The organism is Sphingobacterium suaedae (assembly GCF_042684625.1).
Classification (GTDB): Bacteria; Bacteroidota; Bacteroidia; order Sphingobacteriales; family Sphingobacteriaceae; genus Sphingobacterium; species Sphingobacterium suaedae.
In genome coordinates this window covers 1-104007 of the sequence record NZ_JBHULR010000007.1, presented here as the reverse complement: position 1 = coordinate 104007, position 104007 = coordinate 1, and the positions used below count along the sequence as shown (strand labels likewise).

Here is a 104007-nt window from a genome sequence, read left to right as displayed (position 1 = left end):
CTCATACCGCTTTGTTGCCAGTCTGCTATCATGGCAAACATCTGCATTCTTTTTTCTTCTTTGCTCATTTAGCAAAGCTCCCCATTATACATCGCTCAGAAAATATGTACTTGGTAGGGCGGATACCAGGAGACGAAATGCTTTCTTTATTGCGCGAATACCAATAATAAAACGTGGCCTCATTTATCCCTTTTTCTGCGCAGTATCGTTTCTTGCTCATACCGCTTTGTTGCCAGTCTGCTATCATGGCAAACATCTGCATTCTTTTTTCTTCTTTGCTCATTTAGCAAAGCTCCCCATTATACATCGCTCAGAAAATATGTACTTGGTAGGGCGGATACGGTAGGGCGGATACGTTTCTACCTTAATCCGCACCCCATTGGGGTAGATAACCTCAACAGCACTGTTCCTGCCAGCTTTGTCGATCGCTATAAAGCTGCCGTTGGATGTATCGTTTTCTTTGCTGCGCGAAAACCAGTAATAAAACGTAGCCTCATTGATGCCATTTTCCTCGCAGTATCGTTTCTTGCTCATACCGCTCTGTTGCCAGTCTGCTATCATTGCAAACATCTGTGCTCTTTTTTCCTCTTTGCTCATCCAGCAAAGCTACCCACGACATAGGTTTATTCATAGACGTGGACCATAGGGCGGATACGTTCACCCTCTATTTTAAGATCAAGTTTTCCGATAAATCCTTTTCTAAAAGATTATTTATAAAATACCTTAATTCATCCTCAAAATTTGGTTTCGAAGCAATTATTGCGATGGTTGGTTCAAAATAATCACTTTCAATAATTTTTTGTCCATATTCGTTTGGAATAATTAAACTTAAAGAAGTTACTTTCATGCTTACATAGCCATTGATTCCAGTATTCAGAATGTATTTTCCAATTAAATCTGGTAAGTAATTATTTTTCACTGTTTGAAATTTTGAATATTTTGCATCCAGAATATAGTATTTTTTTTTCAGTTCAATTTTATTCACAATCTCTAGGACAAAATCTGGATTATAATGCCCACCTTCTCTAGTATCTATTCTTCTGACTTCTATTTCTTGTTCTTTTCTTGAAGTGCCATAATATTTTAATTCATACCAAAGTTTAATGCTATATTCATTATTTTCAAAGGCAATTTTTTCAATTATCTCATCATTTCTATTAGAAAGCGCACTAACTTTAAACATATCTAATCTTAATTTTTGTTTTATTGAATCTAAGATTATATACAAATTATAAACTTCGTACAACTTGCTTAATTTGCTTATATTCAATAATTTAAAGCTCCCAAATAAATCAAACTTATAATCATTCAGGTTTTTTATTAAACTAAATGCCTTTTTATAATGTAATTTTTGGGCGAAAACGGTTGTTAAAATAGGCTTTTCTATTCTTGGATTTACATTTTTAAAAAGTTTTTGGTACTTATTATATAACTTATTCACTTTCTTTTCAAGGGAGGTGGAATTTTCGAATAGTTTTATAAATGGAATACGTTTTAAATCTCTAAAATCAGCATACTTGTCCTCTTTACTGGGCTGAATATTAATGTTAGAACTTATTTCAGTTTTCAATTTATTAAGCTTTCTTAATATTAAAGTAAATGCACCCAATACAATTTGATTTTCATAAGTATTGAATGAGTTAATGTTTTCAGTTGTTTTGATATTATCAATTAATCCATAGCGATTGTTAATTTTAACTGAATTGTAATGGCCCTTCAAGAAATCATCAAAATATATTTCATCCAAATTACTTAACATCCAATCTACAGTGTCCACAGTTACTTTATGAGAGTCATATTTAGTTTTTTTGTGAAGTTTCCTTAAAACAGAATGAGGTAAACTTTCAAAGGAAAAATAAAGTTTATCAAAAATTGAAATGAATGTTTCAATGAATGAGATAAGTTTAGAAGTTTGACCTAATTCAATCCCTTTGCTTTTAAAATCTAATTCATAGGTACTTTTTGAAAAGAAAATATTGAAAAGTTTGTCTTCTTTCTTCCATAAATAGATAAAAATATCTTCGATCTCCGATAGTTTTAATTTTTCGATTTTGATATTAAAAAGAAATATCTGATTATTGAAATTTAGACTTGCATAGCCAAAGTAATCTTCAAAATATCTAAATTCTGATAATAATATTTGATTGCCATTCCGGGATATTTTATTTACATCAATGGGAATATCTTCAATAAATACGGAGTTGGATATTATATAATCAGAAGTGTATAATAGCTCATATTTCCCTAATTCAAATACGGTATAAATATTATTGAAAGGAAAAATCTCTATCTTTTTATCTTTAATTACTTGAAAAATTTTAAGCATAAGTCAGGGTTAAGAAATAATTATAATTTCCTTCAAAAATGCTATCCTCATTTCCTGCTTCAATTATTCTTTTAAGGACCTCACTCGATTTTTTTAAATCATTTTTATTGAAGATAATTAATAATTCCTCTAAATTCTTTTTTGCAGAATCTCCTTGTAGATTTATCATAGGTAAAAGCCTCTGTGAAACGCAATAGTCTAATGGTCTGGAAACTTCTTTCTTCATCCAGTTTTTGGCTACGGTACAATACTGTTTTATTGCTATTTCCACTCTTGGACTAATAGGGATTCTTAAAGCTTTAAAACGCTTTTTTATATCATTAAAAATAACATTTAATTCATCAGATAATTCAACGTTTTGTTTTTCTTCTTGGAAGTCAAAAAGATTAAAAAACTCAATACACTTTTGATATGAAATATTAAGCTTCTCAATTTCTTCTACTGGAATGGTGTCAATATTAAAGCTATTTACTGGAATTTGAATTATGTTAGCTCTATCAATAACCCTAGGAGATAAATTTTCTGTCGTTTGATCATAATTTATCGTTGCGATGAATCTTAAATTATTTGCAAATTCTATATTTAAGCTATTTCCCAAAGAAATAGATAAAAGATTATTATGGTTTGCTGAAGAGTCTGTTAAATTATAAAATGTTGACCAATAATGTTCAATAGGACTTAGATTAGCCTCGTCTAAAATTATGTATGCCATAGGTGAATCTAAATACTTTTTGTTTTTAGATTCATAATCTAATTGGCTGAGCAATTCATAAATACCTGTAGGCGCAGAATGAAATTTATTTGTTAAAGGATTTTGAAAACCAATTAAGTCTTTTTGAGAAGACCACCCTCGGCTAACTGATACTTCAGAAACTCTCTCTTTGGGTGACAAAATTTTTGTAAGTAATCTAGCTAGACTAGTCTTGCCAGTTCCCGGAAGACCAGCTAATACTGTCAATGTGTTTTGATGAATTGATATTAATAAATTGTCAATAAAGTGAGTTTCAAAGCTTCTTCCACTTTTGTTTAAAATTGAAATTAATTCCGTTCTAAAGAGGGTATAATCGGAATATGAGTCCGATATAGAATAATCAGTAAATTCTCTTTCTTCTTTCTGGTCATATTCAGATAAATCCCTCCCACTAAAAAAATCGAAGTATTTTTTGTTTTTAAACAAGTCAATTAACCCTTTTAAAGAATCTCTTTGAGTCTCCTGATTTTCTACTTTTAATTTATCAACAGAATACTTCAAGTCTTCTTCAGCTTTTTTAAGTTCTTCCAGATTTTCTTTTATGAAATTTAACTCCTTAGATTTAATTTCAGTTTCAGTTTTTATATCATTCTCTAAATTGTCTTTCTCACTACGCAGAGCACTTATATCATTTTCTAAGCCTGATTTAATTTTGAGTAATTCTTCTTCTTTCGTTTTGCTAAGATTTTCTAATTCAGATTTTAGTAAGTCTAATTTTTCTTGGTTTTGAAGAATATCCTGTTGAATTTCTTCCTTCTTTGTTGAGAATGTTTCAACATGGTTCTTTAATTCAAACTCTTCAGTTTGTAATCTTTCAATTTCATTTTTTATATTGTTAATCTCTGGAATTAATAAAGCAAGTTCTTTTTCAGAAAATATTACTTTCTCAGTATTTTTGAGAATTTCAGCAATTCTTTTGTTTTCCTCAAGATATTTTTCAATGGATTTACTTTCTCCAGTTTTATTTAAAATTTCTGACATTCGGTCAATATATTCAATCTTAAATGTATCGGGAGAATCCCTTAGCTTGGATTTAAACTCTTCAATTAATTCCTTATTATCTTTAAAATCACGAGTTTTTATCAGTTCAAATTTATTAAAGGAAGGAATATGAACTTTTCTAATTATTTCATTGGCAGAGAATTCTACGTATGCTTCATCCGTTAGTTTATATTCTCCAAAAGATTTCCACAGATTTTTTTCAACAGTAAAATAACCTTCACTATCTTTCCCTAAAACTCTAAATGGACCAATAATAATATTATCTGTTTCTATAAAAATTGGTATATTGTCTTCAATATAGACGTCTAAAATTAATGAGTCTAGATAATATTCGGATAGTTTAACTCTGGATGTTGATTCATCTATTTTACCATTAAATATTTCAATCACATCGTTTTTATCAGTTGGATAAATGTAAGAATCTATTGTTGCGCATTTAGGAAGCCTAGATCCATCATAATATCTATCATTATTATATATGTTACCGTAAGAAACTTTTATTAACTGATTTAGATTGAAGCGAGATAGTGCCTTATTATTTATGGTTTTATGAGGGATAACAACTATTTTATCCATGTCATACTCATCGATATCTCTCACATTTCCATGGTCATAGTATAAGATTGGTATAATATTCCTGTCTGGAAAATCTTCGTCTTTGACTGCTAATACATAATTATTATTTGTAAATCTAAGCGCAAAATCTTCTTTATAACTGAATTGATCAGCATTTATATTCCCTTTTTTCATAAAATATAGTTAAATAATATTTATCTGTTCTAGAAATGTGAACATGTTCTAAGGTAAATAATATATATGTTTATAACAACACTAGCTTGAGTTAAAGATGTTAATAATAATTATTGACAAACGGAAGTGGCTGTTATTGGTTCTGCGGTCTGTTTTGACAGGGTTGCCTGCATCTTCTTAGATGAAGTTAAGAAGAATAACCAGCCTAGTTTTCCAAAAAACAAAAACCTTCCATTGAAAGAAGGTTTAAGTTTAATGCTGTGAAAATTTGATTTCGTTATTTATTTCAACAAACCTCCCATTCCAAAGGCTGTTAATGCTTTCTCATATTGAAATTGAACGGCATTATTTGCAGCTTTAAGGTATTCCCCTGTGAATGGGTCAACATTGGTTCTTATCGGACGCTGACCTTTGGGTAAGCTGATTAAATTCACCACGGCATCTGCAACTTCTTGCGGATTAGGATTTAAGGTTTCGAATGCCTTGCCAATAGCGGCACCCATTTTATTAGGGTAATCTGCAATGACTTCGTAAGCATCGTTAACCGAAGCATCAGAACCAGAGTTGAATTTTTGCGACATCTCTGTCGGGAAAGCACCTGGCTGTAGAATGGCAACGTCAACACCCAATGGTCTTACTTCGTAATGCAAACCTTCGCTGATGCCTTCCAAACCAAATTTTGAAGCACTGTACATTGTTGCAAAAGGAAACGAAACAGCACCAAATCCGCTGGAGATGTTGATGATGAGACCTTCGGATTGTTTACGCATAAAAGGCAACACCAATTTCATCAATCGCCAAGGTGCGAAGACATTGATATCGAATAGTTCTTGCACATCGGCAGTGGTAAAACTTTCGGCTACACCGTTTCTGCTAAACCCCGCATTGTTTACCAAAACATCTATTGTTCCTTCTTTTGCGATGATGGTATCTATGGCTTGCTGCACACTCTTTTCATCCGTAAGTGCAACATCCAAAACGGTGATATTTTCTATCTCTGATAGGGCTTTTGCTTTATCTGAATTTTTACCATTCGTATCTCTCATTGTTGCGTAAACCTGATGCCCCAAGGCTGCAACGCTTTTTGCAGTAAGCCATCCAAACCCGCTATTTGTTCCTGTAATTAATACTATTTTCTTGCTCATTATATTTTGTTTTAAATTAATGATACAAAGTTCCAAACTTTAAAAATCAAAACATTTACCATTTGGTAAAAAGAGATTTTTAGCGGATTTTTTTTCTAATTCTACTCAACGACTGTTGTGTAACGCCCAAGTAAGAAGCGATATATGATAGTGGAACACGGTTAATAATCATTGGGTATTTTTCGAGGAATGAGAGGTAACGGGTTGTGCCATCCTCCGAAACCAACGGACTTCTTCTGTCCATCGCATCTGTCAAACATTTTTGGGTTATTTTAGCCGCAATCCGATCCCAATCAACTATTGTGTTTGAGAGTGCGTCCCAATCTTTTTTAGAAAATACCAGCATTTTACAATCGGTAACAGCCTGAATGTAATCAGTTGCTGCTACTTGTGCGTCAAACTTTTGCTGGTCTGAAACAAAACTGTATTCGTCAATAAAGTAATTGGTTATCTCTTCGCCTTTATTATTGTAATAGCAACACCTAAAAACACCTTCCAAAACAAAACCAATGTATTTTGGAATTTTTCCTGCTTCGGAAAAATAATCATCTTTGTTCAGTTCCAATTCCGTTGTCTTACTCTTGATAAAATCGATTTGCTGTTGGTTCAGACTGCCAAAACGCAGTATATATTCAATTAATTTTTCCATTGTTTAAAGGTAATAAGCGATTTTAATTAAGGAAAAAAACAGGTAAGGCTACCCATAGAACGTCCTTCTACAGTCATTTTCCCTGGTCTTTGCCCAACAGCCTATCAGGTCTTTCGTAATGACCGGCTCCGACAAGCCATATCGTATGGTGAACTCGTCAAACTCTTTGTAAGTCCACTTGGTCGATATTACGGTCAACCCGCAGGATTCTTTTATCCGGATCAGCGCTTTCATGTAATCTAATCCTAGTTCTTAAAATCTAGCAATGTCTTTCTCGAATATCAAATTGTTCTTAAATAAATCGACGGCTTCTTGCATATATAATTAGAATAATTGCGGTTTGTATACAGGTTTACGATTAAGCTTTTAATTTTCTTTTTTAATAGATTACAATAATTGAACAGTCTCTTTTCGGCAACGTTACATATGCTCTCTACGATATATCCGTCAACCTTACTATCTTCCCATCTTCGGAAAACTCAAAAATTGACTTTCCTTTTAAGCTTATTTCATCCCCTTTCTTTAGACCATTCGGAAAATCCATCGCCGCAATCGCCTTGTAGTTGATCACGATCTTGGTAGAATTGTATGTATGAGTGATCGACCCGATGGCCTGTTCTCTTTCACTGAAATAGGAGAGAGCCTCGATCGCCTGTTCTCTAAATGCATCTTTACCTTGAATAGAGAGTGTTACTTCGTTATTGCTTATATTCTCGAAGAGTACATGGTCAGCAAGGTTCTCAACCATATTGTCTACTTTCATATCATTATAAGCTGCTATATATTGAACAACTTTATTTGTCCTGTCATTTAGTATAGAAGCACTTGGTAAGGAACTGTCAACAGTTTCGATAGGACCGTAAATTCTTTTAAATGTGTCTAACACATTCTCTCCCAATCCTTCAATAAAACAGATTAATTCAACTGCAAGTAGATCTTTAGTTTTTTCATTAGCGAGTCTACTTATCTTATTTTCTGACATTCCAATTTTTTCTTCGACTTCATTTTGTCTAAGTGTATACTTTTTTAGAAATTGAATTTCTTTGGGCAAGTGTTTAAAGTCTATTAAAAGAGAGCCTTTTGGTCTAGTTGGGAAAATTGTTTCTATTGCATTCCCAAACTCACTGTCAGGTAGGCCTGCTGATATAATGGCTAAGTAGATGATCTTATAGAACTCTTCTGGTGTAGGTTTCGCTGTTTCTTTATTATTTAAATCATTCATTCTTGGCCTTTTTACATTAGCCAGCTCTCTAATTTTGTCTTTGACGATCTTTAGAGAGTTTAAATATTCACCTAATAATGTTGACATTGTCTAAAAAATTATATGACTTTTATTCGAAAAACTTTTTAAAGTCATATTTTATACTTATATTTGTGATAGTTATTATAGCGACATAATTGAGAGGTTGTTAAACTTCTCTTACGATTGTCACTCATGAACGAAACCGTCAAATTCCACATGAGTAGATCGTGGGCTCGCTTTCTATTGGATTTATTATCTTTGGAGATATTTAGTTCAATAGAGCGATGCTCATGGAAGTCTTCTGTGGATCCATAATCTCGGTTATGGCGGCTCTTGACGGTGCCAGTTCAGAAGCTTTGGGTATCGCTCTATTGGTTTTAATCCAATTTCACTTTCCCGAAACTTCTCTGGGTACGATCATTTTAATAAATAACCGAAATGATTATGATTGAACGATTAAAACCCACCAAGCAAAACCACCCAGGCCCGATCGAGGATCGATGTCGCCGGTTTTCTTTTCAATTAAACGGTAAGAACGTTATTGTTCCGCCTTCATAGGTTGAAGAAAAAGACTGTTAAAAAAGAGGGTAAACGGTTTGTCATCATGCTGAATCTTCAAGCATGTAGCGATGCCAAGTCTCCCAAAGCATACGCTGCGGGTAAAATATCCCTCTTTTTAAAAAAGTCTCAAAACCGACGTCGGTATCAACAATAAAAATGCGGTTTGCAACGGATCAATAGGTCGGTTCTTCAACTATAAAAGTTTCGTCGCTTAAATGTAAGAATCTTTCTTATCACAAGCAAATAATTCTTATTGTATATACAAGTTATTTTCCGAAGGAAAATTACGGAGGTCGGGTATTTGAATGCGAATATACTAACCGTACATAAACTAAATTTCTTATCAGTCGTTCGTATTCTATTTTTCTTTTACTCTCTATTTTTTTATCGGGCAAAGGCCACGGTATGACCATTGCTTTTAAAACGCTAAAGAATGCGAAATAAAAATATTCAATCGATCCTGTCTGTATTAGGAAGGATCGCAGTTCGTTCCTGCAAATACTTTTTTATCAGGAAATATAACCGTAGTCGCACGCTGTTTAATATCGTTACGTGGGCAGGATTTTATCAAATCTGCGTAACGATGTGTTTCATCGCGTTGTTTAGTAATCTAGTTGCTCAGGAGCCCCACAAGGACAGTGGGGCCGATGGGCTCCTACAAATCCGCGATATTAGCGGTTCAAAACGGTATCTCCTAGACCTCGATAGCGCAATATCCCAGCGAACCTCAGTAGCCATGATCCAAGGGAAGCAGCAGCAGGTCATCAGGTACAAAGTAGATACCGCCAAGCTGGGGTACATGGAAGTGGGAGAGGAGATACCGGGGGAGATACTTGACATGCCGCTAGAGATTGTAAACGACTCCCAAGGGAGAAAACGCGTGACTCTCCGTGAGCTTGCTGCCGGGCGGGATTTTTTGGTGCTCGATTTCTGGGCAAAGTGGTGTACCCCGTGTGTAGCATCGATGAGGCACTGGGAGAAAATAAAGTCCCAAATAGAATCAAAGATCAACGTTGTCGGTGTCCATATGGACTACGACTACAAAGCTGCAAAAGATAGTCGCGAACTCGGGTGGACATCACCGCAGATAGTAGGGAAAGCAGCACATATCTTTAACCGGTACTTTTTTAGGAGCGCTTCCATCGGTCCATCGGTTTGGATAAAAGACGGCCGGCTTTTCGGGAGGACAACGTCCCGGCCCGCTAGCTATGATTTTATCTTCCAGTTGATAAAAGGTCAGATTGATTCGATTCCCAAGCAAGCCACATGGACGCCCTACTAACCGGCTAGCCAATGCATTTCTCATTTATTAATCTATTTGAAAGAAGATGTATAAGAAAATAAGATATATTTTTACAGTTTACCTGAGCGGACTATGTATGCTTTATGGTCATGCGCCGGCGCGGCAGGAGGCAAGCCCTCCCCCGGATAGGCTACAAAGCCTTGACACGCTCTTTTCCAAAGTCATTTCCGCAAGCGGCGGCATCGCACTATCGGGTGCAACGGTCAGGGTAGGGGACCAGCAGGTGCAAACTGACACGGCAGGTAACTTTTCGGTCCCTTTTCGTGCAGAAACCGATAGAATCCTGGTCAATTATCTCGGATATAAGGAATTCGAGGGAGCTATTGCTGAGGTTCTGCGACTTGGCCGTATTATACTTGAAGAGCAGGATAACGTTATTGAGGATGTTGAGGTTTACAGCACCGGATATTTTCAATTACCAAAGGAACGTGCCACGGGTTCTTTTACCCACATAGGAAGTGAGCTGATGGCACGGTCGCCACAAGCCAATATCATTGACAGGCTGGAAGGGGTGACCAGTTCCCTGCAGTTCACAAGGAAGGACAGCTACAACGAATCCGGGGGGGAGGCCAAATTGCGGGTGAGGGGTCTATCATCGATAAATGCCGAAGTTGCGCCCCTGATCATCCTTGACGATTTCCCATTTGAGGGCGAACTGAGCAGTATCAATCCGGAAAATATCGAATCCATCACCGTGCTTAAAGATGCTGCCGCTTCCTCTATCTGGGGGGCACGTGCAGGAAATGGCGTGATCGTGATCAATTCGAAAAAAGGAAAGTTCAACAGCACTATGCAGGTCGATTTCAGTACGCGCTGGCAGATCGCCCATCGCCCCGACCTGTTCGATGATAAAGCAAGGCTCCCTTCCCGAGCGGTACTCGAGATAGAAGACCGGCTGTTCGCAGAAGGGATTTACGCAAGACAAGATCAGCTCGCGCTTCCGTATTACGTGGACCTAAAATATCAGTTGGAAGACGGGCTGATCACGCAGGACCAGTTTGATACCGAACGTTCCAGGCTTGCTAATTCAGATATCAGGCGTGATGCCATGAAATACCTCTATCGTAATGCGGCACAGAACCTGAGCAACGTCTCCCTCCGCGGGGGATCGGAGATTCACCATTACAATCTCAGCGCGGCTTGGACCAGCAGTAGCTCAGCAGTGAGGGGGGATGGTGAGGAACGCCTGTCCCTGGATATTTCCAATGGTATAAAGCTATGGAGAGGAGGTACCTTCAGCATTGTCGGATCATTTTCGGATAACAAGGCCCGAAAGAACGGGATATCCCTGTCGCAGCTGTACACGTCCGGCGTAGGAAAAGTATCTACGTACAGCACGCTGATTGGTGAAGACGGGGGATACGCTCCGCTGGTGCGGGATTATAGCTGGACATTTGTTAATAAAGCCGAAGAGGACGGTTTGCTTGACTGGCGCTTTGTTCCGCTGCAGGAAAGGGAACTCAATAGCCATTTTCGTAACAACAGGTTCCTTAGAATCTCACCTCAGTTTAGTTTTTCATTTTTATCAGCCTTTAAAGCAACGGTGCTATACCAGTACCAGCACACGCTGAGCGGTGGTCGTAATCACTACGGTAAAGATAGCTACTTCGTACGTGATATGGTCAATAGCTTTACCCAGACTGACGGAACGCGGATAATCCCGCACAATGACATATTCAATTATAGCGAGCGGGCAAGCCTATCGGCGCAGTCGGGACGGGTCCAGCTATCCTACGACCGCTCGTGGGGAAATCATAGCGAGTTGTATATCCTAGCCGGCGGTGAGCGTAGGGAGCGGATCTATACCACGCAGCCGGCGCAGTGGGTATACAACTACGATCCCGACCTACGGACAGGGAGCGGTCAGTTTGACTTTACCGAACTGTATCCGCAACGGCCTAGCGGGAGTGCCCGAATCACGGGCTCAGCGCTAGGGGGGCAGAAAAATGTTGATCGCGATATTTCATACTACACCAATTTGTCATATACCTATTTGAGACGTTTTACCCTGACCAATAGCATGCGGTGGGATGCCTCGAACCTCTTCGGTGTCAAAACAAACCAGCGCGGGGTTCCTCTATGGTCGATTGGAGGGGCCTGGAACATCGACAGGGAAGCCTTCGCTGAACACCTCCCTTTTGATATGCTGAAACTTAGGGCTACCTATGGTGTAAGTGGCAATGTGAACAAGAGCCTGAGCTCCCTTCCCACTATCCGTTACGGAACCAATGTAGAAACCCAGCTTCCAATGGCAACACTTACCGCGGTAGGGAACCCGTCACTCCGGTGGGAGAAAGTGAAAACGTGGAATATCGGAGTAGATCTTTCAATGGGCAACGTGCTGAAAGTAAGCGTCGATTACTACGTAAAGAACGGCGAAGACCTGTTTGGTATGGATTACGTCGATCCCACCACGGGGATCTCCGGAGCGTTACAACAAATGGTGAATTATGCTGACCTTCGGACGGACGGTTTAGATTTTGATCTTACATTTGCTCACCAGTTTTCGGGTGTACGGTGGACAAGCAACCTGCTGGCCAGTTACGTAAGCAATCGAATCACAGACTACCGTACAAACGACAATTTAAAGGCCAATGCCTACCTGCTGACGACAGGCGCAGCGCCTCCGGTTAAAGGACGGTCAGTAGATGCTCTTTACGCACTTCCATGGAACGGGCTTTCTCCGATCAACGGCCTGCCGATTATTTATGTCGATGGGGAGCAGTCTTCTGACTACGCTAATTATATCAACAATTTTCCGGTGCAGGGATTGGAAAAAGTGGGGGTAACAGTTCCACGTTTTCACAGTTTTTTCAGGACTACGCTATCGTACAAAAATATCGACATTGGAGGAATGTTGTCGTTTAAAGGGGGGCACCGCTTCAGACGCTCTTCCATGATGCCCGGGGGAGAATATCTAGGAAACGACCAGCACCATATGGATTATTATGAGCGTTGGAAAAAACCGGGAGACGAAACACGTACCGTTATCCCCGCCGCGACCGATAGTTATTCCAGTCAGCTGGCGATGTCCTATGGCTATTCCCGTGCGCTGATCGAACCGGCGGATCACATCAGGATCGAGGACCTGACAGCCGCCTACACGGCAAAACTTGCAAAGGAAAAACTCAAGGTCAAAGTGGTATTGATGCTGCGGAATGTAGGCATCCTTTGGCAGAAAAGTGATTCAGGACTAGATCCCGAGATGCCGTTTGCAACCTATAGGCGGCCAAAAGAATTTAGTTTAGGCATACAACTACAATACTAGCAATGAAAAAGATTATATACGGACTACTACTATGCTGTTCGATGGGTTGTGACAGCGAATTTCTGGATGTGAAAAGTGAAAGTAACCTGGTTGTCCCAAACAAGATCGAGGATCTTGAAGCCCTGATGAATAACCTGTTGATGTTTAACGGGGTAGCCGGAGAGCTCGCTGTCGTGGGAGCGGACGAATATACGGTCGGTGATGGTTTACTACAGTCGTTAACCGCACCGTGGCAACGTAATGCATACCTATGGGCTGATCAGGTATATGAAGGTCAGCCGATCAATGACTGGAATAATGCCTATCAACGCATCCTGTATTGTAATATCGTGCTGGAACGTCTATCGACAGTCGGCGCGGTGTCAACTGAGCAGCGTAACCGCGTCAAAGGAACCGCACTTTTTCATAGGGCATACAGTCATTACCTGCTTCAAAATATATTCGGAAAGCCATATAATCCGTCAACAAAAGAAGCTGATCTGGGGATCCCGTTAAAGTTGGAATCAGATGTGACGTTGCGATCGAAAAGAGCGACGGTTGCGGAAGTCTATGGCAGCATAATTAGCGACCTGAATGAAGCACTGTCGCTGTTACCCGAAAAAGGTTTGAGCAAGTATGCTCCTGGAAAGGATGCCGTCAATGCGTTACTGGCCAAGGTGCATTTGGATATCTTTGAGTACACCAAAGCGTTAAGCCACGCATCGGATTGCTTGTCAACTGCAGGAGGGATACTGAATTATAATGACGTACCAGAACAGGGGAATACGCCGTTTCCCACCGATCCTGACGAAAATCCCGAGATCATTTTTTATGCTTCTATGCTAAATGCTACGATACTCAGGACACGATACTCGATTTCCGAAGAATTACTGGGTCTCTATGCAGAGAGAGACCTTCGAAAAAAGATCTTCTTTACCGCTAATTCCGATGGACGCATGTTATTTAAGGGATCCTACCTGGGGTATGGATCAGGAGCTTACTTTCTAGGACTGGCGACTGACGAAATCAGACTGATTGAGATTGAATGTCTGGTGAGGACTGGAGACTATGGGTCGGCGAGGGCGGCGTTGGTTGGTTTCCTCGAAAGGCGGTTCGCTACGGGCGCGCAGTTCAACACCCCTGCAGATGACGGCATGCTATTAAGTTATGTACTTGAGGAAAGGCGCAGACAGCTTATATTTAGGGGCAACCGGTGGGCAGACCTGCGCCGCCTAAACGGGGAGGGGAAGTTCAGAAAGACCCTGAAGCGGTCAATAGATGGCAAAGACTATGAACTGTTACCGAACTCGCCGAAATATAGCTGGCCAATACCCGATGATGCAGTACAATATAGTGATATCGTGCAGAATGAGCGGTAAGAAAAGAGGGTGGTAGTCCCACCCTCCATAGCTTACTCGTCGCGGTGCGCATCGTTACCTGTTGGCGTTACGCCGGAAGGAAGCGAGCTCAACTTTTGAGGAGAAGTAAATTCGTAATCCTCACTGGGAACTTCCAGTTCAACGGCACACAAAATCTCGGTGTTGTTTTGCGCGCAATTGTTGGGGTCGTTTACCGGCGGAGCAGGGATTGGTGCACCACTCACTTCTGGATCAGCAGGGTTGGAAACACTGTACCAGGCAGTAGTAGCAAATTTCTTGGTAGGCTGGTCTTTGTTGACCTCGACAGCCTTGACCAAGAAGAAAAGTCCGAATATAAATGCTATCGCCGTCAGTGAGGTGATAGCCCATTTGCTTTTTGATGTTTTCATAGTTTTAAATATAAATGGTAAAAAAATAAAATTTTGAACGTATGAAGTATCTGTTTAAACCCAAGATACTTCTTGCTCCGTCAGCGACCTGCTGGCGGCCAAGATGTTGGTTGAGATTCGGCGCCTAGCGCCGGAAGACCGCAAATTTTCTATCATGTTGCTTTGTGTACATAAAAATTCTTTTAAACGCTTCGTGCTGCCTCCCCGTCCTAGGGTCGGGGGCAGCAGAACAAAGTTCGGTGCAAGTCTTTGGTAAGAGTTGGCTTTCCGAGGCGTACGTATTCTGCATCAGAGCGGTATGGATTGGACTATTTTTCTTTTTGTTGTGAAATTCGAATACATTCTTTATATTATTAGGTTGATCTTGTTAAAAGATTCTTCGCAACAGTTCCGGGCTAATCTGCAAGAAGACCGCAAGCTCCTTTCGGTCTATGAGAGGTACAATAGTAGCGTAGCGGCTTTTAAAGTACGCGTAGCGGTGCGCTTTAGGCATAAGCAGGATCTGCTGACGGAACTCCAAGGAGTCCTGCTGCCGTTGCAAGAGCTCATCGTAGAGCGCCATTGTATTGGGATATTCACACGATATGCGGTACAGCGAAGGCCGGTCCAGCATATAGACCCTGGAAAAATTAAGTGCTTTAAAGGTATGGTACCTCCTTCTGAGAGCAATGATGATGAGCTCGCCTGGCAAAATATACCGGAGCGGTTCGCGCCGTGTATATTTTCCAAAGGCGCCCTCGGAGACCAGATAGATGTCGCCTCGCTCGGTATTCAGCAGCTCGCCGGGTTCCAGAAAATACTCGTGAAAGTAACCGGCAAGATCAGGAATCTCCGTTGCCCAAGTAGGAAAGATTTCGGTCAAAAAATCGGTAAGGATAATGGTTTCTTTTTTCATAGTTAGGTGATTAATTTAATGATCGATATTTCCTCTCTTGTTTTTCGAGGAATGTTTAGAGATGAGGTGTGAGACGGCACCAGACCGTCGAAACAAGGTGATTTCCGGTTGTGAATTTTTGTTTTCATAGGTATTGTTTTTTATTCGCTTTCTCATCTTCCGCGGCTAGGTGAGTTAACAAAACGAAGTTAGGAGGTATGTATTATTTTTGGAGGACAGATTTGGACAACTTACCGGACGTTTTTTGACAAAATAGCGATGTTGATGTATCTTTCTTAGATGTGTAACTGCTGAATGACCGAGTTATTAAAAAGAAAAATCAAAAACAATGATTTAATAAACTTAGATATAAGATATAATCAACGGTTATCCAGAGACTGTAAAATAGACTCTGTTAAAAATAATACTTCTATTTATTATCCTTGACACAGTCTATTTTACAGTCTCCCGCCCTATGGTCCACGTCTATGAATAATCCTATGTCGTGGGTAGCTTTGCTGGATGAGCAAAGAGGAAAAAAGAGCACAGATGTTTGCAATGATAGCAGACTGGCAGCAGAGCGGTATGAGCAAGAAACGATACTGCGAGGAAAATGGCATCAATGAGGCTGCGTTTTATTACTGGTTTTCACGTAGTTAAAAAACGATACATCCAACGGCAGCTTTATAGCGATCGACAAAGCTGGCAAGAACAATGCTGTTGAGGTTATCTACCCCAATGGGGTGCGGATTAAGGTAGAAACCGATTTTGGTTTACTTTCCCAGCTGATCCGCCTTTACTGATATGTTTTCATTGGGATCCTCGCACCGTTTTTATTTATATGACGGACACTGCGACATGCGCAAGAGTTTTGACGGACTGTGCGGTCTGGTCATTTCGGTGATGCAGCGCCAGCCGACCGGTGGTGAGGTATTTGTATTTCTGAACAGAAGCCGTACCCATATCAAACTTCTGCACTGGGAACACGGGGGCTTTGTCCTTTATTACAAACGGCTAGAGCAGGGTACCTTTGGTACATCTTCACTTAAGAAAGATGAGCTGTCATGGAGCGATCTGGTATTGCTCATCGAGGGCGTTCAGGTGGTAAAAAGCATACAGAAAAAACGTTATTCACTGCCCGGAAAACAGCTTTTTTGATTGCAGGAACGCTGGTAAAACCGTATCTTTAGGGTATATGGAAACAGCATCTTTCTGCCATGAAGCACTTTGCTGTAATAATCGACTTTTGTAGTCGCCGAAAGATGGCTTAAAAGAGCCTCAGGAATAATCTCCAAAATTTGGTTAAGGGGAACTTTGTGATCTTTAAATACCGCCATAAATAATTGATTATCAGTGATAAAGATGCAAAACAATGTTAAAAAGCAAATAAATAGTTGATAATCAGATAATTGTAATATCCTGCCGAATACCTCTAAACAAAAAGGTCGGAAGAAAAAAATCTTCCGACCATGACTACATATTTTGCCGCTTTATTTTTTAATGATTATTTGGGCTAATTTTTGTTTCGATTTTTCCAAGTTTCGATCAAACAATTTTCAAATCTGCAGTCATCTCAGGGAGTAGTACTGTATCATGTTTACCCTTTGCTTAAGGCATTCTTCGCAGACGTCTCTATTCTTCTACCAGCAATGCTAATATCTATATAATATTTGCTATGTCTTACCTTTTAGGTATCTTGTGTTACTTTACAATAATAGACCATTTGTTATATAGATTTCGGGTGTGAAAAAGACGTTGCTAACCGTATTTTATCTTTTGTTTTTGTTACCATGTGTGTTTTCTGAAAGTGAGGTGGACTCGTTGTTATCCGTCCTGGACAATACGATTGCAGCAAGGAAGCGGTATACAGCTGATAAGGAAAAAAAGATTCTGACCATCAAAGCTAAACTCAATAGCGCATTATCCCTCGAGGATAAGTTTCACATACAGGACCAGCTGATTGCCGAATATCAGTCCTTTAAATGTGACTCCGCACTGGCGTACGTAGATCGAAATATCAGGGTGGCCAGCGCTTTGGGAAATCAGGAATATCTTCATAACAGTAGACTGAAACAGGCCTTCGTACTTTCTATATCCGGGCTCTTCACGCCGGCTCTGCGGGTTCTGGAATCTATCGATTACAGTAGCTTGCTTTCCTATCAAAAAGTGCTGTATTGCTGGAGCTATATCCGGTATAACGAAAACCTGATCAAGTACATGGATGATCGCACTTACGAAAAAATATATCTTGAGGAAAATAACCGCTATCGTGACTCTTTAATGGCGCTGCTCACCCCAGGAAGTGACATGTATCTCAAAGAACAGGCCTTTAAACTCAGTGCGCAAAAAGCGTATAGCCGCTCAGCAGCTGTGCAGCTGAAACTGTTTGAAAAAGAACAGCCTAATTCCCACGGCTACGCTATGTCGGCGATGGGCCTTGCCACCGTATACAAGGCGCTGGGTAATGTTGGTTTAGAAGAAAAATACCTTCTTCTGGCAGCAATTACGGATGTCCAGCTGGCTGTCAAGGAGAATGAATCGCTACTGGCTCTGGCGGTATACCTTTATAAGAAGGGGGATGTTGAAAGGGCATTTAATTATATCCAGGCATCTCTGGAAGATGCAAACTTCTATAATTCGCGTTTTCGCAATACCGTGATCGCACGTGTACATCCCATAATAGAAGCTACGTACTTAGCTAAGATCGAACAGCAAAAGCGGAACCTGCGCCTCTATGCTTTGGCTATTAGTGTGTTTGTCGCCATACTGATCGTGACGCTATATCTGCTTTACAAACAAATGCGCATTGTGTCCAAAAGCAGAAAGGAGCTAAGGAACATCAATGACGAGCTGGTCGCGGTCAACCAGAAGCTGGACGAGGCCAACCTGATAAGGGAACGATATATCGGATACTACATAAATCAGTGCGCGGTTTATCTGGATAAGCTCGAGGAATACCGGAAATATGTGCACCGTAAAATAAAGGCGGGCCAAACTGAAGATCTGCAGAAACTCAGCTCTTCGAAAGTTGTCCTGGAGCGCGACGTTGAAGCGCTGTACAATGACTTCGATGAGACCTTTTTTGAAGTATACCCCAACTTTGTGCACGAATTCAACGGCCTGCTGAAGGAATCAGAGCGTTACACGCTTAAAAAAGGCCAGTTAAATACCGAGCTGCGTATATTTGCCCTCATACGGTTGGGTATTACGGATGTCAACCAGATTGCGACGTTTCTCCGCTATTCGATCCAGACAATTTACAATTATAAGAGTAAAGTCAAAGGCAAAGCCCTCTGTGAGAGTGACCATTTTGAAGACAAAGTCAAGAAAATTGGTAGCTTACCACGTAAATAAGCTCTACACTATTTACCAAATCCGCTTTTTTTAGTTTTGTAAATAATTGATTTACAAAATATTGTATTTTATTTTGTTCCTAATCGTTTACCAGTGAGCCTACTTGTATGTGTAGCTAGCCCCACTAGCTTATACCTTTGTTTTAGGTAAGCGGACGATATATCTACACCCGAGCTAATCCGGGACGCGGTTCGCTAACAGAATTGTCCATTAATTATAAACAGCCATATGAATACTTCAGATGTAGAAAACCGATTTGCAGGTTTCCGCGGAGCTGGCACAACTCAGAGACGAACCAATCTAGTTAGACTATCATGAGACAAATTTTAGCTTTTACGCTGCTGCTACTTGCCCTAGGATGTCAGAAGCAGTATGATCTACCGCCGAGCCCAGGAAGGATGATCAAAGATTTTCGTTTGGAATCGGGACAGTACGGCAGCGCGGTGATCTATCAGCAGGACGATCGTTTTAAGATCCTTGTCCGCGTAGTTCCGGGGACAGATATGAACAAGATAGTGCCCATCTTTACACTATCCGATGGTGCACGTTGTGACCTTCCTACGGGACAGGCGATCTCGGTGCCCGAAAGTGGCAAGATCACCTTTAAGGTGACAGCAGCCTCGGGAGATCTTAGGGAATGGGAAGTTGAATTTCGGCTTTACCAGACGGGGATATCCGACTACGGAACCTATAGCTTATCGACCGATGATGGATCTGCCGTCTTGCAGGTGCAGGGAGACCTATCGTTCAATGAAAAATATCTTGCCGGTGCCCAAGTAGGAGTAGCAGCAGCAGAGGCGGCCAGTGGCGAAAACCTCAAGAAATGGCAGGAGTGGGATCTTATCAGCTACGCCGTACCGGGATCAGGTACATACTACCTGATCCGCAACCTACACAGCGGGATGCTGCTTACCGGCATGGCTGAAGGGGAACAGCTAACGCAATCCTGGGAACAGACGACCGAAATCGACCGGCAGCTATGGAAGGTCGAGGAATCGCTCCAAGCGGGTAAGTTTGAGATATCAAATAAGGCAAGCGGGTTGCTGTTGACCGTCGATCCAGAAGGCTCCGTATTGGCACAGCGTCGCCAGGGATCGGGCGATCAGCGCTGGGCCGCTACAAGACTTCCCAAGGACAGTTACCGCGATGCGCAGGTAACGGCCTTTTTCAACCGAAATAAAGGGTCTGTGGCATTTGATCAAGGTACGAGCATACCTCTTTCCGACGGACGTGTGCTGTGGATAACACAGGACGCTTGGTACGAAGGATCTCTGGCACCTAGCGGAAATCTATACGGCAATCACTTTATATCATACAGTAATTCCATTATTATACAACCTTCTATCAGCAGCTGGAGTCCTGATGCTCCAATGATGACTGCTGACGGGCGTAAGCACGGCATTGGTGATATTGTTCCAAAGCGGCCGGGTAAAGACTGGAGCTGGCCGGGACCCGGGGTGCAGATCGGAGAAGCGGTATATTTACATGCTCGGGAGGGCAATGCTTTAGGATTGCCGGATGACAATCAGGCGCTTTATAAGCTTACTCCCGTTTCGGCAACCCATTGGAACGTGGAACGTACAACCCCCGCAGGGCTCAGCGCGGCGGAGAAACTGATAAACTATGCGGCGGGCATGGTGAAAGCCGCAGACGGATACGTATACGTTTTCGGAACGCGCGGTGATCCCGATAGTTTCGGTTTCGCCTCCTTTCTGCATGTGGCGCGGTTTGCCCTGACCGATCCACAGACATGGACATTCTGGGATGGCAGTTCCTGGCAGCCTACAGCTTCAGCAGCGGCGCAGGCCCAGGTTAACAGCGCGCTGGGTACCAGCTCGGTAGGCTATCTAAATGGAAAATATATCCATTTGACCATGGATCAGGCATTCTACTGCGGGATACCCTCGATCAATATGTATATATCCACTTCCAGCAGTCCTACAGGACCATTTTCACAGCGGAAGCTAGTCTATCATTTTACGGAATTTTACAAAGGGTATAATGCCCGCGTTTACACGCCGTCCCTACATACCCAATCGGTAAACGGACGTGATGAACTGCTGGTTACCTACAGCATCAATTACGGGGCTTGTGCCGAGAATGATGCCAACCAGATCAAAGAACCCGACGGGAATTTTGATCCATACTACTACCGAGTGAAGGGCGTGAGGATACCCTATAGCATGTTCGGTATGGGGGCGGGGGAGTAGAGACCCGTCTAGATAAGGAAAAAATGAGAGCATAAGACATCGTTTAGGTCCAACAGTATTTACCAATTTGATGTCGTAGGTCTGATCTAAAGTATTGTGTGTTAATTGTTTGTGGTCCTGAAAAGTTCTCAAACGTTTACCATAGAGTTACCTAGGGGCGGGCGTAGCTGATTGTTGTATAACTTTGTTAACCAGTAGCACTCCGGTGTGCGAGCTAACGAATATAAACCTGAGCAGAATAGAAAAACGCTCATCTACATTTAAGATAAAAACAAAGCATGAAAAAACTATTTTTTACCAGATGGTCTCTATGGCTCTGTCTTGCTGCTTCCACCTTGACAGCAAAAGCGCAGGAAATAACGCCCTTTAAGGAAAACGACCGCGTGGTCTTTCTGGGCAACAGTATTACCGACGGCGGCCACTACCATTCGTACATATGGCTGTACTACATGACGCGTTTTCCGTCTATGAATCTGACGGTGCTCAATGCCGGGATCGGTGGTGACCGTGTATGGGACATGCTCAAGCGTCTTGACGGTGACGTATTCAGCAAACAGCCTTCGGTGCTTATAACCACATTTGGCATGAACGACTCCGGATATTTTGAATACAATGGCTCTGAGCCGGAAAAATTTGCAAACCAAAAAGTGGCGGAATCCCAGGAGGGCTATAAACAGATGGAGCAGCGTTATAAGCAGCTGGTGGATACGAAAATCGTATTGTTGGGAAGTTCCCCCTACGATGAGGATGTCCGCATCCCGGAAAACACGCCCTTGAAAGACAAAAACAAGGCTATGCTGCGTATCGTCGACTTCCAGCGGGAGTCTGCAAAGAACAATGGGTGGCAATTTTTTGACTTTAACACGGCGATGACTGCGATCAATAAACGCATGCAGCAGCAAGACCCCACGTTCACCCTGTCGGGGAACGATCGGGTGCATCCCGACCTGGACGGACACATGGTGATGGCCTACCTGATTCTAAAGGCCCAGGGATTCGCAGGAAAAAAGGTTGCGGGAATATCGATAGATGCACCGAACAGAAAGGTGGTGTCAGCAGAAGGATGCAACCTTTCGGAAATCCGGAAGACCGCGCGTGGCTTGAGCTTTGATTACTACGCTGCCGCCCTGCCTTATCCGCTGGATACTGTGGCACGTGGCTGGGGGAGTAAGAAAAGCCAATACGATGCCATCGCTGTGGTACCCTTTATGGAGGAAATGAATCAGGAGCTCCTTCGTATTACCGGCCTGAAAGGCAAGTACAACCTGCTGATAGACGGTCAACAGATCGGTAGCTGGGAAGCTGCGGAATACGCCCGGGGAATTAACCTGGCGGCGATAGACAGCACCCCGCAGTATCAGCAGGCTTTGCGGGTCATGTACCTGAACGAGGAACGCTGGGAAATTGAACGCCGCCTGCGCGATTACGCTTGGGTGCAATACAATTTTTTCCAGCCTAAGGGGTTGCTGGATGCCAATAACAGGAAAGCAATTCAGGTATTTGACAAACACAAGGAGACGGACGGCTGGCTGCGTGCAAAAAGTGACCTCTATGCCAAGGCGATGTACCCTGAAGTGCGCAAAGCTTGGCAACAGCAAATGGATATGTTACTCCAGACCATTCGGGCGATCAGCGTACCCGTGAAAAGGACGATTACACTGGAAAGAATCTAACGCAGGAAACGTGAATCAAATCGTAAAATTTCTTACATCGATAGTATTGCTGGCAGCACCGCCTATGCTCTACGCGCAGAAACCCTACTTTGCTGACGGGTATCACGGCGGGATATACGGACATTATCCGCTGTGGGTTACGGGTTTTATGGCGAGCAAGCTCTCCTCACACCCGGAATGGCGGGTAGGCCTGGAGATAGAGCCCGAGACCTGGGACACCGTCAGGATCCGTGATCCCCATGGCTATAGCCGTTTTTCCGAGCTTGCCGCAGGCAGTAGAGTCGATTTCACCAATCCTACATACGCGCAGCCCTATTGCTACAATATCAGCGGGGAGAGTATCATAAGACAGTTTGAATACGGAATGCGTAAGATCAGTGGTCATTTTCCCGGCGTGCAATACCACACCTATGCTGTGGAGGAGCCGTGCTTCACCAGTAGTCTGCCGCAATTGCTCCGACAATTTGGATTTCGTTATGCAGTGCTCAAATGCCCCAACACGTGCTGGGGCGGCTACACCGCGGCTTTTGGGGGAGAGCTGGTAAACTGGACAGGTCCCGATGGTACATCCATCCTGAGCGTACCGCGCTACGCCTCGGAAGACCTTGAAGAAAATTCCACCTGGCAGACGACGGCATGGGACAACTCCACTGACTTTATTCAAGCCGCCTATACCCAAGGGATCCAAAATCCTGTCGGCATGTGCTATCAGGACGCCGGCTGGAAAAATGGCCCGTGGCTGGGTACGGGCGATGCCATAAAAAATGGATCTACCTACGTCACCTGGACCGAATACATGGAAAAAATATCTTCGGGCAAGACAGATCTTGATTGGCGGCTATCGCAGGAGGATATACATGTTAACCTGATGTGGGGAAGTCAGGCGTTGCAGCGTATAGCACAGAATGTACGCCGTGCGGAAAACAGCATCATCATGGCGGAGAAAATCGCCGCCATGGCAGCTCTGGAAAACGGATATCTTCCCGAGGATAAGTACGTTAGGGAAGCCTGGCGGACACTGATGATGGCGCAGCACCACGACTCCTGGATTGTGCCCTACAATAAGCTCAACGGTGAGCAGACGTGGGAGCAGGCTGTCAACAGCTGGACGGATACCTGCACCTCGCTTTCCGACACCATCGTAAAAGGAGCAGTGGCCAGTTATAGCAAAAACAGCGTACATACAGACGATTTAGGCCATATACGGATCTTCAACACCGTGGCTACCCAGCGGTCAGAGGTTGTGCGTGTAGAGCTTCCAAAAAAATTTCCTCGCAAGGGAATAAGCGTCCAGAACAGCAAAGGAATAGAGCTTCCCTATAAGATAGAACAGGATAGGGGCCAGATTTGGCTCACCTTCCGGGCAGATCTGGCCGGATTGGGGTACGCAACCTACGCCCTGAGAAAAACCGTCAGCAACCCCGCAAAGGATGAGAGGGCACAGGTAAAAATAGCTGAAGATGGACGCTACGTAATTGAGAACGATATGTACCGTATGACGCTGGATCCAACGAAAGGGGGGACGATTACCAGTCTTCGCGCGAAGTTTGCCGGAGGCAAGGAGCTGGTCGAGGGAAAAGGGGAATACGGATTTAACGAGGTGTCCGGCCATTTCTACGATCTTGGGAAGACATTCTCATCTATGGAAAGCGATGCCAGGATATCGGTGCTACAGGATGATCGCTTTGCCATCAAGATCAAGGTAGAAGGAAGCGTTGCTTCACATCCCCTCACGCAGTTTATCACCCTACAGGCCGGTCGTAGACGTATAGATCTGGAACTGGATATCAATTGGAAAGGTAATGTCGGAATCGGGGAGTACAGGCAGCAGCAAAGCTGGACAGATAACAGGCGTGCGTATACCGATGATCGGTTTAAGCTTAAGGTTCTCTTTTCTAGTACCCTCTCGAAGGCAGAGCTTTATAAAAATGCCCCATTTGACGTGTGCCGCTCAAGCCAGAAGAACACCTTTTTCGGGACGTGGGACTCGATAAAACATAATGTGATCCTTAACTGGGTAGATCTGGTGCAGGATAACGGTGCGTTTGGCATGGCGCTATTCTCCGATCATACGACTTCCTACATATATGGGGAAGGATATCCCCTAGGATTGACAGCCCAGTATTCGGGGTCAGGATTATGGGGCGTCGACTACAAGATTTCTGCCCCTTTGCGCATGCGCTATGCATTGGTTCCGCACCAGGGACGTTGGGATTCCGCAGGAATCGCTATGGAAAGCGCCAGGTGGAATGAGCCGTTAATCTCCCGGTATGGAAGGGGTTTCCAAGAGCGTGACCGGACCATCGTCTGCTCGAGCGATACAGGCTTAGAGATACCGGCCATGAAGGTGGAGGAAAACGGCGATCTTTTATTGCGGCTGTATAATGCGCAGGAAGGTTCCAGAACGCACCGGCTGACCTTGGGATTTCCTGTGCAGGCGATTGCCGAGGAGCTCCTCAACGGACAAACGATTGGAATGGTGCGTGCAACGCAAATGGGTGAAAACACTTCACTGTCAGTGGATATGCCTAGTCATGGAATTAAAACACTACGAATTAAAAAGAAAAATAAATTCAACTAACTCATAACGATGTTAACTCGATCACGATATTTTACCTTCCTGATTTGCTGTGCCTTTTTACGGCTTTCTGCATGCCAGCAGAGAGAAGGCGATCCGGCCGGATACGTAAATCCTTTCATTGGCGCCAGTACGAGCGTTGGTGCAGCAGATACTTATCACGGGTTAGGCAAGACGTTTCCGGGAGCAACGACACCTTATGGTATGGTGCAGGTGAGCCCAAACACCATCACAGGAGGAGATAACAGCCCGGGCTATAGCGCCGAACACCGGACTATAGAGGGCTTTGCTTTTACGCAGATGAGCGGGGTGGGCTGGTTCGGGGATTTGGGCAACCTGCTGGTAATGCCGACAACCGGAAAGCTCAGGAAGATCGCAGGGAAAGAGGACGGAAGCCTAACAGGATACCGCTCACGCTACAATAAAAAGACAGAAGTGGCTACGGCCGGCTACTATCGCGTGGAGCTAACCGATTACGATGTCACGGTCGAAACGACCGCGGCACCGCATAGCGGAATGATACGCTTTACTTTCCCTGAACATAAAGAATCGCGTATACAGATCGATCTGGCCCGGAGGGTCGGGGGAACTTCAGTACGTCAATATGTGCAAAAAGTAGACGCGCATACTATCCGTGGTTGGATGTTGTGTACGCCCCAGGGCGGCGGCTGGGGGAATGGTGAAGGGAACGCCGAGTATACGGTGTATTTTTATGCTAAGTTCAGCAAAGCGCTGGCGAGATATGGCTTCTGGAAAGCCGATATACCGCAGAGCTGGGAGCGCAAACGAGATGAAGTGGTCAGCCTCCGGTATTTGCAGCATGTGGACAGCTCGGCGATCATCCGCGGTGCCCAAGAGGTGGAGGGCGATCACCTGGGTTTTTTTACGGAGTTTCCGACAAAGCAGGATGAGCAGGTGACCCTCCAGGTAGGGATTTCCTTTGTGGACATGCAGGGGGCGGAAAATAACTTCCGTAGTGAACTGCAGGGAAAAACATTTGATAAGTTGCACCGAGAAGCCCGCGGGCGTTGGAACCGAGAGCTCAGCAGGATAAAAATCCAGGGCGGAACCAAGGACCAAAAAACGATTTTTTACACATCGCTCTACCACACGATGATCGATCCGAGAACCTATACGGACGTGGACGGACGTTATATTGGTGGCGACAAGCAGGTGCACCACGCTGAGGGTTTTACCAAGCGGACGATGTTCAGCGGCTGGGACGTCTTCCGTAGTCAGTTTCCCCTTCAGACCATTATAAATCCACGGCTTGTTGACGATCAGCTTGCCTCCCTGGTGACCCTGGCCGAGGAGTCCGGGCGCGGATATTACGAACGTTGGGAGATCATGAACGCCTACTCGGGGTGCATGATCGGTAATCCCGCCCTCTCGGTGCTTACCGATGCCTACCGCAAAGGGATCCGAGGCTATGACATACAAAAGGCATATCGCTATGCACTGAATACTTCCGAGAAATTTGGCAACGGTGCTGCCGGTTATTCCGGCCCCCCCTTTAGTATTTCTCATACATTGGAGTATGCATACACAGATTGGTGCATAGCCCAGATGGCCGGGGAACTCGGGAAGAAAGACGACCAGGCGTTATACCTCCGCAAAGCGCAGGCATACAGAAATATCTTTGATCCAGATAAAGGGTGGTTCCGCCCCAGAAATACGGATGGTACGTGGGAGCCGTGGCCGGAGCAGGGGCGTATAAAGGAGTGGTACGGAACTATTGAGTCCAATCCATACCAACAGGGATGGTTTGTTCCACATGACATCCCCGGCATGATAGCGCTAATGGGTGGGCGCAAAAAGGTGCTGGACGACCTTTCCGCGTTTTTTGCCCGAACACCTAAGCATATGTTGTGGAATGACTATTATAACCACGCCAATGAACCTGTTCATTTGGTGCCCTTTTTGTTCAACCATCTGGCAAGTCCCTGGGATACCCAGAAATGGACACGCTATATCTGCGAAATGGCCTATAAAAACTCGGTCGAAGGCATTGTTGGCAACGAAGACGTCGGACAGATGTCAGCCTGGTACGTCCTGGCTTCGGCCGGGCTTCATCCAGCGTGCCCCGGATCGACGCGCATGGAGATCACCAGTCCACTGTTTGGAGAGATAACTTTCCGGCTTGATCATAGGTACTATGCCGGGAAACACTTTACTGTCAAGGCGCTTAATAATACACCGCAGAACATCTACATCCAGAGTGCGCGCCTTAATGGAAAGCCATATGAAAAGTGCTACATCGACTTTAGCCATATTGCGCAAGGTGGGATGCTCGAGCTTACCATGGGACCCGAGCCAGCAACAGACTGGGGGGTAGAGGACTAATCCGATACTAAATGAAGAACCTAAAAAATATATGGATTATCGTTGTGGTGCTGCTGCTTGCACCTGCATGCAGGGCGCAACTGCAACGGATTTCGCTCAACAGTACGGGATCCCTAATAAACTGGTCAGTAGAACCCGTGACAGAGCATTCCCCTTCGGGTAATGAGATATCTCTGCCGCACTACCGATCGCAACAGGTCATAAAGGCCGTCGTACCGGGTGTAGTATTCACCTCGTATGTCGAGGCGGGAAAAGTCCCGGATCCCGACTATGCAGACAATATCCACCGCGTTGATGAAACGTTTTTTAACAGGCCGTTCTGGTACCGGGGAACCTTTAAGACCCCGGAGGGCCTCAAGTCGGGACAAAAAGTGTGGCTGCAGTTCGATAATACGAACCGCTATGCCGATTTTTATCTGAACGGTGTAAAGATTTCCGGAACACCAACCTCCAGTAGGGATGTAAGCGGACATATGCTCAGGAGCAAATATGAGATAAGTGGGCTGCTTCGCCCGCATGGAGATAATGTGGTTGCCGTACTGATCACTGATGCGGATCAGAAGAAAACCAGAGACGCCAAGGACCAGTTCGGTGTGACGGCCAGTCCCACTTATCTGTCTGCGGCAAGCTGGGATTGGATGCCCTATGTGCCTGGCCGGCTGGCGGGTATTACCGGCAATGTGTCACTGGCGGTTACCGGAGAGGTCACCATGGAAGATCCATGGGTGCGTTCGGAATTGGAGTCCAACGATATTGCTTACCTGAATGTCTCTTGCGATTTTCGTAATAGTGCGCGGCAACCCAAAGATGTTGTATTTTCCGGCGTTATCCAGCCCGGAAACATCAGGTTTTCCCAGACCGTGCGTGTGCCCGCCGGGGAAACAGCTAAGGCTGTCCTGGACCGTAAGCAGGTGCAGGAACTTATCATCAAGCAGCCACGACTGTGGTGGCCGAACGGGTATGGTGATCCCAACCTCTACACGTGTACCTTGCGTGCTGAGGTTGACGGAGAGCTATCCGACGAGCGGGAAATATCATTTGGCATACGGAAATACGAATACCAATACGCCCGCAACAGCGCCGGATGGCCGGTCTTGCAGTTTTTTATCAATGGGCAGCGCATATTTGTGAAGGGAGGTAATTGGGGCATCAGCGAATATCTCTTGCGTAGTCGCCCAGAAGATTACCATTCCAAGATAAAACTGCACAAAGATATGAATTATAACATGATCCGACTGTGGACGGGTTCGGTAACCGATGATGCTTTTTATGACTATTGTGATCGCTATGGGATCATGGTATGGGATGATTTCTGGCTTTACGTGGCTTACAACGATGTGGCTAGCGACGCAGATTTTAAAGCCAATGCGCTGGACAAGGTCAAACGGCTGCGCAACCATGCAAGTATAGCGCTATGGTGTGGCGCTAATGAGACGCATCCCAAGGCCGAACTGGACAGCTACCTGCGTTCCCTAATTGCCTTGGAAGACCGTAACGACCGCATGTATAAATCGAGTTCAAATCAGGATGGCCTCTCGGGGAGTGGATGGTGGGGCAACCAGCCCCCAAGACACCATTTTGAGACCTCAGCGAGCAATCTGGCGTGGAATGATCCCCCCTATCCATATGGTATCGACCGCGGCTACGGGCTGCGGACCGAAATAGGTATGGCTACATTTCCCAACTACGAAAGCGTGCAGCTGTTCATCCCGGCCGCCTCACAATGGCCGCTTCCCACGGACGAGCAGCTGGAGAACGATAATGACAACCTGTATAATAAACATTATTTCGGAAAAGAAGCCTCCAATGCCAGTCCCGTAAATTATAAACGAGCAGTGAACAGGCAGTTTGGCGAATCTGCCGATTTGGAGACATTCTGTGAGAAGGCTCAATACCTCAATATCGAGGTGATGAAGGGTATGTACGAAGCATGGAACGATAAGATGTGGGAGGATGCCTCGGGACTCCTTTTATGGATGAGCCAGCCTGCCTATCCATCCTTCGTATGGCAGACCTATGACTACTACCATGATGCAACCGGTGCATACTGGGGAGCAAAATACGCCTGCGAGCCTCGGCATATACAGTGGAATGCAGCCACGGGCAGTGTTAAGGTGATTAATGCAACTTCGAATGCCCTTCGGGGAGCTAGGGCGATCGCCAGGATATTCAATATGGAGGGCAAGGAACTGACTAGGTATGCTCAGCGGACGGTAGTACATACGGCGGCGAGCGATAAGGTCGAGGCATTCCGGTTGAATTTTAATCCGTACAATTTGGCCTTAGGAAAGCCAGTCTATGCGTCTACACAACTCGGCGAGCGCCGGGCCTCCCTGGCTACCGATGGAGCCGAAGGAACGCGCTGGGAAAGCGAACATGCTGACAACCAGTGGATATCCATTGATCTGGGTGCCGCGCAACCACTTTACACCTTGGTTATTAAATGGGAAGAGGCTTACGCAGAATCCTACGGCGTGCAGCTGTCACCAGATGGGAAGCGCTGGTATTCCGCGGCTGATGTACAACAAGGAAAAGGTAAGACCGAAGAGATAAATCTAGGTGGGGCGCGGGCACGATACGTTAAACTGCTGGCTAAAAAGCGCGGGTCAGATTTTGGATTTTCCATTCATGAATTAGAAGTGTATGGCCATCAGCGTCGCGATGCAGAACTGACGCACCTGCATTTCATCAAACTGGAGCTACGCGACAGCCTGGGAACTTCGCTATCGGAAAACTTTTACTGGCGAAACGGAGAGCACGAACTCGACTACACAGGGCTAAATGATCTTCCGGCCGCCCAACTGGAATTCTCCGTGGTAGAAAATGGGACACACGCACTGCAGATACGTGTGCAAAATAAGGGGAAAAGCGTGGCCTTTGGCAACCGCCTGCGCCTAGTCGACCATATCACGAAAAAACGTCTACTGCCCGTTCAGTTTACAGACAACTACTTTACCCTGATGCCCGGCCAGCACAAAACCATCGATATCCGATCCATGGGCATAGAGCGATGGGACAGGGTCGACATACTGTGGAAACAGTACGGCCAGAAAGAGCAAAACGTATTGAAGGACATAACGATAAAACACGAATGATGAAGAGAACAATTATTGGATGCATACTTATGCAGGTGCTTTGCATAGCCTTGGGCTACGGCCAGGAACGTGATCTGGTGAAGTACGTCAATACCTTGCAGGGAACCGACTCGGAGTGGTCACTGTCTTACGGAAATACGTATCCTACCGTTGGTCTGCCCTTCGCTGTACATTTTTTTTCTGCGCAGACCGGTAAGAACGGGGACGGCTGGAAGTATACCTACAAAGCTGAAACCATCCGCGGATTCCAACAGGTCCACCAATGCAGTCCGTGGATGGGGGATTATGCGGTATTCTCCCTAATGCCGGCCATGGGCAGGCTTACCGTAGGAGAAGAAGAGCGGGCGCTCCCCTTCTCCCACGATAAAGAAATAGCAAAGCCACATTATTATTCGGTGAAGTTCGACAACGGCATATTGGCCGAGGTGAGCCCTGTGGAGCGTGGCGCACATATGCGCTTTTCCTTTAATGGACCGGAAAAGGCATATCTGATCCTCGATGGTTTCTTAAAAGAAAGCCGTGTGGAAATCATTCCCCACGAACGTAAGATCGTGGGCTATGTGAACAACGGGAGGTTTGTACCGGAAAATTTCAAAAACTACTTTGAAATGGTATTTGATCAGGACTTCACAAGCTATGGCACCTGGGAGAACAAAGGAAACACCATTGCCGCTGGAAGCACCGAACGTCAGGGGGAGGGAGCGGGAGCATACCTGGAGTTCAAGGCCGGATCCCGCGTTCAGGTGAAAATTGCTTCTTCCTATATCAGTGCCGCACAGGCCTCGCTCAATATGGAACGCGAGCTCGGCGCCAGCAAAAACCTGGAGGCTACCAAGGCCAAGGCTTTTCATATCTGGAATTCCCTGTTGAACCGCATTTCTGTGGAAGGTGGTACCGAATCACAAATGGCAACCTTTTACTCATGCATGTTCCGCGCGAATTTGTTCTCACGAAAATTTTACGAACTGGACCAGCAGAACAACCCATATTATTTCAGCCCTTACGATGGTAAGGTGCATGCGGGGTATATGTATACGGATAACGGATTTTGGGATACCTTTCGTGCCCAGTTTCCGTTGAGCAATATCTTACATCCTCAGATGCAGGGACGCTATATGCAGTCTTTAATCGATGCCCAGCGGCAGGCGGGTTTCTTTCCTACCTGGTCTAATCCAGGGATGTCAGGTGTGATGATCGGCAATCATGCGATCTCCTTGCTAGCTGATGCCTGGGCAAAAGGGATACGTAGCTTCCATGCAGACAGCGCACTGAGGGCCTACTATCACGAGGCAACAAATAAAGGTTTCTGGGGCGGATCTAATGGCAGGGAAGGATGGAAAGACTATTTTACTAAGGGATATATCCCGTATGGTCAGATACATGAAAGTACGGCAAAGACACTCGAGTATGCCTACGATGATTTCTGCGCATATCAGCTAGCCAAGATGAGCGGGAATACATTTTATGAACATATTTTCGCGCGCCAGATGTTCAACTATGTACATGTTTTTGATACCGAATCAGGGTTTATGCGCGGACGTCTGGCTAATGGCCAGTGGCGTGAAGCATTCGATCCGGTGGAATGGGGCGGTCCCTTTACCGAAGCGAATGCCTGGCAGTATACCTGGTCGGTAATGCACGACATAAACGGACTGATAAACCTATTGGGAGGGGAACAGCGCTTTAACGCGAAGCTGGACTCTTTCTTTACGATGGAGCCCCGCATTAACTATGGCAGCTACAAACAGGAGATCCACGAGATGCGGGAGATGCTGTTGGCGAAGATGGGGCAGTACGCCCATGGTAATCAGCCCACCCAGCACGTACCGTACCTCTATAACTTCAGCGGCCAGCCCTGGAAAGCACAGCAGAGGGCGAGGATAGTCATGGATCAGCTCTATAACGCTACGGAGAAAGGATACCCGGGTGATGAGGATCAGGGGCAGATGTCTTCGTGGTACGTGCTCAGCGCACTGGGAATTTACAGCGTCTGTCCGGGGACGGATCAATACGTCTTTGGTAGCCCGGCATTCCAAAGGGCAGAGCTAAAGCTGGCGAACGGTAAGAAATTTATCGTCGTGGCCAAGAACAACAACGAGCGCAATGTGTATATCCAGTCCGCTAAGTTGAACGGTGTGCCGTACGATAAAAATTACATACGCTATCAGGATATCATGAACGGGGGCACGCTCGAGTTTGTTATGGGCGAGATGCCAAACAAACAAAGGGGAATAGGCAGAGCGTCAAGACCATTCTCATTAAGTGAGCTACCCTGATAAAGCCGTCGCCCGGCTGGCGCTAAACAAAGTGGAGGTGGACAAGTACTATACTTTATAGATCAAATTATGAAAAAGGGTTATTTAACTTATCTGATACTCGGAGTGCTCATAGTAGTATCATGCGAGAAACAAGGGTTCCTGGATTCTACGCAATCTACGGACCTGAATGAAAAGGTGGTGTTTTCCGACAGTGCCTACACCATTAATTTCCTTTCGGGGATATATGCTGATATCGGTTTTGCCACCTGGCCCAAGCGCTTTGGTGGAGGGGGGCTCGATGCGAGCACCGACGAGGCCGAAGGTGCCGGGCTGGGCACGATCAATACGTTTATCCAATTTGCTACAGGAACGGTAAACTCCAATATGATTACTAAAGATGTTTGGTCTACAAGCTATACCAATATCCGAAGGGCCAATATCATGCTGAGGAATATCCCATCAGCCCGTTTTGCAGATGGAATTAAAATTCGCGTGAAGGCCGAAACACGCTTTCTGAGAGCATACTACTATTTTATACTGCTGGAACATTACGGCGGGGTGCCGCTAATGGGCGACAGTGTTTATCGCGCCGATGACGCTATCCCGTCCTCACGCAGCAGCTTTAGTGAATGCGTAGAATACATCGTCTCCGAGTGCGAGGCGGCGGCAGAGGATCTACCTTGGTCCCATAACGGAGAAAATTATGGTCGGATTAACAAGGCGGCGTGCTACGGATTGAAATCCCGTCTTCTGCTTTACGCTGCCAGCCCCCTATTTAACGGCGGAGCAGTAGCTACCCAGGAACCACTGCGCAGCATAACGGGGTATCCGGATGCAGACAGGGGACGCTGGCAACGGGCCGAGCAGGCAGCAGCTGAGCTTATCGAATCGGGTATGTACGGACTGCACCTCAATAATGCTACAGAGCCTGGATACGGGTTCTATGAGGTATTCCAGCTGCGAAAAAATAAGGAGTACCTTCTGGCCCGGATGCAAGCTGCCAACCGTGACTTGGAGGGGGTTTGGAATCCGCCGACTTTCGGCGTCAGCAACCCCGGAGCCTACCCATACCTAGAGACGGTAAACGCTTTTGGGATGAAAAATGGCCTGCCGATCGATGATCCGGCATCAGGCTACAAACCGTCACAGCCGTACCTGAACCGCGATCCAAGACTAGCCAATACGATTACGCGCGACCAGTCTATGGTATTCCATAGGGATGGCCTAGCAAAGCGCCCGGTTAACATATATATCGATAAAACAAATCCAAACAACATCAGCTCAGGGCAGGACGCTATATACAAGGGTACGCCGACCGGATACTATGTCTACAAGATGGTCAACCGAGACGTCGCTGCCGACTGGTTTAACACACAAACACCACGTTGTATGCCCATTATACGCTATGCCGAGATCCTGCTCAATTTCGCCGAGGCAAGAAACGAAAGCCTGTCCTCTCCCGATGAAAAGGTTTACCAGGCGGTACAGGCGATACGTGAGCGCGCAGGGCTGGATCCCTTTACGTTACCGGCGGGTTTGTCCCAGGACCAGATGCGTGATATCATCAGGAGCGAACGGCAGAAAGAACTGGCTTTTGAAGGCCACAGGTTTTTTGACGTGCGCCGCTGGAAGATTGCAGAAACAGCCGAAAACCGACAGCTTCACGGCACCGAGCCCGTACGTGTATCGGGAATAACGACCTACAATACCATTAATGTACGAAAACGGGTATTCGACAAACGTATGTACCTATGGCCTATCCCGCAATCAGAAGTTGCGAAATCGACAGAGATGTTACAAAATTTTGGTTACTAAAAGAATCCAGGAAATGAAGATCAAACAATTATTGCCCCTAGCCGCCCTAGCCTCCTATCTATTTATTGCCGGCTGTGATGACCAGTTGTCCAATGTGGTGGATCAGGAACCTATTAAAGATATTTCAGGGATATGGAGCGTGGTTCAGCTCACACGGAATGGTGAGGACCTCACCAGCAGATTGGACCTCAAGGACTTCAGCATAAACTTTAAGGAGGACGGAACATTTGCGGTACAAGACGCTCTGCCCTTCGTGCTGCAAGGATCGGGAACATACAAGTTAAGCGACCCTCAATACCCTTTCAGTTTATTGATGGATGCCGGCAATGGAGGAGAGGTCGCTGTACAGTTCCAATTCCCTGTGGTAGAGGGGCGGCGTCAGTTAAGCCTTTCTTTCAGTCTTGGATGTTCAGGCAATACGTACCAATATAATTTTGAAAGACAGAACTAAAATTATGAAGACACCATTTCAACATTTACTTTACCTCTATATCCTGCTGGGCCTTTCGCTCACCCTGTTCCTGGTGCATTGCGGCCTAAAGTCGCTAACGGTAACCGTTCCCGCGGAAGCTGTGGCGGGCCAGCGCGCGACCTTCACCATGCATAGCGGCGCCGAGCCGCGGATCGAAGGATCGGGAACATACACCACACAGCTGCTGGCAGGTATCATGGTGCCCAAGAGCTGGAATGCCAGACAGAATGCTGTACTTACCTATACCAGTCCTAAGGGTAATGGCACCTTACGCCTGATTCCCGATAGTGAGGTGGAGCCGGTATCGGGGCTGAACTGGCATCAAGCAGCAAAAAAAATGTTCGGCATTGGCCCCAATTTGGTAGACGACTTTGAGTGGATCATCTACCGCAGTACACAGTCTTACACATTTGTCAATAATGAAGACATTGATTTCAACGTTAAAGTCGAGTGCAACGTCGGGTCTGAAAATATGCTACTTCGACTGGGTTTCTATGTAGGTTCATCCATCGAAAACCTACGCCCAGAAGATACGGATTACAAAAAATTTACCTTCTCGGATGATTTTCAGGTGATTGGGGGAGAAGGAGATCTGATCGATTTTGTTAATCCCCAGCTCGGGACGGTACAGCCGGTAAAAAGTCTCGACAATGATATTATAACATTGAACTTCAACGCGGGGGTGGTCAGCACCGTGTTAGACAATGAGAACGAGGTTTACCTGCGGGTACGTGCGCTGGACGCGCAGGACAAGGTGCTGGGAGAGATCAATCAAGCGACTGCAAAAAGCAAGCTCTCAGCCATTGGAGGGAAGAGATTCCTGATCGATATCTGGCCCCGGGGGTTCTTCAGCATCGATGGAGGCGCAGAGATCGCACGTTTGGAATATTTTTTTACGGACGCTAGCGGAACCAAGGTTGTAGGGTACGGGAACACCGATCAGCCTTTTAAATATAGCTTTCGTTGTAAGTAAGTTTACCACCCAACAGATTACTAACCATAATTTATCTGAATATGTTAAGTCATTATATAAAAATAGGTGCCGTAGGCGGATTGCTGCTTTTTAGCGTTGGTTACCCGCTCCGGGCGGGCGCATTTTCCCACGTTGAAGTTAATCTCGTTAAGCAGGTCACCATACAGGTTCTCGATCAATTTGGCAAACCCCTTTCCGGAGCGAAAATATACACACAGGACAATAGGTTGCTGGGAGAGACCGACGCCCAGGGAAGCGCGTTGATCCAGATTGTTGTGGGGTCGGACATTATTATCCGGCATGCTGGTTATTATCCTAAGACACTCAGGGCCGAGCCTGGAGCGAAAACCGCCATGGTCAGCAGCTATTTGGCCGCGGACGAAAGAATAAAGGTGCTATATGAGGAAAAACTGGAGCAAGAACTGCTCGGGTCGGTATCCACTGTATACAATAATCAAGTAAAGAATACACCGACACCGCTCTACTTGAACGCGTTGACAGGAAGGCTTCCGGGATTTTATACACAGGAAATCAGTGGATTTCGCTCACCGCGCTCCACAGCCATCACGTCAAATGATTTGGCTGGATCCCTTCCCAGTGACGCTACCAAATACAGCTCAAGCTTAAGCGATAACAGTGAGATTTTTTTTCAACTCAGGGGTCAGCAGCCTGTCACCATTATCGACGGAGTACAACGTGAGATCTATTCGATAGACCCGGAAAGTATTGAATCGATTACCATAGCCAAAGATGCCCTCTCTTCATTGCTATTGGGCCAGCGCAGCTCAAGGGGCGTATTGCAGATCACTACGAAAAAGGGCGAAGTGGGACCTCCGCGGATCTCTTTTACGGCACAAACTGGAATGCAACGGGCGCTAAGGCGTCCCGAGCCCCTGAATGCCCATCAATATGCATATCTGTACAATGAAGCCCTACTGAACAGCGGTCGCCAACCGGTGTACTCCAATGAAGATTTCAACCGATACAGGGACGGAAGTTCGCCGCTGCTATTCCCGGATGTTAATTGGTATGACGCTGTGCTCAATAATAGCAGCCCGATCACAAAATACAACCTGGGAGTGAGCGGCGGTATACGGAACGCACGCTATGCGCTTTCCTTAAGTTATCTGAGGCAGAGCGGTATGTTCCAGTCTTCCGATGAATTTGACTATGACACTAACCTGGACCAGCGTCGTTACTTGATAAACAGTTCCATCGATGTGGATGTCACAAAGGATTTCACTATTGGCCTGCAGCTCTTCGGACGCATCCAGGACGGTAGGCAGCCCGGTGCGGGGATATCTAACATCTTGACTACCCTACACAATACGCCAAATAATGCTTACCCCATTTTTAATGATGATGGCTCCTATGGCGGATCGTCAGTTTTCAGGACAAACCTCTATCAACAGGTGACCGGATCGGGATACCTTACGGATAATACCAGGGATATATTGGCAAATCTCGATTTTGATTACAAGTTCGATCAATGGTTGCCAGGACTGTACGCAAAAGGAAAAGTCAACGTATCGGCTACCTCCTCAAGTTTTATTAACAGGAGCCGTTTACAGCCGGTATTCGACGTTCGTTACAACGATCAAGGTGAATTGATTTATATTCGCTATGGTGATATTGCTGACCAGCCCAATTCGTTCTCCACCACCTCAACGGCAAATTTCTTTTATTTCCAAGGTGCCCTGGGTTACCAGAGAGAGATAGAAAGTGGACACAAGATCGGCGCAAAAATTTTCATGGACCAGCAGACAGCCAATTACCAGTTTGACCTTCCTACAGTGCATACCAATTTCGCGGCAACAGGTAGTTATGCGTTTAGACAGAAATACTTTGCTGAGCTGGCAGTGAACTATTCGGGTTTCAACCGCTTTCAGCCGGGCCGCAAGTACGGCACATTTTATGCGTTGGGCCTAGGCTATGATCTGGTCCGCGAATCCTTTCTTTCCGGGCAGGCAGACTGGCTAGATCAGCTAAAAATCAGGGCGACCTATGGCAAGACCGGCAATACAAATGAAGGCGCGTTAGGATACTATAGCTGGCGTTCATCGTATGGACAGAACGGAGCGAATGGCTACGACTTTGGTTCAGAATATTCTTACGTCAATAGTTTAGTAGAAAAGGCGCTAGCCAACGTTGGGGCCACCTGGGAAAAGGGACGTAAGTTCAACGTGGGGCTTGACGCTTCGATAAGGAAAGGCATGTTTCGTCTCACCGCGGAATATTATCGGGATCGATATTACGATCTTCTCCAGCAGCGGGGATCGACAATCGAACTGATAGGTATCGCTTATCCGAACGAAAATATTGGCGAAAATCTGTACGAGGGACAGGAGCTAAGTTTGACCTACCAGCATCATTTGGGTAAGTTTAACTATTTCCTGACAGCAAATGCCTCACGTATGCGCAGTGAAGTACTGTATATGAACGAGGTTTTCCAAAAATATTCGTGGAATCGACGTACCGGCATGCCCGTGGGCCAGACTTTCGGCTATATGGCCGATGGTCTGATCCAAACGCAGGAGCAAGCCGATGCTGCGCCACTATTGGGTGGCAATCCGGTGCATCCGGGAGATGTAAAACTCATCGACCTCAATGAGGATGGAGTGATAAACATATATGACCAAACAGCCATCGGCAATACCAAACCGTTGGTGTATTACGGAGCTACCTTGGGCTTCAATGTCGGGGGATTTGATTTCAGTGTGCTCTTACAGGGCGTGGCAAACAGAAGCTACCAAAAGACGGAATACTCTTTCGGCAGTAACGGCGAAAGTCAGGGGTTCAGCTATATGATGGGGCGGTGGACGCCAGAGACAGCAAGCACAGCGACATACCCACGCCTTACGATCGGCTCTGATCCTACCAACACGCCGTTTCTCAACAACTCCAGCTACTGGACGCGCTCGGGAGAATATTTGAGAGTACGGAACGTGGACTTGGGCTATACATTTCCTTTCCGCTTAAGCCGGCGCATTAACATTGCCGCATTGCGGATCTTCGCTAACGCGCAGAACCTGTTCACCATCACACCTTACGACCGGCTCGATCCAGAGATCACCAGTGAAACCTCCTATCCAGCGCAGCGTACAGTTGTTCTGGGCGTAAACATCAAACTATAACCTTTACACAGACACAGACATGAAATATATCAATATAAAGTGGATATCGCTGATTGCATTGATAGTAAGTACATTATCTTCCTGTGAAAGCGATCTGGAGATCGTTCCAATAGAACTGCAAGTGTTGGAGCAGGTGTTTGACACCAAGGATTCTGCAGGCGTAAACGCTAATAGATTTTTAACCGACTGCTATCGCCATCTGCCGGAGACAGGCAATCGGGTAGGTGGAGACTTTTTGGACGCGGCTACCGATGACGCTGTGTCTTCCAACCCGACAAATACTTCGGTACAACAGCTGGCCATGGGAACATTTAATGCGGACAGCTACCCTGACAACCTTTGGACAACCTGTTATCAAGGGATACGCAAAACTAATATTTTCATCCAGAATATTGACCGCGTACCGTTGAAGGGACAATTGGCCAATGGTACGCCGCTTAGGAGGGTGTGGAAGGCTGAGGCCCGATTCTTACGAGCCCTATTTTATTTCGAGCTGGTAAAAAGACATGGTGGCGTCCCCATTCTTGGTGATAAGGTATACCGGTTAGAGGATGATATCGAACTGCCGCGAAGCAGCTACGCAGCATGTGTAGAGTACATTGTTCAGCAATGCGATGCTATTACCGATAGCCTGCGAATGGATCCCTTCGACCTGCCAAACTACGGAAGGCCGACCAAAGCTGCAGCGCTTGCCTTAAAATCCCGAATATTGTTGTATGCTGCAAGCCCCCTTTTTAACGGAGGGAATATAGCGGGGCAGAACCCACTTACAGGATATCCCAACTTCTTAGCGGAGCGCTGGCAGCATGCCGAGGAGGCCGCTAAACAGGTCATGGATCTAAAGTTATTCCGTCTGGAGCCTGAATTCAAAAGCATTTTTATAACCAGAAACAGCGAGAGGATCTTTTCTAAACAGGGAGGGAACAACACGAGCCTCGAAAATAATAACGGTCCGGTCGGTTACACATCAGGAATAAACAATGGAAGGACCAGTCCGTCTCAAGAGCTCGTCGATGCTTTTGGAATGGCAAACGGAAGGGAAATTACGGATCCCGCTTCTGGGTATGACCCGAACGATCCCTATACGAACCGTGACACCCGTTTTTATGCCACTATCTTCTATAATGGAGCGACCTGGCTGAGTCGCGCAGTACAGACCTTCGAGGGAGGAGCCGACAAGCCAGGAGGGACGCGGCAGCAGACAAAAACCAGTTATTACCTGCGCAAGTTCATGGGGAATTTCGAGTCCGCAGTAAACTACAGCAGCGTAAACCATGATCATATCCTGTTTCGCTATGCGGAAATCGTGCTGAACTATGCAGAGGCCAGAAACGAGCGTTTGCAGGTGCCGGATGCTTTGGTCTATCAGGCAGTGGAAAACATCAGGCGACGGGCGGGTCTTATGCCTTTTGAATTGCCCAAAGGGCTTACCAAAGTGCAAATGCGGGACGCCATTCATAAAGAAAGGCGCAAAGAACTTGCTTTTGAAGAACATCGGTTTTATGACGTGCGTAGATGGAAAATAGCAGAGGAAATTTTTAATAAAGAGCTTCATGCAGCGGTGATCTACCAGACTGGGACAGGAACAATTCGACAGAGCATACCCATACTGAAAATGAACTTTCAAAAAAGGATGTATCTGGCACCTATTCCGTTTTACGAGGTTATAAAAAACCCGAAAATGGAACAAAACCCGGAATGGTAACAAATCAATTAACCAAAGAAGTGATTCTGATGAAAAAAGGTATTTATATCTTATTAACAATGGTCGTTATGCCGTTGTTAATCTTCGCACAGTCCAACATAACAGGGATTGTCAAAAATAGCGCAGGCCCTTTAGCTGGGGTTACCGTTGCCGAGAAGGGGGGAGGCTCTGTGCAATCTGACCGCAACGGTCGGTTCAGTCTTCCGCTCACAGCCACACGCGAGTTGGTGTTCACCAGTGTGGGATACGCAACTCAGCAAAGAAACGTGCAGGGGGTACAACAGATTGAGGTTATCCTACAGTCCACTAGCCAAGATATCAACGAGGTGGTCGTGGTAGGATTCGGGACGGCAAAAAAACTGACCAACACGGGAGCTGTTAGCTCCATCAAAGGAGCTGACATCCGTAACATACCGACCTCAAGCGTACAAAATGCCCTGACGGGGCGATTACCGGGCTTTGTTTCTGTGCAGCGTTCCGGACAGCCGGGTCGCGACGCCTCTGATTTTTACATTCGCGGGGTAAGCTCCCTGAATCCTGACGGCAATCAGCCGCTCATCATCGTGGATGACATAGAGTATACTTACGAGCAACTCTCGCAGATCAATGTCAACGAGATTGAAAGTATTTCAATCCTCAAAGATGCATCGACGACAGCAGTGTTTGGTATCAAAGGTGCCAACGGCGTGCTCGTAGTAAAAACCAGGAGGGGAGAATCGGGAAAGCCGCGGATCAACGTGCGTACGGAAGCCGGGATGCAGAGTCCTGTAACTAGGCTGAAGTTCTTAAACGCTTATCAAAGTGCGCAGTTATGGAATGAGGCCATATCAAATACAGAAGGAGATAATAGCAATCAACCTTTTGACGAGCAGGCATTGGAGCACTTCCGTCTTGGAGATGACCCCTACGGTCATCCGGATATCAACTGGTACGAACGGATCTTTAAGCCCGTAAGTTTTCAGTACAATACCAACGTTGATATTTCCGGAGGAAGTGAGAGCATTAAGTATTTTATCTCCGGAGGTGCCTTATCCCAAGATGGCAATTTGTACAGTTTTGCAAATGAAGGGGACCAGATCAATAACAATTACTACTATCGACGGTATAACCTCCGTTCAAACCTGGACGTTCAAGCTACAAAAAGCCTGAAGCTACGCCTCGATTTCCGCACGAACTTTAATAGAATAAATTCACCGCGTGCCGGAAATATCGTTGGCGAAGTGTTTGATTTTAGGAAGATACGACCTTGGTCTGCGCCATTTCTCAATCCGGACGGTTCATATACCTATGCTAGCGACACGCAAGATTTGCTGCCGACAGTCAATGCGAGACTGGCCACCGCAGGGTATAATTTAGATCGGCGGAACGACATCAATATTCTTTTCGGAGGGACCCAGCAGTTGGACGCGCTAACCAAAGGCCTGTCTTTTTCGGCACGGATTGCCTATGCCAGCGTGGAATCCAACGGAAGGGAACAAGCCCGGGATGAGATCCCCGTCTACCGCTACTATCCATATACGGATGCTTACCAGCTAAAAGGAGGTTCCCCATACGTACTAGGAAATTACACGTTACGGGCTTATCAGGGCGATTACAATAACCGGATGAACTTTCAAGCGAATTTTAATTACGACAGATCTTTTGGAGAACACCGTATCAATTCCCTGCTTTTGTATAACAGGGAGTCTTATAAAACAAAAGGGGATAAAAAGACAAACTGGATTCCGCAGAACTTTCAGGGCTTCACTTGGCGGACCGGGTACAACTACCAGGAGAAGTATATCTTGGACCTGACACTGGCTTATAATGGTTCGGACCGTTTTCAATCCGATAAACGTTATGGATTCTTCCCCGCCGTCTCGGCGGGATACAACCTGGCACAGGAGGACTTTTTTAAAGAGAACTTTACCTTCGTTGATCTGTTTAAGATTCGCGGCTCATATGGCGTGGTAGGATCCGATAAGGTGGCAGGTGATCGGTACCTCTTCCAGCAGGTTTACGATCAGGGCTTGGGATACTCCTTTGGGGAGACACACCAGCCTTCAGGCAGTATCATCGAGGGAAATTTGGGTAATCCCAACGTAACCTGGGAGAAGCAGCGGTCTTTTGATATCGGGTTGGAAATGAACTTGCTGAAGAATAAATTTTCCATGGTGTTAGATTACTTCAACAATATTCGTTACGACCAGTTGGTGACATCGCAGTCTTTACCCATCCATATCGGCGTAGGGGTTTCACCTTCTAATATCGCACGCGTGCGGAACCGTGGGGTGGAATTTGAACTGAACTACAATGACCATATCGGTGAGTTCAATTACAATGTAAAGGGGGTACTTACCTACTTCAAAAATAAAATCTTGTTCCAGGATGAACCGATGCCAGCTTATCCCTGGTTACGACTTACAGGGCATCAGATCAACCAGCCGATAGGGTATCAGTTTGACGGTTTTTACACCGCGGAAAATATTGATCTGAGTCCTAAACCTACCGGTGGCTATCAAGTGCAACCTGGTGATCTACGTTATAAAGATCTGAACGGAGACGGTATCATTGATGACTTCGATAGGACAACTATCGGAAGGCCGAATATTCCTAATACTAGCTTTGGACTTACCCTGGGAGGTAGTTATAAAGGTTTTAGCTTTAACGTCTTGCTACAGGGGACTACCGGCTATAGCTTTAGCGTGTTTGGAAGTGGTATTGAACCATTCCAGAGCCAGTTTCAGCCGATTCATCAAGAGCGATGGACAGAGCAGACTGCAGCAACTGCTAAATTTCCACGTCTTACTACCAATCCGACAACGATCAGTAGCCCATCCTCATATATGTCCGATTTTTGGCTGATTGATGCCACATATCTGCGCCTAAAAACGGTGGAATTAGGTTATCAGTTGCCAGATCGTTGGCTCCCCTTTAGAATTAACAATGCCCGGGCATATCTGAGCGGGTATAACCTATTGACGTGGACGAATTATTCACTATACCAGCAGGATCCTGAGGTAACCTCCAACACGGCGGGTGACGCCTATCAGAATCAACGGGTGGTCAACCTGGGTATACAGATCGGTTTTTAGTTTTTATCGAATGACAGCATCTGAGTTTTTTTAGGTGCTGTACCTTTTTTTTAGTATGTTTCCTACTTTATCATCGTTAATCAATTATGTGTTCGGGACAAATTTCAACTGGCCGGTTCCTACATTTGGTTTTTTTGTCAGCTTAGCTTTTGTCCTTTCTTACTTAACGTTCCGTGCGGAATTTAAAAGGAAGCAAGAGTCGGGAGTGTTTATCGCATTCAGAGGTGAAGTAAAATGGGGGACAACGGAGAAGTCTTTGTTATTGCTGGGATACGGTTTATTTGGATTTCTAGTCGGTTATAAGGGCATAGGTGCCTTACTGAATCGAGAATCCTTTTATCGCAACCCTCTTGGTTTTATATTTTCTGCCGATGGAAACTGGACAGCGGGATTAACACTTGCAATTGTATGTGCTATGACCTTCTGCCTTGTGTACAGAAAGATATTATTTTCCTCAAGCACCATCCAAAGCAAGGACGTTCAGCCGACTCGCGTCCTTCCAGTTATGCTTCTATGGGCAGGGATATCCGGATTTGTTGGTTCTAAGGTCTTTAATCTCTTGGAAAACGGCGACCTTCATCATTCGCACGGTTTTTTAGAAATTTTGAATTTTAGTGGTCTGACATTTTTTGGAGGCCTTATTTTTGGAGGTGTAAGTTACTTTTACATTGGCATGCGTAAGGGGATGGGATGGCGACATCTTGCAGATGTCGGATCTTTAGGTATGTTAGTAGCCTATGGTGTGGGGCGTATGGGGTGTCATCTCTCTGGTGACGGGGACTGGGGAATAGTCAATGCTGTGGAAAAACCGTTACGCTGGATCCCGGATTGGTTGTGGTCCTTTCGCTTTCCACATAACGTTCTGGGTCAGGGTGATTACATTCCCGAGTGCTCCGGAAAATATTGTTACATACTGCCTCAGGGTGTATTTCCAACATCTTTATATGAATCCATAATAATACTAGCTGTTTTCGTTGTGCTTTGGTTAGTCAAAAGCAAAATACGCATTCCTGGTTTACTGTTTGTCCTTTACCTGTTTGTGACCGGAACCGAAAGATTTCTTATAGAATTTATACGGCTAAATTACAGGTTTGATGTATTCGGGATCTCCGTTTCCGAAGCGCAGTTGATCGGAGCGTTCATGATTTTGAGTTCTTTTTTACTGGGGGTATATCTTCTCAGGAAGATGAAAGAAAGGAACCGAGCAGACGAAATTCACGTTAGTGTTTAAACGCGGATCCAGTATTTTCTTTACAAAAGTGGTTTGTCACGAGATCGGAAAACTAGATCGTTTACATACGACCCAACAGGCAGCACACCTGCCCGGACGACTGCCAAAACAGGCAGACAGTAAACAATTCGGATATGAAATTAGATCAGAAGCCGGAGGGGGAAATCAAATTTGGTACCCTAGTGATAATAATATTTCATCTCATGAGTTGTTGGCTCCGATTGAGGTAGCAAAAAGAAAATTGATTGGATGCCATAGGGCTGACATTGAAAAGCCTTATACGGTGCAATGGCGTTCATCCCGCATCACCAATAATACAGAAAAGCTTCAGAAATACGGCCGACATCAAAGAGCAGCTACCAACGGATACCGTCGTGATTTTCCCGTCTTTAGGCTGAACGAAATATCCCCAGTTCTGGGTTCCGGACAACTTGTCGCGCGATTAGTATTGGGACAAATTAGTGCCACTATACTTAGTATGATGACAAGATTAATTTTCTATTCGAAAGGAAAATTCGGGCGAGGGGGGGGGAAATAGCAAAATTATGTACTATATTTGGTTGTTGGCGTTTCGGTGACTAAACCAGCCAGCGAAGCTAATCGATAGATGATAAACGATTTAAACCTATCCGAATATGAGATTCTTCTTCGGCTACAGGCAGGAAATGAAGATGCGTTTCGTATACTCTACGAGCGTTATAGTCGACTTATATATGGTAACATCATGCGCTTTATTAATGATGAGTCTGTTGTAGACGATTTGTTGCAAGATGTATTCGTGAAAGTATGGGAACATCGTGCCTCTATTGATCCAAATTTGTCATTTGCCGCTTACTTATTTACCTGTTCAAGGAACACGGTCTTCAATTTTAAAAGAAGACTGAAATTAGAGATTGAATCCGCCATACATCTGACTTATGACAATTCTGGTTTTGTAGAGTCCGTAGATAGCGCGCTCCACAAAAAAGAGATCCGAAACCTGATAGAAAATGTCATCAGTAAGCTTCCACTGCAAAGACAACGGATTTTTAGGATGTGTAAATTAGATGGAAAAAGTTATCAGGAGGTTGCGGAGGAACTTCAGATTTCGGTTTCTACTGTCCGGGATCATATAGTGAAAGCTAACAAGTTTATTAAAGATGTATTAATATACGAAGGAAGTTTTCCTTCATTACTGCTTCCTTTCTTTTATCTAGGTATTTCTTAAAAAAATAATAGATAGAGCAGACCTTTTTCCACAGGTAGGTGTATTTACTAAAAAGAGACCGAAAGTGGACCATTATAAATCTAACATACGGGCGCTGTTACGGCGATACAAGGATGGCAAATGTTCGCGGGAAGAACTAGAGCGACTTTATGACGAATTATCCAACAACAACGACGATGTTGATAAGGCGATATGGGAAAGTTTGCTGCAGGAAGTTGAAACCGCCAAGCTGAGTGATCAAAAATTTGACGATCTCTATCAAAAGATATCGTCCAAAACGATAACCTCTAAGAAGCGACCGGTAAAACGACTGCTTCCATTTTGGGCCGCCGCTGCTGCAATCCTAACCATTGGCCTGTTCGCAATCTATCGCTATAGCGACAATTTTCACAAAACTACGACCGAGGCCGGGCGATACACAGAACTTATTGATGTTGCACCCGGCACTAATAAAGCCGTGCTTAAGACTGTTGATGGAAGTCTCGTCGTCCTGAACGAGGCACAGGACGGTATAATTATGGGAGAAGAAATTACCTACACAAACGGTGTAAAGGTGGCGGAATTCGCATCTAGTGACGATGTAAAAGAACAGTACGAGCTTTCTACGCCGAATGGAGGAACCTATCGCGTCACCTTGGATGATGGAAGCATCGTTTGGCTAAACGCTGCCTCTAAATTGATTTATCCGTCTAAGTTTAGTGAGCATGAAAGAAAAGTCATAATTGAAGGAGAGGCGTATTTTGAAATCCAAAAAGACGCTAAACGGCCATTCAGAGTTGCCAGCGGAGATCAGACAGTGGAAGTGCTCGGCACGACTTTTAACATCAGTGCGTACCCCGAGGATGATTTTGTACGTACGATCCTGGTCGAGGGAAAGGTAAGGGTCAATCATAAAGACAAGTCATCATCGACCGTATACTTAAGGCCAGGCCAGCAGTCCATTTTTAAAAATGGAGGCAAAATTTCGGTCACTGAGGGTAACATAATGGAGCAGGTAGCGTGGCGGGAGGGCCTGTTTTATTTTGATGAGACGGCATTAACGGATGCGATGCTCCAGATTAGTCGTTGGTACGATATAGAAATAAGGTACAAAGCTGATTTTTCACAAACTTATTTTTATGGACAGATTCCCAGAAGCAAGTCACTTAAAAATGTATTGAATATCCTGGAAGAGGGCAATGTGCGCTTCCGATTAACAAAAGAGAACGCGAAAAATGTGCTGACCGTATTATCCGCACAATAAGAGGGGTTTAAGTTTTGGTTGTCCATTTCATTAACGCCCATATATTCAAATATTCCAAAGGATAACTTAAAATTTCAACGGACATCAATGTGTCAATTTAACAGATGATAACATGGAAAAGAAAGCCAACTTGATATAGTAACATTGAAGAAGCAAAAAAAGGCAGTGCTGGGGGGCACTACCTAAAATTTTCATTGCTTTTATATACCGTCAAAAAGACGGCTAGTCGTTAACCATTATAAAAACAACACAAACATATGATTTTTTGTACATATGTTAAAGTCTTTTATTGGACTTTAACTCACCGAATATTAGTAATTATGAAGCTGGTAATTGTCTTCTTATTCATTGCCATATTGCAGGTTCATGCTGAGGGAACTGCGCAAACGATAAACCTAAAAGTAAAGAACTCAACGCTTACAGATGTCATGCGAAGTATTCAGAAACAAAGCGGATATGCTTTTTTCCTGAATGGAAAGGCGATAGCTACTGCGCGCGTGAGTGCTGAAATTAAAAATGAAACGCTCGAAGTCGCTATGAGCAGACTATTAGGGCCTTTAAACTTCGATTGGGCTATTAAGGATGGGACAATAGTGGTAAAACCCAGTCGTACGAAGTTGAGCAATATGCCATCTAAATCTGTCCCTTTGCAACGGCGTATAGCAGGACGGATAACCAATGGACAAGGTACACCGCTCGTGGGAGCAACGGTTACTGTCAAAGGCCAAACAACTACAACAACTTCCGATCGGGATGGGGCCTATCAGATAGAAGTACCCAATACCGCGGCCGTTCTCGTTTTCTCAAGTGTCGGATTTACCCCTTCTGAAAAATTAGTCGGCCAAGAATCTATTATCCACATAGTTTTAAAAGAGGCCGTCAGCGACCTTGAAGAAGTTATGGTCGTTGGATACGGTGTACAGAAAAAAGAAACGGCCACGGGTGCAATTGCTTCTATTAAAGGATCGACAATTGCTTCTTCACCGGCAACTAATGTGACCAACAACTTGCTGGGCAGGGTACCTGGATTGAGCGCAATTTCACCAAGTGGGGAACCCGGCCGGGATGGCGCGAATTTATTAGTCCGCGGATTGAATACGCTTGGTAATAACAGTCCGCTGATTGTTGTTAACGGCGTTCCCAATCGTAGCTTCGAACGCATTAATCCAAATGATATTGAAAGCATTACGGTATTAAAAGATGCTGCAGCTGCCATTTATGGTGCACAAGCCGCCAACGGAGCCATTATCGTCACCACAAAACGGGGAAATTCCGGGAAACCAAGAATAAACTTTGACCTGGGCATGGGCATGAATCAGCCAACTCGTATACCGAAAATGGCCGATGCAGTCCAGTACACAACTTTGCTGAATGAGCTGGAATATTATAAAAATCCTAATGGTGGATGGAACCAACGGTTTACCGAAGAGGATATCAGGTTGTTTGCAGATGGATCGGATCCATGGGGCCATCCCGACACAGACTGGTTCTCTGAAACACTTAAGCCGTGGTCAGCGCAACATCAAGCGAGTGTCACCCTATCAGGGGGATCAGAGAATGTACAGTACTTTATCTCAGCAGGTGAAAAATACCAGGATGCCTATTACAGAAAGAGCTCATCAGATTATCGCCAATATAATTTTCGGTCAAATGTTGATGCGAAAGTGAATAAGTATATCGATGTTGCATTTGACGTCGCCGGCCGTTTAGAGGATTACAACTTACCGACACGACCCACCGAAGATATTATCTGGTCAATGATTACCAGAGGCAAACCGAATATGCCAGCATACTGGCCGGATGGAAATCCTGGCCCTGATATCGAACGCGGTGACAACCCCGTTGTAATTGTCTCTGATGCACCCGGTTATGATAGAGTAGATAACTACGTTTTTGAAGGTAATTTTCGGGCAAACGTCCGTATACCTTGGGTAGAGGGACTTACATTGACGGCTAATGCTGCGTATGATCGTTCTTTTCGTTTACAAAAGGTATTTAATAAACCTTGGTATCTGTATACATGGGACGGAAACCCCGATCATGTAACGACCAGAGGAAAACGTGGTTTCGACTCTGCACAGTTGACTGAAAGCTATTCGGGAGGCGATAATTACTTGTTGAACACATTCGCTACTTATACCCGATCGTTCAATACGGAACACAATATCAAATTGATGGCGGGGATGGAAAGCCGTGGTGGAAGAGGGAAAAATTTTGGGGCATTTCGACGCAACTTTATTTCGGATGCCATTGAGGAACTTTTTGCCGGTGCAGAAGATCAATTTATGTCAAACTGGGGATCGGCGTCCCAAAATAAATACATGAGCTATTTCGGTCGTGCAAATTATGACTTCAGGAATAAATATCTGCTCGAATTTTTATGGAGGTACGACGGTTCCTATATGTTTCCTAAGGACAAGCGATTCGGTTTCTTTCCTGGTGTGTCTGTCGGGTGGCGGATCTCCGACGAAGCGTTTTGGAGCGACAACCTGTCCTTCATTAACAATCTAAAGTTAAGAACATCCTGGGGGCAAACAGGGAATGACCGGATCGCCGAATATCAGTATCTGGCTACATATGGATTCTCCGGCCGGAATTATGGTTTTGGTGTTCCAGCTATTGACAACAAGCTGCTGGAAGAAATGAAAATTCCCAATCCGAATGTAACCTGGGAAGTGGCAAATCAATTTAATGTTGGATTTGACGCGTATATGTTCGGAAATAAGTTCTTTTTGGAATTTGATTATTTCAACAATCTGCGTTCACAAATTTTGGTTACCCGCAACGCGTCCGTACCGGGGAGCACAGGGTTGGTTTTGCCGCCGGAAAATATCGGAAAGGTAAGGAATAAAGGATTCGAGTTTCAGATCGGGTATCAGGACACTAAAAGTGATTTCGACTATTCAATAGCTTTTAATGCTAGCTATTCCAAAAATAAGATTGTGTTTTGGGACGAAACCCCCGGAATACCCGATTACCAACAGTCTACAGGACGCCCGATGGGATCTTCGTTATATTACGAAGCCATTGGGATATTTAAGGATCAGGCGGAAATTGATGCCTATCCTCATCTACCCGGAGCTGCTCCTGGCGACATTATATTTAAGGACGTGAATGGCGACCAGGAAATAAACGGATTAGATAGAGTCATGAATACAAAATCAAGTATGCCTAGGTTGCTTGGTGGTGTGACTTTGAATTTCAGTTATAAGAACGCGATTGATATGAGCATTTTCTTCCAAGGGGCCGCCGGCGCTGTTCAGTATATCGACATGGTTGAATCTGGCGATTGGGGGAACTATTATCAGTTTTTTGCAGAAAATCATTGGACACCAGATCATACGGACGCGACATACCCCAGAGCGTATAACCGCTCTGAACCTTATTGGACAAATTCGGCGAATACATTTTGGTTAAAACCGACGGATTATATCCGTTTGAAAAATATCGAACTGGGATATAGCTTCTCGCAGAATTTGACGGAAAGAATCGGCATAGAAAGATTACGCATCTATGCGAATGCATTTAACTTATTTACGATAGATAAACTAAAGCATTTTGATCCGGAGGCAATTAAGACCGGTCGTTCCTACCCTGCGCAACGAATTATTAACATGGGGATTGGTTTAACTTTTTAAACGAAAATTAAAATGAAAAAGCTACTTACTAAAACGATCATATTTTTTTGCATAAGCCTCCATTTGGCGTGTGATAAGGATTTTCTGGATCTGGAGCCGCTGGGTGAATACTCGGAAACAAATGTTTGGAACGATTTAAATCTGGCAGAGACTTTTGTAAATAAAATGTACATAAATGTCTTCGGAACACCGTTTGCAGCATGGCGCCTTTCCGATTACAGCGACGAATCCCATTTTGTGCCGGATTGGGGTACAGGCAATTTTAACAAAGGACTCATCACGTCGGATAATTTGTATACTTGGCCTGCCACATATGCTACAGCTCATTTAAATTGGAATTCGTTGTATGCTAATGTGCGACAGACCAATATATTTTTCTCAAAAATCGAAGATATTGCTACCGATGACATAGATTTTTCTAATCGGCTGAAAGGAGAGGCGTATTTTATGCGCGCGGCTACCTACCATTATTTGACCACGCTTTATGGTGGGGTTCCGATCATTAGGGATGTGTACGGACTAAATGACGATTTTCTTCTTCCCCGTAATAGCTATGCGGAATGTATAGATTTTATTGTCTCGCAGCTTGATAGTGCGGCTGCATTGCTGCCAGAAAGTTATTCGCCGGATAGAGCTGGACGGATTACCAAAGGCGGTGCGTTGGGGTTTAAGGCCAAAGTATTAGTTTATGCCGCGAGCGATCTGCATAATCCTCAGAAAAATGGCGCTATCCGCCAGGGCTACGCCAATCCCGAGTTATTGGGATATACAAGCGGTTCTTCCAGTGATCGCTGGAGGCTTGCCAAAAATGCCGCCAAAGCTGTTATCGATATGCAAACATATGGTTTATACGCCGCTGATCCTGCCGACGGGGATTCTATTCCGCAAACTATCGCTGATTATTTTTTGATGAAGGAATTGACAGCGGAAGATATAATAACGATACACTACACACCTAAGACGTCCACCGGCGGATGGGTAGATCCGGTGATTGCGTCCAATCCGAACGGGTACCATGGTACAGGAAACCAAAATCCTATCGGAGATTTAGTGGACGACTACGAAATGAAAGACGGCTCTAAATTTAGCTGGGAAAATCCGGTGCATAAAGCGAATCCTTATTTGAATCGTGATGCGCGGTTTTATGCCACTGTACTTTACGAGGGCGTACAATGGGCGACTCGGCCATCCGATGCGCTGGTAATGGATCCTTATAGCAAGATTCAGACAGGATACGTCTATAGTACAAGCGGCACCATGATTAAAGCTGGTCTCGATACTAGAAAAGGACCGATTGAGGACTGGAATGGTAGTTATTCCGGTTACTATCTCCGTAAAGCGGTGGATCCCACCATCTCACCGACGGATGGGAAGAAGCAAGATATACCTTTCCGGTATATGCGGTATGCTGAGATATTGCTGATCTATGCGGAAGCGTGTAATGAACTGGGGGAAGACGCGGAATCAAGATCGTGTGTCAATATGGTGCGTAAGCGTGCCGGACAACCTGATCTACCCGAAACTGTTAACGGAGAGGCTTTAAGGAAAGCAATTCGACAAGAGCGTCGTATAGAACTTGCTTTTGAGGATCACCGTTTTTGGGACGTCAGAAGATGGCTTATCGGACCAGAAGCTTCTCATCAGACTCACGGGGTAGATATACGCTACACGGTCGACAGGACACAGGTCTCGTCTTATAGGCAGCCCGATGGGTCTACATGGGGTACTCCGATATATAGTCGTATTGATATTCCCGGTGATTTAAGAATTTGGCACGACAAATTATATTTCTTCCCCATTATGCGGGACGAAATTCTCAAAAATGATTTACTCATCCAAAATCCAGATTATTAATAGGACACTTAACCGGTTACCGATAGATTGTGCGGCGCATGTAGCCGCATAACCTTAATTTAATTAATATGATGAAAATAAAATGGACGTCGGCTTTTCAGTTGGGCTGGCTGAAAATGATATTAATCTGTTTTTCCGGCATGTGCTCTTTTGGACAAGGGCATACCATCAAACTTACAAATGGCCATTTTCTAAATATAGAAGCTTGTAATAGCCAAATATTTAGAATAAGGGTGTCGTCTTCGAACAATTTTCCCGAAACGCTGATGGAGCGCTATGGTGTTGTCAAGAAAAATTGGAATAGTGAAACAAAAATTACCAAGCATGGTCCAAATTACCGGTTAACAACACCCCGAAATCGGCTGGAAATAAATGGAAAAAATGGGACCGTTACTGTTAGATCATCATCAGATAATGAGATCATAACCAGCCTGTCCGTATTGAAAAAGGGAAGTCGAACCTACGAAGCCTTGCATGAGGCTGTAACCGGTTATGAACAAACGTTTCTTAAGAAAGAAATCATTGGAGACACGACGAAAGAGAGTTATGTTTCCGAACCGGTAAAACAGACCGAAAGCCAAGTAGGGCCGGCTGTACTCAGTCTTTCCATTAAACCGGACGAACGATTTTATGGTGGAGGAGCAGCCAGTCGTAAAGCTATTCAACATCGTGGTTCGCTGTTGCGGATGTGGGCGACATATCAACAGTCGGATATGGTTGCGCCGTTTCTTGCTAGCTCACATGGTTGGGGGGTATTTAACAATACGACAGCTTTAAACTATTTCGATGTAGGGCATTTTGAAGATGACCAACTTTATGTTTACAATACGGACGGGACCGTCGATTTTTATTTAATGACCGGGCAATCCGTAGAAAATACTATCGATTTGTATACGACAATAACAGGCAAACCATACCTGTTGCCTAAATGGGCTTACGGCTTGGCGTTTGGAGGGAATATGATGGAAGATCAATTTCGGATGTTAGACAACGCGGTACGGTTCCGAGAGGAAAGTATTCCGGTTGACGTGTATTGGATTGAACCGCAGTGGATGGCCAAATTTTATGATTATTCTACCGACAAGGATTGGGATTTGTCCAAATTTCCAGCTTACTTTTTCTGGCAGAAGGGCCAAGGTAACCGTTATGAAAACAAACAGCTGTTTCTATCCAAATTACACCAGCTAGGTTATCACGTAGCGTTATGGCTATGTATCGATCACGATCTGAGTATTGAAGAAGAAGACCATTTGGCTGCCCAGCGCGGTGGTAAGCATTCGGGCCAAGCGCATTGGTTTCCCCATCTGATGAAGTTTGTTGATCAGGGGATCGACGGCTTTAAGCTAGATCCTGGACGTACACTCGACGAGCATCCTGATAGAATATACTACAATGGATATACGGATCGTGAAATGCACAATTTAAACCAGGTATTGTTGCCAAAACAAATGTATCGTGTTTTCCGCCAACACAAAGGAATCCGGTCTTTTCACCACTATTGCGGAGGGTATGCTGGAAGCCAGCATTGGGGAGCCTCCACAGCTGGCGATAATGGTGGTGGTCGGGACGCCCTCTATGATCAACTTAATCTCGGGCTGAGCGGGTTCCTAAACACTTCCGCGGATGTCCTGGATGCAGTAGAAGATGTGAAGGCAGGCTTCCATTTTGGTTTTTTCCTCCCGTGGGTCCAGATCAACAGTTGGGCTAGTCTGCATTATCCTCAGTACTTCTCGCCGGAATATAACGCAACCTTCCGTTTTTACGCACAGCTACGTAACAGCTTGTTGCCCTATATCTACTCGACCGCAATACATGGCAGCCAAACCGGAATGCCCGTATTACGGGCAATGCCTTTGGTATTTCCGCAAGATAAAAAAATGGAAAATATGACCACACAGTTTATGTTTGGGGAACATCTGTTGGTAAGTGCGTTTACGGATTCTATTTATTTGCCGGAAGGGAAATGGGTGAATTTCTGGTCGGGTGAAAACATAAGTGGTGGGCAGACTATCTCGCCACGTATGCCTGCTCATACAGGAGGTCAACTTTTTGTGAAGGCTGGTGCCATTATCCCATTCCAAAAGCCCATGCAATATGTTGATCAAAAACCTTTAGATACACTAATCTTAAAAGTTTATCCATCGGGAAGCAGCGCATACACGTTGTTGGAAGACGATGGTGTATCGTTTGATTTTGAACAAGGGGCAATATCCAAGACACATTTTGAATGTCGTGAAAAACAAAATGAGATTGAATTTACCATATCCCCGACGGTCGGTGCGTACGAAGGAATGTTGGATAGACGAGCCTATGAAATCTTTTTTAATATAGGTCATAGCCCTTCTCGGATTAGCTTAAACGGCGCCTTGCTTCAGGAGTGGGAAATGAGGAACGGTGTTTTACAGGTTTCAATACCACAATCTGGCGTTCATAAGCATCAGTTGTTACAGATTTCAATGGAAGATTAGTATATGAAATATTTTATAATGTTATTATTGACGACCGTCTGGAGCGGTAAAGCATTCTGTCAATTATTGGAAAACGATTGGCTTAAAATGAACCGGTCAAAAGGACGTGCACTGCAGAAATTCCAACAGCAGAAATTCGGTATGTTTATCCATTGGGGATTGTATGCTATTCCTGGTGGGATGTGGAAGGGAAAAACAATGGAAGAAATGGGCGTTCCGAGTGTCGCAGAATGGATTCAGTTGGTTGCAAAGATCCCACGGGCGGAGTACGCGGATTTGGCTCATTCATTTAATCCGATCGATTTCGATGCGGAGCATATTGTCTCCGTGGCCAAAGAGGCTGGAATGAAATATATCGTCATAACGAGCAAGCACCACGATGGTTTTGCCCTATTTGATTCGAAAGTCAGCAATTTCGATATGATTGACGCAACACCGTTTAAGCGGGATATTGTGAAGGAATTGTATGACGCCTGTAAGCGGAATCAGTTGGAGTTTGGGGTGTACTACTCCCATAATATTGATTGGGCAGACGGGGCGGACGCACAATATGCTGCAACGAAATCGATCAACGACCTTTTGGGGAAAGATACGGATAGCTTCGGCGCAAATTTATGGGACCCAAGTCCCAACACCTTTTCTTCATATTTAAAAAACAAGGCTATTCCGCAGGTAAAAGAGATCCTGAACCAGTATCCGGGGATCCGCTATATTTGGTTCGACATGCCGGGATTGATGACTCCAGAGCAAAGCTATACATTTTATAAAGCCGTCTATGATATCAATCCAACGGTCATTGTCGCTGAACGTATCGGCAATGATATGGGAGATTATGCAATCCCTGGTGATAACCGTATCCCGAAGGCTGAAGACCAATTCGATAAACCGTGGGAAGCGATTGGCACGTTTAACCATTCTTGGGGATATAAGGCGTACGATCAAGATTGGAAAAGTGTCGATGAGTTGCTTTATTGGCTTGTCGAAATCGTGAGCAAAGGAGGTAACTATATGTTGAATATTGGTCCGGATGCAAAAGGGAATATAGCATCGAGAGTCAAGAACAACCTACAAAAATTGGGCAGCTGGATGGCGGTAAACAAGGAAGCAATTTACGAGTCTGAACCTTGGAAAGTGCAACGTGAAGGACCGACGACCGTGAGTATAACAGATACCGAACAACGGGAGAAGGAAGGATTTAAAGCGGAGTTCACACCGGAAGATTTTTGGTTTACAAAACGAGAGAAGTATCTGTATGTCGTGTCGCTCGAAGTGCCTGAAGATCGGGTATCGGTTGTTAAAAGCTTGGCCAAAGGAGAAATCAGCGTGGAAGAAGTGGAGATATTGGGGATAGGCAAAGTTGCTTTCGATCAAACGGAAGTAGGTCTTCGGGTGAAACTTCCAAGATCAGTTCGGAAACTACCGAAAGGATATACCTTCAAAATAACGCAAAGGTTGTAATGAAACGTCTCTATATTGCTTTATTTCTATTTTTAAGTGTTGTTTTTCAGGGGCGTGGGCAGGGCGGCCCTTTGGATTTTCCATTCCCTATACGAGACGCGCAAAAAATATTGTTCTTAGGAAATAGCATAACCTATGCGGGGCATTATGTGACGCTGTTCGAAAGCTTTTTGATAACAGCCTTTCCAAATTCAGAAATTGAAACCATCAATCTGGGATTACCGAGCGAAACCGTTTCGGGTCTTAGCGAGGATGGCCACGCTCAGGGAGCCTTTGTGCGTCCGTGGCTTTTTAATAGACTTGACAATGTTACCGAACAGATAAAACCGGATGTTGTTTTTGCGTGCTATGGTATGAACGACGGAATTTATCAACCTTTTAGCGAGGCGAATTTTCAACGCTACAAAGAAGGTATGATCAATCTGTATACGAAACTTAAAGCGACAGAAGTTAAGCGGATTGTCTTTATCACGCCAAGTGTCCATGAAGATCCTGTTTTCGGACTTAAGGGGTATAACCTTGTGTTAGATCGGTATGCGCAATGGTTACTTGACCAACGAAGGGAAAGACGTTGGGAGGTAATAGATATACACTTTGCTATGAAGGGCTACCTAATGGCAAAAAAGAAATATGACCCAGATTTTAACTTAGCAGAAGATGGTATACATCCTGGTTTGGAAGGCCACCGACTAATAGCAGAATGTATCATCCATTATTTTGAAGAGATGTTTTCCGCGAAAGATTTTCTGTCTGAATGCTTGGACCATAAGTCGTATTATGCGCATCTATATAAGTTATTGGAAGAACGTCAGGAAATCGTTAAAAATGCGTGGTTAACATATACAGGGCATGCACGACCGGGGTTGCCCGTGGGTGAGCCACTTAGTAAGGCAAAAAAAGAAAGCATTAAAATCCAGAATAAAATACGAAAATTACAGAAAACATCACTTAAACGCAGTAACTATGAAATATCATCTGATCATTTGTCTCCTTTTCATATTATCCGTTAAAAATTTAAATGGTCAAAGTAAATCTAAACCGTTTGAAGGTGTTCCTGGGTGGTTGGAAACACAGGAAAAGCGTTTAGCTTGGTTTCAAGAAGCGCGCTTCGGTGTCTTTATCCACTGGGGTTTGTATAGTGCAGCCGGCGGTGTTTTTAAAGGTGAAACGTACCGGCAGCATTATGCTGAATGGATACAGACCTGGGGTAAGATTCCTAGTAAACAATATACAGAAAACTTGAAGCCCAAATTTACGCTCGAGAACTTTGATCCAAAGCAGTGGGCAAAGTTAGTCAAGAAGTCGGGAGCAAAATATATGGTTCTTACCTCGCGACATCACGAGGGCTTCAGTTTGTTCAATAGTAATCAACCTTTTGCTTTGCACAATGAGGTAACCGGGACGGCGAATCTTTCACCTGATGGAAGAGATCTTTACAGAGAGATTATGGATGCGTTCCAACAGGAAGGGCTAAAAACGGGAGCTTACTACTCATTATTGGACTGGCAACATCCGGATTCGTATGAAGCGTTCCAGTTGAATCCAAATCCCACCGGGCACGTTCCTGATCATGAGCTGTACAAGAATTATATGTACGGTCAGATCAAAGAACTAGCTAACAATTATGGAAGATTGGATGTACTCTGGGCTGATTTTAGTAGTAAAGAGCACGAGGGAGAAAGCTGGGGTACGAGACGGATCCTAACGGATCTTATTAAATGGCAACCGAATATACTGATCAATAATCGGTTTTGGAATGGCTTAGAGAACAAGAACGGTGATATTGGAACGCCTGAAAAATATGTGCCTCCAACGGGTATCAGCGGAACGAATTGGGAAGTTAATCATACGATGAACGAAAGTTATGGTTATAGCTCGCAAGATCAAAACTGGAAAAGCTTTCCACAGATCATGCGTCTGTTGGTGGAAACAGTTAGTAAGGGGGGGAACTTTCTTTTAAATGTAGGGCCTGACGGTAGCGGTAAAATACCAGACCAGGCCGTCAATATATTGGAGAGGGTGGGAAAGTGGATGTCGGTAAACAGCGAATCTATTTATGGAACGCAGGCGAGTCCCTTTAGGGCATTGGATTGGGGCTATTGCACCGTGAAAGGGGACAAGCTCTATCTACATGTATTTGACATCCCACAAGGTGATGTAATCAATGTACCCTTAAAAAATACCGTGAAAAGCCTCTACGAGATGGGGTCCGAAGAAGAGTTGATAAAAACTGTTCCACAGGAAATGGGTATAGGAATCTCTATACGTCCGTTTTCGCTAGAGAATGGACCAAAGGTGTTGGTGATGGAAGTGGAGGGCAGCCTGGAAATTGAAGAAAGTGTTGCGCAGGCATTATCGGACGGAAGGATTATCTTATCTGCCGATAAGGCGGACATCCATAGCGCACATGGGATGAAGATAAGCGGCGCGAGGCATGATTTTAAGCGTCCGAATGCCCTTGCTGGATGGACAAATACAGAGGATAAAGTCTCTTGGAAGGTTAAGATACAGCAGCCAGGGCGATACGATGTATTTATTCAATACTTGCCATTGGCAACAGCTGGTGGTACTGTGGTTTTCCACACAGGAAACGACGCGATGACTTACAGCTTCGAGGCGAAGGAAGGGAAATCGTTCGAAGAAATAAAAATGGGTACGATTGAAATACCGCAGAAAGCATTAGGGGAGCCGTTTATTCCGTTTGAACTCGAAGCGACTGTAATTGACGGAAATGCTTTACCAGAAATTAGTTCTGTAAGCCTTGTACCAAACAAAAATTGACGTATACGAAAAAGATGAAAAGAAGAGATTTTATCAGTGCAGGTGTGAAGTCTGCTATTGCTTTTACGATTGTTCCGCGTAGTGTCTTGGGCGGGCACGGATTTTTAGCGCCAAGTGATAAAATTCAAGTAGGCTTTATTGGCGTTGGGAAACAAAGCTTGAATTTGTTGCACGGATTGAACGGCTGTCCGGAGGCAGTTGTTCAGGCAGCTTGTGATGTCGATAACAGAAAATTGGATTACTTCGTTAATGCGGCTGCAACTGCTCAAAATACGATCGGGAAATTGAATCCCTCCATCGCAAAATATAAGCATTTTCGAGAACTGCTGGCCTCGACTGAAGTGGATGCTGTCGTTATCGCAACGCCTGATCATTGGCATGCACAGATCGCCGTAGACGCGGCCCGGGCAAAGAAAGATATTTATTGCGAAAAGCCATTGGCCCTGACCATAGCAGAAGGAAGAGCTATGGTGAACTCAGCTAGAGAATATGGGGTTGTTTTTCAAACCGGGAGCATGCAACGGTCGTCGTTCAATTTTAGACAGGCGGCAGAATTGGTACGTAATGGCTATATTGGGGATGTTAAGGAAATCAATGTATCGGTAGGGGGGCCGGTAAGACAGTGCGACTTACCTTCCTTTCCGATCCCGGATTATTTAGATTGGGATATGTGGATCGGCCCCTCTTTGTACCGCGGCTATAATCCAATTTTATCACCGCCTATAGAAAATGATGAGTGGGCATGGTGGCGAGGATATCGGGACTTTGGGGGAGGGTATATCACGGATTGGGGAGCACATATGTTTGACATTGTTCAGTGGGCTTTAGACATGGATCACAGTGGACCGGTCCAATTTATCCCCCCGACAGGTCCGCAAGCGGAACACGGGCTAACATACATTTATGACCAGGGCACACGCGTCAATCATGTTGACTGGGGAGAACCTAATGCCATCCAGTTTATAGGAACCGAGGGTATTATAGAAGTAAGTAGGTCATTTTTGAAAACAAATCCGATCACACTTGCCGGCCATAACCTAAAAGCTAGCGATAAACGCTTGTACTATAGTGATAATCATTATCAGGATTGGCTGAGTGCCATTCAAACCCGTTCCAAACCTATTTGCGACGTGGAGACAGGTCAGCGTACATCGACAGTCTGCAACGCGATTAACATCGCTTATGAGCTACAAAGGTCGTTACGATGGGATCCGGTAAAAGAAGAATTTGACGATCGGTTTGCCAATATCATGCGTAGTCGATCTTATAGAGGTGTTTGGAGTTTATAATTATTAATATTGATTAATAATGATAGTTGGCTTGTGCTTAAAATTATATAATTTTAAGCACAAGCCAACTATCTGGATATGTCGTTACCCTTTGCGGTACGATAAGACCCAATTTTTAGGTCTTATCGTACCGCAAAGGGTAATAAAGTCAGATGGGCAGAAAGATCGCGTCAATCACCTGTTAAATCTCGATAAACTTCTTCAATAGGGACTGGGATATATTGACCGTACCTAGAGGGCGGACATTACCAGAGTAAGATCGGTTTGGAATTCGTGGCCTGTTGTTGTCACGGCTTTTACCATAATTTTGTAGCTGCCAGCTTTTAAGGTATCGTCTTCCTTGACAGAAACAGCTCCCGTCTGAGCGTTGACAGAGAATACATCAGTAGAATTGTCAAATGTTTCGCCATCTAAACTCACCGATTGAAGAGAAAATGATGACTTATAATTATCTGGATATATTGTTGGAGCAGCGGACAGGTACCCGTTTCCTAAAGCAATATGCAGTAAATTCAAGTAGATCGTCAAATCCATATCCGGATAATACATACCAAAGAAAAATTTTATCTGGGGAATGAAAACAACCCTAAAAGCTGTACTGGCGACAGGAAATCCATCTTTTAAAAGGACCGGTCGGAGGTCATATGTATATTCCGCCTTTTTATCTGGGTCTCCCGCAGCGGAGGTAAACTTGATTGTTGAATTCTCAACACTAACGTTATTTGATGCACCGGCCTCAGAGCTTAGATGCCAAATGGTCCCCTCGGTAGGTATATCCATAGCGTCTAGTTCAAACGTTGTGGTCTCGCTGCTGTAAAGGGCATAAGCAAATGGGATTTCATTGGATAAATCAGCTTCTTTAATTCCTATAGTACCGTCAGAAACTGTAAAATTAAATTTGCTTTCGCCAACCGTTTCCCCACTATTGCTTTTGACTAAAAGCTTGATGGCGTAGGAATCCGGAATCTTGCTATCGTTTGTGGTAGACAGAGCACCATTCGGATAAAGTAAAGCAGAGTTTATCACAATATTTTGCCGCTTATCATCAATTACCACGGCTTTAGTAAGTAAGTCGTGAAGCTTAACATTTCCTGATATTCCCACATTGGCAATCTGTTCGTAGCTGAGGCTTAACGTAAGATCATTTCTATTTGATAGGGATGAAGGCAACGAGATGCTAGTTGTTTGTCCATAGGAGACCCCTGTATTTTCCGGGAGTTCGATCTCGACTGGTGGTTGTGGGGAGGAAGTATCTTTTTGACAAGATAAAGTCGTTGAAAGGAGGAAGGTTGCTGCTGTGAAAGCGATAGAGAGTCGTTTGTACATTTTCATATGTATAATTTTTTTTGCGAAGGTAATGATAATATTTAAAAATGCAACCATGTTGCATTTTTGATGTTTTTAACTATTTTTGCGGCATGTTCGGAAATACATGTTCTTTGGCCAGATTTATTCGTAAAGTTTTTTCCACGATCTTTTTCGTGCATGTGTCAACCGTTAGTCTGTATGGCGGCGCGCATATATTAGACACGCTTAAAATGATAGAGATCGATTCCGCACTGGTCGTAGTCAGGCTTCCGTTAGAGGGGGCAGTGGTGCAGCTTTCCCGCTGGGAGCTTTCCCGTATCCAGGCGCCTACATTGGGCGAGACGCTCAGTCATGTTCCCGGGGTACAAAATGCTTCCTTTGGTCCTAGTGCTGGGTTGCCTATGGTTCGTAGTTTGAGCGGCAACCGAGTGAGGCTTTTGCAGGACGGTCTTGCAATCAATGACCTGAGCGGTATCAGTCCGAATATCAATACCAATGTAGATATCGAAAACCTGCAGCAGATAGAGCTTTATAAAGGCTCAGCCAGCGTGCTTTTCGGAGGCAAGGCGATAGGAGGAGCGATAAACATGAAAGATAACACGATTCCACAGTCTCGCTTCCCGAAGATGTGGCAGGGTAGTGCCACGTTGCAGGCCGGGACTAATAGTGGTCACCGGCAGGCCGTCCAGCTTGGCGGAAACTTGGGAAAACATTGGATTTGGCGCTTTAGTGGCATAAACCATCGGCATAGGGATTTGCGAATACCAGGAAACACAAAGGCCCCAATAGCTTATGATCCAGCAATTGATCATTTGACGGCCGATATGGCGCAGGTACATGTGGATAAAGAGCAGATACGCAATCTAAGTCTGTATCCTTATATCAGCCAGTTTGTGCTTGAAAATATGGATGACCCCAAATGGGGGCTATCGGAAGCCGATCTATATACATTCGAGCAATATTCTGTTATCGGAGGTGAGCGCGTGGCCAACCCTTCGAATAATAAGTTTATAGCAGGACAGGATCCTTCAACACCGCTCTACACGACTTTGGTGCACGGTATCACAGATTTCCACCCAGTTGTCTACGGGGTCATGCCTAACAGCCATGCTGATGGACGTTCGTTCAACTTCGGAATAAGCTATATCAAAGATAGCCTACGTGTGGGTATAGGTTACCGTGCTCAAGAAGGTTACTATGGCATCCCAGGTTTCGCACTCGCAACTAAGCCCACGCATACCCATGAGCCAATAAATCAAATTGCCGATTATCAACCTATTAACACAAGAACCCTGGCGCATATGCTGAAAGTTGAAACCGTGTTCAACTCGGTAAATAAATACGTGCGCGAGCTTGCCATCCGGTATTCGGCTCAATATGGGGATGATCGTGAGCTGGTAGGGATTTATCGGGTAAACAAATTTATAAGTAGAAGGCAGGCATGGAGAGTGGATAGTAAGCAACAATTTACGTCGTTCTGGGAGGCAGAGACAGGCGCCGACTTTAACGTTCTACATTTAGAGGGTGACGGTATACAACGATATATTCCCAACAGTTTGAGCCGGGAGCTTGGCATTTTTACCATGCATACGGTGAGGCACAAGCCACTGGTCATGAATGTAGGCTACCGTCGCGATTTCGTGACACGGCGTGCCCTAACCGACATGCAGTACAAGCCCAGTAGAGGACTCGCCGGAGGTCAACTTTCTCCGAGGGATTTCGTATTGAACCAATTTTCTTCCCGCTTGCGATGGAATATTGTCAAAATAGCATTTCTGACTGCTACCTTCTCACACTCCGAACGAGCACCCGATATCAACGAGCTATACGCAGGCAACGACCATTTTGCCATTCTAGTGGAGGAAAATGGTGACGACAATCTAAATAAAGAACAGGCTAATAGCTTCGAAATAGCAACTGGCCTTCAATTAAATGCGTTCCGCCTGATAGCAAATAGATATTTGACTGATTTCGACGGTTATCTATATCTCGCGCACACGGGAATGTCTCGTTCTGGCGGATTTTTAGTCAAGGAGTGGCGCGCTTCGCAGACTCGTATAACAGGGTGGGAACTGGAAGCTTCTTATGATCACCAGTGGAAGAATGGAGGACATTTCCGCATTTCCGCATTTGGGGACCTTGTTAAGAACATCAATACATCAGAAGATCATCTTCGAGGATGGGCAGAGGGTGATTATATGCCGAATCTGCCCACTAGCAGATATGGTATTTCCACTATTTTTAAAATGGGCAAAGGGTCACTCTCAGCCGTATTCGAACGTTATTTGAAACAAAGATATTTGGGTAAGAATATAAATCCCGAGCCACCCATGCCCGCTTATTCTCTCTTGCAAGCTCAATTAGGTTACGATTTTCGAATCTTTGGGAAAAAGTTGACAGGTTACCTATCCGGCCACAATCTGCTGAATGTAGAGGCCCGACCGCAGAATTCCATGCTCAAATACCTTGCTCCGCTTCCCGGAAGAAATATATCTATGGGCGTAAAAGTATTTCTGTAAGCATTGTAAGACCTAGCTTTTGAATGTAATTATCCTTTCTGCCGTACTACCTGCCTAGCCAGCTCTCCCAATAACTTGAGATCTCTCCAGCGCGTCATTCCAAAGTAGTCCGTAATTCAGTCTTAGGCAATTTTCATATTGTTTCTGCAACGTAAAAACCCTGCCCGGAGCGAAGCTGATGTTGAGCCGCTGTGCGCGCTCGTATAGATCAATGGCATTTATGTTGCTGGGCAGCTCTATCCATTGAACGAATCCTCCCTGCAGACGGCTGGCCATTGTCCCGTCTGGAAAATATTCGGAAATGGCCCGTGAAAATTTCAACATATTGCCATGCAAGATGTGCCGCAGCTTACGGGGGCGAAAATATTTGGTGGCTTATCGTTTTAACTGGTAGATTAGGTATGGATGTTGAGGGGGCGTCGATGAATTTTTAATCAAGACCGAGGCTGCTTTAAATTGAACATGCATTGTTAAATTAAAATAACTAGGACAGTTCCGGTAAATCCATAAACTTCCATTTTATTTCCAGAAATCGTTGTACGGTCGTAATAATGGGCACGTTTCGTGATAATGAGGTCACCACCGATTTTTATATTTCTATTAGAGGTCGAAATGTGCCTTCTAATGATAATTTAGAATAATTGCTGTAATCTGTTAAACAAAAAACAGTAAAAAGTTTTTTTATTTGGTTAATTTGTTTTATATTTGTGATATGCAAGGCCCTGCCTACGCTTTTTCTGACTTGGTCAAGTTTATCCTTCGCTCTTCAGTTTAGCTTTTTCAGTTGCCATTTATAGTTATAAGCGATATATCAGCAAGGATCCGCTGGGTGGCATTGAAGTCTCAAGTTTTAATCTCCAATATATTTCTGTTAACAAAAGGACATTGTTCTACCGCAAGGTAGGTAATGCTTTGTAGCGATTAACAATCTTCCCGTCCATTAAATTCGAAGGACGGAAGGTTAACATACAAAATATGGACTTTAAAGACATCGGGATCATGGCCCCCATTTTAAGCGCTATTTTGGAAAAGGGTTATGCCGTTCCAACAGAAGTACAAAAACAAGCTATACCATCAATCCTTCAAGGAAAGGATGTCATTGGATGTGCACAGACAGGAACCGGAAAAACCGGCGCATTCGCTATACCTTTGCTTCAATTGCTGGCGGCAAAACCGACAACAAAAAAAATGCCCCGCGCACTGATCCTGGCTCCGACAAGAGAACTGGCGGTGCAAATCGGACAAAACATCACCGCATATAGTAAGAATATTCCTATAAACGAGCTGATAATTTATGGTGGCGTTTCACAGCAAAGTCAGATAGCAGCCCTGCGCAGAGGTATTGATATCATTGTAGCAACGCCCGGGCGTTTAATGGATCTTTTAACCCAGGGACACCTCAGTTTGGCCGCTATCGGTTATCTGGTTCTCGATGAAGCCGATAACATGCTAGACATGGGCTTCATAAACGATATACGTAAGATCATCAAGATGCTGCCTAACGAACGACAGACACTGTTGTTCTCAGCAACAATGCCCATGTCAATCAGAAAGTTAGCAATAGAGATCTTGATATCTCCTATGGAGATCAACGTATCACCGGTATCCTCAACAGCTCTTAAAATAATTCAGTCTGTTTTTTTTATTGAGAAGAAACAGAAAGTAGCGCTGTTGACCAAGGTATTGCGCAAGGATAGGAAAACTCAGACGCTTATATTTATGCGAACGAAGCACGGAGCTGATCGCTTGGCTAAAACATTGGGAAAAAACGGTCTGCAGACAGCTTGTATTCACGGGAATAAATCTCAGAGTGCTCGTCAGAACGCATTGATGTCATTTAAGAGTGGGAAGATCAGTGTGCTTATCGCAACTGATATTGCAGCTCGGGGAATTGACATCAAAGAATTGCCACAGGTCATAAATTATGATCTTCCCGAAGACTCCGAAACTTATGTACATCGCATTGGTCGGACAGGCAGGGCAGGGAACACCGGTAAGGCGATCTCATTCTGTAGTAGGGAAGAGAAGCCGCTACTGCTTAAAATACAGAAATTGATCGGTTTTCAAATGCCTATCGCTCAATAAATTAAATATTTTATCACTAACAAATAATACAATGCAAGAAGGAACAGTAAAATTCTTTAATGAAACAAAAGGTTTTGGATTTATCGCCCCAACAGATGGAGGTGCCGATATCTTCGTCCATACCACAGGCTTGATGAGCAACATCCGTGAAAACGATAAAGTAGTTTTCGACGTGGAAAATGGTAAGAAAGGCCTTAGTGCAACGAATGTTCGCGTAGCGCGATAATTCCTTTGCTAATTAGCAGATGGAATTTCTAAAGCGCGGCACCTAAGGTATGCCGCGTTTTTTTTAATCGACAGTGGCTCTAACCTGAGTTGTGTATAACTACCTGTTTAGCAAGTTTATTCGTATCCCGTTTGCAACTAGTTTTATTAAATGTAAACTTGAATGGGGTCTGAAGCGCTTTGTCGAAAACAAAAAAAATGGTATATGCTTAAAGCAAGTTTGAAGGATTACTCTCAGAAATTTTGATCAAATAAGGCGCAAGTAAGTGCTATTATCAGTGGAGTAACTCTTTTATAGCAATTATGATGGATAAGCCTGATCTGTTCATTATCGATCCGGGTAACAAATTATCATAAGAATGACTTGCTCATTTAAATATGCTGAGAAAATGCCTCTTAACAAGCGAGCTAGGCTTAAGAGTTGCGCTAGTGCGCTGCACAGACAATATTATTTGTAAACCGTTTGGCTGGGAGTTCTTTAAATTTATATCCTTCGGTAAACATGACAAGGCTTTGTAGCTTCTTTCGGCAGTTGTACAGAAGCTTGTTCGGCATCCCTCATTGTAAGTTTTCGACCTCCTTCGTTTGTAGAGAAAGACTCGTAAGTGCCTTGATCAAGTATGTTTGCCAGTTCTGATTTTTCATACGATGTATGTTTCTGTACTTTACGTATGTTAAAATGTTGAGAATGATATCCTAGGAAAAGACGATCTGGTAAAACTAACATTAGCCTTGGTTGTTTACTACTACCGGGCGGGTTATGGTGGAACGTCACGGCCAGATTTAAAGTGTCACGCTATTGTAACGATCAAATTGTTTTTAATGTTCGTTATATGAAATATGTCGTTTTGATGATCCGGTATTTTTATCGTGCCCAGTATTATTTATCTATGCAGGAAACAACATTTAAATGGCCACAATCTATCTTTCCCCAAAGCAAGATCGCTAAAAGGATTTCAGAATTTGATTGGCAAGAAACGACTCTGGGAACGATTGATAGCTGGACATCAATGCTCAAAGCCACGATATCGATGATGCTAGAGGTTAGCTTTCCGGTTGTTACATGGATTGGTGAAAATAGAATCCTTTTTTATAATGATGCTGCTGTTCCATATGTGCAGGATGATTTAGCTACTTCAGAGATTGGCGTTGGCAAGCCAACTACGAAAGCCCCAGGAGGTCATTGGACTAGGTTTGAAAGCATGGTGGACGAAGTGATAAAATCGGGTAGATCAATCTGTGAAGCTTATGATTTTTTTCCTAAATATGCAGATGCAAGCCACCACTATGTTGTCTGTAAATTTTCCCTCGATCCCATCATGGACGAACAGGGACAAATTCTCGGGGTAAGGTGTATTTTGGTAGAAAATAGCCCGGTGAATCAAAATATGTTCCAAAAAGACCAGGATTATTTATTTCTGTCTGAGTTAGGCGGTAGAATGGATTCATTGAAAGGAGGATCAGTTGAAGCGGTCATAAGGCTTATTGGAGAGTATTTTGCAGCTGATCGTATTGGTCTAGCCGATATCATCGATAATAGTTCCCATGTGAAAATAGTCTGTTGTCATCAGCAACAGCAGATGACGGATGTTCGCGGGAAATACGATCTCAATCATTGTCACCAAACCCTTTATGAGGAACTTACAAATGGAAATATCTTCTTAGAAAACCATGTGTCCCGAAGCCACAAATTTACTCAGGAACAACGCAAAAGATTTGCGGAAATGGACGTATCATCTGTGCTATTTATTCCATTGTTGATCACGGGCGTGCTTAGAGGCGTACTTTTCATACATTACCGTTCTCCCCGCCAGTGGGAGGAAAGTGAGATCCGGTTTTTAAGAATCTGTGTGTCTAAGTTTTGGGATGTGCTTACTAGCATTCGTTCGCAAGAGGAAACAGAACGTTCTGAGCGTTATTATCGTAACTTGGTCGACTCGCTGGATCAAGCTTTCATGGTGATAGAATTCGAATTTGACAAGGGTAATAAGCCTGTTGATTACAAATTTGTCCACGTAAATGCGGCGTTTGAGTTGCAGACAGGACTGCAGGACGTGGTAGGTAAAACTATCAAACAAATTATGCCCGAGGTGGAACCTGCCTGGCTCGCCAATTACGGTAGCGTAGCCTTAACTGGGCAACCCAGGCGCTTTGAGGAATATAATACTGGGACAGCCCGATGGTACGATGTGTATGCTGCTCCGCTTGAAGGATGTTCCGGACAGGTTGTTGTTGTATTCAAAGATATTACAGAGAAGAAGTTCGAAGATGATCGAAAAATGGATTTTCTTAGTATGGCGAGCCATGAACTAAAAACTCCGTTAACTTCCCTTAAAGCTTATATCGACATCTGCTCAAGAAAATTAGATGAGTGCGATTACAAAAATGTCAGCACTATGCTTGGCCGAGCAGACAAACAGCTGTTCCGTATGACTACAATCATAAATGGATTTCTTAATCTCAACGAGTTAGAAAAGGGACGTCTAAAATTTAATAAAAAAGTGTTTGATCTTGGAATCATGCTCGAAGACGTGAAACGCGATGCAGCACTTGTTTTTAATAACTATTTGTTTTCTTGTTCTTTGGACTTGTCTTTATCCATATATTCCGATCGGGAAAAATTACAGCAGGTGATAGTAAATCTGATCAACAACGCTGTCAAATATTCCACGCCGGGAACGGCAATCGCCATATCTAGCTGTCTGGTAGAAGACCGTGTGAGGATCAGTGTTTCCGATCAAGGAATTGGCATAAGCGGCTCCGATCAAAATTATATTTTCAATCGATTCTATAGGGTTAACGAGAACTTAGAAAAGGATGTGTCAGGATTTGGTATAGGACTGTATGTGTGTAAAGAGATCGTGCATGGTTTGGGCGGAGAGATCGGTTTAACAAGTTTTATCGGAGAAGGATCTATATTCTGGGTAGAGCTACCCGTTTATAGGTCAACCGAAAGATCATAATGAGGGGAGCATATTGAAAAATCCCCAGTATGTTTAATTTTAAATATACAGTATTATTGCTTATTTACCAGTCAGGCGGTATTGAAAAGATGATAATTAAATCCTTTGGGATTATCCTGGATAGTACAAATAGACTTTTTACAATCGAATAAGAGAGGGGATTTCCTCCCCCCCCAGTTGGGAAGCACATTGAATTTCCAAAGAGAACGGAGGAAAACGAGTACCGGGTATTCCATTGAAGTAGAAAGAACTGGCTTATCAGAAAGATGAACCTTTGGTGTCGCCTAGTCTACAACGTATGCTCAAGGGAGCCAATAGGAACAAGCTAAGATCAACATCAATACGCTAGTGTAGTTAAAATTACCAAAGAACTGTTATCTCCTAGTTTTGCGATCTTTGTAGTTTACAGATACTTTTGTTTATCCGCGGGTATTACGTAGGCACAACCGAAACGCAAATACGCTACGTCAAACATATTCTGCAAAGGAAACTTCATGCTTATGACAAGAGAAAAGCCACAGTGTAAGCCTCAGGACATTTCCGGCTTATCGCCGAGATTGATTTTCTTGTCGGCACCCGAGGGTATTAATACGAACCCATGTGTCATCGATATGTAACAATCTCCGAAAATAGTGTCTATTAATTTTTTTTATCTTTAATATATTTATGTTAAATATATTTTTCGTATATTTAATTGATTTGAAAATTCAAATAGAATTTAATGAAGCTAAAGTTTGGGTTTTATCATTTGAGTTAGAGTCCGGAAGCCAGGTCAGGCTCAAATTATCGGACCATAGTCGAATCGCAGGAGGGATAATTAGCTGTATATTGACATTCATTCAGGACATAAACTATGACAGCTGTATCTGCAAATCGACGTGAGGAGGAATCTGAATAGATTTTTTGGAAGAGTCTTAGGTTTGGTTGATCTATTCGTTCATGCGGATGTCTAGCCACTTTTCCAAGCTTGGTGGTATAATGTTCGAGCGGCTCTGTATTCACCGGACAAAATTTTCAAGCGTTATTTAAAGATCAACGAGATGAGTTACGGAAAAACATTTTTTGGATTGGCCTACAACCAGCATATTTATTCAGAAGATCCACAGACAATGGGTGCTCGACTAGGACGTCTATTAAGCGTCAATATGCGGATAATGGACCATAGCCAACCCTCTTCACATCGGAATCGGGCAGAACAGCAAGACGAACTATACGATTATGGCTATCAACAAGCCTATTACCTGACGGCGGAAAAAAACACGACGGTACAATACCATCTGGACTATCCGTTGACATTGCGATACAGGAATAACATAGATATTTTCTTTTATCCCAATGGGAGTATACTGTTTGTTGGGGTTGAATATGCGGGAAATTGGCAGTTTTTTTTGGAAGGAATATCCCGTCAGGTGAAAGGCTATTTTGAATACGATTCGTCAATGGCACATATCAAAATCAATAAAGAGGCCTTCTCCCGGGTATTTCATTCTTTAGGGCTGGACACGGTTTTGTTGTTCAGTGACTTTCATATAGGCGAATATATTGAGCCTATTTTGTCTGGAGAACGCCGTATTCAGGAATTTGGCGATATTTTGATGGCCTTATCCGATAGTCATATTTCCGTGTTCGATCTGGATGTTATGCTAGAAAAATATACCAACAGAGAGATTGATCAGAACTTTCGGGGAACGGCCTTTAGTGATATTATGCTCGTTCACTCCCTTGCAGCCTATCGGCCCGTGAGATAGGATTTGTAAGATCTCTAATCAGGAAGTTCGCATTAATGTAGTGAAATTTGAGCTATGGATTTAAGAATAACAACAGCGCTGGTCGATAGCAATCAAATATGGCAGTTTCTACAGGAACGGCGGACACTGGCAGCATACAAAAACATAGCGGTAATTTTATTGTCTCGGTGGCCCGGAACAATCGACAGATTGTGATATGATAATCTCCGAAAACCCGTTATACGACTACAAGAAAGGTTAGAAAATCTGAAGCGTCTCGGCGAGATCAAAATGGAGGTTTCCGTAAAAGTGGATCGTTGCCGACCTTTACCTTACCAGCTTCACGATAACCCTTGGTTTAATGCAGTGCAAGAGGACTACAATTGGTATCCATAGTTATCATTATCTGCTCCACTTATTTTACGTGACGACTTAACTGCCGGAACTTTGTCGGGTCAGGGTGACGGAGTGCGGAGATTTCAAATCTACTCGAAACATATATGACACAAGCAGCAAAACGGGAAATAGTATTCCTGTCCACTTTTCCACCACGTGCCTGCGGAATAGCAGCGTATACCACAGATCTTATGACGGCGATTGCTGATCAATTCTTGCAGAGCTATTTGCAGGTTGCTATACCAATAGAAAAGGACGATAAAAGTCTTTCATATGATTTCGCGAGTGATCACGTGCTCAATATATCTGATGAAGACTCTTTCGGAACGTTGTTGACCTATCTTAACAAGTCCGATAAAATTGACCTGCTCTTCATTCAACATGAATTCGGGCTCTTCCGAGACCAAAACCAGACGTTTTATGAATGGCTCTCCAACATAGAAAAGCCTGTCATCGTCACGTTCCACACTGTATTGCCGTGCCCTGAGGAGAAGCTTTTTAAGGAGGTAAATGCTATAGCTGAGGCGTGTTCTAAGATCGTGGTAATGACCTACCATTCCGCGGATATTCTTACTAGAGACTATCAAATCAACCCCGATAAGGTCATTGTTATCCCTCACGGTACACACCTGACACCGGCGACAGACAAGAATGAGATACGCGAGCGATTTGATCTTACAGGAAGGAAGGTCCTCAGCACCTTCGGTCTTTTAGGACCGGGCAAAAGCATCGAAACAACTCTGGAAGCTTTGCCCAAAATCGTAGAAAAGAATCCAACGGTCATTTTTCTTATTTTAGGGATGACGCACCCAACGTTATTTCAGTCCGAAGGCGAACAGTATCGTCTCCTACTCGAAGAACTGGTCGTTACCTATGGGATTGCAGGTAATGTACGATTCGTAAATGATTTTCTATCAACAGAGAATCTACTTTCTTATCTTTTGGTGACAGATGTCTACCTTTTTACCTCCAAAGATCCATTACAAGCCGTAAGCGGTACATTTTCCTATGCGCTGAGCTCTGGGTGCCCGATCGTATCGACACCGATACCACACGTACTCGAAGTGTTAAAGGAAGATATGGGCATTATAATAGATTTCAATGCGCCCTTGCAACTGGCCAGTGCAGTAAATCAGATTCTGGACGACGCAACGCGTTTGGACAAGATCCGGCATATCAATATACAAAAAACGGTAGCCAGTTCGTGGACGAATGTTGCCATAGCGCATATGGAACTATTCGAAGGTCTTATCGGAGGAGGGAGGAAGGTTATTTATTCCCTGCCACCTGTTAACCTTGACCATTTGCTCCGTATGACGACAGACATCGGGATAGTACAATTTGCTGATATAAGTTCGCCTGACCTGGAAAGCGGTTACGCACTCGATGATAATGCGCGAGCACTAATAGCGATATTATACCACTATAAAGCCTATCAGGCATACGAGGACTTGGCTTTGATCCGAACATATCTGTATTTTATTTCTAGATGTTTGCGGGAAGATGGCACCTTTTTAAACTATGTGGATAAGCAAGGACGTTTTACCGAACAGAACGGACAGGAAAATCTAGAAGATGCAAATGGTCGCGCCATTTGGGCCTTAGGTGAGGTTTTGGGAATGGCTCCGCTACTCCCCGAAGCGTTCACCAAGGTTGCTCGCGATCTGATGAAACGCGCCTCGGTAAATTTTTTACGCTACTACTCGACAAGATCCATGGCTTTTATAATTAAGGGGCTGAGCTGTGTAGCGGATCAGAGCTATCATACTCAAGTGGATATACTGGCAGCACGCTTGGCTGCGATGTTCGAACACGAAAGCAGGGACGGGTGGCATTGGTATGAGGCCTACCTTACCTACGGAAACAGTTGCATTCCCGAAGCTATGCTTTGTGCCTATGAAATTACCGGGAAACCAGAATATAAGATCGTCGCCTACCAGTCGTTCGAGTTTCTGCTTGGTCAGGTGATGGCAGATGACGGAATACACGTCGTTACAAACAAGGGATGGGCACACCGCGAAAAACCTCGAAATGATGGTAAGGGTGGAGAGCAGCCCATAGATGTTGCATATACCATCATAGCACTTGACCGGTTTTATCGGACGGATCACAATAACCGATATCGAGAAATGCTGGTAAAATCGTTCGAGTGGTTCCTGGGCAGGAATCATATCAGACAGCACATCTATAACCCCATTACAGGTGGGTGCTTTGACGGTCTGGAAGAAAAAGTTGTTAATATCAATCAGGGCGCAGAATCGACGCTTAGTTATCTCATGGCGAGATTAATTATGGACGGCTACATTCAAAAGAAAGAGACTTGCGAAATTTCATCACTGTAATTATTTGAAAATCAAATATTATGCGTATATTTAAAAATAAAGATTCGCATTAACTAAAATTCCTTTCGCGGATACGATATGAAAATAAAACGTACTGTTTTATCCTGAAAATTTTGTCGGTTTACTGACAAAAAACCTTCTCTTTAAAGCACGTAACATCTCTGGTTAAATTAACAGGCAACAGGGCGCCAATTGGCTACCTTCATGTCTATATTGTCGAGCAAGCAGCTGGGACGAGTCAAGCTAACAATGCCATAGTAAACGTAAAAAAATATACATCATGAGCAAAGATCAAAAAAAAGCGAAAAGCACAAAAGAGAAGACACAGTCTTCTTACCAAAAAGAAAAAGACAGCGCGTCCAAGGACACCGTGACTAATGTCTTCAACAAAAAAAAGAAGTAATAGGTTGACGGCACAGCCGTTAACCGTTTATTTATTATCATTACAGCACATGAGAACAAAGACAAAATTCAGCAATGTAAATACACTATTTTCAAAATCACTCAAAATGCGTATCAACGCCTATTTTAGCGCGCACGGGAAGCTGCGGACCGGGGACTGGAGAATCATACTGAAGGCTGTTATACTTTTGGTGGCGCTATCCATAATGTATACGTTATTGGTAGTCGTGCAACCACACTGGGCCGTCAGCACGCTTTTGTGCGTAGTCCTGGGAATCAATTTGGCAGCAATAGGATTTAACATTATGCACGACGCCGGACATAACTCGTTCTCCCGTAACACGAAAGTAAATACTATTCTCTCATATAGTTTGAACCTTGTAGGGGGCAATATCTATTTCTGGAAACTAAAACATAATGTTGCGCACCATAGCTATACTAATATTGACGGGGAAGATCATGATATCGAAATTAAGTTCATGCGTATCCATCATGATCAGCAACTACGTAAACATCACAAATATCAGCAATTCTACTTTATAGTGCTGTATGGCTTATCCTATCTAGCCTGGATTTTCTTTCAGGATTATGAAAAGTACTTCCGTCGAAGACTCGGTAGGAATTCCGATAAATTTCCTTTTCCGTTAAGGGAAAAACTTATCTTTTGGGTTAGTAAGATGTTTCATTTACTAATATTTGTTGTCGTGCCCGTGATGGTGATAGGGTGGTTACCGACATTGGTAGGACTGCTGGTTGCCGGAATGGTATGCGGAGTTTGTTTAGCGACTGTTTTTCAGCTAGCACATGTTGTTTCAGGAACCGAATTTAAAACCGTCGAAGCCGCTAAGGTAGAAGAGGAATGGATGATTCATCAACTCCAATCAACTGCTAATTTCGCCACAAACGATAGAATACTTACCTGGTTATTGGGCGGGTTGAATTTTCAGGTCGAGCATCATCTTTTTCCTAAAATAAGCCATGTTCATTATCCAGCAATTAATAAGATTGTGCGGCAAACATGCGACGAATTCCATGTGAAATATCTCGAATTTCGATCTTTCAGGCAAGCATTTAAATCACACGTGCTCGTGTTGAAGTGCATGTCCGGGCCGGTTAGCTAGGAATCCAAAAAATCAAAACACTAAAAAATAAATACTATGCAAAAAGGAACTGTAAAATTCTTTAATAGCACTAGTGGGTTCGGCTTCATCACACCCTCAAACGGGGGGAAAGATGTGTTCGTTCACACGACGGGTCTGATCACTGAAATCCGTACAAATAATGAGGTCACTTATGAGCTTTCCGGTGACAGTAAGCGCTCGAACGCGATAAATGTACGGGTTATAGAACATCGATAGACGGTGGATGATCATAGGTTAGCTCAGCTCGGATCGACCGTTGGAACACGGCTGGTTCATACTTGCTGTAGGACCAGCAAAAATACCATAACCAACAGACAATTTTTTCAAGGGCGTAATGGTTATCACGGTGACCGATCAGTTGGGAACCGAACAAACGCAGATGTATAAAAAAGATACGAATGAAATACAAAAAAATCTACATGAAAAACGCTTTGTCTAACAAGCCATAGCAATGTTTTGTTTCAGTTTCAAACGAGAAGGATCTTTTGTGCTGTGCTTGAAAAGGCGGCCGAAGAATGTTTTGGTGATCAATAGAGGTAACAAAATTTAAGATATTTGCGTTTCTCTTTGCGCGAGTCGTCCCATGGCGGAGCTGCTCAAAGGGAGGGGCGACTGTAGGGGCTCGCTCGATTACAAAAAACGGAGTGGATTTAACCCGCTTATTAGACAGAAGCAGGATAGACCTTAGAAATTCGATCTTAATGTGCCTATCTGTAATGGCAATAGATAATTTGGAATAAGGATAAAAAAAACACCTGACTCCGAAGGGAACTCGGTTTACGACATTATTCCGGATAGTTTGACTTTGTTTATTTTGAAATCGTCGTAAAACATACCGTTTATGTAGCGTTTTGTCGGATAAAAAAGACCTTCTGGTATCTCTCCGAAATATGTTCTATAATCATTCGATATGGCAAACAGGTGTGAATGCTTGCCTCTGCCTTTATTAACCTTCTGCTGTGTTCAGGGAACTGCTTATTTCATGTTTAACAAAACCGCATATGGGAGTACTTGTTTCCAAGTAATACGACTCTACAAAATAAGCCCGTTTATCCCGTATGTGTTGTTGCGTTCGCTCGCCCGGTTGGACCATCTTAGGCCTTCGGAGGTGGGAAACATCAGATAATACGCAGCCAGCACCAGTAACTTTGGTAATGTCGATAACATAACCTAAATCAACACGTAAAAACATGCTTTCCCGATAGATACCAAAGGCCATTTCGGTGATCTCCCGGTCAGCATAATCCAAGATATTTGAGGACCTGCCATATTTCCGATCTCAAGTCCACTGAGTGAGGGGGAAGTTCGTATTCGGCGCAGTTTATACCGGGCGTAAACTTCGTGTCTTCTCCATATTGTTTGTATATCACTTAATGAGATGAATATACTAAATAAAAAAGTTCTCGCTTAATATTTGAGTTTTAACTCTATATGCTATCCGATGCGGAAGATCTCTGAAACTTGCTTATAACCTTCTGCGAGAGATTCGTGAGCTCCGACAAACTGTCTGCCAGACTTTTTTTTGTGGGTATGCGGACGCCGTGTAAGATATCGTTACGTAGTTCTTTCGATCGATCCAGTGCCACCGTTTCTTCCTTGCTCAAACTCCCATGATGCTTTATTGTTTTAAGGACATCGACCGTTGTGTGCTTATGCTCTATTTCTTCGGGGAAATATAGTCTCGCTACATCGTTTTCGAGTTTTACCCAACACAGAATATAGGCTTCGCAATTGGATATTTTACGATCGGCAATGCCGAGGTTTTTAAGGTAAGTCCTAAGCTCTCCCCGGCTATGATTCCGATAGTTAAACAATAACATATTGAGTAATTGGTCGGTCGCCGAATCTTTAGAACTGATATCGATATCATTGATGAATTCAATGAATTGATCAGTGTCTAACTTTTTTATAGTGCTCAGATAATTGTTAAGCAGTGAAGTATCGCCAATTCTGATTTTACTTTTATATTCTTTATCAAATGCACTGATTAGAAAATTGGTTAACTCGTACTTGTTTGTAATGTCGCTCTTCCGTTTCGTACGTTCTGCCATGGCAGATTGCAACCTTTCCAAGGCGATTTCCCCGCTCAATACCATACCGTTTATCTCGTCTAATATAGATAACTCCTCTTTTGATAGATCGCCAGAGTAAGGCTTATAGACAAGATCGTGTTCAACTTCTGACCATGCATGCATTAAAACCGAAGCAACTTGGATTTCTGCAATTATATCCCTGTTTTCACCGGAAAACCTGACCCTATAATGGGTCGCCCAATAACCAGAAAATCGCTTCGCGTGTTTGGGGGTATGTGCTTCGGTTGGAAATATTTTTTTCTTTTCAACGTTGAATATATCGGTGATTATTTCGTCGATGATGTCCCGTTCTGAAGGGAAATATAAGGACACACGTATCCCCGCCAGATCAATTACATCCTCTAGAATGTCCGTTTTAGAGTGGTAGTGTTTAACAACGTTTCGCTTGATTAGCTTATCTTTTAGTCTGTCTTTTTTTTTAGCCCTAAAGGTAACGATCGCTTTGATTCCCCTCTTGAAAAGCTGATCTTCAATTTGCTCGGCGATCGATTGAGATTGTCGTTGGTAGTAGTCCGGCTCGTAGTCTCTTATAAAATCATCGATTAGTTTCATTGTTGGCGCATCATGGTTATGACCTACACAAGGACGCAGCAAACCTAAGCTGCACCTGCCAATAATGGCAAAACTTGATTTTAAGTCTTATGCTTAAAGGAACAAGTAGCGCGAAGAATAGTTTTAGAAGCCAGAAAGGTGAGCTACATTTTCTTCCGTTATCATCAGAATTCGATCCTGTAATTGGACTTCCGCATGATAGTTGCATAAACTTCGTCCATAAATAACAAAGTCTGAAGGTTTCTGTTGTATTTCCTTTCTTCAAACAAAAGGCTGTAAATCCCTTCGGTTTCTATGGAGGTAAATATAAATTTTGAAAGTTGCAACCATGAGGGCTTGGGCGGTTCACATTTAACTTGACACCTTATAATGTAGCAATCATGTAGTTCTTCCTCGTTATAGCTGATCGTTAGTTCCTTAGCTTGCGCATAAGGATACCGTAAAATGATTTGTTTATCCAAAGTTCAAAAGAGATAATGAAAAGTAGTGGCTTTTGATGTCAGAAATACAATCAAATAAACATACGTTCTGACGATAGCTACAAGTTACGAATTGTAATTGATAAAACCAAAACCTAAGGTAATAATGTGCATATATACGAGATGGAGAGAGATGCATCAGGCAGATCAAATTCAGCATGCTGTTACTTGTTGATTTAAATTACTGATTTTCAATTGTATTTTGTGACTTTATGGCAAGCAATAGATTTATTGATGTTGGAAATAGGATGATAGTACATGCGTTTGTTACCGCATTAGAAGATAAATGTGAGACTTGGATCCGGAAGATTTAACGGATCTGTTAGGCACCATTTCAAGGTATGATAGCTGTTCTTTACTTGACAGCTTAAGAAAGGAATTTAATTATACTGTGCGCTTCGGCGGATTCTATTTCCCGAATACGTTCGGTTGCAAAAAAAGACTGTGGCAACGTGTTCGTTTATTTAGCTAAAATAGAAGGACAGATTGGTCAGGCGCAACTTTCTTACGAAGGCTTGATGTGAGTAAATAGAATATGTCACCGTTTCCAAGATAATTTTCCATGCGTACAGTCTCATTATGCGTCTTCGGATATTTGATACCTCTGCAAAATTTCTTATTTTCGATAGCGGATGAAATAACTTCATTCAGCTATCGCTCGCTAAAAATAAAATGATGAAACCTATTCTTCTAAGTATTACACTATCGTTATTGTTTTTCGTATTACGAGCTCAGAGCCCTTTGAAGCTAGCCATAGCGGGTTTGAGCCACGGTCACGTAGATTGGGTGTTTAATAGGGATGAAAAAAAGGATATTGAAGTAGTCGGTATCTACGAAACCAATCCAGAGTTAATAAACCGGTACGCCTTGAGGTACCAAATAGCTAGATCCTTGTTTTTTTCTGACCTTGGGCGTATGCTCGACCAAGTGAAGCCAGACGCTGTATCTGCTTTTGGTGCTATCAGCGAGCACATAGACGTTATAAGGATCTGTGCGCCCAAGAAGGTGCACGTGATGGTTGAAAAACCATTAGCCACCACATTCTCAGAGGCACAGGAGATGCAGAGGTTGGCAGAGGAACACGGTATTCATGTACTGACAAATTTTGAAACATCATGGTACCAGAGCAACCAAGAAATAAAGACCTTATTGGAAGGAGACGAGCTGGGCGATATTCGGAAAGTAATGGTCAACGATGGCCATCAAGGGCCAAGAGAAATTGGTGTCAGCGATGAATTTTTGGAAATACTGACCGATCCACAAAAAAACGGAGCGGGAGCGCTAGTCGACTTTGGCTGTTATGGCGGAAATCTGATGACCTGGCTGATGGAGGGCAAACGGCCCATTTCGGTAACAGCAATTGTTCATCAGAATAAGCCTCAGATCTATCCAAAGGTTGACGACGAGGCTACGATTATCTTGCAATATCCTAAAGCCCAGTGCGTGATCCAAGCATCGTGGAATTGGCCAGTTTCGAGAAAGGATATGGAAGTCTACGGCACCCATGGTTATGCTATTGCCACAGATGCTAAAACGCTCCGTTATCGCTTGGACAACCAAAGGGAGGAGCAAATACGGAAAACTAATGCTAGACAGGTCCCGTTCGATGATCCATTCTCGGTGCTCGCGGCGGTTATCAAGGGTACGGTGGTGCTAGATGAACTGGACCAGTATGCTTTGCCCATTAATGTCATCACGGTTGAAATTTTAGATGCTGCCATACGATCAGCAAGACAGAAGAAAACTATCTATTTAAACAAATAGCCGCTTTCGCCCAAATACCTGTTCCATCATTCGGCCTGTTATGGTTAGTTAACTAGATTTCGGTATAAATCAGCCAGATTTGCTATACCAAGTGTTAAATCTGCCAGGTGTCCTCAGAGTCTAGAATGCCCCGCTTTGGAGATGAGTTCACTACTTTGTTCTACGAAAACCTTTTCGTGTTTTATGCAATCGTTTGTGGTCGGTAATTCAAGTTTTATCTACTTATATTGCCGTTGACCAGGAAGCCGCCCAACGTAAATGGCCGGTTCACATTGTATAAACTTAATTTTTTAACATGAAAAGAACATTTTTTTTTCTGCTGACCTGCTGTCTGGGTGGGTTGCTTACATCCTGCGAAGTTAATGATGGCGGTGGTAATATGCAGCCGGTACCAGCTGATCCGCAGAAGCTGGCCGTTGCCGACTCCGTGCAGCACTTTAATATCTCACCTTCCGCCGCAGCAGAAGCTGACAGGCTGCAGTTCCGCGGTAATCACAACGATATGCAGGCGACAGGATATTATGTCGCACCGAATAGCTCCATTACCCTACATGTGAACTTCAAATCAGGGTCTACTTCCGCACGCTTAGCTATAGGTACGCCCTTTCGCGATAATATCCGGCCGGTGCGTCAGTATTTTGATTTGCAGCAGGGCTCGCATACCTTTACTGTTGATCAATACGGGGGGTTGGTTTATGTCATTTATACGACGAATAACTATAGCGATACTGGCCAGCTCGAACTTTCTTTTGGAGAAGGGTTTATCCCCGTGCCATACTTTCAGAAGGGAAAAACAACACCTCAGCAATGGATGAACACGTTGGATTCGTTGAAAAACAATGTGCCGGACGTTATGTTAGTTTCCGATCACACGATTATGGTGGCTAATATGGACGAGGCCCTGCTTTATAAAGATGAAAATCAGCAGCTTATTGTCGAGCGATTGGATTCCATTATCAAATTTTCCAATTTTATCAGTGGCCTGAATGGCAACAGCGGTGTAAACGCCCTTCCCAAGAACAAGCACTTGATTACTGTCCGAGATTCCGCTTCGGGGGGCTACATGGCTGCCGGTATCGCCATCTATTACACCGAGTCGCTATCTTATCGGATGTTGCAGCCTAGGTATTTGGCAAATACAAACGGTTGGGGGATCTGGCACGAAGTGGGACACACTTATCAACAAAAAGCATGGACTTGGGGTGGGCTAACCGAAACAACAGTCAACGTTTACTCTTTAGCCTGTGAACGCGGTTTCGGTTTACCGGTAAGCCGTATCACGACGAACAATGCGTGGCCTAAACTGGATGCCTATTTTCTGAAGCCTATTGCTGAACGTAATTATAATTCAGGAGATAATGATTTGAAGCTCATTATGTTTCATCAACTGGGACTCGCCTTTGGAGATAATCTATATATACAGCTGAGCCGCACAACACGAGAAAACCGTCCTGTTTTGTCCACTGACGAAGAAAAAATGCGATATTTTATGCTTTCGGCCTCTACAATTGTTCAGAAAGATCTATCCGATTTTTTCAGAAAATGGGGCTTCAAGGTCAATGAATCTGTTTACACGGAGCTTGCCAACCTACAGTTGCCCGCACCTGACCAAGATTTAACTATGCTAAGGGACTAGCCTGGATATAAATGATTTGCGGGCAGCTTGATATTGTCCGAAAATAAGGAATACGCAGTAATACGTTCAGACTTGAAAGGGGCTGAACGTATTCATATTCTGCCCATTCTATAGATGTACGTCCTCTTTGATATCGGTTTAAGATTTTTTGATTCTTAAACTTTTTTCTACTAAATATATAGTTATATTTGTTCAATAGCGTATGAGTAAAAGACAGTTTATTAGCTGAAAATTGGATAATGTATGAACCAAGGTATTACCACATATGTTTTAAACCTTAAAAAAAGAAAAGAACGTTTAAAACATATTAAAGCGCAGTTTTCAGGCAAGGGTGAGTTTTCCGTTCGATACGTGAATGCTATTGAAGACGAAATTGGCGTGTTAGGTCTGTGGAAAACAATCGTTCACGTGATTACTTTAGCCAAAGAAGACGACGAAGAATTGATTATTCTCTGCGAAGATGATCATATTTTTACGGAACATTATCGTTCTGAGATGCTTTTTAAGGCAATACGAGACGGGAGAGCAATTGGAGCAGAGTTGATTATAGGAGGGACTACTGGCGGGTTCAACCATGCCATCCCAGTTTCAGATAACCTGGTTTGGGTGGATGCATATTTATCCAATCAACTTTTGATCATTTACCGGTCACTCTTCGACAAAATCCTTCAAGTCAGAGATTTTGACGCGAAAGCAAACGTGGATAATACACTTTCTATGTTATCCGCCCATAAATTTGCAATCGTTCCATATATTTCCGTGCAGGAGAACTTTAATTATTCAGACGTTACTTTTTATAATAACCTGTTTCCCTCAGAGGTAGCTCAACGTTTTCGGTGGGCGGAAATGAAATTGGTAGAGACGCAAAAAATCTATCACATGTACCATTCGCAGCTAATCAGTAATGAAATAATAGAACCGCAGGGAACAGATGTTTCCTGAGATGGTGACATGTTATCAGTAACAGGTTCTATGATATTAGCTTAGGTTGAAATTCGATACCTTTCCTTCATTGCTAATTTTCTTTACCTTAAGTGTGTTGCGTTTTCTGGAGCAACTACGTTTATATCAGCGGACTAACCGAATAAATTATGAATAAATTCTTCGCTTTTCTTTTTTTTGGAATAATTACTATATCATGTTCGAAATCAAACCTCGAATTTGAAAATGAGTATGAGACAAGCTTGCGTAGGTGGGAAGCTTTTAAAGAGAAAAGTAACAACAGTTATAAGTACACAACATATTCTGTTAGCTGGACCGGCTGGAATACGGAAATTACAATCACGGTTGATCAGGGAACGATTATGCAAGTTGATTTTATTGTGCCGCAGCTCGAGCAGGTAAAGCGCCCAGCCGAAGGATGGTCCTCCAAAATTTTTTCCGAAGCGCTTCGAAAAATGGGCTATACGGAAGAAGAGATCGAGCAACATGAAGCTAATAGAACATTTCAGACAATAGAATGGACAGAGGACATAACCACCCTAGGAACACATGGAGATTATTACCTACGAACTATAGACGACATTTATCGGAAAGCCAAGGAAGAGTGGCTCGTAAAACGTGCGGGTATCACTAACTATTTTGAATCAGAAAATGAGGGTATAATATCAAGAGTCGGCAGTTACAAGGAAGGATGTATGGATGACTGTTTCAACGGTGTCCGAATTAAATCTATAGATCGTAAGTAGTTCCTTTTGCATACAGCTTTCAATTTGTGAGACAAATGCGATCTTTAGTTTTACAGAATACATCTGCCCGAAAAAAAGATATAATGGATCAGCTGTTTAAATCTAGAAGACTATATCCGTGTTTATAGTTGGCGATTGCATGGCGGCAATGATCTGACCAATTCCGATGTTGAAGGAAAGGAACCGTTAGCGCCATGGGCAGGAATGGCGCTAGCAATCAGTTTGTTCCTCAATACACACATAAATGGGAGGCTTCCCAGAAAGGACAATTCAAATCAAGCCGATTTTCAAGGGAGCTGAACAGGACCCTAATAAGAAAATTGTGTGGGTTTCTTTAACAAGTGTTGGACAGCAGACTGTCTATTTGGATGAGATTACCCTCACAAGCGATCCCACTAAACCGTAACAAATTCAAAAACAAACGGGGCAGCCACGACGTTCTACGCATATGGCAGCATTGCATGAATACAATAAAAAACGAGATTTCTCGAAAACAAAGGAACCAAAGGGTGCGCCCGCCTCTTCCGGTAAAAAATTGCGGTTTGTGGTACAACGGCATCATGCCTCCCGCTTACATTATGACTTCCGGTTAGAAATGGACGGCGTACTGAAAAGTTGGGCCGTACCAAAAGGTCCGTCGTTGAATCCTGCAGACAAACGGCTCGCGATGATGGTGGAAGATCATCCGTATAGCTACCGAACCTTTGAAGGGGAGATCCCGAAGGGCAATTACGGATTCGGTACCGTAACGATCTTCGATGAGGGGTTTTATAAACCATTGGAAGGAGGGGGCGAAAAAGAGTTGCTCGATGGACTAAAATCAGGCAGCTTGAAGATTGTGGTGGATGGGAAGAAGCTGAAGGGGGAATTTGCACTGGTCAAGATCAAGAGTAACGCAGATGAAAATGCTTGGCTCTTGATCAAGCATAGAGACAAGTATGCCGTCGATAAAGCCTATGATGCGGAAGATAGCGTGAGTGCCGCAGTCAAAGAGAAAGGCAAGACTTTCCGAAAATCAGCCTCTACGAAAAAAAACGTCAAGAAGAGAGACGTATCGGCTCCAACGTCACCTGAAGAATCTGCCGGTAAGGAGCAAGATACCAATGAATCGTTCGATTCACCGATAATTGCGCCCATGTTAGCTACGCTCTCCGAACGAGTGCCAGACGACTCCCCTTGGCTTTTCGAGCGTAAACTCGACGGCTTTCGTGCCATTACCGAAATAACGGGAAAATCGATAAACGTATGGTCGCGCAACGGGTTAAGTTTTAATAAGAAATTTCCAAGCATTTCGCATCTGTTTGACGAGATTTCCGTACAGGCAATTGTTGATGGTGAAATTGTTGCCGAGGACGCGCGGGGCCGGTCTAACTTTCAATTATTACAGCATGGAGAGCCTCTGCCCAGTAGCTACAAATTAAAATATTACGTGTTTGATCTTCTTGCACTGGACGGTAATGATATGCGTGAATTTTCGGTAACCGAGCGCAAAGAAGTGCTGAAGCTGCTCATTAAAAAATGGAATCGGCCAGGATTGGTGTTGGTGGATTTCTTGAACGATGATCTGACGACCGCCTTACGTTTGGCTAAAAAAGAGGGGTGGGAAGGGGTGATCGCTAAGGAGGCTGATAGTCGCTACGTGTCGGGCAAGCGGTCGTCACTTTGGCGTAAAATAAAGGTTCAGCAATCGCAAGAAGCAATTGTGGTCGGCTATACGAAACCTAGCGGCAGCCGCGCCTCGTTCGGTGCATTGGTGCTGGCTGTAAATGGTGATCCAGGACTGACCTATGTGGGTAACGTCGGAACCGGTTTCAGTGAGAAACTCCTGAAAGAGCTGGGTGAGCAATTAAGCGGGCTGAAGAAAACAAATAAGCCGTTCGACAAATCGGTTGATGTTGCAAATGAAAATAAAGTGACTTGGGTGGAGCCTCATTTGATCGCAGAGATTGAATTCTCCGAATGGACAAAGGATGGCCACTTGCGGCACCCGGTGTTTAAAGCACTCCGAAGCGATAAAAACATACAAGATATTAAGCGTGTAGAACCTATACGCGACATGCTGAACGAAGAAGAACGCAAGTTCGGACGCAAAATACTAAAACTCACAAACCAGAAGAAAATATACTGGCCCGATGAACAGATCCGGAAGGGGGATTTAGTAGCTTATTATGAACAGGTAGGTGAATTGATGCTCCCTTTTTTGAAAGACAAACCTATCTCGATGAACCGCTACCCAAATGGCATTGCCGAGCCGAGTTTTTTTCAGAAAGACCTGGATAAATCCAGTGTTCCGAATTGGTTGAAAACAGTAGAGCTGTCGTCCGAAAGCACGGGCGGTACGGTTAATTATTTAATTTGCAACGATATCCCCACGTTGTTGTGGATTGCGAATATGGGCTCTATAGAAATCAACCCCTGGTTAGCATCCTACAAAAAGAAGTTAAATCCTACATTCGCGGTGTTGGATATCGATCCAAATGGTGTCGACTTTTTAGAAGTTATTGCTGTCGCAAATACCGCAAAGGATATCCTGGATGCCGTTGGCGTGCGCAGCTTCGTGAAAACCTCCGGGTCAACGGGCTTACATATTTATATTCATGTCAATGCTCAATATGACTTTGATGTAGCCCGGGACTTCATTCAAATGCTGGCCGAATTGGTGCATGAACAACATACCGATACGACGAGTTTGGAGCGTTCTCCCAATAAGCGGAAAAACAAAATCTATTTAGATTTTATGCAGAACAAGAGAGCTCAAACCGTTGTAGCTCCATATTCGGTGCGACCTAAGCCGGGAGCTACCGTGTCGTGTCCGTTGGACTGGTCTGAAGTGCAAGAGGGGCTAACGATAGAGCAATTTACGATGGATACCGTATTGGAACGTGTGGCAACGCATCACGACCCCTGGGCAGATATCTTTGTCTCGAGAGCGAATCTAAAAAAGGCGTTAAATGCCTTCTAGGCCAAACTGGCTTTTAACTTCGCCAATAACTCCGATGCTTTGGTGTTTTCTTTGTCTACATTGATCTTCCGTATTGTCGCACGTTTTCCTTGCGCTTTTTGCTTGATGATTTTTAATAGCTCTTTACTGTATTCATTTTTGTAACCAGAAATATCAAAGTCAGAACTGTTCTGCTTAATCAGTTGCGTAGCCATGTCCATCTCTGGCTTAGACAAACGGGAACTTGGTATTTTCAATTCACCGCTATCACGTATTTCTTCTTCAAAGCGGAGCTTGTTGAGCAGAAGCATACCGTCGTGCGGACGCACAATGGCAAGATTCTCAACCGTACGCATAACAAATGTACTTAGACCCACGGTTCCCGTTTTTTCAAGCGCTTTACTTAGTAAGGTATAAGCCTTCTCGCCACCTTTCTGTGGTTCCAGGTAATAGGGCGTGTCAAAATAGATGCTGTCAATGTCTTTTTCTTTAACAAAGGTCTGTAAGTTGATCATTTTGTTTTTCTCAGGCATGGCGTCCTCGAAATCAGCTTCCTCTAAGACGACATATTTATCCTTTAGCAAGTACCCTTTCACAATATTGTCCCATTCGACCTCTTTGCCCGACTTTTCGTTGACACGCTTATAACGTATATTCGCCAGGTCTTTCCTGTCCAACATGTCGAAATCCAGTTGGCTGCTTTGCAATGCACTAAATATTTTTATCGGAATATTGACGAGCCCAAACCCGATAGCTCCAGTCCAAATAGCTCTCATAAAATCATCTATTATTTCTTCTCTTAATATAACCATATGGGGCGAATAAAGTTTTTGTGTTAAAAAATCGTTAATCAATCGATTGCGCGAAGAAAATATTTATATTTATGGCCTGTTATCAAAATAAACTTAATACTATATGTGTGGAATTGTTGGCTACGTAGGTAGCAACTTAGCTTATCCGATCCTGATCGACGGATTAAAAAAATTAGAATATCGAGGTTACGATAGTGCCGGTGTGGCATTACACACGGGCGATTCCCTAGAAGTTTACAAAAAGGAAGGCAAAGTTTCGGCTTTGGAGGAATTCGTATATGGAAAGAATATCCAGGCAACTGTTGGTATAGGTCACACACGTTGGGCGACACACGGTGAACCATCGGATCGTAACGCACACCCACACTACTCGAATTCGGGCAATATTGCAATGATACACAATGGGATCATTGAAAATTATGCGCAGCTGAAAAGTGAACTTCTTCAGAAGGGATATACGTTTAAAAGTGACACTGATTCAGAAGTCCTACTTAATTTTATCGAGGATATAAAAGTAAATAACGAATGTACGTTGGAAGAGGCTGTACGTATTGCCCTGAAGCGTGTGGTCGGTGCTTATGTGATCCTTCTAATCGACAAGGACCTTCCAGATACGATCATTGCTGCGCGAAAAGGCAGCCCTTTGGTGATCGGCATTGGCGATCATGCACACTATTTGGGATCTGATGCTTCGCCTATGTTGGCTTATACGAAAGAGGTCGTTTATATCAACGATTACGAACTGGCCATTGTGCGTCCGGATGAATTGATATTGAAAAATCTTGGCAACGAGCGCATCACACCTTTTGTACAAAAATTGGATATTGAACTCGCTGCAATTGAAAAGGGTGGATTTGACCATTTTATGCTCAAGGAGATTTTCGAACAGCCGCAGACGATATTCGACTCCCTTCGGGGACGCTTAGATCCCGTTCAGCAATCGATCACGCTAAGCGGCGTAGATAAAATCGCCGATAAATTGTTGGCGGCCAATCGGATCATTATCGTTGCTTGCGGAACGAGCTGGCATGCTGGCTTGTTAGCTGAATATGTCTTGGAAGAACTATGCCGGATTAATGTGGAGGTAGAATATGCTTCCGAATTTCGATACAGAAACCCGATTATTACCGATAAAGACGTGATCATAGCCGTATCGCAAAGTGGGGAAACTGCAGATACGCTGGTCGCCATAGAGAATGCGAAGAAACAGGGCGCTACAATTTTTGGATTGGTCAATGTGGTTGGGTCCTCGATTGCGCGGATGTCTGATGCAGGCGCTTATACGCATGCTGGCCCCGAAATTGGGGTAGCGAGTACCAAAGCGTTTACTGCACAGCTTGCCGTGTTGTATTTATTGGCCCTAAAGGTGGCTAAACTAAAAGGAACAATCGATACAACGTTATATCATCGATTAATGACCGATTTGGCAAAGGTACCAGAATACGTACAGGAAATCTTGGACGAGCAGGATGCCATTATCAAAGAAGTAGCGGCGAAATACAGCGATGCCCGTGATTTTCTATTTCTAGGCCGTGGGTATAATTTCCCAATTGCATTGGAAGGCGCCCTGAAACTCAAAGAAATTTCGTATATACATGCAGAGGGGTATCCCGCTGCGGAAATGAAACACGGGCCTATTGCATTGGTCGATGATCAGTTGCCAGTGGTTTTTGTAGCCACGAAAGATAGTTACCATGAAAAAATCGTAAGTAATATTCAAGAGATCAAAGCGCGAAAAGGAAAGGTGATTGCTGTCGTTTCGCAGGGCGATAATGTGGCTGCAGGACTGGCGGATGATGTGATGGTTGTTCCGCTCGTACACGAGGTGATCGCTCCTATTTTATCGGTTATACCGTTGCAATTGCTATCCTATTACATTGGTGTAAATAGAGGACTGGATGTGGATAAACCGCGTAATTTGGCTAAATCTGTAACCGTTGAATAAGCACCTATGTCAAAAATAGTAAAAGAGAAACTATCCGAATTGGGGTATAATTTTATCCCGGACAGGTATCGCCGATCAGATGATGAATATATCCAACGTAACAAACAGTTTCCCCGTGGAAAAAAATTTCGGAAACTGACTCAAGATGAAATTAAAACGCTCATTCTGAATAACAATTACGCGAATAATTGGGACGATATATGGGTGACAGATAAATTTTTACCCGATCAGATACAATATTCAAAATTCTATGGAATGGTTCGTATTGGAGACATGGAAAACGTCTATCTTGACTTCCGTGATCTTCGATTACCTTGCGGAATCTACCATTCTACTATTGTAAGTTGTGATTTTGGGGATACCGTTGCAATCCATCACGTGCGCTACATGTCGCATTTTATAATCGGTAACGATGTGATCTTGTCCAATGTCAATGAAATGGAAACGAGTCACAATGCTAAATTCGGAAACGGTATTCTAAAGACGGGAGATGTGGAAGAGCGTCGAATCCGATTGGAACTTTGTAACGAAAATGGCGGACGGGCGGTATTGCCGTTTGATGGTATGCAGGCGGGCGACGTATTTCTGTGGTCCCGCAATCGGCAGGATAAGATGTTGCAACAACGTTTTCAGGAGATGACGGAGGTTCAATTTTCGGAAGAGCATGGCTTTTATAGTGAAATAGGGGATCGTTCGGTTATCAAAAATACCCATACCATTAAAGATATCAAGATGGGTACCGATGCATATGTTAAAGGAGTCAATAAACTGAAGAATTTAACCATCAATTCCTCGGAAGAATCATTCACGCAGATTGGAGAGGGGTGTGAGCTGGTGAATGGAATTATCGGATACGGATGCCGTATTTTTTATGGTGTAAAGGCAGTGCGTTTCATCCTTTCTTCAAACTCTCAGTTGAAATACGGCGCACGTTTGATCAACTCCTTCTTAGGCGACAACTCCACCATTTCGTGTTGCGAGGTCTTGAATTCATTAATTTTCCCGGCACACGAACAGCATCATAATAATTCGTTTCTATGCGCAGCCCTAGTTAAAGGACAAAGCAATATGGCGGCAGGTGCTACGGTCGGATCTAACCATAATTCCAGAGCGGCCGATGGCGAAATTGTGGCTGGGCGCGGTTTCTGGCCGGGGCTCTGTGTCAGTTTGAAACACAATTCCAGATTCGCATCGTATACGCTGATCGTAAAGGGAGATTTTTTACACGAACTGGACATCCGTTTTCCGTTTTGCTTAGTGAGCAATGAAGTGGATACGAATCGTTTGGTGGTTTTACCGGGCTATTGGTTTCTGTACAATATGTACGCGTTGATGCGGAACACATCAAAATTCCAGTCGCGCGACAAACGAAAATTCAAAAACCAATATATTGAGTATGATATTTTAGCTCCCGATACCGTCAACGAGATGTTTGTAGCGCTGCACGAAATTGAGCGGGCAGTTGGGATGGCTTACAGCACGGATGATTTGAATGCTGACGATATCCGCCGGGCGGGACGAGAACGGCTTCTTTCGGAAGAACCCCTGAATACGCGGGATATCTTGTTAGACAACGTCGAATTCTCAAAGCGTAAAGTCGTGTTGGCGAAACCCAGAGAAGCATATCATATTTACATCCGAATGATCCGCTATTACGCTGCATTACAGCTTATTGAAACCTTAGCGGATACAACGTCATATGCCGACCTTGATGCGCGTTTACAGCAATTGGATGCCAAACGGTATACATTTGAAAATATCGGCGGACAGCTTGTTCCTTCTCCTAAATTAGACGGTTTACTAACGGATATACGGTCTGGACAAATGGAATCGTGGAAGGATGTGCACGAGTATTATCACACATGGAGTAGGGATTATCTCGATGATAAGTTCGCTCACGCCATCGCCGCCCTTTCCGAAATTTCCGAACGCCCGGTGTCCGCATGGGATAACCAATTTTTACGGGATCTTCTTGATGAGGCTTTAGCTACACGAGAATGGATCTTTTCCGAGATCGCAGGATCCAGAAGCAAAGATTATCAGAATCCTTTCAAACAGATGGTCTATAATTCCTACGAAGAAATGGAGGAAGTCGTCGGACATTTAGCGGATAACGATTTTATAAACAAGGAACGTGTTGCAGCCAAGGCGTTCGCCGAAACCATTGCGCAATTAAAAACAAAGTGCTAGGAATACCTAGCGCTTTATTTTTGATATTTTGTAAGGTTTCTTTACCGCTTTGTGTGCCGCAGCCTTAGCAATTTCGGCCTGTATCTCCGAAACAGCGCTCGGCTTATAGGTGTTTTTCCGAACATCCTGTCCGAATAACATTTCATACCAGGTACACGCTGCGGTGAACCTTCCGTAGTCCAACTGCAAATGGTAACCATCCCGCGTAAATGTATCGCCTAATGAGCTGCTACGCGCATTTTGCACAGCGGTTCCCGCCGGGATAATGTGGGCAAAATATCCCAAGGCGGCCACCTGCTTCGATGCGTTAACAATAGCTTTATACATCGTCAATTGATCGCTGTTGTAATTTTTAAACCCTTCATGCGTAGCATCTTGTTGATAAGCCCAGGTCTGATGGTAAACAAACTGAGGAAGTGCCCCTACCTTGCCACGTACGTAGGTAACAAGCTCAGGCAGGCTTTCAACGATGGTTTGGTATTGTCCAGATAGTGGGCTAGCCTGCTGAAAACTAATGTAATCCCAATTTTCATCGCTTAGGGCCTGTGCGACACTTGTTTGGTTAGTCACTACTTTTTTTCCGGAGATATCGATTTTACGATAGCTATAGCTAGCAGCGTTTGCACGCGCATTTTTGACATGCAATGATAAAGGAGCCCCTCCTATATACATGTTGCCAATAATGATCTTCTTGCCGGAAACGCTAGCCAACTCATACAGATAATTTTCAATACCATCTTCGGAAAAACTATTGCCTATAGCCAATATTTTGAGAACACTGTCGGAGGATAAAGGAGTCTGTGCTAATGTGCAGAACTGATGTAGGATCGCTACTAAAACGAGGAAGATTGTTTTTTTCATATCATTATTTGCTGTCATCCAGGGGCTATCCGCGATAGTCTACCATGCACAAGTCGATGTTTAGGCTAGGCGGAAGGCACGAGGGTTGAATCAATAAAATAGTGTCATACGAAGATAGCGAAACGCAGTAAGTTATACGCCCTTGACCCTAAACATTTTGCATTTTAATGTGAAGAATATGCCTTAACAATGGTATTTTTGAGGAACAATGGCGTATAAGTTTGTAGATAATTACCGTGAAAAAGGTGCACGTAAGCAGCTTGTGAAAAATTTGGAAATGCGTGGGATAGCAGATAAACGCGTATTGCAAGCTATCGCAAAGGTGCCTCGTCATTTCTTCTTTGATGAAACATTTTGGAACCAAGCATATCGCGACATTGCGTTTCCGATCGGTGATGGACAAACCATTTCCCAACCCTATACGGTAGCTTACCAATCGGAGTTGTTGCATGTAAAAAAGGGTGATAAGGTGTTGGAAATCGGAACAGGGTCTGGGTATCAAACGTGTATCCTCATGGAACTGGGAGCCGAGGTGTTTACAATCGAACGACAGGAAAGCCTGTACCAACGGACTATTCAGGTCTTACCTTATATGGGATATAAACCTCATTTTTTTCTAGGTGATGGATCTCGTGGCATTTCACAGCATGCGCCGTATGATAAAATCATCGTCACTGCTGGTGCTCCCTTTGTGCCCGAAATTATGCTCAAACAATTGAAATACGGTGGGCTATTGGTAATCCCTGTTGGGGATGAAAAATCGCAAAAGATGGTCACGATACTGCGTGTGGGCGAGAACGATTTCGAGCGGATCGAACTAGATACATTCCGCTTCGTCCCCTTAGTGGGAGATCAGGCATGGTAAGTATGGATTAATATTATAGAAATAAAAGCGCCGTACTGCGGGGCTTTTTTTATTTTTATGGCATGATTTATCAAACGTATCAAGAACATTGTAAAAAAGCGCGAACGGAAATAGCACGCTTAACAAAGGTCATCAACCAAAATAGTTTTGGACGCCTATTTGTTATTCTTGGTGGAGGCGCTGCCTTATTCTATGCGTTTCAAACCAATAGTGTAGGATTTGTCTTTGCCCTGCTGCTGCTCATCGTCTTGGTTTTCGCTTTTTTGATTCGGCGGCAGAGCAAACTCGAGAAGCAACGGGCGGCTCAAGAGGCCTATCTGAAAGTGAATGAAAACGAGTGTATACTCGGCGATACGGGCCGGTCCATGTATGACAATGGAGAACGTTTTGAGGATGGAAAACACCCATACAGCGCAGATCTGGATATATTTGGAACATTTTCCCTGTTCTCCCTGATCAATCGCTGTGCAACGACTTTGGGTGTCGACATGTTGGCCACTTGGCTCATGAAAGCGGCGACGAAAACGATTATCGAAGAACGGCAAAATGCGGTTGCCGAGATTAGTCGTGATCTCGAATGGAGTCAGAATTTTCAAGCTCGTTTGGTCTTCAATTTGTTGCAAAAAACCGAGGTAAAAAGTTTTTTAGCCCGTTATTTTAAAGATTCCAGCTTAAACTTCGGTAACGCAGCGATGGCGTGGTATGTCGCTGTGGCACCGTTTCTCCTGCTTGTTGCCGTGCTGGTGTCTGTTTTTGCCTATCCCATTTGGACATGGGTGGCGCTGCTCGGCCTATCGCATTTATGTTGGACATTGTTCTTGGCCGGAAAGGTAAGTTTGTTTTCCAGTAGAATAGATAAGATCGGTCAGATGTTAGCTGCGTATGCAGAAGGACTTGAACTGATTGAAAACAAGGCATTTGAAACGACCGAAAATGTTCGTTTGAAACGCGCGTTATATCGAGAGGAAAAGCCGTTGTCTCTTGCTTTTCGGGAGTTGTCGAATCTGATAAATAATTTGGATGCCCGAAACAATATTTTAGTTGGAGCGGTTTTGAATGTGTTGTTTTTATGGGACTTCAAGTATGTCCTGAAAATTGTCAAATGGAAATCCAGGTATGCAGAAAATATCTTGGTCGCTTTCGATGTGATTGCGAGTTTTGAAGCGCTAAATTCGTTAGCTATACTGCAACGGAATCATCCCACATGGACTACGCCGGTACTATATCCAGATCCGCGTAACAACAAAATGACCGCTTTGGGCGTTAGGCATCCGCTTATTCCCTCAAATCGTGCCGTTGCAAACGATTATACAAACGGAGAACACCGGATTGCCTTAATAACTGGTTCCAACATGGCCGGGAAAAGCACATTTCTTCGTACGATCGGCATTAACGCCGTTTTGGCTTACACCGGAGCGGTCGTTTGCGCTACGCAGTTCGAGCTGCCCATTTACCAGCTGATCTCGTATATGCGCATTAAAGATTCACTAAATGAAAGTACGTCTACGTTCAAAGCGGAGCTAGACCGAATGAAATTTATCTTGGACACGGTGGGCCGTAAAACAGACAGTTTCTTTTTGATTGATGAGATGTTGCGCGGTACGAATTCTGTCGATAAATATCTGGGATCGCGGGCCATCATCCGCAAATTATTGGCTATGAAAGGGCAGGGCATGGTTGCTACGCACGATTTGCAATTGGCAACATTGGAAGAGGAGAATCCAGGTGAGTTGGAGAACTTCCATTTCGACATCCAAGTGGTGGATGGGGAGATGTTATTCGATTATCGGTTGAAGAACGGTCGGTGTACCATATTTAACGCTTCCTTGTTGTTAAAAGGGATAGGTGTAGATGTAGATAAGGCATAAAAATTGTATTTTTGCCTAAAATTATTCAAAAATGACATTAGAAGAACGGATTGATCAGGCAGAAACGCGAGTCTGTACCACGGTTTTCCCCTTTTTAACAAACCATCATGATACCTTATTTGGTGGAAAGGCAATGGCCATAATGGATGAGGTCTCCTTTATGGCGGCAACGCGCTTCTGCCGAAAACGCTTAGTTACAGTTTCTACAGATCGTATTGACTTTGAAAAAGCAATTCCTTCGGGGAGTATCATCGAAGCAATCGCACGCGTACAAAGTGTGGGCAGGACCAGCGTGAAAGTGAAGGTGGAGATTTTTCTAGAAAAAATGTATGAAGAGGGTCGGGAACTAGCTATCCAAGGTATGTTTACATTCGTTGCACTCGATGAAGACAAAAAACCTATTCCAGTGCTTGACGGATTGGAAATTGAAGATTAAATACGAAGACGACGCTGAGGAACGCGGACACAGAATTCCAGACGACGTCGTCGTTTTCGGATAATAATTATGTCATGCGTTTTTCTTTTTGCTGTTTAATAGTGTCCTTCGCACGGCTGTAAGGTGGTGCCCAAGGTAAATCTACGCCAAGTTCACTGGCACAGTGGTACACAAAGTGGGGATCGTCTAGGAAAGCACGGCCAACGAAAATAAGGTCGGCTTGACCACGTTGTAGAATCTCTTCCCCTTGTTTGCCTGAGGTGATGATACCAACCGCACCTGTAGGAACGTTTGCCTGCTCGCGTACCGCATGTGCGAAGGGTACCTGATAGTTCGCCTGTACAGGTATGACCTGATGTCTAACAGCACCTCCCGAAGAAACATCAATCAATTCGACGCCTGCTTCCTTCAGGTGCTGGGCAAGCGCTATGCTTTGTACAAGATCCCACCCTCCATCAGCCCAATCCGTGGCAGAGAGTCTTACCCAAAGTGAACAGTTCCTCACAACAGGTTTGACCGCACGTACAATCTCCAACAGGAATCGTATCCTATTGTCAAAGCTGCCTCCAAATTCATCGTTTCGGGTGTTCACGAGTGGCGACAAAAATTGATGGATAAGGTAACCATGTGCGGCGTGAAGCTCAATAATCTCGTATCCCGCTTCAACAGCCCGTATGGCGGCCTGGCGAAAATTAGCAATGATAGTGCGAATATCGTCTGCGTGCAAAGCGACAGGTATTTGGTCCTTCTCGTGAAATGGAATAGGTGATGGTGCGACGGTCTGCCATCCGTATTCGTGGTTCGAATCAAACTGAGCAGATCCTTCCCAAGGTTTATCGTAGCTTGCTTTTCTACCAGCATGCGCAAGTTGTATTCCGGGAATACTGCCTTGGGACTTAATAAATGAAGTGATCTGCCTGTACTTTTCGATGTGCTCATCGTTCCAGATGCCCAGGTCCCCGTACGAGATTCTACCCTCGGGAACGACAGCGGTAGCTTCCTGTATGACGGCACCCGCGCGCCCAATAGCAAACTGACCAAGGTGAACAAGATGCCAGTCTGTCGCAAAACCGTCTTCTGCAGAATATTGACACATGGGCGAAACGACAATCCGGTTCGGTAGTTCGACGTTTGTTAACGAAAGAGGGCTAAATAAATGGCTCATGATAATGTTTAATTAGAAAACGAAGCGATTCCAAATTTATTTCTGCGCCGAAAGGCCTACCTTTTCATAGCGCGGTCCAATTCCCGCTTACTTTCACGTTCTTTGATTGTGTCGCGTTTGTCAAAGTCTTTTTTGCCTTGGGCAAGTGCTATCTCTATTTTTGCAAAGCCACGCTCACTGATGAACATGCGGAGGGGTACTATCGTAAAACCCTTTTCTTCGCCTTTTTCCTTGAGTTTTTTCAACTCTTTTTTTGTTAAGAGCAATTGCCGGTCACGTTTTGCTTCGTGGTTGTAAAAGGAACCAAAAGAATACTCCGCGATGTGCATATTCCGGATGTACAAGCCATCTTCAAAAAACGAACAAAAACTGTCATTAATATTCGCCTTTCCTTCCCGTATGGATTTGATTTCCGTGCCCAACAAGCGTATTCCAGCCACGTAGCGGTCAAGCAGGTGGTATTCAAAAGATGCCCGTTTATTTTTTATATTTACGTTCGATGAGATCGCCATTTTGTAAGTGTTTAACCGCAAAAATAACGATTTTGTTGTTTTGGAGAACTTTTAATCACAAACTATTGGTAATCTCTTAACAATAATTTAATTTTATGATATTCATATGGTTTTTAAATGGTGTTAAATCGGAGGAAGTTTTGTATGTTTGCACCGGTTTTTTTTAGGCTGTAAAGTATACAATGATTGTTTTTACCTGTTGAAAGTTAATATTTTTTATTAGTTGACGGCTGTAGAAAAAGGGGATAATTGTATATTTTTATTTATTATTTTATTTTTGACGATTGATACAGGAGAGTCAAAAAGTAAATTAGCTTACTTTATAGAAATTATATCACATTAAATAGAAATACCTACAGCATGAGTAAGGGAAAGTTAAGTGAAAGAACATCTAGATTCCTACAGAGCGAACTAGAGCCAATCAAGGCGAATAATCTGTATGCTTATTTTAGACCTATTCAGTCTAAGCAGGATACAGAAGTTTTGATTGATGGCAAGCGTGTGTTGATGTTCGGTTCAAACTCTTATTTAGGTTTGACAACGGACAAACGGATCATTCAGGCCGCGCAAGATGCGTTAGCTAAATATGGTACGGGCTGTGCTGGATCTCGTTTTCTGAATGGAACGCTGGATATTCACGTGGAACTGGAAGAGAAGTTGGCGAGTTATGTAGGTAAAGAAGCCGCGATACTTTTTAGTACTGGGTTCCAATCGAACTTAGGTCCTTTATCGTGTTTGACCGGTCGTAACGATTATATTCTGTTGGATGAGCGGAATCATGCGTCCATCATCGATGGAAGCCGGCTTTCATTTTCAAAGGTGGTGAAGTATGCGCACAATGACATGGAAGATTTGCGTGCGAAAATTTCTCGTCTTCCTGAAGATAGCCTGAAATTGATCGCTACCGATGGTATTTTTAGCATGGAAGGTGATATTGTACGACTGCCGGAATTGGTTCAGATCGCCGACGAATTTGACGCGGCGATATTGTGTGATGATGCACACAGCTTAGGTGTTATCGGAGACAGTGGTGCTGGAACAGCATCTCATTTTGGCCTGACGGATAAGGTCGACCTGATTATGGGCACGTTCAGTAAATCGCTCGCATCGCTTGGAGGTTTTGTGGCTTCAGATGCACAGACGATTGAGTACTTAAAACACCGCGCACGCTCATTGATGTTTAGCGCCAGCATGACCCCGGCTTCAGTGGCCTCAACATTGAAGGCATTGGAAATTATCCAAACGGAGCCAGAGCACATCGAAAGATTGTGGGCGAATACCAACTACGCGAAAAAATTATTACTTGATAACGGCTTTGATCTTGGCTCCACCGAAAGTCCCATCCTTCCGATATTCGTGCGGAATAATGATAAAACATACTACGTAACGAAGATGCTGCAAGATAATGGGGTATTCGTTAATCCGGTAGTCGCACCGGCGGTACCTGCAGAAGAATCTTTAATCCGGTTCTCGCTGATGGCAACGCATACGTTCGATCAAATTGATGAAGCGGTCGATAAAATGGCAAAAGTGTTCAAAACAGTAGAAGTCGAGTCCTTTATGAATGAATGAGATGATAGAAATCGTTCCTGTTCAGTCAAAAAAGCAACTGGCAAAGTTTATTGATCTTCCGCATGATTTATATGCGAAAGATCCAAACTATGTGCCAGAATTATTTTTGGGGCAACAGGATATGTTGTCTGCTTCGAAACATCCGTTTTACAAACATTCCGAAGCGCAACCATTTCTCGCATATAAAGATGGAAAGCTTGTAGGACGGGTGGTCGCCATTTGGAATAGAAACCATAACGCCTTCAATAACGTAACGGAAGGGCAATTCGGTTTTTTCGAATCCATCAATGATCAGGAAGTCGCAAACAGATTATTGGAGACAGCGGCTGAATGGGTTAGGAAGCGCGGAGGTAATAACATCGTCGGACCTGTTAACCTAACCACAAACGATACGTGTGGTTTACTTATTGATGGCTTTGACCGACCACCTATGGCTATGATGCCTTATAATCCGCCTTACTATCTGGACTTGATTACACATGCAGGCTACCAAAAGAAGGTCGACTTGCGAGCATATCTTGTAACGAAAGCTAACGCGAACCAACGCTCCGTCGTGTTGTTGGATAAGTTGGAGGAACGCTTGAAACGTTCGGGTATCCTGTTAAGGCAAATAAATCTAAAAGACTTTGCCAACGAGGCAAAGAAAATCAAACAGGTTTATAACAGAGCGTGGGATAAAAACCTAGGTTTTGTTCCCATGACAGATGAGGAATTTAACCATACAGCGAAAGATCTTAAAGCGATTGTTGATCCGAAATATTGTATTGTAGCAGAGAAGGATAATGAAGTAATAGGATTCGCCTTGGGGATTCCGAATATTAATGAGATATTAATCCATATTAAACGAGGTCGCCTGCTGCCGTTTGGCATCTTTAAGCTCTTGTTTGGAATGAAAAAAATCAGAACGCTTCGGGTGTTGATGTTGGGCGTACTAGAAGGGCATCGAAAACTAGGAATTGAAGCCTGTCTATACGGTCATATTATTAAAAATTCCATTCCTTCTGGTATAGAAGCCGCGGAATGTTCCTGGATGCTGGATCATAATTATAATATGAATCACGCGATCGAACAAATTAACGCAGATCTCTATAAGCGTTATCGGTTGTACGAAAAAGCGGTATGAAGAAAAAGATTCTGGTAACGGGAGCGAGCGGATTCGTTGGGTCTCATCTGGTAGAGGCTGCTTGTCTTGCTGGTTTTGAAGTTCATGCTGCAGTTCGAAAATCGAGTCAAGTTTCAGAAATTACCCCCTTTGTAACGAAATTTATCTATCCAGATTTTAATGACTCAGCTGCCTTGGCTGATATGTTTGCTACCGGACAGTATGACTACGCTATTCATGCTGCAGCTATGACGAAAGCCAAGACGCACGAGCAGTTAGTGGAAGTTAATGTCGGTGTCACGCATCGCTTTTTACAAGGAGCATTTTCGTCAGAATTTCCGCCAAAACGCGTGGTGTTCGTTAGCAGTCTCGCGGCAATTGGGCCTGTCGCGTATACGGATCAACCTATAACGGAGAATTCACCATATCATCCTGTTACGGACTATGGTCGGAGCAAACAAGCAGCAGAAGAAATGATCCGCGAGCAATTTGCAGACAAACCTATTACGGTAATCCGCCCTACAGCCGTTTACGGACCTCGGGAGAAAGATCTTTTTATTCTTTTTGAAACGATGAATAAAGGGCTAGATGCGTATATCGGTACCGCGCCACAAAAATTGACATTCGTTTATGTGAAAGATCTGGTGGATGTATTGTTGCGTGCTTGTGTGTCTGAACAGCATGGCCTGACCACATTCAATATCACAGATGGTGAGGTGTATTCCCGATACGATATGGCGGATGTTTTCAAGAAAACATTGGGGCGAAAGCTGCTTCGCATACATGTGCCCTTTGGAGTTGTTCAAAAGGTTGCCCAAATTTCAAAATGGCTCTATCGAAAATCATCGAAAACGCCCGTTATTTATCCAGAGCGTCTCGGGGAGCTGACAGCTCAAAATTGGGGTTGCGACATCTCCAAGGCGCAACGTGTGTTAGCATACCTACCGAAGTACAATTTAGCAACTGGACTAGCGGAGAGTTTACTTTGGTACAAAAAAAACAATTGGTTCTAAACACTACCTCATGAGTCAAGAGATTAACAAAAAACTTTTTCAAGATCGGAAAAGAACAAATATTTTAAGTAACCCGGAACAAAAGTTAATATCATATCTGGTGCCGCGTATCCCAAATTGGATAACGTCGGATGGCTTGACGGCCATCGGCTTTTTGGGATCAGCCATGATTTTAGGTAGTTTTTTATTGGCGGAATACGTTGCTCGCCCGTTGCTACTGTTTGGTATATTGGGATTTTATGTTCAATGGTTTGGAGATTCTTTGGATGGACGCATCGCTTTTTACCGAAATAAGTCCCGTAAATGGTATGGATTCGCCCTGGATATTGTGATGGACTGGATCAGCACGGTCATGATTGGGTTAGGATATGTATTTTATGCGCCGGGCGATTTTAAGTATACTGGATTTGCTTTAGTCTCTTTATATGGTTGGGCAATGATTATTTCACAGCTTCGCTATCGCATTACTGATAAATATACAATAGACGCGGGCCTGTTGGGACCAACAGAAATTCGTGTGATTATTTGTGTGGTACTCCTAGCTGAGGTAATTTTTCCAGGCAGCATCAATTATTTGGTCCTTGTGATCTGCGTCTGCCTGTTTATTATTAATTGGGTGGATACCAAAAAACTATTGCATTTGGGTGATTTGAAAGACTGGGAAGAAAAGAAGAAAAAAGATTCCATCGCTCATGAACCGGAAAATTAATGATAAAAAAAAGGAATTCTTTTTATCGTTCGGTAAGGCGCAGATTTCTGCTTTTATCGGCGGACTGTCTGATTTTGCTATTTATATCTGGTGTTTAGAAATCTTTGGGTTTTCTGCTCATGGTTCGAATGTAATCAGCGGTTCCTTAGGGGCGGTGGTTAATTTTACGATAAACCGATATTGGGCATTTGATAACAAGGCAACACCAATCGGCAAGCAGCTTTGGAAATTTATCGTGGTTGTTCTAGGAAGTATTTCCCTAAAATCCACGGGAATTTATTTTTTGGTCGATTATTTATTTTTTAACCCATTTTATTCTAAAATACTGGTTGAGCTGATTGTCTCGCTGTGCTTCAATTTTGTTCTGCAGAAATATTGGGTGTTTAAAAAATAGACAAGGTAGTTGTTTGCTTTTCGTATGGCAGCGGATAATATAAGTAAGGAAGTGGGGCGGTATAAGTGCCCCTTTTTTGTTGGGGGAATGTGTAAAGGGGCAACGGTTGGTTTCGTGTTCGGTGTGTAGCCGTTTTCCTTTTCTAGCTTACGGATATGCCGCATACGCTTTTAACTGTCGATATCTGTGTTATGTCCAGAATAAAATAGTTGCATTTTCTGCGAAGCGGCTACGGTATCGCACGCCCCCAAAAAATCTATCCGATCGGCCTGACCCATCTCTATGACAGATGAGGATGAGCTGTGATGTGAACAGCCTGTAACGACAATCCTCCGGGTCACGGATAAACCAAAGTTAGCCCAAGGGTAGCCCTGGGTAATCACTTTGCCAGCCCCTGTTAAGGGAGGTCGCATAGCGGAAGCGGGCCTTTTTCTTTGCTTTGTGCGCTTCTTTTCGAAAAATATCGGCCAGGCTTACAGGCTGTTGCGGCGTATCGGCCAAAAAAAGGCCCGGGATGCTTGGAAGTAAGGGTCTGGAGTCCCTATCTTTGCACCACTCCGCGAGGGAGGGACAGCACTGAAAAGCGGAAAAAAGGGATTACGGCACGGCCGAATACCGGTTAAAAAAAAGAAGCGCGGGAATTATTTTAAAATAAATTTTGCGGAACCGAAAAAACCTTTTACCTTTGCAGTCCCAAGCGAGTCGAGGGAAACAAAAACGATAGTACGCCGGGCCTTAATGCCCGGAAAAAATAGTCGAAGCGCGATGCGGAGACGATAGAAGTTCTTTAAGAAAATGATCATGTAGCGTAACGAGTAACCGATTGGTG

At 44.0% G+C, this 104007-nt stretch carries 73 protein-coding genes; 53 read left to right on the top strand and 20 right to left on the bottom strand.

Annotation, left to right across the window (positions count from 1 at the left end; genetic code table 11):
• Positions 1 to 64: 64 nt before the first annotated feature.
• The 8 genes from tnpA (ACFSR5_RS15205) to ACFSR5_RS15170 form a co-directional block, all read right to left on the bottom strand.
• Positions 65 to 262: an IS66 family insertion sequence element accessory protein TnpA gene (tnpA, locus tag ACFSR5_RS15205; protein ID WP_380905315.1), complete on the bottom strand. Its 198-nt coding sequence runs from the start codon at positions 260 to 262 to the stop codon at positions 65 to 67.
• 17 nt (positions 263 to 279) lie between these two features.
• On the bottom strand, positions 280 to 597 hold the full coding sequence (tnpA, locus tag ACFSR5_RS15200) for an IS66 family insertion sequence element accessory protein TnpA (RefSeq protein ID WP_380905313.1): 318 nt from the start codon (positions 595 to 597) through the stop codon (positions 280 to 282).
• A 67-nt stretch (positions 598 to 664) separates the two neighbouring features.
• Positions 665 to 2326: a hypothetical protein gene (locus ACFSR5_RS15195; RefSeq protein ID WP_380905312.1), complete on the bottom strand. Its 1662-nt coding sequence runs from the start codon at positions 2324 to 2326 to the stop codon at positions 665 to 667.
• Entirely contained in the window at positions 2319 to 4829 is a 2511-nt protein-coding gene (locus tag ACFSR5_RS15190; RefSeq protein ID WP_380905311.1) for a hypothetical protein, read from the bottom strand. Before ACFSR5_RS15190 ends, ACFSR5_RS15195 begins: the two co-directional genes overlap by 8 nt.
• 281 nt (positions 4830 to 5110) lie before the next feature.
• Positions 5111 to 5974 carry an SDR family oxidoreductase gene (locus tag ACFSR5_RS15185; RefSeq protein WP_380905310.1) on the bottom strand — a complete coding sequence of 288 codons (864 nt, stop codon included), beginning with the start codon at positions 5972 to 5974 and terminating at the stop codon, positions 5111 to 5113.
• Positions 5975 to 6053: 79 nt separating this feature from the next.
• Complete coding sequence (locus tag ACFSR5_RS15180; protein ID WP_380905309.1) at positions 6054 to 6623, bottom strand: Crp/Fnr family transcriptional regulator; 570 nt, start codon at positions 6621 to 6623, stop codon at positions 6054 to 6056.
• Positions 6624 to 6671: 48 nt separating this feature from the next.
• Positions 6672 to 6857 carry a hypothetical protein gene (locus ACFSR5_RS15175; protein ID WP_380905308.1) on the bottom strand — a complete coding sequence of 62 codons (186 nt, stop codon included), beginning with the start codon at positions 6855 to 6857 and terminating at the stop codon, positions 6672 to 6674.
• 199 nt (positions 6858 to 7056) lie between these two features.
• Positions 7057 to 7932: a nuclear transport factor 2 family protein gene (locus ACFSR5_RS15170; protein WP_380905307.1), complete on the bottom strand. Its 876-nt coding sequence runs from the start codon at positions 7930 to 7932 to the stop codon at positions 7057 to 7059.
• A 928-nt stretch (positions 7933 to 8860) separates the two neighbouring features.
• On the opposite strand from ACFSR5_RS15170, the gene ACFSR5_RS15165 reads away from it, so the two are divergent.
• Genes ACFSR5_RS15165 through ACFSR5_RS15155 form a run of 3 tightly spaced genes read left to right on the top strand, consistent with a single transcriptional unit; the run spans position 8861 to position 14356 of the window.
• Positions 8861 to 9709: a TlpA family protein disulfide reductase gene (locus tag ACFSR5_RS15165; protein WP_380905306.1), complete on the top strand. Its 849-nt coding sequence runs from the start codon at positions 8861 to 8863 to the stop codon at positions 9707 to 9709.
• A gap of 46 nt (positions 9710 to 9755) precedes the next feature.
• Positions 9756 to 12998 carry a SusC/RagA family TonB-linked outer membrane protein gene (locus tag ACFSR5_RS15160; protein ID WP_380905305.1) on the top strand — a complete coding sequence of 1081 codons (3243 nt, stop codon included), beginning with the start codon at positions 9756 to 9758 and terminating at the stop codon, positions 12996 to 12998.
• Positions 12999 to 13000: 2 nt separating this feature from the next.
• The gene (locus tag ACFSR5_RS15155) at positions 13001 to 14356 is read left to right on the top strand and encodes a RagB/SusD family nutrient uptake outer membrane protein (protein WP_380905304.1); all 1356 of its coding nucleotides are present in this window, start codon (positions 13001 to 13003) and stop codon (positions 14354 to 14356) included.
• A 32-nt stretch (positions 14357 to 14388) separates the two neighbouring features.
• Here ACFSR5_RS15155 and ACFSR5_RS15150 read toward each other — a convergent pair whose 3' ends face one another.
• Positions 14389 to 14745 (bottom strand): hypothetical protein, encoded by a 357-nt coding sequence (locus tag ACFSR5_RS15150; protein ID WP_380905302.1) that lies wholly within the window; start codon positions 14743 to 14745, stop codon positions 14389 to 14391.
• 367 nt (positions 14746 to 15112) lie between these two features.
• Entirely contained in the window at positions 15113 to 15640 is a 528-nt protein-coding gene (locus tag ACFSR5_RS15145) for a hypothetical protein (RefSeq protein ID WP_380905300.1), read from the bottom strand.
• A 501-nt stretch (positions 15641 to 16141) separates the two neighbouring features.
• On the opposite strand from ACFSR5_RS15145, the gene tnpA (ACFSR5_RS15140) reads away from it, so the two are divergent.
• The 26 genes from tnpA (ACFSR5_RS15140) (at position 16142) to ACFSR5_RS15015 (ending at position 61472) form a co-directional block, all read left to right on the top strand.
• On the top strand, positions 16142 to 16279 hold the full coding sequence (tnpA, locus tag ACFSR5_RS15140) for an IS66 family insertion sequence element accessory protein TnpA (RefSeq protein WP_380905298.1): 138 nt from the start codon (positions 16142 to 16144) through the stop codon (positions 16277 to 16279).
• A 144-nt stretch (positions 16280 to 16423) separates the two neighbouring features.
• Positions 16424 to 16777 carry an IS66 family insertion sequence element accessory protein TnpB gene (gene tnpB / locus ACFSR5_RS15135; RefSeq protein ID WP_380905296.1) on the top strand — a complete coding sequence of 118 codons (354 nt, stop codon included), beginning with the start codon at positions 16424 to 16426 and terminating at the stop codon, positions 16775 to 16777.
• A gap of 585 nt (positions 16778 to 17362) precedes the next feature.
• Positions 17363 to 18973, top strand: coding sequence for a DUF6377 domain-containing protein (locus ACFSR5_RS15130; protein WP_380905294.1), 1611 nt, complete (start codon positions 17363 to 17365; stop codon positions 18971 to 18973).
• Between the two features lie 314 nt (positions 18974 to 19287).
• Complete coding sequence (locus ACFSR5_RS15125) at positions 19288 to 21183, top strand: RICIN domain-containing protein (protein WP_380905292.1); 1896 nt, start codon at positions 19288 to 19290, stop codon at positions 21181 to 21183.
• Between the two features lie 278 nt (positions 21184 to 21461).
• Positions 21462 to 22856 carry an SGNH/GDSL hydrolase family protein gene (locus tag ACFSR5_RS15120; RefSeq protein WP_380905290.1) on the top strand — a complete coding sequence of 465 codons (1395 nt, stop codon included), beginning with the start codon at positions 21462 to 21464 and terminating at the stop codon, positions 22854 to 22856.
• A gap of 10 nt (positions 22857 to 22866) precedes the next feature.
• Positions 22867 to 25437, top strand: a complete 2571-nt coding sequence (locus ACFSR5_RS15115) for a glycoside hydrolase family 38 N-terminal domain-containing protein (protein ID WP_380905288.1) — start codon at positions 22867 to 22869, stop codon at positions 25435 to 25437.
• A gap of 9 nt (positions 25438 to 25446) precedes the next feature.
• Positions 25447 to 27777: a GH92 family glycosyl hydrolase gene (locus ACFSR5_RS15110; protein ID WP_380905286.1), complete on the top strand. Its 2331-nt coding sequence runs from the start codon at positions 25447 to 25449 to the stop codon at positions 27775 to 27777.
• Between the two features lie 11 nt (positions 27778 to 27788).
• Positions 27789 to 30872, top strand: a complete 3084-nt coding sequence (locus tag ACFSR5_RS15105; protein WP_380905284.1) for a galactose-binding domain-containing protein — start codon at positions 27789 to 27791, stop codon at positions 30870 to 30872.
• On the top strand, positions 30869 to 33148 hold the full coding sequence (locus ACFSR5_RS15100) for a GH92 family glycosyl hydrolase (RefSeq protein ID WP_380905282.1): 2280 nt from the start codon (positions 30869 to 30871) through the stop codon (positions 33146 to 33148). The genes ACFSR5_RS15105 and ACFSR5_RS15100 overlap by 4 nt, the downstream gene beginning before the upstream one ends.
• 69 nt (positions 33149 to 33217) lie before the next feature.
• A complete protein-coding gene (locus ACFSR5_RS15095) occupies positions 33218 to 34945 on the top strand; it encodes a RagB/SusD family nutrient uptake outer membrane protein (RefSeq protein WP_380905280.1) in 1728 nt (575 codons plus the stop codon).
• A gap of 13 nt (positions 34946 to 34958) precedes the next feature.
• A complete protein-coding gene (locus ACFSR5_RS15090) occupies positions 34959 to 35396 on the top strand; it encodes a DUF5004 domain-containing protein (protein WP_380905278.1) in 438 nt (145 codons plus the stop codon).
• A 4-nt stretch (positions 35397 to 35400) separates the two neighbouring features.
• Positions 35401 to 36390: a DUF4961 domain-containing protein gene (locus ACFSR5_RS15085; RefSeq protein ID WP_380905276.1), complete on the top strand. Its 990-nt coding sequence runs from the start codon at positions 35401 to 35403 to the stop codon at positions 36388 to 36390.
• Between the two features lie 41 nt (positions 36391 to 36431).
• The gene (locus ACFSR5_RS15080; RefSeq protein ID WP_380905274.1) at positions 36432 to 39524 is read left to right on the top strand and encodes a SusC/RagA family TonB-linked outer membrane protein; all 3093 of its coding nucleotides are present in this window, start codon (positions 36432 to 36434) and stop codon (positions 39522 to 39524) included.
• Between the two features lie 19 nt (positions 39525 to 39543).
• Complete coding sequence (locus tag ACFSR5_RS15075; RefSeq protein ID WP_380905272.1) at positions 39544 to 41229, top strand: RagB/SusD family nutrient uptake outer membrane protein; 1686 nt, start codon at positions 39544 to 39546, stop codon at positions 41227 to 41229.
• A complete protein-coding gene (locus ACFSR5_RS15070; protein ID WP_380905270.1) occupies positions 41223 to 44303 on the top strand; it encodes a SusC/RagA family TonB-linked outer membrane protein in 3081 nt (1026 codons plus the stop codon). The genes ACFSR5_RS15075 and ACFSR5_RS15070 overlap by 7 nt, the downstream gene beginning before the upstream one ends.
• A 55-nt stretch (positions 44304 to 44358) precedes the next feature.
• Positions 44359 to 45534, top strand: a complete 1176-nt coding sequence (locus ACFSR5_RS15065; RefSeq protein WP_380905268.1) for a prolipoprotein diacylglyceryl transferase — start codon at positions 44359 to 44361, stop codon at positions 45532 to 45534.
• Positions 45527 to 46072 (top strand): hypothetical protein, encoded by a 546-nt coding sequence (locus ACFSR5_RS15060; protein WP_380905266.1) that lies wholly within the window; start codon positions 45527 to 45529, stop codon positions 46070 to 46072. The genes ACFSR5_RS15065 and ACFSR5_RS15060 overlap by 8 nt, the downstream gene beginning before the upstream one ends.
• 69 nt (positions 46073 to 46141) lie before the next feature.
• Positions 46142 to 46741: an RNA polymerase sigma factor gene (locus tag ACFSR5_RS15055; RefSeq protein ID WP_380905264.1), complete on the top strand. Its 600-nt coding sequence runs from the start codon at positions 46142 to 46144 to the stop codon at positions 46739 to 46741.
• A gap of 64 nt (positions 46742 to 46805) precedes the next feature.
• A complete protein-coding gene (locus ACFSR5_RS15050) occupies positions 46806 to 47984 on the top strand; it encodes a FecR family protein (RefSeq protein ID WP_380905262.1) in 1179 nt (392 codons plus the stop codon).
• 320 nt (positions 47985 to 48304) lie between these two features.
• Positions 48305 to 51622 carry a SusC/RagA family TonB-linked outer membrane protein gene (locus ACFSR5_RS15045; RefSeq protein ID WP_380905260.1) on the top strand — a complete coding sequence of 1106 codons (3318 nt, stop codon included), beginning with the start codon at positions 48305 to 48307 and terminating at the stop codon, positions 51620 to 51622.
• A 12-nt stretch (positions 51623 to 51634) separates the two neighbouring features.
• Positions 51635 to 53476 carry a RagB/SusD family nutrient uptake outer membrane protein gene (locus ACFSR5_RS15040; protein WP_380905258.1) on the top strand — a complete coding sequence of 614 codons (1842 nt, stop codon included), beginning with the start codon at positions 51635 to 51637 and terminating at the stop codon, positions 53474 to 53476.
• A gap of 68 nt (positions 53477 to 53544) precedes the next feature.
• Positions 53545 to 55944 carry a glycoside hydrolase family 31 protein gene (locus tag ACFSR5_RS15035; RefSeq protein WP_380905256.1) on the top strand — a complete coding sequence of 800 codons (2400 nt, stop codon included), beginning with the start codon at positions 53545 to 53547 and terminating at the stop codon, positions 55942 to 55944.
• Between the two features lie 3 nt (positions 55945 to 55947).
• Positions 55948 to 57402 carry an alpha-L-fucosidase gene (locus ACFSR5_RS15030; protein ID WP_380905254.1) on the top strand — a complete coding sequence of 485 codons (1455 nt, stop codon included), beginning with the start codon at positions 55948 to 55950 and terminating at the stop codon, positions 57400 to 57402.
• The gene (locus tag ACFSR5_RS15025; RefSeq protein ID WP_380905252.1) at positions 57402 to 58412 is read left to right on the top strand and encodes an SGNH/GDSL hydrolase family protein; all 1011 of its coding nucleotides are present in this window, start codon (positions 57402 to 57404) and stop codon (positions 58410 to 58412) included. Before ACFSR5_RS15030 ends, ACFSR5_RS15025 begins: the two co-directional genes overlap by 1 nt.
• Complete coding sequence (locus tag ACFSR5_RS15020; protein ID WP_380905250.1) at positions 58366 to 60183, top strand: alpha-L-fucosidase; 1818 nt, start codon at positions 58366 to 58368, stop codon at positions 60181 to 60183. Before ACFSR5_RS15025 ends, ACFSR5_RS15020 begins: the two co-directional genes overlap by 47 nt.
• A 14-nt stretch (positions 60184 to 60197) precedes the next feature.
• Entirely contained in the window at positions 60198 to 61472 is a 1275-nt protein-coding gene (locus ACFSR5_RS15015) for a Gfo/Idh/MocA family protein (protein WP_380905248.1), read from the top strand.
• A gap of 231 nt (positions 61473 to 61703) precedes the next feature.
• On the opposite strand, the gene ACFSR5_RS15010 is transcribed toward ACFSR5_RS15015, so the two are convergent.
• The gene (locus ACFSR5_RS15010) at positions 61704 to 62855 is read right to left on the bottom strand and encodes a hypothetical protein (RefSeq protein WP_380905245.1); all 1152 of its coding nucleotides are present in this window, start codon (positions 62853 to 62855) and stop codon (positions 61704 to 61706) included.
• Between the two features lie 155 nt (positions 62856 to 63010).
• Between ACFSR5_RS15010 and ACFSR5_RS15005 the strand changes: the two genes are divergently transcribed.
• Positions 63011 to 65299 carry a TonB-dependent receptor gene (locus ACFSR5_RS15005; RefSeq protein WP_380905243.1) on the top strand — a complete coding sequence of 763 codons (2289 nt, stop codon included), beginning with the start codon at positions 63011 to 63013 and terminating at the stop codon, positions 65297 to 65299.
• A gap of 54 nt (positions 65300 to 65353) precedes the next feature.
• Here ACFSR5_RS15005 and ACFSR5_RS15000 read toward each other — a convergent pair whose 3' ends face one another.
• Entirely contained in the window at positions 65354 to 65623 is a 270-nt protein-coding gene (locus tag ACFSR5_RS15000; protein ID WP_380905241.1) for a hypothetical protein, read from the bottom strand.
• 651 nt (positions 65624 to 66274) lie between these two features.
• Here ACFSR5_RS15000 and ACFSR5_RS14995 point away from each other — a divergent pair.
• From ACFSR5_RS14995 to ACFSR5_RS14960, 8 genes are all read left to right on the top strand, one after another.
• Positions 66275 to 67384 carry a DEAD/DEAH box helicase gene (locus ACFSR5_RS14995; RefSeq protein WP_380905239.1) on the top strand — a complete coding sequence of 370 codons (1110 nt, stop codon included), beginning with the start codon at positions 66275 to 66277 and terminating at the stop codon, positions 67382 to 67384.
• A gap of 31 nt (positions 67385 to 67415) precedes the next feature.
• Positions 67416 to 67610, top strand: a complete 195-nt coding sequence (locus ACFSR5_RS14990; RefSeq protein WP_380905237.1) for a cold-shock protein — start codon at positions 67416 to 67418, stop codon at positions 67608 to 67610.
• A gap of 889 nt (positions 67611 to 68499) precedes the next feature.
• Positions 68500 to 70572, top strand: coding sequence for an ATP-binding protein (locus tag ACFSR5_RS14985; protein WP_380905235.1), 2073 nt, complete (start codon positions 68500 to 68502; stop codon positions 70570 to 70572).
• 1040 nt (positions 70573 to 71612) lie between these two features.
• Positions 71613 to 72320 (top strand): hypothetical protein, encoded by a 708-nt coding sequence (locus ACFSR5_RS14980; RefSeq protein WP_380905233.1) that lies wholly within the window; start codon positions 71613 to 71615, stop codon positions 72318 to 72320.
• Positions 72321 to 72799: 479 nt separating this feature from the next.
• Positions 72800 to 75037 carry a glycosyltransferase gene (locus ACFSR5_RS14975; RefSeq protein WP_380905231.1) on the top strand — a complete coding sequence of 746 codons (2238 nt, stop codon included), beginning with the start codon at positions 72800 to 72802 and terminating at the stop codon, positions 75035 to 75037.
• Positions 75038 to 75317: 280 nt separating this feature from the next.
• Positions 75318 to 75440, top strand: a complete 123-nt coding sequence (locus ACFSR5_RS14970; RefSeq protein ID WP_380905229.1) for a hypothetical protein — start codon at positions 75318 to 75320, stop codon at positions 75438 to 75440.
• Positions 75441 to 75489: 49 nt separating this feature from the next.
• Positions 75490 to 76560, top strand: coding sequence for a fatty acid desaturase family protein (locus ACFSR5_RS14965; RefSeq protein WP_380905227.1), 1071 nt, complete (start codon positions 75490 to 75492; stop codon positions 76558 to 76560).
• A gap of 36 nt (positions 76561 to 76596) precedes the next feature.
• Positions 76597 to 76797: a cold-shock protein gene (locus ACFSR5_RS14960; RefSeq protein ID WP_380905225.1), complete on the top strand. Its 201-nt coding sequence runs from the start codon at positions 76597 to 76599 to the stop codon at positions 76795 to 76797.
• Between the two features lie 730 nt (positions 76798 to 77527).
• Here ACFSR5_RS14960 and ACFSR5_RS14955 read toward each other — a convergent pair.
• Both ACFSR5_RS14955 and ACFSR5_RS14950 read right to left on the bottom strand, forming a co-directional pair.
• A complete protein-coding gene (locus ACFSR5_RS14955) occupies positions 77528 to 77830 on the bottom strand; it encodes a hypothetical protein (protein ID WP_380905223.1) in 303 nt (100 codons plus the stop codon).
• A gap of 178 nt (positions 77831 to 78008) precedes the next feature.
• Complete coding sequence (locus ACFSR5_RS14950; RefSeq protein WP_380905221.1) at positions 78009 to 79226, bottom strand: hypothetical protein; 1218 nt, start codon at positions 79224 to 79226, stop codon at positions 78009 to 78011.
• 1151 nt (positions 79227 to 80377) lie between these two features.
• On the opposite strand from ACFSR5_RS14950, the gene ACFSR5_RS14945 reads away from it, so the two are divergent.
• The 5 genes from ACFSR5_RS14945 to ligD all read left to right on the top strand — a co-directional run bounded on the left by ACFSR5_RS14945 (position 80378) and on the right by ligD (position 87755).
• Positions 80378 to 81469 (top strand): Gfo/Idh/MocA family protein, encoded by a 1092-nt coding sequence (locus ACFSR5_RS14945; RefSeq protein ID WP_380905219.1) that lies wholly within the window; start codon positions 80378 to 80380, stop codon positions 81467 to 81469.
• 295 nt (positions 81470 to 81764) lie between these two features.
• Positions 81765 to 83105, top strand: a complete 1341-nt coding sequence (locus ACFSR5_RS14940) for a M60 family metallopeptidase (protein ID WP_380905217.1) — start codon at positions 81765 to 81767, stop codon at positions 83103 to 83105.
• A gap of 243 nt (positions 83106 to 83348) precedes the next feature.
• Positions 83349 to 84047 (top strand): hypothetical protein, encoded by a 699-nt coding sequence (locus ACFSR5_RS14935; RefSeq protein ID WP_380905215.1) that lies wholly within the window; start codon positions 83349 to 83351, stop codon positions 84045 to 84047.
• Positions 84048 to 84196: 149 nt separating this feature from the next.
• Entirely contained in the window at positions 84197 to 84793 is a 597-nt protein-coding gene (locus ACFSR5_RS14930) for a hypothetical protein (protein ID WP_380905213.1), read from the top strand.
• A gap of 448 nt (positions 84794 to 85241) precedes the next feature.
• Positions 85242 to 87755, top strand: a complete 2514-nt coding sequence (gene ligD, locus ACFSR5_RS14925; RefSeq protein ID WP_380905211.1) for a DNA ligase D — start codon at positions 85242 to 85244, stop codon at positions 87753 to 87755.
• Here ligD and ku read toward each other — a convergent pair.
• A complete protein-coding gene (ku, locus tag ACFSR5_RS14920) occupies positions 87752 to 88510 on the bottom strand; it encodes a non-homologous end joining protein Ku (RefSeq protein ID WP_380905314.1) in 759 nt (252 codons plus the stop codon). The two genes, ligD and ku, sit on opposite strands and share 4 nt — an antisense overlap.
• A gap of 139 nt (positions 88511 to 88649) precedes the next feature.
• Here ku and glmS point away from each other — a divergent pair, with 139 nt between their 5' ends.
• A complete protein-coding gene (glmS, locus tag ACFSR5_RS14915) occupies positions 88650 to 90491 on the top strand; it encodes a glutamine--fructose-6-phosphate transaminase (isomerizing) (protein WP_380905209.1) in 1842 nt (613 codons plus the stop codon).
• A 6-nt stretch (positions 90492 to 90497) separates the two neighbouring features.
• Complete coding sequence (locus ACFSR5_RS14910; protein ID WP_380905207.1) at positions 90498 to 92681, top strand: DUF4954 family protein; 2184 nt, start codon at positions 90498 to 90500, stop codon at positions 92679 to 92681.
• Between the two features lie 6 nt (positions 92682 to 92687).
• Here ACFSR5_RS14910 and ACFSR5_RS14905 read toward each other — a convergent pair whose 3' ends face one another.
• The gene (locus tag ACFSR5_RS14905; RefSeq protein ID WP_380905205.1) at positions 92688 to 93542 is read right to left on the bottom strand and encodes a DUF4886 domain-containing protein; all 855 of its coding nucleotides are present in this window, start codon (positions 93540 to 93542) and stop codon (positions 92688 to 92690) included.
• 208 nt (positions 93543 to 93750) lie between these two features.
• Here ACFSR5_RS14905 and ACFSR5_RS14900 point away from each other — a divergent pair, with 208 nt between their 5' ends.
• The 3 genes from ACFSR5_RS14900 to ACFSR5_RS14890 all read left to right on the top strand — a co-directional run bounded on the left by ACFSR5_RS14900 (position 93751) and on the right by ACFSR5_RS14890 (position 96711).
• On the top strand, positions 93751 to 94407 hold the full coding sequence (locus ACFSR5_RS14900; protein ID WP_380905203.1) for a protein-L-isoaspartate(D-aspartate) O-methyltransferase: 657 nt from the start codon (positions 93751 to 93753) through the stop codon (positions 94405 to 94407).
• Positions 94408 to 94469: 62 nt separating this feature from the next.
• Entirely contained in the window at positions 94470 to 96275 is a 1806-nt protein-coding gene (locus tag ACFSR5_RS14895; protein WP_380905201.1) for a MutS-related protein, read from the top strand.
• 31 nt (positions 96276 to 96306) lie between these two features.
• Positions 96307 to 96711, top strand: coding sequence for an acyl-CoA thioesterase (locus ACFSR5_RS14890; protein WP_380905199.1), 405 nt, complete (start codon positions 96307 to 96309; stop codon positions 96709 to 96711).
• A gap of 67 nt (positions 96712 to 96778) precedes the next feature.
• On the opposite strand, the gene ACFSR5_RS14885 is transcribed toward ACFSR5_RS14890, so the two are convergent.
• Both ACFSR5_RS14885 and smpB read right to left on the bottom strand, forming a co-directional pair.
• Positions 96779 to 97876 (bottom strand): NADH:flavin oxidoreductase/NADH oxidase, encoded by a 1098-nt coding sequence (locus ACFSR5_RS14885; protein WP_380905197.1) that lies wholly within the window; start codon positions 97874 to 97876, stop codon positions 96779 to 96781.
• A 56-nt stretch (positions 97877 to 97932) separates the two neighbouring features.
• The gene (gene smpB, locus ACFSR5_RS14880) at positions 97933 to 98388 is read right to left on the bottom strand and encodes an SsrA-binding protein SmpB (RefSeq protein WP_380905195.1); all 456 of its coding nucleotides are present in this window, start codon (positions 98386 to 98388) and stop codon (positions 97933 to 97935) included.
• 360 nt (positions 98389 to 98748) lie between these two features.
• Between smpB and spt the strand changes: the two genes are divergently transcribed.
• From spt to ACFSR5_RS14855, 5 genes are read left to right on the top strand one after another with little or no spacing between them, the layout of a single operon-like run.
• Positions 98749 to 99960, top strand: a complete 1212-nt coding sequence (spt, locus tag ACFSR5_RS14875; protein WP_380905193.1) for a serine palmitoyltransferase — start codon at positions 98749 to 98751, stop codon at positions 99958 to 99960.
• A gap of 1 nt (position 99961) precedes the next feature.
• Positions 99962 to 101083 carry a hypothetical protein gene (locus tag ACFSR5_RS14870; RefSeq protein WP_380905191.1) on the top strand — a complete coding sequence of 374 codons (1122 nt, stop codon included), beginning with the start codon at positions 99962 to 99964 and terminating at the stop codon, positions 101081 to 101083.
• Positions 101080 to 102075, top strand: a complete 996-nt coding sequence (locus ACFSR5_RS14865; RefSeq protein WP_380905189.1) for an NAD-dependent epimerase/dehydratase family protein — start codon at positions 101080 to 101082, stop codon at positions 102073 to 102075. Before ACFSR5_RS14870 ends, ACFSR5_RS14865 begins: the two co-directional genes overlap by 4 nt.
• A 10-nt stretch (positions 102076 to 102085) precedes the next feature.
• Positions 102086 to 102784 carry a CDP-alcohol phosphatidyltransferase gene (locus ACFSR5_RS14860; RefSeq protein WP_380905187.1) on the top strand — a complete coding sequence of 233 codons (699 nt, stop codon included), beginning with the start codon at positions 102086 to 102088 and terminating at the stop codon, positions 102782 to 102784.
• Positions 102768 to 103178 (top strand): GtrA family protein, encoded by a 411-nt coding sequence (locus tag ACFSR5_RS14855; RefSeq protein ID WP_380905185.1) that lies wholly within the window; start codon positions 102768 to 102770, stop codon positions 103176 to 103178. The genes ACFSR5_RS14860 and ACFSR5_RS14855 overlap by 17 nt, the downstream gene beginning before the upstream one ends.
• Before the next feature lie 170 nt (positions 103179 to 103348).
• On the opposite strand, the gene ACFSR5_RS14850 is transcribed toward ACFSR5_RS14855, so the two are convergent.
• Both ACFSR5_RS14850 and ACFSR5_RS14845 read right to left on the bottom strand, forming a co-directional pair.
• Complete coding sequence (locus tag ACFSR5_RS14850) at positions 103349 to 103591, bottom strand: hypothetical protein (RefSeq protein ID WP_380905183.1); 243 nt, start codon at positions 103589 to 103591, stop codon at positions 103349 to 103351.
• Between the two features lie 228 nt (positions 103592 to 103819).
• Positions 103820 to 104007, bottom strand: a 188-nt coding sequence (locus ACFSR5_RS14845; RefSeq protein ID WP_380905181.1) for a hypothetical protein, incomplete at its 5' end; no start/stop codon positions are given.

What these genes read in the sequence shown, in the direction of transcription:
- tnpA (WP_380905315.1), bottom strand. Translation starts at nt 262, where the DNA reads ATGCAGATGTTTGCCATGATAGCAGACTGGCAACAAAGCGGTATGAGC.
- tnpA (WP_380905313.1), bottom strand. Translation starts at nt 597, where the DNA reads ATGAGCAAAGAGGAAAAAAGAGCACAGATGTTTGCAATGATAGCAGAC.
- ACFSR5_RS15195 (WP_380905312.1), bottom strand. Translation starts at nt 2,326, where the DNA reads ATGCTTAAAATTTTTCAAGTAATTAAAGATAAAAAGATAGAGATTTTT.
- ACFSR5_RS15190 (WP_380905311.1), bottom strand. Translation starts at nt 4,829, where the DNA reads ATGAAAAAAGGGAATATAAATGCTGATCAATTCAGTTATAAAGAAGAT.
- ACFSR5_RS15185 (WP_380905310.1), bottom strand. Translation starts at nt 5,974, where the DNA reads ATGAGCAAGAAAATAGTATTAATTACAGGAACAAATAGCGGGTTTGGA.
- ACFSR5_RS15180 (WP_380905309.1), bottom strand. Translation starts at nt 6,623, where the DNA reads ATGGAAAAATTAATTGAATATATACTGCGTTTTGGCAGTCTGAACCAA.
- ACFSR5_RS15175 (WP_380905308.1), bottom strand. Translation starts at nt 6,857, where the DNA reads ATGAAAGCGCTGATCCGGATAAAAGAATCCTGCGGGTTGACCGTAATA.
- ACFSR5_RS15170 (WP_380905307.1), bottom strand. Translation starts at nt 7,932, where the DNA reads ATGTCAACATTATTAGGTGAATATTTAAACTCTCTAAAGATCGTCAAA.
- ACFSR5_RS15165 (WP_380905306.1), top strand. Translation starts at nt 8,861, where the DNA reads ATGCGAAATAAAAATATTCAATCGATCCTGTCTGTATTAGGAAGGATC.
- ACFSR5_RS15160 (WP_380905305.1), top strand. Translation starts at nt 9,756, where the DNA reads ATGTATAAGAAAATAAGATATATTTTTACAGTTTACCTGAGCGGACTA.
- ACFSR5_RS15155 (WP_380905304.1), top strand. Translation starts at nt 13,001, where the DNA reads ATGAAAAAGATTATATACGGACTACTACTATGCTGTTCGATGGGTTGT.
- ACFSR5_RS15150 (WP_380905302.1), bottom strand. Translation starts at nt 14,745, where the DNA reads ATGAAAACATCAAAAAGCAAATGGGCTATCACCTCACTGACGGCGATA.
- ACFSR5_RS15145 (WP_380905300.1), bottom strand. Translation starts at nt 15,640, where the DNA reads ATGAAAAAAGAAACCATTATCCTTACCGATTTTTTGACCGAAATCTTT.
- tnpA (WP_380905298.1), top strand. Translation starts at nt 16,142, where the DNA reads ATGAGCAAAGAGGAAAAAAGAGCACAGATGTTTGCAATGATAGCAGAC.
- tnpB (WP_380905296.1), top strand. Translation starts at nt 16,424, where the DNA reads ATGTTTTCATTGGGATCCTCGCACCGTTTTTATTTATATGACGGACAC.
- ACFSR5_RS15125 (WP_380905292.1), top strand. Translation starts at nt 19,288, where the DNA reads ATGAGACAAATTTTAGCTTTTACGCTGCTGCTACTTGCCCTAGGATGT.
- ACFSR5_RS15120 (WP_380905290.1), top strand. Translation starts at nt 21,462, where the DNA reads ATGAAAAAACTATTTTTTACCAGATGGTCTCTATGGCTCTGTCTTGCT.
- ACFSR5_RS15110 (WP_380905286.1), top strand. Translation starts at nt 25,447, where the DNA reads ATGTTAACTCGATCACGATATTTTACCTTCCTGATTTGCTGTGCCTTT.
- ACFSR5_RS15105 (WP_380905284.1), top strand. Translation starts at nt 27,789, where the DNA reads ATGAAGAACCTAAAAAATATATGGATTATCGTTGTGGTGCTGCTGCTT.
- ACFSR5_RS15100 (WP_380905282.1), top strand. Translation starts at nt 30,869, where the DNA reads ATGATGAAGAGAACAATTATTGGATGCATACTTATGCAGGTGCTTTGC.
- ACFSR5_RS15095 (WP_380905280.1), top strand. Translation starts at nt 33,218, where the DNA reads ATGAAAAAGGGTTATTTAACTTATCTGATACTCGGAGTGCTCATAGTA.
- ACFSR5_RS15090 (WP_380905278.1), top strand. Translation starts at nt 34,959, where the DNA reads ATGAAGATCAAACAATTATTGCCCCTAGCCGCCCTAGCCTCCTATCTA.
- ACFSR5_RS15085 (WP_380905276.1), top strand. Translation starts at nt 35,401, where the DNA reads ATGAAGACACCATTTCAACATTTACTTTACCTCTATATCCTGCTGGGC.
- ACFSR5_RS15080 (WP_380905274.1), top strand. Translation starts at nt 36,432, where the DNA reads ATGTTAAGTCATTATATAAAAATAGGTGCCGTAGGCGGATTGCTGCTT.
- ACFSR5_RS15075 (WP_380905272.1), top strand. Translation starts at nt 39,544, where the DNA reads ATGAAATATATCAATATAAAGTGGATATCGCTGATTGCATTGATAGTA.
- ACFSR5_RS15070 (WP_380905270.1), top strand. Translation starts at nt 41,223, where the DNA reads ATGGTAACAAATCAATTAACCAAAGAAGTGATTCTGATGAAAAAAGGT.
- ACFSR5_RS15065 (WP_380905268.1), top strand. Translation starts at nt 44,359, where the DNA reads ATGTTTCCTACTTTATCATCGTTAATCAATTATGTGTTCGGGACAAAT.
- ACFSR5_RS15055 (WP_380905264.1), top strand. Translation starts at nt 46,142, where the DNA reads ATGATAAACGATTTAAACCTATCCGAATATGAGATTCTTCTTCGGCTA.
- ACFSR5_RS15045 (WP_380905260.1), top strand. Translation starts at nt 48,305, where the DNA reads ATGAAGCTGGTAATTGTCTTCTTATTCATTGCCATATTGCAGGTTCAT.
- ACFSR5_RS15040 (WP_380905258.1), top strand. Translation starts at nt 51,635, where the DNA reads ATGAAAAAGCTACTTACTAAAACGATCATATTTTTTTGCATAAGCCTC.
- ACFSR5_RS15035 (WP_380905256.1), top strand. Translation starts at nt 53,545, where the DNA reads ATGATGAAAATAAAATGGACGTCGGCTTTTCAGTTGGGCTGGCTGAAA.
- ACFSR5_RS15030 (WP_380905254.1), top strand. Translation starts at nt 55,948, where the DNA reads ATGAAATATTTTATAATGTTATTATTGACGACCGTCTGGAGCGGTAAA.
- ACFSR5_RS15025 (WP_380905252.1), top strand. Translation starts at nt 57,402, where the DNA reads ATGAAACGTCTCTATATTGCTTTATTTCTATTTTTAAGTGTTGTTTTT.
- ACFSR5_RS15020 (WP_380905250.1), top strand. Translation starts at nt 58,366, where the DNA reads ATGAAATATCATCTGATCATTTGTCTCCTTTTCATATTATCCGTTAAA.
- ACFSR5_RS15015 (WP_380905248.1), top strand. Translation starts at nt 60,198, where the DNA reads ATGAAAAGAAGAGATTTTATCAGTGCAGGTGTGAAGTCTGCTATTGCT.
- ACFSR5_RS15010 (WP_380905245.1), bottom strand. Translation starts at nt 62,855, where the DNA reads ATGGTTGCATTTTTAAATATTATCATTACCTTCGCAAAAAAAATTATA.
- ACFSR5_RS15005 (WP_380905243.1), top strand. Translation starts at nt 63,011, where the DNA reads ATGATAGAGATCGATTCCGCACTGGTCGTAGTCAGGCTTCCGTTAGAG.
- ACFSR5_RS15000 (WP_380905241.1), bottom strand. Translation starts at nt 65,623, where the DNA reads ATGTTGAAATTTTCACGGGCCATTTCCGAATATTTTCCAGACGGGACA.
- ACFSR5_RS14995 (WP_380905239.1), top strand. Translation starts at nt 66,275, where the DNA reads ATGGACTTTAAAGACATCGGGATCATGGCCCCCATTTTAAGCGCTATT.
- ACFSR5_RS14990 (WP_380905237.1), top strand. Translation starts at nt 67,416, where the DNA reads ATGCAAGAAGGAACAGTAAAATTCTTTAATGAAACAAAAGGTTTTGGA.
- ACFSR5_RS14985 (WP_380905235.1), top strand. Translation starts at nt 68,500, where the DNA reads ATGCAGGAAACAACATTTAAATGGCCACAATCTATCTTTCCCCAAAGC.
- ACFSR5_RS14980 (WP_380905233.1), top strand. Translation starts at nt 71,613, where the DNA reads ATGAGTTACGGAAAAACATTTTTTGGATTGGCCTACAACCAGCATATT.
- ACFSR5_RS14975 (WP_380905231.1), top strand. Translation starts at nt 72,800, where the DNA reads ATGACACAAGCAGCAAAACGGGAAATAGTATTCCTGTCCACTTTTCCA.
- ACFSR5_RS14970 (WP_380905229.1), top strand. Translation starts at nt 75,318, where the DNA reads ATGAGCAAAGATCAAAAAAAAGCGAAAAGCACAAAAGAGAAGACACAG.
- ACFSR5_RS14965 (WP_380905227.1), top strand. Translation starts at nt 75,490, where the DNA reads ATGAGAACAAAGACAAAATTCAGCAATGTAAATACACTATTTTCAAAA.
- ACFSR5_RS14960 (WP_380905225.1), top strand. Translation starts at nt 76,597, where the DNA reads ATGCAAAAAGGAACTGTAAAATTCTTTAATAGCACTAGTGGGTTCGGC.
- ACFSR5_RS14950 (WP_380905221.1), bottom strand. Translation starts at nt 79,226, where the DNA reads ATGAAACTAATCGATGATTTTATAAGAGACTACGAGCCGGACTACTAC.
- ACFSR5_RS14945 (WP_380905219.1), top strand. Translation starts at nt 80,378, where the DNA reads ATGATGAAACCTATTCTTCTAAGTATTACACTATCGTTATTGTTTTTC.
- ACFSR5_RS14940 (WP_380905217.1), top strand. Translation starts at nt 81,765, where the DNA reads ATGAAAAGAACATTTTTTTTTCTGCTGACCTGCTGTCTGGGTGGGTTG.
- ACFSR5_RS14935 (WP_380905215.1), top strand. Translation starts at nt 83,349, where the DNA reads ATGAACCAAGGTATTACCACATATGTTTTAAACCTTAAAAAAAGAAAA.
- ACFSR5_RS14930 (WP_380905213.1), top strand. Translation starts at nt 84,197, where the DNA reads ATGAATAAATTCTTCGCTTTTCTTTTTTTTGGAATAATTACTATATCA.
- ligD (WP_380905211.1), top strand. Translation starts at nt 85,242, where the DNA reads ATGGCAGCATTGCATGAATACAATAAAAAACGAGATTTCTCGAAAACA.
- ku (WP_380905314.1), bottom strand. Translation starts at nt 88,510, where the DNA reads ATGAGAGCTATTTGGACTGGAGCTATCGGGTTTGGGCTCGTCAATATT.
- glmS (WP_380905209.1), top strand. Translation starts at nt 88,650, where the DNA reads ATGTGTGGAATTGTTGGCTACGTAGGTAGCAACTTAGCTTATCCGATC.
- ACFSR5_RS14910 (WP_380905207.1), top strand. Translation starts at nt 90,498, where the DNA reads ATGTCAAAAATAGTAAAAGAGAAACTATCCGAATTGGGGTATAATTTT.
- ACFSR5_RS14905 (WP_380905205.1), bottom strand. Translation starts at nt 93,542, where the DNA reads ATGAAAAAAACAATCTTCCTCGTTTTAGTAGCGATCCTACATCAGTTC.
- ACFSR5_RS14900 (WP_380905203.1), top strand. Translation starts at nt 93,751, where the DNA reads ATGGCGTATAAGTTTGTAGATAATTACCGTGAAAAAGGTGCACGTAAG.
- ACFSR5_RS14895 (WP_380905201.1), top strand. Translation starts at nt 94,470, where the DNA reads ATGATTTATCAAACGTATCAAGAACATTGTAAAAAAGCGCGAACGGAA.
- ACFSR5_RS14890 (WP_380905199.1), top strand. Translation starts at nt 96,307, where the DNA reads ATGACATTAGAAGAACGGATTGATCAGGCAGAAACGCGAGTCTGTACC.
- ACFSR5_RS14885 (WP_380905197.1), bottom strand. Translation starts at nt 97,876, where the DNA reads ATGAGCCATTTATTTAGCCCTCTTTCGTTAACAAACGTCGAACTACCG.
- smpB (WP_380905195.1), bottom strand. Translation starts at nt 98,388, where the DNA reads ATGGCGATCTCATCGAACGTAAATATAAAAAATAAACGGGCATCTTTT.
- spt (WP_380905193.1), top strand. Translation starts at nt 98,749, where the DNA reads ATGAGTAAGGGAAAGTTAAGTGAAAGAACATCTAGATTCCTACAGAGC.
- ACFSR5_RS14870 (WP_380905191.1), top strand. Translation starts at nt 99,962, where the DNA reads ATGATAGAAATCGTTCCTGTTCAGTCAAAAAAGCAACTGGCAAAGTTT.
- ACFSR5_RS14865 (WP_380905189.1), top strand. Translation starts at nt 101,080, where the DNA reads ATGAAGAAAAAGATTCTGGTAACGGGAGCGAGCGGATTCGTTGGGTCT.
- ACFSR5_RS14860 (WP_380905187.1), top strand. Translation starts at nt 102,086, where the DNA reads ATGAGTCAAGAGATTAACAAAAAACTTTTTCAAGATCGGAAAAGAACA.
- ACFSR5_RS14855 (WP_380905185.1), top strand. Translation starts at nt 102,768, where the DNA reads ATGAACCGGAAAATTAATGATAAAAAAAAGGAATTCTTTTTATCGTTC.
- ACFSR5_RS14850 (WP_380905183.1), bottom strand. Translation starts at nt 103,591, where the DNA reads ATGCGACCTCCCTTAACAGGGGCTGGCAAAGTGATTACCCAGGGCTAC.